Annotated in this window: 98 protein-coding genes, 1 tRNA gene and 4 pseudogenes (1 of these 103 running past the window's edge); 50 read left to right on the top strand and 53 right to left on the bottom strand. The window is 61.5% G+C overall.

All coding sequences use genetic code 11. The features are described from left to right. The 9 genes from argS to TU80_RS00450 all read left to right on the top strand — a co-directional run. Positions 1-1,552, top strand: the 3' portion of a protein-coding gene (gene argS / locus TU80_RS00490) for an arginine--tRNA ligase (protein ID WP_057003632.1). 185 nt of this gene lie to the left of the window's left edge; only the last 1,552 of its 1,737 coding nucleotides appear in the window; its start codon lies beyond the left edge, outside the window; its stop codon occupies positions 1,550-1,552. A 1-nt stretch (position 1,553) separates the two neighbouring features. After that, positions 1,554-2,255: an SPOR domain-containing protein gene (locus TU80_RS00485; protein ID WP_017849870.1), complete on the top strand. Its 702-nt coding sequence runs from the start codon at positions 1,554-1,556 to the stop codon at positions 2,253-2,255. A gap of 272 nt (positions 2,256-2,527) precedes the next feature. After that, positions 2,528-3,058, top strand: coding sequence for an ATP-dependent protease subunit HslV (hslV, locus tag TU80_RS00480; RefSeq protein ID WP_010563201.1), 531 nt, complete (start codon positions 2,528-2,530; stop codon positions 3,056-3,058). Between the two features lie 38 nt (positions 3,059-3,096). Next, on the top strand, positions 3,097-4,434 hold the full coding sequence (gene hslU / locus TU80_RS00475; RefSeq protein ID WP_046384972.1) for an ATP-dependent protease ATPase subunit HslU: 1,338 nt from the start codon (positions 3,097-3,099) through the stop codon (positions 4,432-4,434). Positions 4,435-4,580: 146 nt separating this feature from the next. Beyond that, on the top strand, positions 4,581-4,958 hold the full coding sequence (locus tag TU80_RS00470) for a gamma-butyrobetaine hydroxylase family protein (protein ID WP_057003631.1): 378 nt from the start codon (positions 4,581-4,583) through the stop codon (positions 4,956-4,958). 249 nt (positions 4,959-5,207) lie between these two features. Beyond that, positions 5,208-6,887, top strand: a complete 1,680-nt coding sequence (phaC, locus tag TU80_RS00465; RefSeq protein ID WP_046384973.1) for a class II poly(R)-hydroxyalkanoic acid synthase — start codon at positions 5,208-5,210, stop codon at positions 6,885-6,887. A 163-nt stretch (positions 6,888-7,050) separates the two neighbouring features. After that, complete coding sequence (phaZ, locus tag TU80_RS00460) at positions 7,051-7,896, top strand: poly(3-hydroxyalkanoate) depolymerase (protein ID WP_017849874.1); 846 nt, start codon at positions 7,051-7,053, stop codon at positions 7,894-7,896. Between the two features lie 88 nt (positions 7,897-7,984). Then, on the top strand, positions 7,985-9,667 hold the full coding sequence (phaC, locus tag TU80_RS00455) for a class II poly(R)-hydroxyalkanoic acid synthase (RefSeq protein ID WP_057003630.1): 1,683 nt from the start codon (positions 7,985-7,987) through the stop codon (positions 9,665-9,667). A 28-nt stretch (positions 9,668-9,695) separates the two neighbouring features. Further along, on the top strand, positions 9,696-10,316 hold the full coding sequence (locus TU80_RS00450) for a TetR/AcrR family transcriptional regulator (protein WP_017849876.1): 621 nt from the start codon (positions 9,696-9,698) through the stop codon (positions 10,314-10,316). Between the two features lie 23 nt (positions 10,317-10,339). Here TU80_RS00450 and TU80_RS31220 read toward each other — a convergent pair. From TU80_RS31220 to TU80_RS00435, 4 genes and pseudogenes are all read right to left on the bottom strand, one after another. Further along, positions 10,340-10,480, bottom strand: a pseudogene (locus TU80_RS31220) (DNA-binding response regulator); the annotation flags it as partial. Positions 10,481-10,540: 60 nt separating this feature from the next. After that, entirely contained in the window at positions 10,541-11,410 is an 870-nt protein-coding gene (locus tag TU80_RS00445; protein WP_057003629.1) for a phasin family protein, read from the bottom strand. Positions 11,411-11,422: 12 nt separating this feature from the next. Beyond that, a complete protein-coding gene (locus TU80_RS00440) occupies positions 11,423-11,845 on the bottom strand; it encodes a phasin family protein (RefSeq protein WP_046384976.1) in 423 nt (140 codons plus the stop codon). A gap of 104 nt (positions 11,846-11,949) precedes the next feature. Continuing rightward, a complete protein-coding gene (locus TU80_RS00435; RefSeq protein ID WP_017849879.1) occupies positions 11,950-12,225 on the bottom strand; it encodes a polyhydroxyalkanoic acid system family protein in 276 nt (91 codons plus the stop codon). Positions 12,226-12,369: 144 nt separating this feature from the next. On the opposite strand from TU80_RS00435, the gene ubiE reads away from it, so the two are divergent. The 12 genes and pseudogenes from ubiE to TU80_RS00380 all read left to right on the top strand — a co-directional run bounded on the left by ubiE (position 12,370) and on the right by TU80_RS00380 (position 22,400). Beyond that, positions 12,370-13,140: a bifunctional demethylmenaquinone methyltransferase/2-methoxy-6-polyprenyl-1,4-benzoquinol methylase UbiE gene (gene ubiE / locus TU80_RS00430; protein WP_017849881.1), complete on the top strand. Its 771-nt coding sequence runs from the start codon at positions 12,370-12,372 to the stop codon at positions 13,138-13,140. Then, positions 13,140-13,763 carry a ubiquinone biosynthesis accessory factor UbiJ gene (locus TU80_RS00425; protein ID WP_057003628.1) on the top strand — a complete coding sequence of 208 codons (624 nt, stop codon included), beginning with the start codon at positions 13,140-13,142 and terminating at the stop codon, positions 13,761-13,763. Before ubiE ends, TU80_RS00425 begins: the two co-directional genes overlap by 1 nt. Further along, complete coding sequence (gene ubiB / locus TU80_RS00420) at positions 13,760-15,364, top strand: ubiquinone biosynthesis regulatory protein kinase UbiB (protein ID WP_046384977.1); 1,605 nt, start codon at positions 13,760-13,762, stop codon at positions 15,362-15,364. Before TU80_RS00425 ends, ubiB begins: the two co-directional genes overlap by 4 nt. A 41-nt stretch (positions 15,365-15,405) precedes the next feature. Continuing rightward, positions 15,406-15,798 carry a phosphoribosyl-AMP cyclohydrolase gene (hisI, locus tag TU80_RS00415; protein ID WP_017849884.1) on the top strand — a complete coding sequence of 131 codons (393 nt, stop codon included), beginning with the start codon at positions 15,406-15,408 and terminating at the stop codon, positions 15,796-15,798. 2 nt (positions 15,799-15,800) lie between these two features. Further along, a complete protein-coding gene (locus TU80_RS00410) occupies positions 15,801-16,133 on the top strand; it encodes a phosphoribosyl-ATP diphosphatase (protein ID WP_017849885.1) in 333 nt (110 codons plus the stop codon). Positions 16,134-16,158: 25 nt separating this feature from the next. Next, the gene (locus TU80_RS00405; RefSeq protein ID WP_017849886.1) at positions 16,159-16,437 is read left to right on the top strand and encodes a twin-arginine translocase TatA/TatE family subunit; all 279 of its coding nucleotides are present in this window, start codon (positions 16,159-16,161) and stop codon (positions 16,435-16,437) included. Between the two features lie 10 nt (positions 16,438-16,447). Continuing rightward, positions 16,448-16,858, top strand: a complete 411-nt coding sequence (gene tatB, locus TU80_RS00400; RefSeq protein ID WP_017849887.1) for a Sec-independent protein translocase protein TatB — start codon at positions 16,448-16,450, stop codon at positions 16,856-16,858. Beyond that, entirely contained in the window at positions 16,855-17,649 is a 795-nt protein-coding gene (tatC, locus tag TU80_RS00395) for a twin-arginine translocase subunit TatC (RefSeq protein WP_017849888.1), read from the top strand. Before tatB ends, tatC begins: the two co-directional genes overlap by 4 nt. Next, positions 17,646-18,353 (top strand): 16S rRNA (uracil(1498)-N(3))-methyltransferase, encoded by a 708-nt coding sequence (locus TU80_RS00390; RefSeq protein WP_057003627.1) that lies wholly within the window; start codon positions 17,646-17,648, stop codon positions 18,351-18,353. The genes tatC and TU80_RS00390 overlap by 4 nt, the downstream gene beginning before the upstream one ends. A gap of 80 nt (positions 18,354-18,433) precedes the next feature. After that, positions 18,434-19,492 (top strand): annotated as a pseudogene (locus tag TU80_RS33860) (methyl-accepting chemotaxis protein); the annotation flags it as partial. Further along, a complete protein-coding gene (locus tag TU80_RS33855; RefSeq protein ID WP_371928175.1) occupies positions 19,478-20,350 on the top strand; it encodes a methyl-accepting chemotaxis protein in 873 nt (290 codons plus the stop codon). The pseudogene TU80_RS33860 and the gene TU80_RS33855, both read left to right, overlap by 15 nt. Before the next feature lie 142 nt (positions 20,351-20,492). After that, on the top strand, positions 20,493-22,400 hold the full coding sequence (locus TU80_RS00380; RefSeq protein WP_057003625.1) for a methyl-accepting chemotaxis protein: 1,908 nt from the start codon (positions 20,493-20,495) through the stop codon (positions 22,398-22,400). Between the two features lie 3 nt (positions 22,401-22,403). On the opposite strand, the gene TU80_RS00375 is transcribed toward TU80_RS00380, so the two are convergent. The 9 genes and pseudogenes from TU80_RS00375 to TU80_RS33850 all read right to left on the bottom strand — a co-directional run bounded on the left by TU80_RS00375 (position 22,404) and on the right by TU80_RS33850 (position 32,669). Next, positions 22,404-23,138, bottom strand: coding sequence for an amino acid ABC transporter ATP-binding protein (locus tag TU80_RS00375; protein ID WP_017849892.1), 735 nt, complete (start codon positions 23,136-23,138; stop codon positions 22,404-22,406). After that, the gene (locus TU80_RS00370; protein WP_046384981.1) at positions 23,131-24,090 is read right to left on the bottom strand and encodes an amino acid ABC transporter permease; all 960 of its coding nucleotides are present in this window, start codon (positions 24,088-24,090) and stop codon (positions 23,131-23,133) included. Before TU80_RS00370 ends, TU80_RS00375 begins: the two co-directional genes overlap by 8 nt. A gap of 208 nt (positions 24,091-24,298) precedes the next feature. Then, positions 24,299-25,096, bottom strand: coding sequence for a transporter substrate-binding domain-containing protein (locus tag TU80_RS00365; protein ID WP_046384982.1), 798 nt, complete (start codon positions 25,094-25,096; stop codon positions 24,299-24,301). Positions 25,097-25,316: 220 nt separating this feature from the next. Then, positions 25,317-26,117: a transporter substrate-binding domain-containing protein gene (locus TU80_RS00360; RefSeq protein WP_046384983.1), complete on the bottom strand. Its 801-nt coding sequence runs from the start codon at positions 26,115-26,117 to the stop codon at positions 25,317-25,319. A 150-nt stretch (positions 26,118-26,267) separates the two neighbouring features. Then, positions 26,268-28,876: pseudogene (mdoH, locus tag TU80_RS00355) on the bottom strand (glucans biosynthesis glucosyltransferase MdoH). Further along, a complete protein-coding gene (locus tag TU80_RS00350) occupies positions 28,869-30,548 on the bottom strand; it encodes a glucan biosynthesis protein G (protein ID WP_186354518.1) in 1,680 nt (559 codons plus the stop codon). Before TU80_RS00350 ends, mdoH begins: the two are co-directional and overlap by 8 nt. Positions 30,549-30,871: 323 nt before the next feature. Then, on the bottom strand, positions 30,872-31,309 hold the full coding sequence (dtd, locus tag TU80_RS00345) for a D-aminoacyl-tRNA deacylase (protein ID WP_017849898.1): 438 nt from the start codon (positions 31,307-31,309) through the stop codon (positions 30,872-30,874). After that, positions 31,306-32,277 (bottom strand): prolyl aminopeptidase, encoded by a 972-nt coding sequence (gene pip, locus TU80_RS00340; RefSeq protein WP_057003623.1) that lies wholly within the window; start codon positions 32,275-32,277, stop codon positions 31,306-31,308. The genes dtd and pip overlap by 4 nt, the downstream gene beginning before the upstream one ends. 152 nt (positions 32,278-32,429) lie before the next feature. Continuing rightward, a complete protein-coding gene (locus TU80_RS33850; RefSeq protein ID WP_057003622.1) occupies positions 32,430-32,669 on the bottom strand; it encodes a hypothetical protein in 240 nt (79 codons plus the stop codon). Between TU80_RS33850 and TU80_RS00330 the strand changes: the two genes are divergently transcribed. From TU80_RS00330 to TU80_RS32570, 5 genes and pseudogenes are all read left to right on the top strand, one after another. Further along, positions 32,668-36,972 carry an RHS repeat-associated core domain-containing protein gene (locus TU80_RS00330; RefSeq protein ID WP_082643791.1) on the top strand — a complete coding sequence of 1,435 codons (4,305 nt, stop codon included), beginning with the start codon at positions 32,668-32,670 and terminating at the stop codon, positions 36,970-36,972. The two genes, TU80_RS33850 and TU80_RS00330, sit on opposite strands and share 2 nt — an antisense overlap. After that, positions 36,956-37,363, top strand: coding sequence for a hypothetical protein (locus TU80_RS00325; protein ID WP_227778768.1), 408 nt, complete (start codon positions 36,956-36,958; stop codon positions 37,361-37,363). The genes TU80_RS00330 and TU80_RS00325 overlap by 17 nt, the downstream gene beginning before the upstream one ends. Further along, a pseudogene (locus TU80_RS31215) lies at positions 37,362-37,529 on the top strand (RHS repeat-associated core domain-containing protein); the annotation flags it as partial. The gene TU80_RS00325 and the pseudogene TU80_RS31215, both read left to right, overlap by 2 nt. A gap of 385 nt (positions 37,530-37,914) precedes the next feature. Further along, positions 37,915-38,334: a hypothetical protein gene (locus TU80_RS00320; protein WP_057003621.1), complete on the top strand. Its 420-nt coding sequence runs from the start codon at positions 37,915-37,917 to the stop codon at positions 38,332-38,334. Beyond that, positions 38,324-38,515, top strand: coding sequence for a hypothetical protein (locus tag TU80_RS32570; protein ID WP_132849963.1), 192 nt, complete (start codon positions 38,324-38,326; stop codon positions 38,513-38,515). The genes TU80_RS00320 and TU80_RS32570 overlap by 11 nt, the downstream gene beginning before the upstream one ends. Positions 38,516-38,656: 141 nt before the next feature. Here TU80_RS32570 and TU80_RS00315 read toward each other — a convergent pair whose 3' ends face one another. The 13 genes from TU80_RS00315 to hutC form a co-directional block, all read right to left on the bottom strand. Next, the gene (locus tag TU80_RS00315; protein WP_132849964.1) at positions 38,657-38,995 is read right to left on the bottom strand and encodes a hypothetical protein; all 339 of its coding nucleotides are present in this window, start codon (positions 38,993-38,995) and stop codon (positions 38,657-38,659) included. 35 nt (positions 38,996-39,030) lie between these two features. After that, positions 39,031-39,870, bottom strand: coding sequence for an RNase A-like domain-containing protein (locus tag TU80_RS00310; RefSeq protein WP_057003619.1), 840 nt, complete (start codon positions 39,868-39,870; stop codon positions 39,031-39,033). Between the two features lie 187 nt (positions 39,871-40,057). After that, positions 40,058-40,858 carry an N-formylglutamate deformylase gene (gene hutG, locus TU80_RS00305; RefSeq protein ID WP_057003618.1) on the bottom strand — a complete coding sequence of 267 codons (801 nt, stop codon included), beginning with the start codon at positions 40,856-40,858 and terminating at the stop codon, positions 40,058-40,060. An 11-nt stretch (positions 40,859-40,869) separates the two neighbouring features. Next, complete coding sequence (hutI, locus tag TU80_RS00300; protein ID WP_057003617.1) at positions 40,870-42,075, bottom strand: imidazolonepropionase; 1,206 nt, start codon at positions 42,073-42,075, stop codon at positions 40,870-40,872. A 144-nt stretch (positions 42,076-42,219) separates the two neighbouring features. Beyond that, a complete protein-coding gene (gene hutH / locus TU80_RS00295; RefSeq protein ID WP_017849903.1) occupies positions 42,220-43,758 on the bottom strand; it encodes a histidine ammonia-lyase in 1,539 nt (512 codons plus the stop codon). A gap of 19 nt (positions 43,759-43,777) precedes the next feature. Further along, entirely contained in the window at positions 43,778-45,301 is a 1,524-nt protein-coding gene (locus tag TU80_RS00290; protein WP_057003780.1) for an HAL/PAL/TAL family ammonia-lyase, read from the bottom strand. 136 nt (positions 45,302-45,437) lie between these two features. Next, complete coding sequence (locus TU80_RS00285) at positions 45,438-46,262, bottom strand: quaternary amine ABC transporter ATP-binding protein (RefSeq protein ID WP_057003616.1); 825 nt, start codon at positions 46,260-46,262, stop codon at positions 45,438-45,440. Beyond that, a complete protein-coding gene (locus tag TU80_RS00280) occupies positions 46,259-47,110 on the bottom strand; it encodes an ABC transporter permease (RefSeq protein ID WP_046384990.1) in 852 nt (283 codons plus the stop codon). The genes TU80_RS00285 and TU80_RS00280 overlap by 4 nt, the downstream gene beginning before the upstream one ends. A gap of 71 nt (positions 47,111-47,181) precedes the next feature. Continuing rightward, a complete protein-coding gene (locus tag TU80_RS00275) occupies positions 47,182-48,147 on the bottom strand; it encodes an ABC transporter substrate-binding protein (protein ID WP_046384991.1) in 966 nt (321 codons plus the stop codon). A gap of 68 nt (positions 48,148-48,215) precedes the next feature. After that, on the bottom strand, positions 48,216-49,688 hold the full coding sequence (locus TU80_RS00270) for a purine-cytosine permease family protein (RefSeq protein ID WP_057003615.1): 1,473 nt from the start codon (positions 49,686-49,688) through the stop codon (positions 48,216-48,218). A 149-nt stretch (positions 49,689-49,837) separates the two neighbouring features. Next, positions 49,838-51,523 carry a urocanate hydratase gene (gene hutU / locus TU80_RS00265; protein WP_057003614.1) on the bottom strand — a complete coding sequence of 562 codons (1,686 nt, stop codon included), beginning with the start codon at positions 51,521-51,523 and terminating at the stop codon, positions 49,838-49,840. A 422-nt stretch (positions 51,524-51,945) separates the two neighbouring features. Further along, a complete protein-coding gene (locus TU80_RS00260) occupies positions 51,946-52,506 on the bottom strand; it encodes a HutD/Ves family protein (RefSeq protein WP_057003613.1) in 561 nt (186 codons plus the stop codon). After that, positions 52,503-53,282 carry a histidine utilization transcriptional repressor HutC gene (hutC, locus tag TU80_RS00255; protein ID WP_169850562.1) on the bottom strand — a complete coding sequence of 260 codons (780 nt, stop codon included), beginning with the start codon at positions 53,280-53,282 and terminating at the stop codon, positions 52,503-52,505. Before hutC ends, TU80_RS00260 begins: the two co-directional genes overlap by 4 nt. A 78-nt stretch (positions 53,283-53,360) precedes the next feature. On the opposite strand from hutC, the gene TU80_RS00250 reads away from it, so the two are divergent. Continuing rightward, complete coding sequence (locus TU80_RS00250; protein ID WP_017849912.1) at positions 53,361-54,725, top strand: formimidoylglutamate deiminase; 1,365 nt, start codon at positions 53,361-53,363, stop codon at positions 54,723-54,725. Positions 54,726-54,809: 84 nt separating this feature from the next. Here TU80_RS00250 and TU80_RS00245 read toward each other — a convergent pair whose 3' ends face one another. The 6 genes from TU80_RS00245 to TU80_RS00220 form a co-directional block, all read right to left on the bottom strand. Then, on the bottom strand, positions 54,810-55,379 hold the full coding sequence (locus tag TU80_RS00245; RefSeq protein ID WP_017849913.1) for a lipocalin family protein: 570 nt from the start codon (positions 55,377-55,379) through the stop codon (positions 54,810-54,812). A 30-nt stretch (positions 55,380-55,409) separates the two neighbouring features. Further along, positions 55,410-55,664 (bottom strand): hypothetical protein, encoded by a 255-nt coding sequence (locus TU80_RS00240; protein ID WP_017849914.1) that lies wholly within the window; start codon positions 55,662-55,664, stop codon positions 55,410-55,412. 185 nt (positions 55,665-55,849) lie between these two features. Continuing rightward, entirely contained in the window at positions 55,850-56,860 is a 1,011-nt protein-coding gene (locus TU80_RS00235; protein ID WP_046384995.1) for a class 1 fructose-bisphosphatase, read from the bottom strand. A gap of 109 nt (positions 56,861-56,969) precedes the next feature. Next, entirely contained in the window at positions 56,970-58,322 is a 1,353-nt protein-coding gene (locus TU80_RS00230) for a DUF3999 domain-containing protein (RefSeq protein ID WP_057003779.1), read from the bottom strand. Further along, the gene (locus TU80_RS00225; protein WP_057003612.1) at positions 58,322-61,861 is read right to left on the bottom strand and encodes a DUF2339 domain-containing protein; all 3,540 of its coding nucleotides are present in this window, start codon (positions 61,859-61,861) and stop codon (positions 58,322-58,324) included. The genes TU80_RS00230 and TU80_RS00225 overlap by 1 nt, the downstream gene beginning before the upstream one ends. A gap of 158 nt (positions 61,862-62,019) precedes the next feature. Further along, positions 62,020-64,470 carry a glycogen/starch/alpha-glucan phosphorylase gene (locus tag TU80_RS00220; protein ID WP_026140399.1) on the bottom strand — a complete coding sequence of 817 codons (2,451 nt, stop codon included), beginning with the start codon at positions 64,468-64,470 and terminating at the stop codon, positions 62,020-62,022. Positions 64,471-64,706: 236 nt separating this feature from the next. On the opposite strand from TU80_RS00220, the gene TU80_RS00215 reads away from it, so the two are divergent. Continuing rightward, positions 64,707-65,141, top strand: a complete 435-nt coding sequence (locus tag TU80_RS00215; RefSeq protein ID WP_017849920.1) for a YkgJ family cysteine cluster protein — start codon at positions 64,707-64,709, stop codon at positions 65,139-65,141. 196 nt (positions 65,142-65,337) lie between these two features. Here the strand turns inward: TU80_RS00215 and typA are convergent, their stop codons facing one another. Further along, on the bottom strand, positions 65,338-67,158 hold the full coding sequence (gene typA, locus TU80_RS00210) for a translational GTPase TypA (protein WP_017849921.1): 1,821 nt from the start codon (positions 67,156-67,158) through the stop codon (positions 65,338-65,340). A 139-nt stretch (positions 67,159-67,297) separates the two neighbouring features. Continuing rightward, positions 67,298-68,752, bottom strand: a complete 1,455-nt coding sequence (gene thiI / locus TU80_RS00205; protein WP_046384997.1) for a tRNA uracil 4-sulfurtransferase ThiI — start codon at positions 68,750-68,752, stop codon at positions 67,298-67,300. A gap of 334 nt (positions 68,753-69,086) precedes the next feature. Between thiI and glnA the strand changes: the two genes are divergently transcribed. The 4 genes from glnA to ntrC all read left to right on the top strand — a co-directional run bounded on the left by glnA (position 69,087) and on the right by ntrC (position 74,005). Then, a complete protein-coding gene (gene glnA, locus TU80_RS00200) occupies positions 69,087-70,493 on the top strand; it encodes a glutamate--ammonia ligase (protein ID WP_017849923.1) in 1,407 nt (468 codons plus the stop codon). A gap of 145 nt (positions 70,494-70,638) precedes the next feature. After that, complete coding sequence (locus TU80_RS00195) at positions 70,639-71,175, top strand: chorismate mutase (RefSeq protein WP_057003611.1); 537 nt, start codon at positions 70,639-70,641, stop codon at positions 71,173-71,175. A 311-nt stretch (positions 71,176-71,486) separates the two neighbouring features. Beyond that, complete coding sequence (glnL, locus tag TU80_RS00190) at positions 71,487-72,572, top strand: nitrogen regulation protein NR(II) (RefSeq protein ID WP_017849925.1); 1,086 nt, start codon at positions 71,487-71,489, stop codon at positions 72,570-72,572. Further along, positions 72,569-74,005 (top strand): nitrogen regulation protein NR(I), encoded by a 1,437-nt coding sequence (ntrC, locus tag TU80_RS00185; RefSeq protein ID WP_017849926.1) that lies wholly within the window; start codon positions 72,569-72,571, stop codon positions 74,003-74,005. The genes glnL and ntrC overlap by 4 nt, the downstream gene beginning before the upstream one ends. A gap of 531 nt (positions 74,006-74,536) precedes the next feature. On the opposite strand, the gene TU80_RS00180 is transcribed toward ntrC, so the two are convergent. Next, a complete protein-coding gene (locus TU80_RS00180) occupies positions 74,537-74,977 on the bottom strand; it encodes a hypothetical protein (protein ID WP_017849927.1) in 441 nt (146 codons plus the stop codon). Between TU80_RS00180 and TU80_RS00175 the strand changes: the two genes are divergently transcribed. Further along, positions 74,976-75,431, top strand: a complete 456-nt coding sequence (locus TU80_RS00175; RefSeq protein WP_017849928.1) for a tRNA (cytidine(34)-2'-O)-methyltransferase — start codon at positions 74,976-74,978, stop codon at positions 75,429-75,431. The genes TU80_RS00180 and TU80_RS00175 overlap by 2 nt on opposite strands. 118 nt (positions 75,432-75,549) lie before the next feature. Here TU80_RS00175 and secB read toward each other — a convergent pair whose 3' ends face one another. The 3 genes from secB to TU80_RS00160 are packed head-to-tail and all read right to left on the bottom strand — an operon-like array spanning position 75,550 to position 76,740. Then, complete coding sequence (gene secB / locus TU80_RS00170) at positions 75,550-76,029, bottom strand: protein-export chaperone SecB (RefSeq protein WP_017849929.1); 480 nt, start codon at positions 76,027-76,029, stop codon at positions 75,550-75,552. 41 nt (positions 76,030-76,070) lie between these two features. Then, positions 76,071-76,325, bottom strand: a complete 255-nt coding sequence (grxC, locus tag TU80_RS00165; RefSeq protein WP_046384999.1) for a glutaredoxin 3 — start codon at positions 76,323-76,325, stop codon at positions 76,071-76,073. A 1-nt stretch (position 76,326) separates the two neighbouring features. Continuing rightward, positions 76,327-76,740, bottom strand: coding sequence for a rhodanese-like domain-containing protein (locus tag TU80_RS00160; protein WP_017849931.1), 414 nt, complete (start codon positions 76,738-76,740; stop codon positions 76,327-76,329). A gap of 151 nt (positions 76,741-76,891) precedes the next feature. Here TU80_RS00160 and gpmI point away from each other — a divergent pair, with 151 nt between their 5' ends. The 4 genes from gpmI (at position 76,892) to TU80_RS00140 (ending at position 82,100) form a co-directional block, all read left to right on the top strand. After that, the gene (gpmI, locus tag TU80_RS00155) at positions 76,892-78,418 is read left to right on the top strand and encodes a 2,3-bisphosphoglycerate-independent phosphoglycerate mutase (RefSeq protein WP_046385000.1); all 1,527 of its coding nucleotides are present in this window, start codon (positions 76,892-76,894) and stop codon (positions 78,416-78,418) included. A gap of 258 nt (positions 78,419-78,676) precedes the next feature. Beyond that, the gene (locus TU80_RS00150; protein ID WP_046385001.1) at positions 78,677-79,972 is read left to right on the top strand and encodes a murein hydrolase activator EnvC family protein; all 1,296 of its coding nucleotides are present in this window, start codon (positions 78,677-78,679) and stop codon (positions 79,970-79,972) included. Between the two features lie 30 nt (positions 79,973-80,002). Continuing rightward, on the top strand, positions 80,003-81,319 hold the full coding sequence (locus TU80_RS00145; protein ID WP_046385002.1) for a S41 family peptidase: 1,317 nt from the start codon (positions 80,003-80,005) through the stop codon (positions 81,317-81,319). A 1-nt stretch (position 81,320) separates the two neighbouring features. Next, positions 81,321-82,100, top strand: a complete 780-nt coding sequence (locus TU80_RS00140; protein WP_017849935.1) for a divergent polysaccharide deacetylase family protein — start codon at positions 81,321-81,323, stop codon at positions 82,098-82,100. On the opposite strand, the gene TU80_RS00135 is transcribed toward TU80_RS00140, so the two are convergent. The 7 genes from TU80_RS00135 to TU80_RS00105 all read right to left on the bottom strand — a co-directional run bounded on the left by TU80_RS00135 (position 82,091) and on the right by TU80_RS00105 (position 87,790). Then, complete coding sequence (locus tag TU80_RS00135) at positions 82,091-82,846, bottom strand: substrate-binding periplasmic protein (RefSeq protein ID WP_057003610.1); 756 nt, start codon at positions 82,844-82,846, stop codon at positions 82,091-82,093. The genes TU80_RS00140 and TU80_RS00135 overlap by 10 nt on opposite strands. A gap of 66 nt (positions 82,847-82,912) precedes the next feature. Continuing rightward, positions 82,913-83,683 carry an imidazole glycerol phosphate synthase subunit HisF gene (gene hisF / locus TU80_RS00130; RefSeq protein WP_010563131.1) on the bottom strand — a complete coding sequence of 257 codons (771 nt, stop codon included), beginning with the start codon at positions 83,681-83,683 and terminating at the stop codon, positions 82,913-82,915. A gap of 9 nt (positions 83,684-83,692) precedes the next feature. Beyond that, positions 83,693-84,430 (bottom strand): 1-(5-phosphoribosyl)-5-[(5-phosphoribosylamino)methylideneamino]imidazole-4-carboxamide isomerase, encoded by a 738-nt coding sequence (hisA, locus tag TU80_RS00125; RefSeq protein WP_017849937.1) that lies wholly within the window; start codon positions 84,428-84,430, stop codon positions 83,693-83,695. A 39-nt stretch (positions 84,431-84,469) separates the two neighbouring features. Further along, on the bottom strand, positions 84,470-84,727 hold the full coding sequence (locus tag TU80_RS00120) for a DUF2164 domain-containing protein (RefSeq protein WP_017849938.1): 258 nt from the start codon (positions 84,725-84,727) through the stop codon (positions 84,470-84,472). Next, positions 84,728-85,366: an imidazole glycerol phosphate synthase subunit HisH gene (hisH, locus tag TU80_RS00115; protein ID WP_017849939.1), complete on the bottom strand. Its 639-nt coding sequence runs from the start codon at positions 85,364-85,366 to the stop codon at positions 84,728-84,730. After that, positions 85,366-85,959, bottom strand: coding sequence for an imidazoleglycerol-phosphate dehydratase HisB (gene hisB / locus TU80_RS00110; RefSeq protein ID WP_017849940.1), 594 nt, complete (start codon positions 85,957-85,959; stop codon positions 85,366-85,368). The genes hisH and hisB overlap by 1 nt, the downstream gene beginning before the upstream one ends. 169 nt (positions 85,960-86,128) lie before the next feature. Further along, positions 86,129-87,790 carry an OFA family MFS transporter gene (locus TU80_RS00105; RefSeq protein ID WP_057003609.1) on the bottom strand — a complete coding sequence of 554 codons (1,662 nt, stop codon included), beginning with the start codon at positions 87,788-87,790 and terminating at the stop codon, positions 86,129-86,131. Positions 87,791-88,113: 323 nt separating this feature from the next. Here TU80_RS00105 and TU80_RS00100 point away from each other — a divergent pair, with 323 nt between their 5' ends. From TU80_RS00100 to TU80_RS00085, 4 genes are all read left to right on the top strand, one after another. After that, complete coding sequence (locus tag TU80_RS00100) at positions 88,114-90,333, top strand: AsmA family protein (protein ID WP_057003608.1); 2,220 nt, start codon at positions 88,114-88,116, stop codon at positions 90,331-90,333. Next, complete coding sequence (mutY, locus tag TU80_RS00095) at positions 90,330-91,397, top strand: A/G-specific adenine glycosylase (protein ID WP_046385008.1); 1,068 nt, start codon at positions 90,330-90,332, stop codon at positions 91,395-91,397. Before TU80_RS00100 ends, mutY begins: the two co-directional genes overlap by 4 nt. Next, positions 91,394-91,666, top strand: a complete 273-nt coding sequence (locus tag TU80_RS00090; RefSeq protein ID WP_017849944.1) for an oxidative damage protection protein — start codon at positions 91,394-91,396, stop codon at positions 91,664-91,666. The genes mutY and TU80_RS00090 overlap by 4 nt, the downstream gene beginning before the upstream one ends. Positions 91,667-91,769: 103 nt before the next feature. Then, positions 91,770-91,845: transfer RNA gene (locus TU80_RS00085), tRNA-Phe, on the top strand. Between the two features lie 143 nt (positions 91,846-91,988). On the opposite strand, the gene TU80_RS00080 is transcribed toward TU80_RS00085, so the two are convergent. The 4 genes from TU80_RS00080 to relB form a co-directional block, all read right to left on the bottom strand. Beyond that, positions 91,989-93,596 carry an ArnT family glycosyltransferase gene (locus TU80_RS00080; RefSeq protein WP_057003607.1) on the bottom strand — a complete coding sequence of 536 codons (1,608 nt, stop codon included), beginning with the start codon at positions 93,594-93,596 and terminating at the stop codon, positions 91,989-91,991. A 78-nt stretch (positions 93,597-93,674) separates the two neighbouring features. Then, positions 93,675-94,649: an arsenic resistance protein gene (locus TU80_RS00075; RefSeq protein WP_057003606.1), complete on the bottom strand. Its 975-nt coding sequence runs from the start codon at positions 94,647-94,649 to the stop codon at positions 93,675-93,677. 41 nt (positions 94,650-94,690) lie between these two features. Next, positions 94,691-95,002 (bottom strand): type II toxin-antitoxin system RelE/ParE family toxin, encoded by a 312-nt coding sequence (locus TU80_RS00070; protein WP_032805156.1) that lies wholly within the window; start codon positions 95,000-95,002, stop codon positions 94,691-94,693. After that, complete coding sequence (gene relB / locus TU80_RS31200) at positions 94,989-95,180, bottom strand: type II toxin-antitoxin system RelB family antitoxin (RefSeq protein WP_081610227.1); 192 nt, start codon at positions 95,178-95,180, stop codon at positions 94,989-94,991. Before relB ends, TU80_RS00070 begins: the two co-directional genes overlap by 14 nt. Before the next feature lie 213 nt (positions 95,181-95,393). Between relB and TU80_RS00065 the strand changes: the two genes are divergently transcribed. Continuing rightward, positions 95,394-96,341: an alpha/beta hydrolase family protein gene (locus TU80_RS00065; RefSeq protein WP_057003605.1), complete on the top strand. Its 948-nt coding sequence runs from the start codon at positions 95,394-95,396 to the stop codon at positions 96,339-96,341. Between the two features lie 69 nt (positions 96,342-96,410). Next, positions 96,411-96,824: a hypothetical protein gene (locus tag TU80_RS00060; protein WP_057003604.1), complete on the top strand. Its 414-nt coding sequence runs from the start codon at positions 96,411-96,413 to the stop codon at positions 96,822-96,824. A gap of 79 nt (positions 96,825-96,903) precedes the next feature. Here the strand turns inward: TU80_RS00060 and gabP are convergent, their stop codons facing one another. Next, positions 96,904-98,295 (bottom strand): GABA permease, encoded by a 1,392-nt coding sequence (gene gabP, locus TU80_RS00055; RefSeq protein WP_017849950.1) that lies wholly within the window; start codon positions 98,293-98,295, stop codon positions 96,904-96,906. Positions 98,296-98,850: 555 nt separating this feature from the next. On the opposite strand from gabP, the gene TU80_RS00050 reads away from it, so the two are divergent. The 5 genes from TU80_RS00050 to TU80_RS00030 all read left to right on the top strand — a co-directional run bounded on the left by TU80_RS00050 (position 98,851) and on the right by TU80_RS00030 (position 103,056). Further along, positions 98,851-99,624: an ABC transporter ATP-binding protein gene (locus tag TU80_RS00050; protein WP_017849951.1), complete on the top strand. Its 774-nt coding sequence runs from the start codon at positions 98,851-98,853 to the stop codon at positions 99,622-99,624. 13 nt (positions 99,625-99,637) lie between these two features. Continuing rightward, entirely contained in the window at positions 99,638-100,390 is a 753-nt protein-coding gene (locus tag TU80_RS00045; RefSeq protein ID WP_046385012.1) for an ABC transporter substrate-binding protein, read from the top strand. Between the two features lie 74 nt (positions 100,391-100,464). Continuing rightward, complete coding sequence (locus tag TU80_RS00040; RefSeq protein WP_046385013.1) at positions 100,465-101,160, top strand: ABC transporter permease; 696 nt, start codon at positions 100,465-100,467, stop codon at positions 101,158-101,160. A 38-nt stretch (positions 101,161-101,198) separates the two neighbouring features. After that, positions 101,199-101,888, top strand: coding sequence for an ABC transporter permease (locus tag TU80_RS00035; protein ID WP_057003778.1), 690 nt, complete (start codon positions 101,199-101,201; stop codon positions 101,886-101,888). Continuing rightward, on the top strand, positions 101,869-103,056 hold the full coding sequence (locus TU80_RS00030) for a methyltransferase (protein ID WP_057003603.1): 1,188 nt from the start codon (positions 101,869-101,871) through the stop codon (positions 103,054-103,056). Before TU80_RS00035 ends, TU80_RS00030 begins: the two co-directional genes overlap by 20 nt. A gap of 241 nt (positions 103,057-103,297) precedes the next feature. Here TU80_RS00030 and bcsQ read toward each other — a convergent pair whose 3' ends face one another. After that, positions 103,298-104,257 (bottom strand): cellulose biosynthesis protein BcsQ, encoded by a 960-nt coding sequence (gene bcsQ, locus TU80_RS00025; RefSeq protein WP_057003602.1) that lies wholly within the window; start codon positions 104,255-104,257, stop codon positions 103,298-103,300. Positions 104,258-104,522: 265 nt separating this feature from the next. Here bcsQ and lapG point away from each other — a divergent pair, with 265 nt between their 5' ends. After that, entirely contained in the window at positions 104,523-105,239 is a 717-nt protein-coding gene (lapG, locus tag TU80_RS00020; protein WP_082643789.1) for a cysteine protease LapG, read from the top strand. Between the two features lie 11 nt (positions 105,240-105,250). Further along, on the top strand, positions 105,251-107,209 hold the full coding sequence (gene lapD / locus TU80_RS00015) for a cyclic di-GMP receptor LapD (RefSeq protein WP_057003601.1): 1,959 nt from the start codon (positions 105,251-105,253) through the stop codon (positions 107,207-107,209). A 44-nt stretch (positions 107,210-107,253) separates the two neighbouring features. On the opposite strand, the gene TU80_RS00010 is transcribed toward lapD, so the two are convergent. After that, positions 107,254-107,592, bottom strand: a complete 339-nt coding sequence (locus TU80_RS00010) for a hypothetical protein (RefSeq protein ID WP_057003600.1) — start codon at positions 107,590-107,592, stop codon at positions 107,254-107,256. A 123-nt stretch (positions 107,593-107,715) separates the two neighbouring features. Beyond that, on the bottom strand, positions 107,716-115,343 hold a 7,628-nt coding region (locus tag TU80_RS32565), incomplete at its 5' end, for a tandem-95 repeat protein (protein WP_156422905.1).

The following is a 115,343-nucleotide window of genomic DNA, read 5'->3' as shown; positions in this document are numbered from 1 at the left end:
GGCGGAGAAAATCATCGCCGCGCTGCCGGCCGACCCGCAGGTGAGCAAGGCCGAAATCGCCGGCCCGGGCTTTATCAATGTCTTCCAGAACACCGAGGCCCTGGCTTCGCGCCTGGACGCGGCGCTGGCCGATGCCAAAATCGGCGTGCGCAAGGCCGGCCCTGCCGAGCGCGTGGCCATCGACCTGTCGGCGCCCAACCTGGCCAAAGAGATGCACGTCGGCCACTTGCGCTCGACCATCATCGGCGACGGCGTGGCGCGGGTACTGGAGTTTCTCGGCGACACCGTGATCCGTCAGAACCACGTCGGTGACTGGGGCACCCAGTTCGGCATGCTGATGGCCTACCTGCAGGAAAACCCGATCACCAGCAACGAGCTGTCGGACCTGGAAAACTTCTACCGCGCCGCGAAGAAGCGTTTCGACGAATCCGAAGCGTTCGCCGACCGCGCCCGTGGCCTGGTGGTCAAGCTGCAAGCCGGCGACACGGAATGCCTGGAGCTGTGGTCGCGTTTCCGCGATATCTCGCTGGCCCACTGCCAGCACATCTACGAACTGCTCAACGTCAAGTTGACCATGGCCGACGTCATGGGCGAAAGCGCCTACAACGACGACCTGATCAACGTGGTCAACGACCTCAAGGCCAAAGGCCTGCTGGTAGAAAGCAACGGCGCGCAGTGCGTGTTCCTCGAAGAATTCAAGACCGCCGAGGGCGAGCCGCTGCCGGTGATCATCGTCAAGGCCGATGGCGGCTACCTCTACGCCACCACCGACCTGGCCGCCGTGCGCTACCGCAGCGGCGTGCTCAAGGCGGATCGCGCGTTGTATTTCGTCGACCAGCGCCAGGCCCTGCACTTCCAGCAGGTGTTCGAAGTGGCGCGCCGCGCCGGTTTCGTCACGCACCCGATGCACATGGAACACATGGGCTTCGGCACCATGAACGGCGCCGACGGCCGCCCGTTCAAGACCCGCGACGGCGGCACCGTGAAGCTGATCGACCTGCTGAACGAAGCCCAGGAACGTGCCTACAACCTGGTGAAGGAAAAGAACCCGGAGCTGGCGGACGCCGACCTGCGCAACATTGCCCGCGTGGTGGGCATTGGCGCGGTGAAATACGCCGACCTGTCCAAGCACCGCACCAGCGACTACAGCTTCAACTTCGAGCTGATGCTCAACTTCGAAGGCAACACCGCGCCGTACCTGCTGTACGCCTACACCCGCGTGGCCGGGGTGTTCCGCAAGCTGGGCAAGGACTTCAGCGAAGTGCAAGGGCAGATCGTATTGCAAGCGCCCCAGGAACAGGAATTGGGCGCCAAGCTGGCGCAATTCGGCGAAGTGCTGAACAGCGTCGGCGAGAAAGGCACGCCGCACATCCTCTGCACCTACCTGTACGAAGTCGCCGGGCTGTTCTCCAGCTTCTACGAGAACTGCCCGATCCTCACCGCCGACGACGAAGCCCACAAGCAGAGTCGCCTGCGCCTCGCCGCACTGGCTGGACGGACCCTCAAGCAAGGCCTGGAACTGTTGGGCCTGGAAACTCTGGAGCGTATGTAAGTTGGCTGCCAAGAAAAAACCTGCACCCAAGCGCGGCGCCAGCCGCTACCAGGCACCGGCGAAGAAGCCCATTCCGGGCTGGTTGTGGATGGCCATCGGCCTCACGGTCGGCGCGTTTATCGTATTCCTGATGAAGCTGGACCCCGGCCAGGGCGATGACGTCAAACGGGTCAAACAGGAGCAGCAAAAAGCCACGAAAATGGCCGAGGCCAACAAGACCGCGCCAAGCCCGACCGCGCCGGTGAAGCCCAAGTACGACTTCTACACCCTGCTGCCGGAATCGGAAGTGATCGTGCCGCCCGACGCCGTGCCGGAGAAAACCCTGCCGACGCCGCAAGTACCGACCACACCGGTCACTCCGGCGGAAGCGGCCAAAATCGACACGGCACGGGCCCAGGCCGCGCTGGCCGGAATCACCCCGCCGCCACCGCCACCGGTTGCGACCACCAAGGCCGCGCCGGTGACCAAGTTCTTCCTGCAGGCGGGCTCGTTCCCGAAACAGGCGGACGCCGATCGCGTGCGTGCACAGATCATCCTGCTGGGCCAGGCGGTCACGGTGGAGTCCGGCACGGTGAAAGAGGCAACGTGGTATCGCGTGTTGGTGGGCCCGTTCAGCAACCGCGAGCAACTGACCGTGGCGCAGAAACAATTGGCCGGCGCGGGCTTTAGCAACCTGTTGTTACAACAGCGCCAGAGCCGCTGACCTAAAGCCAACACCAATCAAAATGTGGGAGGGGCGGTGCGACGATTCGACTTGCCCCCGATAGCGGTAGATCAGTCAATATTTTCGGCGACTGATACACCGCGATCGGGGGCAAGCCCCCTCCCACATTGGTTTTAGGCGGTTCTCGAAAGGGTGTCAGACCAATAGACACCATTCGTCCGTACCAACCTCCCAAGGTTGAAATCATCCCCGCTACCCCCATATCAGTTCCCACCAGGGCATTTTCGCCCCGCTGCGTGGAGACTCTCCCCTTGACCACCATCGTTTCAGTACGTCGCCACGGCAAAGTCGTCATGGGCGGCGACGGCCAGGTTTCCCTTGGCAATACCGTGATGAAAGGCAACGCGAAGAAAGTGCGTCGCCTGTACCACGGCCAGGTGCTCGCAGGCTTTGCCGGCGCCACCGCAGACGCCTTCACCCTGTTCGAACGTTTCGAAGGCCAACTGGAAAAACACCAGGGCCACCTGGTTCGCGCCGCCGTCGAACTCGCCAAAGAATGGCGTACCGACCGCTCCCTCAGCCGCCTCGAAGCCATGCTGGCCGTTGCCAACAAAGACGCGTCGCTGATCATCACCGGTAACGGCGATGTGGTTGAGCCTGAACACGGCCTGATCGCCATGGGCTCCGGCGGTGGCTATGCCCAAGCGGCAGCCAGCGCACTGTTGAAGAAAACCGACCTGTCGGCCCGCGAAATCGTCGAAACCGCCCTGGGTATCGCTGGCGATATCTGCGTGTTCACCAACCACAACTTCACCATTGAGGAGCAGGACCTCGCCGAGTAAGCCGTAGGCTTATTCCCGCTTGAGGACCGCCAAACATTATGTCCATGACTCCCCGCGAAATCGTCCATGAACTCAATCGCCATATCATCGGCCAGGACGATGCCAAGCGCGCCGTTGCCATCGCGCTGCGTAACCGCTGGCGCCGGATGCAACTGCCGGAAGAACTGCGCGTTGAAGTAACGCCCAAGAACATCCTGATGATCGGCCCGACCGGCGTCGGTAAAACCGAAATCGCCCGGCGCCTGGCCAAGTTGGCCAATGCCCCGTTCATCAAGGTCGAAGCGACCAAGTTCACCGAAGTCGGCTACGTGGGCCGCGACGTCGAGTCGATCATTCGTGACCTGGCCGACGCTGCCTTGAAGCTGCTGCGAGAACAGGAAATGACCAAGGTCAGCCACCGCGCCGAAGACGCCGCCGAAGAACGTATCCTCGACGCCCTGCTGCCACCGGCGCGCATGGGTTTCAACGAAGACGCCGCGCCAGCCTCGGACTCCAACACTCGCCAGCTGTTCCGCAAACGCCTGCGTGAAGGCCAGCTGGATGACAAGGAAATCGAGATCGAAGTCGCCGAAATGTCCGGCGTCGACATCTCCGCGCCGCCCGGCATGGAAGAAATGACCAGCCAGCTGCAGAACCTGTTCGCCAACATGGGCAAGGGCAAGAAGAAAAGCCGCAAGCTCAAGGTCAAGGAAGCGCTGAAACTGGTGCGCGACGAAGAAGCCGGGCGCCTGGTGAACGAGGAAGAACTCAAGGCCAAGGCCCTGGAAGCGGTCGAGCAGCATGGCATCGTGTTTATCGATGAGATCGACAAGGTGGCCAAGCGCGGTAACTCCGGTGGCGTCGACGTGTCCCGCGAGGGCGTACAGCGCGACCTGCTGCCGCTGATCGAAGGCTGCACCGTCAACACCAAGCTGGGCATGGTCAAGACCGACCATATCCTGTTTATCGCCTCCGGTGCGTTCCACCTGAGCAAGCCAAGCGACCTGGTGCCGGAGCTGCAAGGCCGCCTGCCGATTCGCGTGGAGCTCAAGGCGCTGACCCCGGGCGACTTCGAACGCATCCTCAGCGAGCCGCATGCCTCGCTCACCGAGCAATACCGCGAGCTGCTGAAAACCGAAGGCCTCGCCATCGAGTTCCTGCCGGACGGCATCAAGCGCCTGGCGGAAATCGCCTGGCAGGTCAACGAGAAGACCGAGAACATCGGCGCCCGTCGCCTGCACACCTTGCTGGAGCGCCTGCTCGAGGAAGTGTCGTTCAGCGCCGGCGACCTGGCCGGTGCGCAGAATGGCGAAGCGATCCAGATCGACGCCGCCTACGTCAACAGCCACTTGGGCGAATTGGCGCAGAACGAAGATCTGTCTCGCTATATCCTGTAAGCCTCACACAGCACTGCTTTGCTTCAATGTGGAGGGGGCTTGCCCCCGATAGCGGTCGGTCAGACAGATGTATGCTGACTGACACACCGCCATCGGGAGCAAGCCCCCTCCCACATTTTGAAGCCGGTTTATTCAGGATCTCATCAATGTCGAAATTTCCTACTGCTGTAAACCTGCACAAAACCTCCAACACCCTCGGCCTCACCTACGGGCCCGACGAGGCCTACCAGTTGCCCGCCGAATTCCTACGGGTACATTCGCCTTCCGCCGAAGTCCAGGGCCACGGCAAACCGATCCTGCAATTCGGCAAGCTCAACGTGCGCTTGAACAAGATCGAACCGGCCGGTCAGTACGCACTGAAATTGATCTTCGACGACGGACACGACAGCGGATTGTTCACCTGGGACTACCTCTACCAACTGGCCGTGCGTCAGGACGCGCTGTGGGCCGATTACCTCGCCGAACTCAAAGCGGCCGGAAAAACCCGCGACCCGGATCAGTCAGTCGTGCGGCTGATGCTCTAGCCCAGGCTTCTTGCGCTTTAGAGGGCATTTTCTAATTCCATCTGCTTGAATGCCCACTCCTGTGGCCAACGATTGGCCCGCTTGCGAAAAAAATTAAACTCGGGTAACCAATGGAACTGGCAAGTTCCCTGCATTTGACGATGCGGTATCAACGGTCACCCGAGTCGCAGTACCTGGCTTGTGTTGTGTATCGAAACGTGGTGCGCAGCGGTACCCGGTACTCGTCTTTCGGACAATGGAGCGTCGTAGATGAGTAACAAGAATAACGATGACTTGAAACGCCAGGCCTCGGAAAACACCTTGGGGCTGAACCCGATCATCGCGTTACGTAAAAAGGACTTATTGGCCTCAGCGAAGATGGTGCTGAGCCAAGCCATCAGACAACCGTTGCACAGCGTCAAGCATGTCGCCCACTTTGGCGTCGAATTGAAAAATGTGATGTTCGGCAAATCCGCGCTGATGCCCGAAAGCGATGACCGTCGCTTTCACGACCCGGCCTGGAGCCAGAACCCACTCTACAAGCGTTACCTGCAAACCTACCTGGCGTGGCGCAAGGAACTGCACGACTGGATCGGTGACAGCAACCTGTCGGAACAGGACATCAGCCGCGGTCACTTCGTGATCAACCTGATGACCGAAGCCATGGCCCCCTCCAACACGGCGGCCAACCCGGCGGCGGTCAAGCGCTTCTTTGAAACCGGCGGCAAAAGCCTGCTCGACGGCCTGTCCCACCTGGCCAAGGACATGGTTCACAACGGCGGCATGCCGAGCCAGGTCAACATGGGCGCGTTTGAGGTCGGCAAGTCCCTGGGCACCAGCGAAGGTTCGGTGGTGTTTCGCAATGACGTGCTGGAGCTGATCCAGTACAAGCCGATCACCGAACAGGTCCACGAACGCCCGCTGCTGGTGGTGCCGCCGCAGATCAACAAATTCTATGTCTTCGACCTGAGCCCGGATAAGAGCCTGGCGCGCTTCTGCCTGCGCAACGGCCAGCAGACGTTTATCGTCAGTTGGCGCAACCCGACCAAGGCCCAGCGCGAGTGGGGCCTGTCGACCTATATCGAGGCGCTCAAGGAAGCGGTCGATGTGGTCACCGCGATTACCGGCAGTCAAGACATCAACATGCTCGGCGCCTGCTCCGGCGGCATCACCTGCACCGCCCTGCTCGGCCACTACGCGGCGCTGGGGGAGAAGAAGGTCAACGCCCTGACCCTGCTGGTGAGCGTGCTGGACACCACCCTGGACACCCAGGTGGCGCTGTTCGTCGACGAGCAGACGCTGGAAGCGGCCAAGCGCCACTCCTACCAGGCCGGCGTGCTGGAAGGTCGCGACATGGCCAAGGTGTTTGCCTGGATGCGCCCCAACGACCTGATCTGGAACTACTGGGTCAACAACTACCTGCTGGGCAACGAGCCGCCGGTGTTCGACATCCTGTTCTGGAACAACGACACCACGCGCTTGCCGGCGGCATTCCACGGCGACCTGATCGAACTGTTCAAGAACAACCCACTGGTGCGCGCCAACGCCCTGGAAGTGTGCGGCACGCCGATCGACCTCAAGCAGGTCACGGCCGATATCTACTCATTGGCCGGCACCAACGACCACATCACACCGTGGCAGTCCTGCTACAAGTCGGCGCAGCTGTTTGGCGGCAAGGTGGAGTTTGTGCTGTCGAGCAGCGGGCATATCCAGAGCATCCTCAACCCGCCGGGCAACCCCAAGGCGCGCTACCAGACCAGCGACGGCCTGGCGGGCAAGCCGCTGGAATGGCAGGAAAATGCGACCAAGCACACCGACTCGTGGTGGTTGCATTGGCAGGCGTGGCAGGCGGAGCGGGCGGGCAAGTTGAAGAAGGCACCGACGACATTAGGCAATAAAACCTACGCCGCAGCCGAAGCGGCACCGGGTACCTATGTGCATGAACGCTAGAGCACACTTTTTTGGGATTGAAATGAGATCAAATGTGGGAGGGAGCTTACTCCCGATAGCGGTGTATCAGTCGCCAGATCCATTGACTGACCGAACGTCATCGGGAGCAAGCCCCCTCCCACACTGACCTCACTCGGACTGCAATACTTCACAGGGCTTGAGCATGCCGCAACCGTTCATTTTCCGCACCATCGACCTGGATGGCCAGACCATCCGCACGGCGGTACGCCCGGGCAAGTCGCACTTGACGCCACTGCTGATCTTCAACGGCATCGGCGCCAACCTCGAGCTGGTGTTTCCGTTCGTCCAGGCCCTGGACCCGGACCTGGAAGTGATCGCCTTCGATGTGCCGGGCGTGGGCGGCTCGTCGACACCCAAGCGGCCGTATCGCTTTCCCGGCCTGGCCAAGCTCACCGCGCGCATGCTCGATTACCTGGACTACGGCCAGGTGAATGCGGTGGGCGTGTCCTGGGGCGGCGCGTTGGCGCAGCAGTTTGCCTACGACTACCCGGAGCGCTGCAAGAAGCTGATTCTCGCCGCGACCGCCGCCGGTGCGGTGATGGTGCCGGGCAAGCCGAAAGTGCTGTGGCTGATGGCGAGCCCGCGGCGCTATATCCAGCCGTCTCACGTGGTGCGTATTGCACCGATGATTTATGGCGGTTCGTTCCGCCGCGATTCGAACCTGGCCGCCGAACATGCGAGCAAAGTGCGCTCGGCCGGCAAGCTGGGTTACTACTGGCAACTGTTCGCCGGGCTGGGCTGGACCAGCATCCACTGGCTGCACAAGATCCGTCAGCCGACCCTGGTGCTGGCCGGGGACGACGACCCGCTGATCCCACTGATCAACATGCGGATGCTCGCCTGGCGCATTCCCAACGCACAGCTGCACATCATCGATGATGGCCACCTGTTCCTGATCACTCGCGCCGAAGCCGTGGCGCCGATCATCATGAAATTTCTCGAGGAGGAGCGCCTGCGCGCGGTGATTCATCCCCGTCCGGCGGTGTAAGGACCACACCGCCGCGCAACTTGCCGAGAACCGACTATGGTTCTGAATTGGCGTGCCTGTTGATGACTTGACGAAGGAGTGTTGGCTCATGCGAGAACGACCCGTGACGAACCCGGCGCCCACCCCTGCCGCGTTCATCAATGCGCAAAATGCGATCACCGGCCTGCGCGGCCGGGACTTGCTGTCGACCCTGCGCAGCGTCGCCGCCCACGGCTTGCGCAACCCGGTGCATACCGCTCGTCATGCCCTGGCCCTGGGCGGTCAACTGGGGCGCGTGCTGCTGGGCGAAACCGTGCATGAACCCAACCCCCACGACAGCCGCTTCATCGACCCGACCTGGGCCCTCAACCCGCTGTACCGGCGCAGCCTGCAGGCGTACCTGAGCTGGCAGAAGCAAACCCGCAGCTGGATCGATGACAGCACCCTGAGCGCCGATGACCGCGCCCGCGCGCACTTCGCGTTCACCCTGATCAACGATGCGGTATCGCCCTCCAACACCTTGCTCAACCCGCTGGCCATCAAGGAACTGCTCAACTCCGGCGGTAACAGCGTGGTGCGCGGCGTGAGCAACCTGTTCGAAGACATGCTGCACAACAACGGCCTGCCGCGCCAGGTCAGCAAGCACGCCTTTGAAGTGGGCAAGACCGTCGCCACCACGCCAGGCTCGGTGGTGTTTCGCAATGAGCTGCTGGAGCTGATCCAGTACAAGCCCATGAGCGAAAAGCAGTACGCCAAGCCCCTGTTGATCGTGCCGCCGCAAATCAACAAGTACTACATCTTCGACCTGAGCCCGGCCAACAGCTTCGTGCAGTACGCCCTGAAAAACAGCCTGCAGACCTTCATCGTCAGCTGGCGCAACCCGGATGTGCGCCACCGCGAATGGGGCCTGTCCACCTACGTGGCCGCGCTGGAGGAAGCACTCAACGTCTGCCGCGCAATCACCGGCGCCCGCGAGGTCAACCTGATGGGCGCCTGCGCCGGCGGCCTGACCATCGCCGCGCTGCAAGGCCACCTGCAAGCCAAGCGCCAGTTGCGCCGCGTCCCCAGCGCCAGCTATCTGGTGAGCCTGCTCGACAGCCAGATCGACAGCCCCGCCACCCTGTTCGCCGACGAGCAAACCCTGGAAGCCGCCAAGCGCCGCTCCTACCAGCAAGGCGTGCTGGACGGTCGCGACATGGCCAAGGTATTTGCCTGGATGCGCCCCAACGACCTGATCTGGAACTACTGGATCAACAACTACCTGCTGGGCAAGGAACCGCCGGCCTTCGACATCCTGTACTGGAACAACGACAACACGCGCCTGCCCGCCGCCCTGCATGGCGACCTGCTGGACTTCTTCAAACACAACCCGCTGAGCCGTCCCGGTGGCCTGGAAGTGTGCGGCACGCCCATCGACTTGCAGAAGGTCACGGTGGACAGCTTCAGCGTGGCCGGGATCAACGACCACATCACGCCATGGGACGCGGTGTACCGCTCCACGCAGTTGCTGGGCGGCGAGCGGCGCTTCGTGCTGTCCAACAGCGGGCATATCCAGAGCATCCTCAACCCGCCGGGCAACCCCAAGGCCAACTACGTCGAGAACCTCAAGCTGAGCAGCGACCCACGTGCCTGGTACTACGACGCCAGCCACGTCGAAGGCAGCTGGTGGCCCGAGTGGCTGGCGTGGATTCAAGCGCGCTCGGGCGTACAACGCGAAACCCTCACCGCCCTGGGCAACCAGAATTACCCACCGATGGAAGCAGCGCCAGGCACTTACGTGCGGGTCCGCTGAGCTCAACGATCCTATTTAAGAAGACCGGATGAAAACCCGCGACCGTATCCTTGAATGTGCCCTGCTGCTGTTCAACCACAAGGGCGAACCGAACGTGTCGACCATGGAGGTGGCCAATGAAATGGGGATCAGCCCCGGCAATCTCTACTACCACTTCCATGGCAAGGAACCGCTGGTGCTCGGGCTGTTCGAGCGTTTCCAGAGTGAGCTGGCGCCCCTGCTCGACCCACCGCCAGGCGCGCAACTGGAGGCCCAGGATTACTGGCTGTTCCTGCACCTGATCGTCGAGCGCATGGCCCATTACCGGTTCCTGTTCCAGGACCTGTCGAACCTGGCGGGGCGCCTGCCGAAACTGGCAAGAGGCATTCGCCACCTGCTCACGGCGCTCAAGCGCACCCTGGCGTCATTACTCGCACGGCTGCAGGCGGCGGGGCAGTTGGTCAGCAGCACCCAGGCGCTAGGCCAATTGGTTGAGCAGATCACCATGACCCTGCTGTTTTCCCTGGACTACCAACGCATTCTCGACCGTGAAGGCGAGGTGCAGGTGGTGGTCTACCAGATCATGATGCTGGTCGCGCCGCACCTGTTGCCAGCAGCGCGGGAAACCACGGAGCGCCTGGCGCTGCGCTATATGGACGATCCGGGTTAAACGTGTGCCTTACAGGCACTGCGTCATTGAGGCTCACCGAACTGTCGAGTGAACTTGAACAGCTCGCAGTCACTTCTGATCCCCAACTTTCGATAAGCCGATTGTTTTTGCGTACTGATCGTACTTGCACTGCGCGAGAACCGTGCGGCAATCGAATGGACTGACCGATCATAAAAACGCCCGACCTTCACAGGCCGGGCGCTTTTTCAGGTGCCCCGAAAAGATCAGGACTGACTGGATGGCGTCGGGGTTACCGATGCGGCAGTCGGTGCAGGCGCAGCGGTCGGTGCGGCTGCCGAGTTGGCGCTGGAAGCGGCGAGTGCCGCAGGCGCAGGCTTGGCGGCCACGGCCGGCTTCGCTGCTGCGGGCTTTTTCGCGGCGACCGGCTTCTTCGCGGCGGCAGGTTTGGCCGCAGCAGGTTTGGCGGCGACCGCTTTAGCGGCGGGTTTGGCAGCAGGCTTGGCAGCGGCTTTAGCGGCCACTGGTTTAGCCGCTGGCTTGGCCGCAGGTTTGGCCGCTGCAACTTTCGCCGCTGGCTTGGCCGCAGGTTTAGCCACGGCTTTGGCTGGCGCTTTGGCCGCAGGTTTGGCAGCCGGCTTGGCGGCGGCTTTGACCAGTGGCTTGGCGGCCGTTTTCGCAGCCGGCTTGGCGGCAGCGGTTTTAGCGGCAGGCTTGGACGCAGCAGCCTTCACCGGGGTGACTTTGGCACCGGTGAGTTTTTCGATTTGCTTGGTCAGGGTCTCGACCTTGCTGTGCAGTGCTTTCACTTCAGCACGGCTGGGTACGCCCAGTCGCGAAATCGCACTGTTAAGGCGCTTGTCGAAAGTTTCTTCCAACTTGTTCCAAGTCTCGGAAATGCTCGACTTGGCGGAACCGGCGCTGGCCTTGGCCGCATCGACTTTTTTACCCACGGTGCTTTTGGTCAACTTCTCGGCCTTCTCGCCGTCTTTAACCAACGTCTCGAAGAGTTTGCTGCCGTCACTGTCGATCTTCGAGTAAACGCCTAAACCAGCCAGCCAGATCTTGCGGGAATATTCTTCAACTTTCCCGACCCACGAGCTGCCTTCTTTCTGAGTAGTCTTTTTAACAGCCATCCCGATGTCTCCTTAGTGTTTACGCGCGACACGTTCGAGCAATGCCGTCAGCTCTTCGAGCTTAGCAGAGAGTGTCTCCACGTCATGTTTAGACGCAATGCCGATTCGATTCAAGGCACTTGCAACACGAGTGTCAAAAGCTTTTTCAACTTTATCCAGTTGAACTTCAACCCGGCCTTTGACGCTGGAGAGATTACTCTTTACTTGGTCAATCTGACTGTTGGCAGCATCAAGTTGTTCAACGGCAACTTTTTTACCTTTACTTTCAACATGTTGCCCAGTCTTTACCAGCTCTTTGAAGTACGCGCCGCCCTCGTTTCCGACCCTGGCATAGGCACCCAGGCCTGCCAGCCAGATCTTGCGGGCATAGGTTTTAACCTCGTCCAGGGCGTGGCTCGGGGCGTCGATTTTTTTCTTCAGGGTAACTTTGGCCATGGTGCACCTCACGCAAAAAGGGTGGAGGAACGGCCCGCAGAAGTTGAGGGCTTGGGCACAAAGTAGGCAGAAAAATTAGAATCGGCACCCTAACAACAGTCGGATCAGGCCAAGGCTTTATCCAGGGCTTTCTCGATTTCAGTCTTGATGGTGCCACTCATGGCCGACATCAGCAGGCCCAGTTCCACATCGATACGCAACAGATCAGCGGCGACCTGCACCGTGCCTTTAACCCCCGAACGCTTGAGGTTCAACGTATCGCCAGACCACGAAGGCTCCAGGCCATATTGATCCTGGAGTTTCTGTGCCAGCTTCTCGGCCTTCGCCCGTGCGCCTTCTTTACCCAGGGTGTGTGCACGTTCAACAGTGATACGGGCCATTGCAACGACTCCTCTTTATAACGACTTGAACACCTGCCATGCGGCAAAAGGTCTCGGTGAGCACCTATCTTACCTTCAGCCTTGCCAAGACAAAGCAGGCCTTGGGGATTATCATGTCCCGCATTCTCTTTTGGTGACAGCGATATGACTGATCAGCGCAAAGGCAGCGATGCCGAACCCACCACTCACTTCGGCTTCAAAAACGTCCCGGAAAGCCAGAAAGCGCAGAAAGTCGCTGAAGTGTTCCACTCCGTTGCGGCCAAGTACGACCTGATGAACGACGTGCTGTCCGGCGGCATGCACCGCCTGTGGAAGCGCTTCACCATCGAACTGTCGGGCGTGCGTACCGGCAACCGCGTGCTGGACATCGCTGGCGGCACGGGCGACCTGGCGGCCAAGTTCTCCAAGCTGGTCGGCCCGACCGGCCAGGTGGTGCTGGCGGATATCAACGGCTCGATGCTCAAGGTCGGCCGCGATCGCCTGCTCGACAAAGGCGTGGCCGGCAATATCGAATTCGTCCAGGCCGATGCGGAAAAGCTGCCGTTCCCCGACAACCATTTCGACTGCGTGACCATCGCCTTCGGCCTGCGCAACGTGACCCACAAGGAAGACGCGATCCGCTCGATGCTGCGCGTGCTCAAGCCCGGCGGCCGGCTGTTGGTGCTGGAGTTCTCCAAGCCGACCAACGCGCTGATGTCCAAGGTCTACGACACCTACTCGTTCGCCTTCATGCCGTTGATGGGCAAGCTGATCACCAACGACGCCGAGAGCTATCGCTACCTGGCCGAATCGATCCGCATGCACCCCGACCAGGAAACCCTGAAGTCGATGATGGTGGACGCCGGTTTCGACCGCGTGACCTACCACAACATGACCTCGGGCATCGTCGCCCTGCACCGCGGCATCAAGCCCTGATGCTGTTCCAAGGCCTGCTCGCCAGCGTCGAACACGGCGTCAACCGCGTGCTGCGCCTGGACAGCACCGCCCTGGCGCGGCTGGCGCACTTGAACGGCAAGATCATCGCCGTCGACTGCACGAGCCCCGCCTTGCAGCTGTTTATCCTGCCCAGCGACGAAGGCCTGTTGCTCGCGACCCATTGGGCCGCCGAGGCCGACTGCACCCTGCGTGCGCCGGCCTCGAGCCTGTTGCACCTGGCGCTGAGCCGCAACAAGACCGCCATCCTCCACGGCCCCGAAGTGGCGCTGGAAGGCGACAGCGCGGTGCTGATGGACCTGGCCGCCGTGCTGCAGGACCTGGAACTGGACTGGGAATACGAACTGTCGCGCTGGATCGGCCCCGTGCCCACCCAGTTGATCAGCGGCCACTTGCGCAGTCGCACGCACTGGTACCAGCAGGGGTTCGCCAGCCTCAACCAGAACCTCGCCGAATACCTGAGCGAAGAATCGCGCACCCTGGTCGGACAACGGGAAGCGCAAGCGCGCTTTCGTGAACTCGACAAGGCCAAAATCGACCTGGAACGCCTTGAGGCCCGCTTCGAGCGCCTGAGCCGTTCCCTTGATCCAAGCGATAACGCATGAAGCTGCTCGCCGTCCGCCGTTTGTTCCGTATCCAGCGCGTCGTAATCCGCTACCGCCTCGATGACCTGCTGTTCGCCCTGCCGTTGCCGTGGTTCCTGCTTGCCGTGCGCTATGTGCTGCCGTGGCGCTGGTTCCCGCGCAAGCCGCTGGACCTGAGCCGTGGCGCGCGCCTGCGCCTGGCCTTGCAGGATCTGGGGCCGATCTTTATCAAGTTCGGGCAGATCCTCTCGACCCGTCGCGACCTGCTGCCCGAAGACATCGCCGACGAACTGATGCTGCTGCAGGACCGCGTGCCGCCGTTCGATTCGCAGCAGTCGATGAAGCTGATCGAAGAGCAGTTGGGCCAGAAGATCAGCGACGTGTTCAGCCGTTTCGACGTCGAGCCCCTGGCCTCGGCCTCGGTGGCGCAAGTGCATGCGGCGCAGCTCAAGACCGGCGAAGAAGTGGTGGTGAAGGTGATTCGCCCGGGCCTCAAACCGATCATCGGCCAAGACCTGGCGTGGCTGTTCATTCTCGCCCGCGCCGCCGAACGCTTCTCCGCCGACGCGCGCCTGTTGCACCCGGTGGACGTGGTCGCCGACTACGAAAAAACCATCTACGACGAACTCGACCTGCTGCGCGAAGCGGCCAACGCCAGCCAGCTCAAGCGCAACTTTGAAGGCTCACCGCTGCTGTATGTGCCGCAAGTGTATTGGGACTGGTGCCGCCCTAAAGTGTTGGTGATGGAGCGCATCTACGGCGTGCAGGTCACCGACCTCGCGACCCTGGCCGACCAGCGCACCAACATGAAGATGCTCGCCGAGCGCGGCGTGGAGATCTTCTTCACCCAGGTGTTCCGCGACAGTTTCTTCCATGCCGACATGCACCCCGGCAATATCTTCGTCAGCACCCTCAACCCGTGGAGCCCGCAGTACATTGCGATCGACTGCGGCATCGTCGGCAGCCTGACCCCGGAAGACCAGGACTACCTGGCGCGCAACCTGTTCGCCTTCTTCAAGCGCGATTACCGCCGCGTGGCGCAGTTGCACATCGATTCGGGTTGGGTGCCGGCGGAAACCAAGCTCAACGAATTCGAAGCGGCGATCCGCACCGTGTGCGAGCCGATCTTCGAAAAACCGCTGAAAGACATTTCCTTCGGCCAGGTGCTGATGCGCCTGTTCCAGACCGCGCGGCGCTTCAATATGGAAGTGCAGCCGCAGTTGGTGCTGCTGCAGAAAACCCTGCTGAACATTGAAGGCCTGGGCCGCCAGCTGTACCCCGACCTCGACCTGTGGAACACCGCCCAGCCGTTCCTCGAACGCTGGATGCGCGAGCGGGTCAGCCCGAAAACCCTGCTGGGCAACCTGCAGAGCCAGGTGGAGCAACTGCCGCACCTGGCCAACATGACCCGCGACCTGCTGGAACGCATGTCCCAGCCCCACGCCAAAGACCCGACGCCGCCGTGGCACACGCGCAAGGACGACTGGTTCCTGCGCCTGCTGGGCGCCGCGCATCTGGTCGGCGGGGTGATGCTGGCCATCGGCGGGCCGCTGAATCAACTGGGCCACTGGCCGGCCGGCATCATGGTCGCCGTGGGTGTTTATCTGATCGTGCGTCGGTAGCCAATCCGGTTATACACTGTCGCAAATTGCCGGAGCCGAAGATGAAAGACTGGCTGGATGAGATCAAGTGGGACAGTGACGGCCTGGTGCCGGCCATTGCCCAGGACTACAAGACCGGGCGCGTGCTGATGATGGCCTGGATGAACCGCGAGGCCCTGAGCCTCACCGCCGCTGAGCAGCGCGCCATTTACTGGTCACGTTCGCGTGGCAAACTGTGGCGCAAGGGCGAAGAGTCCGGGCACGTGCAAACCCTGCACGAGATACGCCTGGACTGCGACGCCGACGTGGTGATCCTCAAGGTCGAGCAGATCGGCGGCATCGCCTGCCACACCGGCCGCCACAGCTGCTTCTATCGCGTGTTCGAGAACGGCGAGTGGAAGGTTGTGGAGCCGGTACTCAAAGACCCGCACGCCATTTACTCGGCAGGACACTGAACATGAGCGATACCCTGAACCGTGTGGCCCAGGTGTTGGAAGAGCGCAAAGGCGCGGATGCCGAAAGCTCCTACGTCGCCAGCCTGTACCACAAGGGCCTGAACAAGATCCTGGAAAAACTCGGCGAAGAATCCGTCGAGACCATCATCGCCGCCAAGGATGCCGAGATCAGCGGCGACTGCAGCGATGTGATCTACGAAACCGCCGACCTATGGTTCCACAGCCTGGTCATGCTCGCCCAACTGGGGCAGCATCCGCAGGCCGTGCTGGATGAACTGGACCGTCGCTTCGGCTTGTCCGGGCATGCCGAAAAGGCCTCGCGCCCGTCCGCCTGAATAACTTTTACAGAGGAATTGCAGCATGGGCATTTTTGACTGGAAACATTGGATCGTCATCTTGGTGGTGGTCGTTCTGGTATTTGGCACCAAGAAACTGAAAAACCTCGGCACCGACGTGGGCGAGTCGATCAAGGGCTTTCGCAAGGCCATGAACGACGACGAAAAACCCGCCGAACCCGCCGCCAACCCGGTGCCGCCGGCCCAACCGGTCCACCCGCAGGCGACCCAGCCGATCACCGAGCGTCGCACCTTCGACGTGCAGGCTGAAAAAGTCGAAGAGCCGATCCGCAAAGACTCGTGAGCACTGACTAATGTTTGGTATCAGCTTCTCTGAACTGCTGCTCGTCGGCCTCGTGGCCTTGCTGGTACTCGGGCCGGAACGCCTGCCCGGTGCCGCGCGCACGGCAGGCTTGTGGATCGGGCGTCTGAAACGCAGTTTCAACGCCATCAAACAGGAAGTTGAACGGGAAATCGGCGCCGACGAAATCCGCCGCCAACTGCACAACGAACACATCCTGTCGTTGGAGCAGGAGGCGCGCAATATTCTGACGCCGGTGCAGGAGCAGGCCAAGCCGGTGACACCGGTGGCCGAACACAGCATTGCGCCCACGCCCGTTGTTGAAGCAGCGCCCGCTACCCCGACCGCTCCAACCGAGCCAGCGCCGACGCCAACCGCGCCGCCCGCTCCCCATGACCCTACATTGCCGCCGCGAGCCCCATGAGCGCTGATAAACCGGAAAACGACCAGCACATGCCACTGGTCTCGCACCTCACCGAGCTGCGTACCCGCCTGCTGCGTTGCGTGGCGGCGATCTTCGTGATCTTTGCCGGGCTGTTCGCCTTTACCCAGCAGATCTACACCTTCGTCTCCACGCCACTGCGCCATTACCTGCCGGCCGGCGCGACGATGATCGCCACCGACGTGTCGTCGCCGTTCCTGACGCCGTTGAAGCTGACCATGATGGTCTCGCTGTTCCTGGCGATCCCGGTGATCCTGCACCAGATCTGGGGCTTCATCGCCCCCGGCCTGTACAAGCATGAGAAGCGCATCGCGGTGCCGCTGCTGGTGTCGAGCATTCTGCTGTTCTACACCGGCATGGCGTTCGCTTACTTCCTGGTGTTCCCGCTGATCTTCAAGTTCTTCGCCGCCGCCACCCCGGCCGGCGTGGAGATGATGACCGACATCACCAGCTACCTCGACTTCGTGATGACGCTGTTCTTCGCCTTCGGCGTGGCCTTCGAAATTCCGGTGGCCGTGGTGTTGCTGGTATGGATCGGCGTGGTCAACGTGCAGTACCTGAAGAAGATCCGTCCCTACGTGGTCATCGGCTGCTTCGTGGTCGGCATGATCCTGACCCCGCCGGACATCTTCTCCCAGACCCTGCTGGCCGTGCCGATGTGGATGCTGTTCGAGATCGGCATCCTGTTCAGCAGCCTGATCACCAAGCGTGGCGAACACCCCGACGACCAAGCCGCCGACGACAACGACCAGCCGCCAGCGACCCAGCCGTGAACCTGTTGCTGCTTGAAGAGGCCGACTTTATCGCGGCCGACCGGGTGGTCCTGCGTGACCGGCGCCTGGTGCATATGCAGGACGTCCACCGCGCGACGGTGGGCGACAACCTGCGGGTCGGGCGTATCGGCGGGCTGATGGGCAATGCCCAAGTGCTGCGCCTGGAAGCCCACGAAGCCGAGCTGCAAGTGGCCTTCGACCTGCCGCCGCCGGCCAAACTGCCGCTGACCCTGCTGCTGGCCCTGCCACGCCCGAAAATGCTGCGCCGGGTGCTGCAGACCGTCGCCGCCATGGGCGTGCCGAAGGTGGTGCTGGTCAACAGCTACCGCGTGGAAAAGAGCTTCTGGCAAACCCCCTTCCTGGAGCCCGAGGCGATTCGCGAGCAATTGATCCTCGGCCTGGAACAGGCGCGCGACACAGTGCTACCGGAAATCGTCATCGAAAAACGCTTCAAGCCCTTCGTCGAAGACCGCCTGCCCGCCATGACCGCAGGCACCCTCGGCCTGATCGGCCATCCCGGCGATTACCCGCCGTGCCCGCGCGGTCTGGACGAGCCGGTAACCCTGGCCATCGGCCCGGAAGGCGGCTGGATACCCTACGAGGTCGACCTGCTGAGCAAGGCCGGCTTGCAACCGGTGCAACTGGGTGCGCGCATCCTGCGCGTGGAAACTGCCGTCACCGCCCTGCTCGCCCGGCTGTTCTAGCCACCCATCCCTACAGATTCCTGCTGCGCTGCCGATAACCGTCGAATAAGTCCAAGTCTTGTTCCACGGGAGTTCGCAGCATGTATCGTTGGTTAGCCGAAAAGCTGGGGAATGTCAGCGTCAACCACAAGCTGGGCGTGGGCTTTGGCCTGGTGTTGCTCCTTACCTTGTTGATCACCTTCACCGGCTGGACCGGCCTGGGCGATGTGACCAGCCGCGGCGACAAACTGGGGTATATCTCCAGCCTGAGCGTCTTGACCAAAGACCTGCGTATCGCTCGCCTGGACTATGAAATGCGCCGTGGCGAACAAGGCACGGCGGCCGTCAGCGAGCTGCTGAACCGCCTGGACAGCGGCATGAAGACCGCCCGCACGCTGATCGAACAACCCGCCGACATCGCGCTGGTCGATGAACAATTGGCCGCCGTGGACCAATACAAACGCGCATTCAGCGATATGGCGCAAGCCGGGGCCAACCGTGAGGATGCGCGCAGCAAGCTGGGCAATACCGCCGACAATGCGGTGCTCAAGGTGACTGAAGTCGAGAAGTCCCTGCTGCAAGGCGACAGCGTCACCCAGTTCAATAGCGTGGTCGACCTGAGCAAGCTGATCCAGCAAGCGCGTTTCCAGGTCCGCGGTTACACCTACAGCGGCAAGGTCGAGGCTGAGCAACCCGCGCTCGACGCCATCGACAACGCGCTGAAGAAGATCACTGAACTGCAAGGCTCATTGCAGGAGCAATACCAGGCCAACCTGCAGCAGGCCAGTGTCTCGCTGCAAGCCTATCGCGCCGCCGTCAGCCAGTTCCGCGACTCCCAGGTGGCCACCGCCGTCGCACTCAAAACCATGAGCGAGCAAGGCGATATCCTGCTGAACCGCAGCGATAAACTGACGATTTCCCAGACCGCGGTGCGCGACACCGATGCCGCCCAGGCCAAGTACCTGCTCCTGCTGGCCACCGTGCTGGCATTGATCTTTGGCCTGGTGGCCGCCTGGGCGATCACGCGTCAGATCGTCATCCCGCTGAATCAGACCCTCAAGGTGGCCGAGCGCGTTGCCTCCGGCGACCTGAGCCACGACCTGACGTCCACGCGCCAGGACGAACTGGGCCAACTGCAACGTGCCATGCAAAGCATGACCGTAGGCCTGCGCGAATTGATCGGCGGCATCAGCGACGGCGTCACCCAGATCGCCAGCGCCGCCGAGCAATTGTCGTCGGTCACCGAGCAGACCAGCGCTGGGGTCAACAATCAGAAAATCGAGACCGACCAAGTCGCTACGGCCATGAATGAAATGGCCGCGACCGTGCAGGAAGTTGCGCGCAACGCCGAGGAAGCGTCCGAAGCCGCCGTGGCAGCGGACCAGCAGGCCCGCGAAGGCGACAAGGTGGTCGGTGAAGCCATCGCCCAGATCGAACGCCTGGCCACCGAAGTCGGCAACTCCACCGAGGCCATGGGCCATCTCAAGCGCGAAAGCGACAAGATCGGCAGCGTGCTCGACGTGATCAAGTCGGTGGCCCAGCAAACCAACCTGCTCGCGCTGAACGCCGCGATTGAAGCAGCGCGTGCCGGTGAAGCCGGGCGCGGCTTCGCGGTGGTGGCCGATGAAGTGCGCAGCCTGGCCCAGCGCACGCAAAAATCCACGGAAGAGATCGAAGAGCTGATCGTCGGCTTGCAAACGGGCACCCAGCAAGTGGCGACCATCATGGACAACAGCCGTGGGCTGACCGACAGCAGCGTCGAATTGACGCGCCGCGCCGGCAGCGCCCTGGCGAACATCACCCGTACCGTATCGACGATCCAGGCGATGAACTCGCAGATCGCCACCGCCGCCGAGCAACAAAGCGCCGTGGCCGAAGAGATCAACCGCAGCGTGCTGAACGTGCGCGATGTGTCAGAACAGACGTCCTCGGCCAGTGAAGAGACCGCCGCTTCCAGCGCCGAACTGGCGCGCCTGGGCATCTACCTGCAAACCCTGGTCGGACGTTTCCGCATCTGACCGGGCTGGGCGGCGACCCATCCGGGTCGCCGCACTTCAGCATCTTGTGAAATTTCCTACACGCTTATCAGCCCGCCCTCACCCCAAATCGTTTTAGCGTTTGCCTTGTTGCGCAGCGCTTTTTCAGATTTGGAGGTTCATCATGTTTCCTCGGCTGACCCGCTTGCTGGTCAACGCCAGCGTCCGACTCAAACTCGCCCTGGGTTTTGGCCAGGTGCTGGTCCTCAGTTTCATCATCGCCATGACAGGCTGGCAGGCCTTGAATGCCGCACTGTTCCGCTCCAGCAACCTGACGGTGCTGGGCCAACTGGCCGCCGACGCGGAGGCCATGCGCGCCGACCGCATCGTGTACCGAACGCTCACCGACACGGCCAGCCTGGGCAAAATGACGCGGCAGATCGAAAAAATCGACCAGCACCTCGACTACCTGTCAAAACACATGAAAGACCCGACCGACCTGCAACGTCTCGAGGAAGCTGAACGCCTGGTGGCCGCCTTCAAAGCGGTGCTGGTGGAATTGCCGCCGTTGATCGAACAGCGGGAAAACGCCCGGCCGCCGCTGCAAAAAGCCGCCCTGCAAGCCAGCGACACCCTCGCGCAACTGGCCAGCGAACTGCCTGACCAGCAAGACCAGCAGGCGCTCGACGCCATCGAAGATCTGCGCCAGGCCATGGAACAGGCCGAAGATCGCGCGCGCAGCCCCGCCTGGGCCGCCGAGTCGTTGCAGGCCTATGCCGAAGCGGTGGGCAAGGCCCTCGACGCCCTGGACGTCGCTCAAGTCGCCGTCACCAGCCTGCCCGTGGACGCCACCCTGCTCAAAACCGACCTCGCGCAATACCGTGCGCTGCTGACCACGCTCAAGCAGGCACAACTCGACACCGAGACCGTGCAAAACCGCTTTGAACAACAACTCAATCAGTTGCTGGCGCAAAGCGATCTGGTCAGCCAGGGCCAGGTGTTCAAACGCGACCGGGAAGCGCAGCACACCCGAACCCTGCTGATCAGCGTCACCCTTGCCGCCCTGCTGCTGGGGGCCTTGGCGGCCTGGTGGATCGCCCGGCAAATCGCCGTGCCGTTGCGCGAGGCCTTGGCCGTCGCCAACCGCATTGCCGCGGGCGACTTAAGCGAAAACCCCGCCGTGGAGCGCCGCGACGAACTGGGCCAGTTGCAGCAGAGCATGGCGCGGATGATCCGCAACCTGCGCGGCCTGATCAGCGGCATCGGCGACAGCGCCCGGCAAATCGCCAGCGCGGCTACGCAGCTATCCACCGTCACCGAGCAAACCCGCGCGGGGGTCAACAATCAAAAGGACGAAACCGACCAGGTGGCCACGGCCATGAATGAAATGCTCGCCACCGCCCAGGAGGTCGCCCGGCATGCCGAGCAAGCGTCGATCGCGGCGAGCGAAGCCGACCAACAGACCCACCTCGGCGACAAAGTGGTTGCGCAGGCGGTGGAGCAGATCGGCCACCTGGCCAGTGAAATGGAACTGTCCAGCCGGGCGATGCTGGCGTTGCAGCAGGAGAGCCAACAGATCGGCAGCGTGCTCGACGTGATCAAGTCAGTCTCCCAGCAGACCAACCTGCTGGCCTTGAACGCCGCCATCGAAGCGGCGCGCGCGGGCAGTGCCGGGGAAGGTTTCGCGGTGGTCGCCGATGAAGTGCGCAGCCTGGCCCTACGCACGCAGGAATCGGCCGAGGAAATTGAAGGACTGATCTTGCGTCTGCATACCGGCACCCAGCAGGTGGCGGACATCATGGACAGCAGTCGCAGCCTCACGGACAACAGCGTCAGCCTGACCCGCGACGCCGGCGACGCCCTGGCGGCCATTGCGCGCACGGTGTCGGTCATCCAGGAAATGAACCCGCAGATTGCCGCCGCCGCCGAGGAACAAAGCGCGGTGGCCGAGGAGATCAATCGCAGTGTGTTGAAGGTGCGCGATGTGTCCGAGCAAACCGCCGCCGCCAGTGAAGAAACGGCGGCGGCGAGCGCTCAGTTGAGCCAGTTGAGCCTGGATTTGCAGACACTGGTCGGCAAGTTCAGGCTCTGAGGCTCACAGCACCTGGCGCAGGAAGGCCTGGGCTCGCGGGTCTTTCGGCGCGTCGAAGAACTCGGCCGGGGACGCGTCTTCGAGCAGCTTGCCGTGATCGAAGAACAACACCCGGTCCGCCACTTCACGGGCGAAGCCCATTTCGTGGGTGACGCAGACCATGGTCATGCCTTCCAGGGCCAGGGTTTTCATGACGTCGAGCACTTCGCCGACCATTTCCGGGTCGAGGGCCGAGGTGGGCTCGTCAAACAGCATCACCTTGGGCTCCATCGCCAGCGCGCGGGCTATCGCCACCCGCTGCTGCTGGCCGCCGGACAGACGCGAGGGAAACTCGTTGGCCTTTTGCGCGATGCCGACCTTTTCCAGCAACGCCAGGGCCTTGGCTTCACGCTCTTTTTTGCCGCGCTTGCGCACGACTTTCTGCGCCAGGCACAGGTTCTCCAGCACGGTCATGTGGGGGAACAGGTTGAAGTGCTGGAACACCATGCCGACTTCGCGGCGGTAGGCGTTCACGTCGGTTTTCGGATCGGCCAGTTGCAGGCCGTCGATGCTCACCGACCCCGAATCGAACTCTTCCAGGCCGTTGAGGCAGCGCAGGAAGGTCGACTTGCCGGAGCCGGACGGGCCGATCACCACCAGCACTTCGCCCTTGGCGACCTGGGTGGTGACGTGGTCCACCGCGCGCACCACATGGCCACGGGTGTCGAAGACTTTTACCAGATCGCGGACTTCAATCACTTTGCGCGAGCCTCCGCTCAAGCCGGCTGGCCATTTTCGACAGCGGCAGGTTGATCAACAGGTACAGGCCTGCCACGCAGAACAGGATTTCAAACGGCGAAAACGAAGTGGTGATGACTTCGCGGCCGCTCTTGAGCAGCTCGGTGATCGCGATCACCGACACCAGCGAAGTGTCTTTCACCAGGCTGATAAATTGCCCGGCCAGGGGCGGCAGCACGCGCTTGAACGCCTGCGGCAGCACCACATGGCGCATCGACTGGCTGGCACTCAAGCCCAACGAGCGCGCGGCTTCGTTCTGGCCACGGGTGATCGACTGCACACCAGCGCGGACGATTTCCGCCACATAGGCCCCGGTGAACAGCGACAGCGCGGCGATCCCGGCAAACTCCCGGGACAGGTTGAGCACCGTGCCGATAAAGAAATAGAAGATGAATATCTGCACCAACAGCGGCGTGCCGCGCACCAGTTCGACGTAGATCGTCGACAGATCGCGCAAGGTCGGGTTGCTGGACAGCCGGCACAGGCCCGTCGCCAGGCCAATCGCCAAGCCCAGCACGCCGGACACGAAGGACAGCCACAAGGTGGTCCACAAGCCCCACATCAACGGGCCCAGCGCCCACTGCCGGGTCACGCCCACTACATCGCCTTCCGCCACGTCATCGCCGCGCGCCACTTTCAGGCTGTTGTCGGCCACGCTGAGCTTTTGCTCCGTGCCCGCGTCGTTACGCAGGGTGACTTCGGCCACATCGCCTTTGTGCACCAGCTCGACAACGGTGGAGATATCCGCCGCGCGCTGCGATGTTTCGGCCTGATAGGCGAAATATTGCGGTACGCGGTTCCAGCGCCATTCGTAGGACATCAGCGACGTGGCGTAGTACAAGGCGCCCGCCAGGCCGACGAGCACGACCACGGTCAGCAGGTGCCAGGGCCATTGGGCTTTTTTCTGTTTCATTACTCAACATCCAAAAGGGTCGGGTAAGCCCCCGCTTTTGTGGCGGGCGGGCTTGCCCTAATGCCATTCAGTCAAGGCATTTTGTAGGAGCGAGCTTGCTCGCGAAAAACTCAAAGACACCGCGTTTATTCAGCAAGCCAGCGTTATCGTTGACGGCCTTCGCGAGCAAGCTCGCTCCTACAGAAAGCAGGAGCCATAGGAGCCGGCGTTATTCCATGTCCTTGAGCCACTCGGAGCTCTTGAACCACTTGTCATGGATGCGATCGTAGGTGCCGTCGTTCTTGATCTGGTGCAGGAAGTTGTTGATGAAGTTGATGCTGTCGTAATCGCCTTTCTTCAGACCGAAGGCCAGCGGTTCAAAGGTGAAGGGTTCTTCGAGGAACACCAGCTTGCCATTACCGACTTTCTTCTCGGCGACGACGTTGTACGGTGCGTCATACACAAAGGCATCGGCCTTGCCGTTGACCACGTCCAGCACGCCTTCCTGTTCGTTGTCGTAGCCGTGGTACTTGGCCTTGGAGATCAGCTTCTTGGCGACCATCTCGCCGGTGGTGCCGAGCTTGGAGGTCAGGCGGTATTTCTCGTCGTTCAGGTCTTTGTAGGACTTGATGGTGCCTTCCAGGTCCTTGCGGATCAGCAGGGTCTGGCCAACCACGATGAACGGTTCGCTGAAGTTCAGGCGCAGGTTGCGTTCCTGGGTCAGGGTCATGCCGCTGCCGATCATGTCGAACTTGCCGGTGAGGAAGGCCGGGATGATGCCGTCGTAGCCGGTGGACACCAGCTCCAGCTTGACGCCCATGGACTTGGCCATGGCCTTGAGGATGTCGACTTCGAAGCCGATGATTTCACCACGCTTGTCGGTCATTTCGAATGGCATGTAGGTCGGGTCCATGCCGACCTTCAGCGTGCCGCGCTTGACCGCATCATCGATGGCCCCGGCCTGAGCCACATTGGCCGCGACCAGCGCGGTGACGCCGAGCAGCAGCATCGAAAGATACTTTTTCATCATCAAGTCCCCTGAACGATTCTTATGAAGTCGGCGCGCAAAAAGGGCTGCACCATTTCGGGGTGCGATCCTAACCCACTCGCTGCCCGGTACAAAGGTTTCACCGGTAATAGTTGTCGAGGTATGTCGGAATAGCCCTACAGCACTGCGGCAAAGCGCAGACGTAGACACTTCATTGTCGGGCGAGGGCAATTGATTGATGTGTAAGTAGGTATGACTTTCAGTCGACCTCGGCCATCCAGTCGGTGTCCTTGAACCACTTGTCGTACAGCCGATCGTAGGTGCCGTCCTGGGCCACTTGGTTGAGGAAATGGTTGATCCAGTTCAGGCTGTCGTAATCGCCTTTTTTCAGGCCGAACGCCAGGGGCTCGTAGGTGAAGGGTTGCTCCAGCGCCAGCAATGCCTGGTTTTCCGGCCGGGTCATGGCGATCAGGTTATAAGGCGCATCATGAATAAAAGCATCGGCTACACCGCTCACCACCTGGCGCACCCCTTCCTCCGGCGTGGCGAAACTGCTGAGCCGAGCCGCCCCCAGAAACCGCTGCGCCGCCGCCTGCGCGGTAGTACCTTCGGTGGTGGCGATGCGGTAGCCGGCCTCGTCCAGGTCTTCAATGCTGGCGACCTTGCCGGCCAGGCGCGGGTGCAGCAACACCGTTTGGCCGACCACGATAAACGAGTCGCTGAAATTCAGCTTGAGGTTGCGCTCCTGCGTGACGGTCATGCCGCTGCCGATCAGATCGAATTTCCTCGCCATCAGCCCCGACAGCAACTCGGTGTACGGCACCGCCACCAGCTCAAGCTCGACCCCCAGGGCGCGGCTCATCGCGTGCAGCAAGTCGACTTCAAAACCGACGATACGCCCCTGTTTATCGGTCATCTCAAACGGCACGTAGGTGGGCGTGGTGCCGACTTTCAGCACGCCACGCCGAACGGCGTCGTCCAGCGCGCCGGCCTGCACCAGAGCACCGTGAATCAATGCGACAGCGCCCATCAGCAATGCCGAACAATACCTTTTGATCATGAATCCCCCTGTGCTCGAGTCAAATTTCGGGGGGCGATGCTAACTCAGACACAGGCACGGCAATACGCCTTGAACCAGGGACTTTTGTTTCGAAATAACAAGGAGTTAGAGCACAAAGGAAGAGACGGGAAACGCTGTAGGACCAGCGCTTCAAGCGCCCCCGAGGAGAACCCTCGGGGGCGTCTGAATCAGGCCGGTTGAGCCTGGGACGACAACGGTTGCAACGGCAGCAATGGCGCGTGCGGGTCGGACTTGAAGGACTGACGCCAGGCGCCCAGCCACTCGGCATGCCCTTCGCTCCAGACCTGCTCGTGCAGGCGGGCCAGGGCCACCGGGTCACTGAGCAGGGCCAGGCGTTCGGCGTTGTTGAGGCCGGCCGGGCCGACTTTCAACGCATAGCGCACGCGCTCGCCACGCAGGTACTCGATCGGCTCCGCCTCACGGTGACGCGAGGTCGCCAGGGCGCAAGCCAGGGCGTTCTGCTGCGGGTCGACCACCGAACGCACGAACCCGTCATTGAGGGCGTGCCAGCGGTTTTCGTGGGTGTACTTCTCGGTCGACAGCAGCGCCTGCGGCGGATTGTATTCCTCAGGGATCAGGAACAGGCTCTCGTCACGGGACTTGAGGCCCAGCTTGACCCGGCTGGAAATCACCGACACCGGGATCGACAGCATCAACGAACCGACGATCGGGACCAGCCACCACAGGAAGCTCGGGTTCAACCACACCACCAGCAGCGCCCAGAGGAAGCCGAGCAAGGTTTGCGGACCGTGGCGCTTGACCGCTTCACCCCAGGGGGTGGAGTCGTCGTCACGCTGCGGCGAATTCCAGGTCGCGGCCCAGCCGAGGAACGCGGCGAGGACGAAGCGGGTATGGAAGATCATCCGCACCGGCGCCAGCAGCATGGAGAACAGCATCTCCAGCAGCATCGACATTGTCACCTTGAACTTGCCACCGAACTCTTTCGCGCCCTTGGCCCAGATCAGGATGACGCTCAGCAACTTCGGCAGGAACAGCAGCACGACGGTGGTGGAGAACAGCGCCACCGCCTTGTCCGGATGCCATTGTGGCCACAGCGGGTACAACTGGCGCGGCGCCATGAAGTACTGCGGCTCCATCAAGGTGTTCACCGCCAGCAACGCCGTCGACAGCACCAGGAAGAAGAACCACAACGGGGCCGACAGGTAGGACATCACACCAGTGAGGAACACCGCACGGTGAACCGGGTGCATGCCCTTGACCAGGAACAGGCGGAAGTTCATCAGGTTGCCGTGGCACCAGCGACGGTCGCGCTTGAGTTCGTCCAGCAGGTTCGGCGGCAGTTCTTCGTAGCTGCCCGGCAGGTCGTAGGCAATCCACACGCCCCAGCCGGCACGGCGCATCAGCGCGGCTTCGACGAAGTCGTGGGAGAGGATCGCACCGGCGAACGCGCCTTTACCCGGCAACGGCGCGAGGGCGCAGTGCTCGATAAACGGCTTCATGCGGATGATTGCGTTGTGACCCCAATAGTGGGATTCACCCAGCTGCCAGAAGTGCAGGCCGGCGGTGAACAGCGGGCCGTACACGCGGGTGGCGAACTGCTGCATGCGCGCATACAGGGTGTCCATGCCCGACGCCCGTGGCGCGGTCTGGATAATCCCGGCATCCGGCGTGGCTTCCATCAGGCGCACCAGGCTGGTCAGGCATTCGCCGCTCATCACGCTGTCGGCGTCGAGAACGACCATGTACTTGTAGTCACCGCCCCAGCGCCGGCAGAAGTCGTCGAGGTTGCCGCTCTTGCGTTTGACGCGACGGCGACGGCGGCGATAGAAGATCTTGCCGAAGCCACCGGCTTCGCGGCACACGTCGAGCCAGGCTTGCTGTTCGGCGATGCAGATGTCGGCGTCGTTACTGTCGCTGAGCACGAAGAAGTCGAAGCGGTCCAGGTCACCGGTCGCCGCGACCGACTCGAACGTCGCGCGCAGGCCAGCGAATACGCGGGGCACGTCTTCGTTGCAGATCGGCATCACCAGCGCGGTGCGCGCATTCTTCGGAATCGGCTCGTGGCCGGCACTTTTACCGGAGATCCGGTACTTGTCGTGGCCGGTCAGCAGCTCGAGGAAGCCCATCAACGCGGTCCAGAAACCGGCCGACACCCAGCAGAACAAGATCCCGAACATGATCAGGATGCTGGTTTGCAGGGCGTATGGCAGCACTTGGGTCGCGGTCTGCAGCAAGGTCTGGTTGCGGATCTCGTCGAAGTCGACCAGCGACCAGCCCTGGTACGGCATGATGCCTTTCATGTACCAGCCGGCCACGATGGTCTGGCCGAGCATCAACACCAGCAGGATGTAGCGACGGATCGAACCAACCGTGCGCCAGCGCGCCGCCGGCAGCACACGCTCGTCTTTCGGCGGCTTCGGCGGGTTGGTCCGGCCGGTCAGCCGGCGCCAGCCGCGCACCAGGATATTGGTGCGCCACGGCTCCGGTACCACCTTGGTCCGACGAATCGGCGGCGTCGCCTTGAGGCACACCCGGCCGCTGGCGTCGAGCGCCAGCATTTCGGCGTCCTCCAGCTCTTCGGCCGTGCTGAGGGTCAACCGGCGGCCAACCGACGCCTGGGCGGCGTCGACCGGCGCATCGAACGCCTTGGACGACAAACGTTCGTGCAGTTCGCTGAAGGATGTGCAGCCCGCCAGTTCGGCGCGCTGCTCTGCGGTCATCGGCAGATGCGCCAGGTACTCGGACAGAGTCTCTGGCTGGACTTGAGAATTACTCATCGGCAGGCAACTGATAGCTCCAGGTTTCGGTCAGGACTTGCTCGGTCTTGATCGGCTCCGGTGTGGCTGGGGCAGCTTCTGGCTGCTTGGCTTCCTTGTCTTTGGCGTCTTTCTTGGCTTGTTTCTCGTGCTGCTTGGCCAAAACCTTGTCAGCCTTGAGCACTTGGGTCGAGACCTTCTCGGGCTCAGGCTGCACGATGTCCTGGACCAGGGCCGCACGCATTTCGGTCGGCTTGCTTGCGTCCTTGATTTTCATGCGCAGGGTCAGGCGCCAGCCTTTGGTGTGCTCGTTGTAACGCACGCTGTTTTCCACCAGCTCGGCGTTGTCACCCACGCTCACCTGGCTGCGCACCGGGGCGTCCGGCAGCAGTTTCTTCAGGGCCGGGCCTTCGAAGTCCACCAGGTACGCGACGCTGCCATCCGGCTGACGGATCAGGTTGGACTGTTTCACGTCGCCGGTGGAACGCAGGGTCTGCTTGACCCAGGCGCTGTCCGGCGAATGGAACGCGGCGTCGTCCAGGGTCCAGTGCAGGCGGTAGGCAACATCCAGCGGCTGGCCGACTTCCGGCAGTTTTTCCGGGCTCCAGAAGGCAACGATGTTGTCGTTGGTTTCGTCGGCGGTCGGGATCTCTACCAGGTCGACGGAACCCTTGCCCCAGTCGCCTTCAGGCTCGATCCAGGCGCTTGGGCGCTTGTCGTAGTTGTCGTCCAGGTCTTCGTAGTGGCTGAAGTTGCGACCGCGTTGCAGCAGGCCGAAACCACGTGGGTTTTCCACGGTGAAGTTGCTGACCGACAAGTGTTTAGGGTTGTTCAGCGGGCGCCAGATCCACTCGCCATTGCCGGCATGGATCGACAGGCCGCTGGAATCATGCAGCTCGCGACGGTAGTTGAGGACCTTGGACGGCTGGTTCGCGCCGAACAGGAACATCGAGGTCAACGGGGCAACGCCCAGCTTGCTGACCTTGTCGCGCAGGAACATCTGGGACTTGACGTCGACCACGGTGTCGGTGCCAGGGCGCAGGATCAGGCGATAGGCGCCGGTGGCGCGCGGCGAATCGAGCAGGGCGAAGATCACCAGATGCTTGTCACCCGGCTTCGGACGCTCGATCCAGAACTCGGTGAAACGCGGGAATTCTTCGCCGGACGGCAGCGCGGTATCGATCGCCATGCCACGGGCGGACAGGCCATACACTTGGTCCTTGCCCACGACGCGGAAATAGCTGGCGCCGAGCATGGTCATGATTTCGTCTTGCTTGTCGCCCTTGTTGATCGGGAACAGCACGCGGAAACCGGCATAACCCAGCTGCTCAGTGGCCTTGGGATCAAATTTGACGTCGCCGAAATCGAAGCGCGTCGGGTCGTATTTGATTTCCTGGACGCTGTCGGCGGTGACTTCGTTGATCTTCACCGGTGTATCGAAGTGCATACCCTGGTGATAGAAGGACAGCTTGAACGGGGTGTTCTGATCAGCCCACTCGGCTTTTTCGTTGCGGAAACGAATCTTCTGGTAGTCAGCGAACTTCATTTCGCGGAATTCGTTCGGCAGATTGCTGCGCGGAGCTTCGTATTTCTGCCCGGCCAGCTCTTTCGCCTTGGCCGACACATCATCCAGACTGAATGCCCACAGTTGACCCGCGCCGAACAGGCAAAACAGGGCGGAGCCCGTCACCAGTGCGTTTCGTAACCGTTTGGCAGACAATTTTGGTGCATTACAGGGACTAACAATCACGAGCAACCCTCGCCGAAAACAGATCAAAAAACCAACGGCCAGCTATCTATATGCCAGGTTGGCGAGCATTGTTCCGACTCCCCTGGGGCAAAATGATTCCCCTGAGGCTGTCGGACAAGTCTCTACCTAAGTCAAAAATGGACCAATCAACGCTGATCCCCGTAGCGCGCGATTATCTAGTAGCCCGCGAGACAACGCATCAGGGACAACGAAGTATTTGTAGCGAAACCCTGCGTTTTTAGGCATTAACGTCGTTTTTAATACATTCATGTCTGTAAGAGGAAGGTCACAGGGCCATCATTGACCAAATGAACCTGCATATCCGCACCAAAACGCCCTGACGCCACCTTGCCATGCAATTGTTGCGCTTGTAACAGCAAGTGCGCAAAAAGTGCCGCCCCCAGGGCCGGCGGCGCGGCGGTAGAGAAACTTGGCCGCAGCCCGCTTTTGGTATCCGCCGCCAGGGTGAATTGCGACACCAGCAGCAAACCGCCGTCGATATCCTTGAGCGACAAGTTCATCTTGCCATCGTCGTCGCTGAACACCCGATAGTTAAGCAGTTTGTGCAGCAGTTTGTCGGCGCTCTCGACAGTATCCCCCGGTTCGACGGCCACCAGCACCAGCAAACCCTGGTCGACCGCCCCCACGATTTCGCCCGCGACCTCGACCCGGGCGCCGCGCACCCGTTGCAACAGGCCCTTCATGCTTCTTCAGGCGGCAAGTCCAGCAGACGACGCGCCATCTCGCCGGTCGCGCGCACCAAGGCATCGGTGATGCCCGGCTCGGACGCCGCATGGCCCGCCTCGCGGATCACCTGCAGTTCACTGTTCGGCCAGGCCTGATGCAGCTCCCAAGCGTTATCCAGCGGACAGATCATATCGTAGCGGCCGTGAATGATTACGCCAGGCAGATGGGCGATCTTGTGCATGTCGCGAATCAGTTGGTCGGGTTCCAGGAAGGAATTATTGGTGAAGTAGTGGCACTCGATGCGGGCAATCGACAGCGCGCGCTGGGGCTCGGCGAAACGCTCGATCAACTGCGGGTTCGGGCACAGGCCCAACATGCGCCCTTCCCAGGTGGACCAGGCCTTGGCGGCGTGCATCTGGGCAATCTGGTCGTTGCCGGTCAGGCGCTTGTGGTATGCGGTGAGCAGGTCGTGGCGCTCGTCCAGGGGGATCGGCGCAAGGTAATCCTGCCAGTAATCCGGGAACAGGCGGCTGGCGCCTTCCTGGTAAAACCAGCGGATGTCCTGGGGCCTGGCCAGGAAAATCCCGCGCACGATCAAACCATGCACGCGCTCGGGATGGGTTTGCGCGTAGGCCAGCGCCAGGGTCGAACCCCAGGAGCCACCGAACAACACCCATTTTTCGATGCCCAGGTGCTCGCGAATGCGCTCAAGGTCGGCGACCAGGTCCCAGGTGGTGTTGTTTTCCAGGCTGGCGCGGGGGGTGGAACGCCCGCAGCCACGCTGGTCAAAGGTGATGATGTGGTACAGGTTCGGATCGAAATAGCAGCGGCTATTGGCGTCGCAACCGGAGCCAGGGCCACCATGGATGAATACGACGGGCAAGCCTTCGGGGGAGCCACTTTCATCGACGTACAGGGTGTGGGTGTCGTCGACAGCCAGATCGTGCCGGGCGTAGGGTTTGATCTGCGGGTACCAAGTCTGCATTGCGCGCTCCGTAGGGGGTCGAGTTCATCCCAGGGGGGACGTCTTTTATTCTGCCGTCTGGCACTATAAACCCGAATTGTGCAATGAGCATGTCCTTGAGCACTTAGACCTGTGTCAGCAGTTCGCTACCCAGGTGAGCCAACAGGCAGCTATCAAAGCCGGTCGCCCTCCTCCACCTCGCTCTGCGCCCGCAAACAGCCATGGACCAGACTTTGGCCGCAGTACAGCAGCGCGTTCACGCCCGCCGCGTGCAGGTGCTTGGCATACAAGTGGAGAGTTTGGCCGATCAACCTCAGGAGCATTCCTACAAGCGCATCGGAAAGTCTCACCTGAGCAATACCGCCACTGCGTGATTTGATCCGGGTCTTTTTCAGACACGGATCGTTACGCATGACCGACACGCCTTGGGCCGCCCGCGAGGGCGATGCGCTTCTGCACAGTTCCATGCTGGCCGACGTTTTAGGCGGAGTCCTGGAGATTGCCGCCAACGTGGCCGTGACCGCATTGGCGACAGCGGCGGTGGTTGCCGCGGCGGGTGTAACCGTGGCGACTGGCGGTCTCGGCTGCGTGGTACTCGGCGCCGTGGTGGGTGCGGTGGTCGGCGTCGGCATGAGCAAAACCGGCGCGGATAAAGGCCTCTCACGATTATGTGAGTATTTCGCCAATGCCCTGTTTCCTCCCGTCATCGACGCCTTCATCAGCAGCGGTTCGCCCAACGTATTCATCAACGGTAAACCCGCTGCGCGGGCGGCTGGCAAAATCTCGGATGTGATCGCAGCGCCAGGTGGTGAGCCTTCTTATCTGGATATCGCTGAAGGGTTTTTCTCTCAGCTATGGCGCCCAACGGTGGCCTCTCCGGTGGCGGGCGCTGCGCCTTGTCCTGGCGATAAAGTCGACTGCCATAAACACGCGCCGATGCCAGAGCAATACATGGCCGAGGGTTCCAGTCGCGTATTTATCAACGGCCAGCCCGCCGTGCGCAGTGGTGATCGGAGCACCTGCGAGGCCAAGGTTGGGACGGTACAGATTTCGCCGAATGTGATCATCGGCGGAGCGCCCGTGGTGGTTCGCGAGATTCGCAGCGGCAAGACGCCCGGTGTCGGGCTGGCGGTGACGGCGCTGCTGACGTTGCGCGGCGGTGGCGCGAAGTTCTTCAGCACGTTGCCGTGCATGGTCGTGGGCGGGCTGGTGTCGTGGGGCAGCAGTCAGGTGAGCAATGCCATCACCTCGGCGGTCGTGGGTTCGCCCAACCCGGTACACAGCGCCACGGGCGCGAAAGTTCTCGACGGTGAAGACGACTTGGACTTCGCCCTGCCAGGCCTGTTGCCTATCGAGTGGCAGCGCTACTACAGCAGCCGGGATGAACGCCGCGATGGCCTGTTCGGCGCCGGTTGGAGTGTGATCTACGAAGTCTTCGTCGAGATGGGTGGGCTTCCTGAGGGCGGCGAGCGCCTGGTCTACACCGACGAGCAGGCCCGGCAGATCGACATGGGCGTGATCCCCTTGGGCGGCGCGGTGTTCAGCGCGGGCGAAGGCCTGAGCGTGCGGCGCCATGCCCACGGGCAGGTGCTGATCGAGAGCGTCGATGGGCTCTACAGGTTGTTTGAGCCGACGCCAGGCAACCCGTCGCACCTGCGCCTGAGCCAGTTGGGGGACCGCAATGACAACCGCATCCTCCTCGACTATGACGCCCAAGGTCGCTTGAGCCAGTTACGCGATTCCTTCAATGATGTACGAATTGAACTCGGCTACAAACTCGGCCGAGTCGAGCAGATTGAACGGTTGTTCCCGGATCAAAGCCGCGAAGTGTTAGCCAGCTACCACTACGATGCCGCTGGCGACCTGGCCGAAGTTCGCGATGCTGCCGGGCATGTGCAGCGCCGCTTTGCCTACGACAGCGGCCAGCGCATGGTCGAGCACCAACGGCCCGCCGGACTGCGTTGCTATTACCAGTGGGCCTGTGTGGAAGACGCCGAATGGCGCGTGGTCCGACACTGGACCGACGAAGGCGATGACTACCAGTTCGACTATGACCTACACGCCGGAACCACGCGGATTACCGATGGCTTGCAACGGGTCAGCACCCGTCGGTGGAATGCCCAGTACCAGATCACCGAGTACACCGACAACCTCGGCCAAACCTGGCAATTCGACTGGAATGACGAGCGCCAGTTGCTCGGCGCCACCGACCCTCAGGGCGGTCAGTGGACGTTCGGTTACGACGAGTCCGGCAACCTGTGCGAGACGCAAGATCCGCTGGGGCGTATCGAATCCACCGTGTGGCTGGAGCATTGGTCGCTGCCATTGGTGGAAACCGATGCCGCCGGACAGGTTTGGCAATACCGGTACGACCCGCGTGGCAACTGCGTCAGCGAAATCGATCCCCTTGGTCAGACAACGCGCTATCGATACGACCGCTTTGGCCAAGCAGTGGAAATCATCGATGCCACCGGCAAGAGCCAAACCTTGCGTTGGAATGAGTTCGGCCAGCTCACACACCACGCCGATTGCTCCGGCTACCCGACGGGTTTCGAATATGACCGGCGCGGGCACTTACGCACTGTCATCGATGCCTTCGGCGAACATGTTCGGTATACCCACGACCCCCAAGGGCGCCTACTGCTCGTCGAAATGCCCGAAGACCGCACCGAACGCTACGTGCGTGATCCCCGCGGACAACTGGTCGCCTTCACGGATGCCGCCGGCAGCACCACCCGCTACCAGTACTGTCGTCGCGGGCAGGTGCGCCAGCGTATTGATGTCCATGGTCGGCAGATCGAATTCCGCTACGACGCCTACGGCCGATTGCACACCCTGACCAACGAAAACGGCGAAAAATACCGTTTCGCCTGGGACCAGGGCGATCGTCTCACACAACAGCAAGACCTCGATGGCAGTGCACGGCGCTACACCTATGACGTCCTGGATAACCTGACCGCCGTCGAATACGTGCCCTTGAATGATGTGTCTTCCATAGTGCATCGCCTGGAGCGCGATGCCGTCGGGCGCTTGCTGGCGAAAGTAACCGACGACGGCCGTACCGAATACGCCTACGACCCGTTGGACCAACTCACCGCCGTCACTTTCACCGGCAACGATGAGACTACGCAGGCGCTGGCCTTCGCCTACGACCCGCTAGGCCAACTGCTTACCGAACAAAGCGCCGCTGGCAGCCTGAACCATCACTACGACGAACTCGGCAACCTGATCCAAACCCAACTGCCCGACGGCCGCTGGCTCAATCGCCTTTACTATGGCAGCGGCCACCTGCACCAGATCAACCTCGACGGCCAGGTCATCAGCGACTTCGAACGCGACCGCCTGCACCGCGAAGTGCTGCGCACCCAAGGCCAACTCAGCACCCGCAGCGAATACGACCGCAGCGGCCGCCTGCGCCAGCGTAAACGCAGCCCCACCGGCCAGCCCTGGCAACTGCCGCCGACCCACCAAAAGAACTTCGAATACGACCCGGCCGACAACCTGATCGGCCGCCGGGAAGGGAGCCAGCACCAGTTACTGCATTACGACGCGACCGCTCGAATCATCGCCAGCCAGGACAACGTAAAAGGCCAGCGCGAAACCTTCGCCTACGACGCCGCCGCCAACCTACTCGACGGTCCGCAAGTAAGGGGCGGATGGGTACGGCATAACAAACTGCTGACCTATCAGGACAAGCGTTACCGCTATGACGGCTTTGGCCGACTGATCGAAAAACGCAGCGCCGCACGAGGTTTGCAGCGCTTTGCCTACGACGCTGAACACCGCTTGATCGAAGTACGCAGCCAGAAGAACGGGCGCGAAACGCTGGTGAACATGACCTACGACCCGCTCGGTCGACGCATCACTAAAACCGAACACGACAGCCGGGGTTATGCGCTGGGAGAAACCCGCTTCACCTGGGATGGCCTGCGCCTGCTGCAGGAGCATCGGCATAGTCAAACCAGCCTGTATCTCTATGAGGACGATGGCTACACGCCGCTGGCCCGGATTGATGGCGTGGGCGAACACCAGAGCGTGCGCTATTACCACAACGACTTGAATGGGTTGCCGGAGCAACTGACGGAAGCTGATGGGGAAACGGTGTGGCGGGCGACTTATCGGGTGTGGGGGAACACGGCAGAAGAGGTGCGTGAGCCTTACTACATTGAAGAGCAGAACCTGCGGTTTCAGGGGCAGTATCTGGATCGGGAGACGGGGCTGCACTACAACACGTTCAGGTTTTATGATCCGGATATCGGACGATTCACCACGCCTGACCCGATCGGGTTAGCGGGCGGATTGAATCTATATCAATATGCTCCGAACCCTTTCGGGTGGGTCGATCCCAAAGGATTGGCGTGCAGTACCTACAAGGGAAAACTGAATCAAAAAGCATCGCAGATGCACGCACTAACTAAAGGTTCAAAAGAGTGGAAGCAAGCGGTTGCAGATAGCAAGATGGCTATGGCAAATGGGGGGAAATTTCAAGTTAAGGTGAAATCAAGCTCAGATGCAAAATTTTTCTTGAAAGAATCGCAAGGCAATATGAACCGTTACAAGGCTCATACCCAAAGCGCCCGCGCCGACGGTGTAGCAAAATACCCAAAAGGTTACGAGCAGCATATGGCTCCAGAGGGCGGCTTCGGGGATACACCTCACATCAAGTGGTATAAAAATGGAGGGGATGGTCATATTTTTTATGACATCCCAAACTAAAATGAAAAACAGCTATCGCTTTGAAAAACTTATAAAGTCGGAATTGGGCCCAACCGAAAGTAGGGAAGATATCTACTCAATGATGCAAAAGCCGATACTGTACGGGGATATGGTAAAAATTTTCGACTCGCTTGCAGATATGAAGTCATATTTAAATTCGGACTGCTACTACGTGGCACATAATTTAACCGCACGCAAAGGAAAAAAAACAATCTTCAAAGGAAGGTTGTATAAAGCAAAAAAGGACGACTTGTTGAATTTTATTTTTGAGGCCATAGATTCAGATGAATTGAGGGAGTTATTAATTTCTCCAATCCAAGCACATCAAAAGAGAAAAGTATTCTACTGCTCGGAAGATGTATTTTACATGTACACAGAAAAACAAGTCTAGACTGGGGCAGTATCTGGATCGGGAGACGGGGTTGCACTTCAATACGTTCAGGTTTTATGACCCGGATGTGGGGCGGTTTACGACGCCGGATCCGATTGGGTTGATGGGGGGGGATTAACCTCTATGCCTATGCAAAAATCCAATCGAATGGGTAGCCCCCCTCGGGCCAACTTGCATTAAAGCCTTTAATAGAGGGAGAAACATTTCTAAAAAATGGACGAGCAAGCTTTCCGGCAAAACGCCTCAGTGACCACTACACAGCAAGTTGAAGCGTCGTTATTGAAAAAAGGCTATACCAAAAGCATCACAAATTTGAACACCAACAAGACTCAGCACACCCAAGTTACTAGGACGACAAAACCCGGAAACAAGGATGTCCTGGACTACCATCCGGGCGGAGGCGTCCACCAACCCAGCTACTGGAAAGTCTACCGGAATGGGGAAGTCCAAGGACGCGTAGTTCCAACAGATTTTGTAAAGTACGAAAAAATTGTCGATAGTCCAGTTTTTGTAGACGGGGCATTAGTGAATGCTCCGAAATAGAGATAGTTATGAATTTGACTAACGTAATAGTGCCAAAAGTTTCGATCGGCGGAATAGCCATTGGAGAAAGCATTACACAAGTACAAGCACGTCTGTCAGATAAGTACAAAACCCATAACAGCCCCGATTCATTCACCATCGACAACGGGTTTATTACGGCGTATCACGGCGTCGATGGCGTCATTTCTGCTATCTCTTGCAATACTGCTTTCAAGGGTAATTATGAAAATATGCTATGGCCGGGAATGACTGTAGCCGATGTCCTAAGGCTCTCCAAAGAGCAAGTGGCGTGGGCGGGTTTCGTACAAATTGACCAAGTCAACGGCATAGGCCTCTCGCTGCCGGAGGAATACGATGACTTCGATTCGTTGACCGATCATTTTGATCTCGACTTTGTATTTAGTGAGCTTTGGGTTTATGACTTTTAGAATCGTGGTCGCCCTCGCGCTGGCCGGGGCTCAACCGGCCTTTGGGATCAGTCCTACAATTCACTCAGAAATGACCGATGACGACCGCACCGAATACGTCTACGACCCACTGGGCCAACTGCTCACCGAACAAAGCGCCGCTGGCAACCTAAACCATCACTACGACGAACTCGCAACCTGATCCAGACCCACACCGCCAACTCCTCACTACGACGCCACCGGTCGTGTTGATAGGGGGCTGACCCTGAAGGCTCCAACAACCCATCTTCTCGCAGCGGACGAAGTCTGACCGTAGAAGCAGCAAGATCATCAACATGGCATCTCAGCGCCATTTCAAAAAACGTTTTACGTTTCGCCACTTAGTACGCTTGAGATTTACATCAAGTAACTGAGAGACCTGCTGCAAGAACTGTTGATTACTACAGCCAAAATACTGCTCGGAAAAGCAAAGCTCATAGTCAAACGGAGCGGCGTTTTTCAGGCCCGTAGCGGTGAGGTTTGCTTTCAGGTAGCGTCCAATATCTCTTTTGAGCATAAAAGATGCGAAGCGTGATCGGCTATCAACATACCCCTTCACAATATCCGAAAGCGCCGTAGGCGCGACGTTTGACTCGGCGTCGACGAGCCATGCGCCTACGCCATCTGCCACTTCACCATACATGAAGCTTTCTAGATACCCGTAAGCCATTGACTGCCTCAAAGGATTGGGAACGCCGTCAAAATATACATGGGCATATTGTTGAATTCTGCATATTTTATGACCACTCGCACTTTAGTCATCTCAATGACGGTTGCAGGCGATCGTGGGCGAATGCCCCAACCCACGATTTGACCAAGATCCGCCTCAAGGGTGTATACACTTGAGCGCATCTTAACTTTCGACATGAAGATTACTTTGAGTTTGTTCCTTTGCAATACCTGACTGACAGCCCATTCTGCCTTCTCAGCATTACCGAACGTGGAAATGCTCTCGGCCCCAGGCATTTTCAGCGCCCTCTTTTGCAAAAACTCAAGTGGCTTGTCGACATGAACGCTATAGGCATGTCCGCCCCCGAGACTCTTAGGTGCATGCAACGGTCGCTCACTGACGTTCAGTGTCATCCGCCCTGCTCGGATGGAGGAAACTCTGAAAGCGTTGTAGAGATTAGCAACGGAGAGCGGAACGGCGAACTCCATAGCCAATCCCATCCCCTGCCCCACTTGCGCAGACGCGCCTAAGCCGTTTGCCATTGCCTGACCAGATTTATAGGCATAAGAGTCAACGGTAAGGCCTGTTAGCAATTGGGCGCTGCCCGCTGCCAATTGGTCGGCAGCGTGAATGCCCATGGCAGCACATCCCACCTTAGTGATCATCGTAGGTTCGGGTATTGCACAGAGCACGCCAGCTCCTCCCAACTCGATAATCCCACCAACAATACGCAAACCTCCAAATATACGATTAGTCGCAATTTCAGTGGCACTCAAAGATTCACGCTCCAAAATTGCTGCCATCTGCACTTGGCTTATGACAACACTAAACTCTCCTTCTTGAGACACCTAAGTCCTACCTTGCTATCAACGATGCGGGGACGCAGATTAGCAAGAGGCTTTAATGCCTTAGCGCTCGCGTTATTAATAAAGACGCGGACTACGTAGGCAGTAGCAAACCGCCTACATTTTATCCAGGAGAGACCGCAACCATTGCACCACCTGGTTCCTACGATACGTCTATAGACCACCTACTTCAGCAGTAACGCTTCTGCCCCCACCCCAGAAAACCGTCCAACAACTGCTTCAACACCCCCCGCGTCGGCCCCGCCAGATCCTCGCGATAACGAAACGGCTCGAACTCTTCCATATACGTGCTCTGGCACAACTCCAACTGCACGGCATGAATGTTCTGCGCCGGGTTGCCGTAATGCCGGGTGATATGCCCGCCCTTGAAGCGTCCGTTGAGCACATGGGTGTACTGCGGATGCGCGGCGCAGATGGCTTCCAGTTGGCTGGCCAGCCCAGGGTCGCAGGCGGCGTTGTTGAAGGTGCCGAGGTTGAAGTCCGGCAGTTTGCCGTCGAACAGGTGCGGGATCACCGAGCGGATCGAATGTGCGTCGAACAACAGTGCGTAGCCGAATTCGGCCTTGAGCCGCGCCAGTTCGTCTTGCAGGGTGCGGTGATACGGCATCCAGATCTGCTCGAGGTAGGTGGCGCGCTCTTCCCTGGATGGCGCCAGGCCTTCGCGGAACAATGGCACACCATCGAACAGGATCGACGGGTACAAACCAGTGGTGGCGCCGGCGTACAGCGGCGTGTCGTCGGAGGGCCGGTTCAGGTCGATGACAAACCGCGAGTACTCCGCCGCCAGGGTGCCGGCGCCGAGTTCTTCGGCAAAGTCATACAGCGTGGGGATATGCCAATCGGTGTCCGGCAGGCTTTGCGCCTCGGGGATCAGCCCGGCCTGCACGGCAGGCGTCAGGCGCAGGCCGGCGTGGGGCATGCTGATCAGCAGCGGCACGCGGCCTTGTTTGAAGTTCAGAACGTTATCCACAGTGCGACTCCTTAAACAGTGACATCGACGCCGTGGCGCACGACGCGTTTTTCAAGCTCGCCGCCCAGCCAGTAGGCCAGGTCGGCGGGACGATCGATCTGCCAGGCGACAAAGTCGGCGACCTTGCCCACTTCCAGCGAGCCATGGGTATCGCCCATGCCCAGCGCAGTGGCGGCATGTTGGGTGGCGCCGGCCAGGGCCTCTTCCGGGGTCATGCGAAACAGCGTGCAGGCCATGTTCAGCATCAGGCGCACCGACAAGGCCGGTGAAGTACCAGGGTTGAGGTCGCTGGCGATGGCGATCTTCACGCCGTGCTTGCGCAGGGCGTCCATCGGCGGCAGTTGGGTTTCGCGCAGAAAGTAGAACGCGCCCGGCAGCAGCACCGCGACGGTGCCGGCAGCGGCCATGGCGATGGCGTCGTCTTCGGTCATGAACTCCAGGTGATCCGCCGACAGCGCCTGGTAACGCGCGGCCAGGCTGGAACCGTGCAGCGACGACAGTTGCTCGGCGTGCAGCTTCACCGGCAGGCCGAGTTGCCGCGCGACCTTGAACACACGCTCCACCTGCGCCGGCGAGAACGCCAGGTATTCGCAAAACGCATCCACCGCGTCCACCAGCCCTTCCGCGGCCAGGGCCGGGAGCATTTCGCCGCAGATGTGATCGATGTAGGCGTCGGCGCGGTCCTTGTACTCCGGCGGCAAGGCGTGGGCGGCCAGGCAAGTGGCGCGCACACTGACCGGCAGCGCGTCACCGAGGCGACGAATCACCCGCAGCAACTTGCGCTCGCTGGCCAGGTCGAGGCCGTAGCCGGATTTGATCTCCACCGTGGTCACGCCGTCGCGCAGCAAACTGCGCAGGCGCTTGTGGGCGCTTTCGAACAGTTCATCCTCGCTGGCGGCGCGGGTAGCGCGCACGGTGCTGGCAATACCGCCGCCCTGGGCGGCGATGTCGGCGTAGCTGACGCCTTGAAGGCGTTGCTCGAACTCACCACTGCGGTTACCGCCGAACACCGTGTGGGTGTGACAGTCGATCAGCCCGGGGGTGACCCACGCGCCGTGCAGGTCATGCACCTGGGCGTAATCCGCAGCCGGCACTTCGCTGCGCGGGCCGATCCACTCGATCAGCGAACCGACAGTGACCAGGGCGGCATCCTCGATGATCGAGTAATTGCCCTGAGCCATGGTTGCGATGTGGCAGTGTTGCCAAAGGACTTTCATCAATGCCTCCCAAGGTGGTCGCTGTTGCCTGTAGGAGCGAGCTTGCTCGCGAAAAACCTCAACGATAACGCGTGCTACCTGATAGCTCGCGGCGCCTGGGGGTTCTTCGCGAGCAAGCTCGCTCCTACAGGGGCGGGGTGTTTTTCAAAGGCTCGGCAGCAACTTGGCCGGCACCAGTTCATTCAGGCAGCGGCTGGCGAGCAGTTCAGTGGCGGCGATGATGTCCGGGGCGAAGAAGCGGTCTTTGTCGTAGAACGCCACTTTGCCGCGCAGAGTGGCGCGTGCTTTTTCCAGCTTCGGCGAGGTTTTCAGGCCTTCGCGCAGGTCCAGGCCCTGGCACGCCGCCAGCCATTCCACGGCCAGGATGCCGCGAACGTTTTCAGCCATTTCCCACAAGCGCTTGCCCGCAGCCGGAGCCATCGACACATGGTCTTCCTGGTTGGCCGAGGTCGGCAGGCTGTCGACGCTATGGGGATGGGCGAGTGCCTTGTTTTCGCTGGCGAGTGCCGCGGCGGTCACCTGGGCGATCATGAAACCGGAGTTCACCCCGCCATTGCCCACCAGGAACGGCGGCAGTTGCGACATGTGCTTGTCCATCATCAACGAAATACGCCGCTCGCTCAGGGAGCCGATTTCAGCGATGGCCAGCGCCATGTTGTCGGCGGCCATGGCCACCGGTTCGGCGTGGAAGTTGCCGCCGGAGATCACGTCGCCTTCGGCGGCGAATACCAGCGGGTTATCCGACACCGCGTTGGCCTCGATCACCAGCACCTCGGCGGCCTGGCGGAACTGGGTCAGGCAGGCGCCCATGACTTGTGGCTGGCAGCGCAGGGAATAAGGGTCTTGCACCTTGTCGCAGTTCTGGTGCGACTGCGACACCTGGCTGCTTTCGCCCAGCAGGTCGCGGTAAGCCGCCGCCGAATCGATCTGCCCACGCTGGCCGCGCGCGGCGTGAATGCGCGCATCGAACGGCGAGCGCGAACCCAGCACCGCTTCCACAGTGAGGCTGCCGCACGCGAGGGCACCGGCGAACAGATCCTCGCCCTCGAACAAGCCCCGCAGCGCATACGCCGTGGACACCTGGGTGCCGTTGAGCAGCGCCAGGCCTTCCTTGGCGGCCAGGGTCAGCGGGGTGAGACCGGCGATTTTCAGCGCAGCAGTCGCCTCCAGCCATTCGCCTTGGTAGCGCGCCTTGCCTTCGCCGAGCAGCACCAGGGACATATGGGCCAAGGGCGCCAAGTCACCGGAGGCACCGACCGAGCCTTTGAGCGGGATGTGCGGGTACACCTCGGCGTTGATCAGCGCGATCAGCGCGTCGATCACCTGGCGGCGAATCCCGGAAAACCCACGGCTCAGGCTGTTGACCTTGAGCACCATGACCAGCCGCACCAGCGCATCGCTGATCGGCTCACCGACGCCGGCGGCGTGGGACAGCACCAGGGAACGCTGGAGGTTTTCCAGGTCTTCGCTGGCGATGCGGGTCGAGGCCAGCAGGCCGAAACCGGTGTTGATGCCGTAGGCGGTGCGGTTCTCGGCGAGAATCTGCTCCACGCAGGCCACACTGGCGTCGATCTGCGCAGTGGCGCTGTCATCCAGATTGATCGTTACCGGCTGCTGGTAGATGGCCCGCAGTTGGGCAAGGCTCAGTTGGCCCGGAATCAGAGTTAGCGCAGTCACATTCATGCTCCTTGGAAATTATTGTTCAGTGCAATTCGGGAAAAGTCTGCTGCAGCAAAGCGCTGTGCTTGAGCAACGCGGCGGCGGTCGCGATGTCTGGCGCCAGCCAGCGGTCTTGCGCGTAAGGCGCGACCTGTTCACGCAACAAGCGCCAGGCGCGGTCGGTGCCCGCGCCGAAACGCTGGTCCTTGAGAAACTCGAAGGCCTGGGCCGCCAGCAGGTACTCGATGGCGAGGATCTGGGTAACGTTGGCCAACAGTTGGTGCAGCTTGAGCGCGGCGTTGGTGCCCATGCTCAGGTGATCTTCCTGCAGGCCCGAGGTGACGAAATTGTCGAGCACCGCCGGCTGCGCCAACTGGCGGTTCTGCGCGCACAGGGAAGCGGCGACGTACTGCACGATCATCATCCCGGAGTTGACCCCCGGGTCGCTCACCAAAAACGCCGGCAAGCCGCTGACGTGGGGGTTGATCAGGCGGTCCAGACGACGTTCGGCGACCGAGCCGATCTCGGCCATGGCAATCGCCAGCATATCAGCGGCCAGCGCCACGGACTGCCCGTGCGGGTTGGCCTGGGACACCACGCGATAGCTGTGCGGCGTGCCGAGCAGCAGCGGGTTGTCGGTGGCGCTGTTGAGTTCGGTCTCGATCTGGCGGGTCGCGTGTTCCACCTGGTCGCGCGCCGCGCCGTGGATCTGCGGGATCGAGCGGATGCTCAGCGCGTCCTGGGTGCGGATGCCCTGGCTGCTGGCGATCACTTCACTGCCGTCGAGCAACGCACGCAGGTTGATACCGACCTGCTGCATGCCGGGGTGCGGTTTGAGGGCGATGATTTCGGCGTCGAAGGCATCGATCTGGCCGCGCTGGGCCTCGAAACTCATGGCGCCGATCACGTCGGCCCATTGCAACAGTTGATGGGCGTCGGCCAGGGCCAGGCAGCTCAGGCCGGTCATGCACGGCGTGCCGTTGACCAGGCACAGGCCGTCCTTGGCGCCGAGCACCACCGGCTGCAAGCCTTCTGCGCTCAGGGCCTGTTGCGCCGGGACGATCCGGCCGCGGTAGCTCACGTCGCCAATCCCCAGCAACGCCACGCCGACATGGGCCATATGGGTCAGGTAACCCACCGAACCCTGGGACGGCACCTGCGGCGTGATGCCGTGGTTGAGCAGCGCCAGCAGCGCATGCACCACCTGCGGATGCAGGCCGGATTTGCCGTGGCTGTAGTTGATGATCGCCGCGCAGATGATCGCGCGGGTCTGTTCGTCGCTGAGCACCGGGCCGACGCCACAGGCGTGGCTCAACAGCGTGTTGCGCGACAGTTGGCTCAGTTGCGCGCCCTCCAGCGGCACATTGCACAACGCGCCCAGGCCGGTGTTCACGCCGTAGGCGCGCTCACCGCTGGCGACGATGCGCTGCACAATGGCCTGGGCATTGTCGATGCGCGCCCAGGCCTGGCCCGAGAGTTCGAGCACCGCGCCGAAGCGGGCCACGACGACCACGTCCTGCCAGCGCAGGGGGGTGTCGGCGATGATGATTTTTGCTGCCTGGGACATCTTCATACCTTCTTGAGTTCTTGTGCAGCTTTACTGGCCCTATCGGGAGCAAGCCCCCTCCCACCTTTGGAATGCATCCCCCTGTGGGAGGGAGCTTGCTCCCGATGAGGCCAGCAGCCCCACCCCATAATCCGGATCAGACCACCGCCGCCCGCCGCTGAACGAACCGATCCACATACTCATCCGCCGGCGAATGCAAAATCTCTCGCGGCGTGCCGACCTGGATCAGCTTGCCGTCCTTGAGGATCGCAATGCGGTTGCCGATACGCACCGCCTCGTCGAGGTCGTGAGTGATGAACACGATGGTCTTGTGCAGGGTCTTTTGCAGTTCGAGCAACTGGTCCTGCATCTCGGCGCGGATCAGCGGGTCGAGGGCGCTGAAGGCTTCGTCCATCAGGATGATGTCGGTGTCCGCCGCGAGGGCGCGGGCCAGGCCGACCCGTTGGCGCATGCCGCCGGAGAGCTGGTGCGGGTATTTGTTTTCGTAACCTTTGAGGCCCACGGTTTCGATCCAGTGCAGCGCGCGCTCGGCGCAGACCTGCTTGGTTTCGCCGCGCACTTTCAGGCCGTAGGCGACGTTGTCGAGCACGTTCTTGTGGGGCAACAGGCCGAAGCTCTGGAACACCATGCTGATCTTGTGTCGACGGAATTCGCGCAGGGCTTGCATGTCCAGTTGCAGGATGTCTTCGCCGTCCACCAGGATCGCGCCGCTGGTGGGGTCGATCAGGCGATTGAAGTGGCGCACCAGGGTCGATTTCCCCGAACCCGACAGGCCCATGATCACAAAGATCTCGCCGGTGCCGACGCTCAGGGACAGGTCGTTGACGCCGACCACGCAACCGGTCTCGGCCAGCACCTGATCCTTGGTCTTGCCCTGGCCGATCAGCGCCAGCGCGTCCTTGGCGCGGTTGCCGAAGATCTTGAAGACGTTTTTCACTTCGATTTTGCTGACAGTAGTCATTTGCTCGCCTCATGCCGTGGACGACCATAGGCCTGGGTGATGCGGTCGATGACCACGGCGAGAATCACGATGGCCAGCCCGGCTTCAAGGCCGCGGCCGACATTGAGGGTCTGGATGCCGACAAGGACATCTTCGCCCAGGCCGCGGGCGCCGATCATCGAGGCGATCACCACCATCGACAACGCCATCATGGTGGTCTGGTTGATGCCGGCCATGATGCTCGGCAGCGCCAGCGGCAGTTGCACGCCGAACAGCTGTTGCCAGCGATTGGCGCCGAAGGCGTTGATGGCTTCCATGACTTCGCCGTCGACCTGGCGAATCCCCAGGTCGGTCAGGCGGATCAGCGGCGGCGCGGCGTAGATCACCGTGGCGAAAATCGCCGGCACCTTGCCCAGGCCGAACAGCATCAGCACCGGGATCAGGTACACGAAGCTGGGCATGGTTTGCATGATGTCGAGCAGCGGCATCAACACCGAACGCAGGCGATTGCTGCGCGCCGACAGGATGCCCAGCGGAATGCCGATCAGCACCGAGATCAGCGTAGCGACCAGCATCAGGGCCAGCGTCTGCATCAGTTTGTCCCACAGGCCGACTGCGCCCACCAGGAACAACAGGCCGACGATCACCGCGGTGGTCACCACCTTGCGCGTGGCGTGCCAGGCCACGGCGCCGACGATGGCCAGCATCAGCCACCAGGGCGCGGCGCGCAGCAGGCCCTCGAGGTTGACGATGGCCCATAGCAGGGTGTCGGAGATGTGCCGGAACACATCGCCGTAGTTGGTCACCAGCGAATCCACCCAACCGTTGACCCAGTCGGCGATGGAAAACGTAAAACTCTCAGGAAACATAGCGTGCTCTCGATCCAGTGGGTTGTGGCCAGGCGCCCGGCTGCCCCTCAGGGTAGTCGGGCGCGCATGACCTACAAGGCCGCGTCGATTTTCTTGGCGGCGTCTTCGCTCACCCAGGCGTGCCAGATTTCAGGGTGTTCCTTGAGGAATAGTTTCGCCAGTTTCGGCGACTCGATTCGCTCCTTGGCCATGCGCCCCAGGTTCTGGTTCAGCAGGTCGATGGGCAGGTTGACCTTTTCCAGCACGGCCACCAGTTCCGGTGCCTGTTCGTGGAAGGTCTTGGACAGGCCGACCTTGATGCTCACGCTCTTATCCACGCCGGGTTTTTCTTCCAGCTTGACCAGGTCGACCTGGCCCATCAGCGGCGTTGGCGACCAGTAGTAGAACAGGATCGGCTCGCCGCGCTTGTAGCTCGACAGCACCGCCGCATCCAGCGCCGGGCCGGTGCCAGGACGGAAGTTGGTGTAGCTGCTCTCCAGGCCGTAGCTCTTGAGCATCGCGCTGTTGTCCAGCTCGCAGGTCCAGCCGGCCGGGCAATTATAGAAGCGGCCTTTGGACGGCTCTTCCTGGTCCTTGAACACCGCGGCGTACTTGGCCAGGTCGGCGATGTTTTTCAGGCCCGGCGCCTTGGCTTCCAGCTTGCGCTTGGCATCGCCTTCGATCACGTAACGCGGCACATACCAGCCTTCGATCGCACCGACAATCGGCGCGCCGACACCGACGACCTTGCCGGCCTTCTCGGCCTTGTTCCACACCTCGCTGCGGCCGACCCACTCTTCGGCAAACACTTGAATGTCATTGCTGCTCAGGGCGTTTTCCATGGTGATCGAATTACCCGGCAGGCTGTCGGTCTTGCAGTCGTAGCCCTTTTCCATAACGGTTTGCAGGATGTCAGTGAGCAACATGCCGCTTTCCCAGTTCAGGCCGGCGAATTTCACCGGTTTACCGGACTCGCACCAACCGGCCGCCTGGGCACCGGCGCTTGCCAGCAAGCCCATGGACAGCAATGTGGTCAGCAGGGTCTTGTTCGATTTCATTGTGTGACGCTCCTAATCATGAGTTGGCTTACGGCAGTCAAGAGGCATCCTGCCCGGTCCACGTCCAATCAGGCCCGCGCCGCAGAGCGACTGGCGCCGCTGGCTGGGGCAGGTACAACGCTGTCCTGCTCGACCGGCAGAATCAGTTGATCGGGCACGGCGCTGTGCCATTTTTTCGCACACACGTAATACAGAACTGCGGGAATTATCAGACCGATGATCCAGGAAATATCCACATCACCCAGGGCGGCCACCAGCGGACCGGTGTAGAACTTGGTGGAGATGAACGGCAATTGCACCAGCACACCGAACACATAGACGCTGATACCGAGCAGGTTCCAACGCCCATAGCGCCCGTCCGGATCGGCCAGCGCCGTCACGTCATAACGCTCGCGGGTGATGCAGTAGTAGTCCACCAGGTTGATCGCGCTCCAGGGCGTAAAGAACGCCAGCAGGAACAGGATGAAAGACTTGAACGCACCGAGGAACGAGTGCTGGCCGAGCAACGCGATCAGAGTCGCCGTACCGACGATGGCCAGCACAAAAACCAGACGCTGCAAGCGCGTGACCTGCAGGCGCCCCCGGAAGCCGCTGATGATGGTGGCAATGCACATGAAGCTGCCGTAGGAGTTCAGCGTGGAGATGGTGACCTTGCCGAACGCGATGCTGAAATACAGCAGCGCGGCGGTGGCCCCCGTACCGCCCAAACCGACGATGTAGGCCACTTCATGACCGGCGAATTGCCCGTTGGACAGGGCGGCGGCAAACACACCGAGGACCATCGCCACCTGTGCGCCGATCACCGACCCCGCGCCGGCGGCCAGGAAGGTTTTCAGCGAGGACGTCTGGCTCGGCAGGTAGCGCGAATAGTCCGCCACGTAAGGGCCGAAGGCGATTTGCCAGGAGGCTGCGAGCGACACCGCGAGCAGGAAGCTGCTCCAACTGAAGTGACGGATTTGCAGCAGCGCGCCAATGTCGGCCTGGCTCATCAGACGGCTGAACAGGTAGACAAAGGCAATCACACCAATGACGCTGGCGACCCGGCCGATGAAGTGGATCACGCGGTAGCCGAGCACCGTGACCAGCACGATGACACTGGCAAAGACAAGGATACCCACGCTGTCGCTGACGCCGAACAACTGACCCAGCGCCTGACCGGAAAGCACGGTGCCGGTGGCGGTGAACCCCAGGTACATCAAACACACCAGCACGATCGGGATGGCCGCGCCATAAACCCCGAACTGCACCCGGCTGGAGATCATCTGCGGCAGACCAAGCTTGGGCCCTTGCGCCGCGTGCAACGCCATGACGCTGCCGCCGAGCAGTTGGCCGATCAACAGGCCGATCAACGACCAGAACACATCACCGCCCAGCACCACGGCCAGGGCCCCGGTGACAATCGCGGTGATTTGCAGGTTGGCGCCCATCCATAGGGTGAACTGGCTAAACAGACGTCCGTGTCTTTCCGCTTCCGGGATGTAGTCGATCGAACGCCTTTCGATCAACGGGGTGGAGCTTGCACGCGCGTCATTTGCAGCCATGTGTGTTCAACCTCTGATGGATTGTTTTGGGTACTGATTGCTCTTCTGTGGGAGCTGGCGTGCCTGCGATGCGGGCGACGCGGTCTTTCGGGTAGACCGCGGTGATGCAATCGCAGGCAAGCCAGCTCCCACAGAAACCGAGCCAGTCGTTACTTGATCATCGGCAGGTTCAAGCCCTGTTCCTTGGCGCAGTCGATCGCGATCTGGTAACCCGCATCGGCGTGACGCATCACCCCGGTGGCCGGGTCGTTGTGCAGCACGCGGGCAATCCGCTCGGCCGCTTCGTCGGTGCCGTCGCAGACGATCACCATCCCCGAGTGCTGCGAGAAGCCCATGCCCACACCGCCGCCGTGGTGCAGCGAGACCCAGGTCGCGCCGCTGGCGGTGTTGAGCAAGGCGTTGAGCAGCGGCCAGTCGGACACGGCGTCGGAGCCGTCCTGCATGGATTCGGTTTCGCGGTTGGGGCTGGCCACCGAGCCGGAGTCGAGGTGGTCGCGGCCGATCACCACCGGCGCGGACAGCTCACCGCTGCGCACCATTTCGTTGAACGCCAGGCCCAGCTTGGCGCGTTGGCCCAGGCCGACCCAGCAGATACGCGCCGGCAGGCCCTGGAAGCTGATGCGTTCGCGGGCCATGTCCAGCCAGTTGTGCAGGTGCGCGTCGTCGGGGATCAGCTCTTTGACTTTAGCGTCGGTCTTGTAGATGTCTTGCGGGTCGCCCGACAGCGCGGCCCAGCGGAACGGGCCGATGCCACGGCAGAACAGCGGGCGGATGTAGGCCGGTACGAAGCCTGGGAAGTCGAACGCGTTTTCCACGCCCTCTTCTTGCGCCATCTGACGGATGTTGTTGCCGTAGTCGAAGGTCGGGATGCCTTGTTTCTGAAAGTCCAACATCGCTTTGACGTGAACGGCCATCGACTGCTTGGCGGCCTTGATCACGGCCGCCGGTTCGGTCTTGGCGCGGGCGCGGTATTCGTCCCAGGTCCAGCCGGCCGGCAGGTAGCCGTTGAGAGGGTCGTGGGCGCTGGTCTGGTCGGTGACCATGTCCGGGCGCACGCCGCGCTTGACCAGTTCCGGCAGGATTTCGGCGGCGTTGCCCAGCAGGGCGATGGAGATCGCTTTGCCTTCCTGGGTGTACTTGGCGATGCGCGCCAGGGCGTCGTCGAGGTCGCTGGCCTGTTCGTCGACATAACGGCTGTTCAGGCGGAAATCGATGCTGACCTGCTGGCATTCAATGTTCAGCGAGCATGCGCCGGCCAGGGTCGCGGCCAGCGGCTGCGCGCCGCCCATGCCGCCGAGGCCGGCGGTCAGTACCCAACGGCCTTTGAGGTTGCTGTCGTAATGCTGGCGACCGGCCTCGACGAAGGTTTCGTAGGTGCCCTGGACGATGCCCTGGCTGCCGATGTAGATCCAGCTGCCGGCGGTCATCTGGCCGTACATGGCCAGGCCCTTGGCATCCAGTTCGTTGAAGTGTTCCCAGCTGGCCCAGTGCGGCACCAGGTTGGAGTTGGCGATCAGCACACGCGGGGCATTGCGGTGGGTCTTGAACACACCGACCGGTTTGCCCGACTGCACCAGCAGGGTTTCGTCATCGTTCAGGTTGGTGAGGCTCTCGACAATCTGGTCATAGCACTCCCAGTTACGCGCCGCACGGCCGATGCCGCCGTACACCACCAGCTCTTTCGGGTTTTCGGCCACTTGCGGGTCAAGGTTGTTCATCAGCATGCGCAGCGGCGCTTCGGTCAGCCAGCTTTTGGCGGTGAGCGTGTTACCGCGCGCGGCGCGGATTTCGACGTCTCGGTATTTTGTAGGCTTAGCGTTAGAAAAATCGGTCACAACCAGAACTCCTCAGCGATCGATGCGCGAACTGGATGCGTGCGAAGTCGACTCTTACGCACACACCTTTACTTGTACATACAAGCATATGCAATCGAACGGCCAACTTTCCTGGGGTGCAGACGCGATTGTTTGCACAGGCGTGCGCGAGCCTTGGAAATTAAGGCTTCGAGGCGTGATGAAATTTCTCGGGGGGCGGTTTTACAGCGAGGCCGGTTTGCCACGTCAGGGTGGTATTGCGCCACGCTGGGGCGTTCGGTAACAAAGTGGTGCGGAAGGCTGGAAACAGATCGCAAGAACAGTGGAGAAACAAATGTGGGAGGGGGCTTGCCCCCGATAGCGGTGGACCAGTCAGCTTATCTATAGCTGACCCACCGCAATCGGGGGCAAGTCGAATCGTCGCACCGCCCCTCCCACATTTTTTAACCGCGTGCAGTCAGTTCGATGATGCAGCAACGGCCAGTGATGGAGATATCCAGCAAACCAGCATTACCGTCCACCTGCAGGCAATCATGATGACCCAACACCTGGCCGAGCACCTTCACCTCATCGGCCACGCTGAACACCAGCACCGTCTGCGCGGTGCTGAAAAAGCGCTGCCCCCCATCGACCCACTGCAACCGCGCATGGTACCGCTGGGGTGAATAGATCAGGTTGAAATCGCGGATCGGCCCACTGATCAGGCGACACAACACCTGGCTGTCGCCCTTGAACGCGAACGCTTGCAGCGGCAACAACCCCCGCTGCTCCTCGCCGTCCACGGTCAGGACCATGCCCGCACCGTTGATCACCGTGATCACGCGTTGATAGCCGGCGAAGGAGGAAAACCCGCCCGACTCGCCGATATCGGCAATCGACAGGCGCCAGCCAAAGCCCTCCAGGCCATGGCCGCCATCGCGGCTGATTTCTTCGGTGCTGCCGCCGCCGTTTTTCCACGGCATACGCACGTAATTGGCGGCGCGCCAGACGGTCACTGCACTCATTTACTAAAGCGTCCTTCCAGGCTGTGACGGGAACCGGGGTGGATCAAGCGCGCGGCGGTCACCGGCTGGCGACCGGACCAGGTGCGTCGACGAATCAACAGGCACGGCTCGCTCGGTTCGATCTGCAGCAACTTGCACTCGGCGGCATCGGCGAGGATCGCTTCGACCACATGCTCGCCCTCGGTCAACGGTGCGACCTGGTTCAAATAGGCGTAGGGGGTTTGCTGGGTGAAATCCTGCTGCAGGTATTCCGGCGCGACCAGGGCGTTGACGAAGCGGTCTTCGATTTGCACCGGAATATCGTTTTCAAAGTGAACGATCAGCGAGTGGAATACCCGCCCGCCTTCACGCATTTCCAGGGCGACGGCGCGCTCGGAACCGGCCGCCTCTTCGCCCAGGGTGATGACCTGGCAGGTATGCCGATGGCCGCGGGCGGCGATCTCATCGGCAATGTTATGCACTTCAAACAGCGCCGACTGGCTCTTGGGCTCGGCGACGAACGTGCCGACGCCTTGCATGCGTACCAGCAGCCCTTCGGCGGTGAGTTCACGCAGGGCGCGGTTGATGGTCATGCGGCTGAAACCCAGCTGGCTGACCAGTTCACTCTCCGACGGCACGCGGTAATGGGGCGGCCAGTTGCCGCTGAGGATCTGCTGGCTGATCATTTGTTTGACGCGGGCATACAAGGGCGCCGGACTTTCGTCCAGGTGGGCAGCCAGTGAAGACTTGGCGGGCGGAGTCGGCACGGGGAATCCTTGCAGGGGAAAAAGATGCATAGATTGCCGGAGTTTACCGAGCAGGCAAACGTCTGTATATGTATATACAAATAAACACACGACCGGGGTGCCCTGAACATGTCCGTTTTCTTTGCCGAACGCGCACTGCTGCCTGATGGATGGGCCAACGATGTACGCCTTGAAGTCGGCGTTGATGGCCTGCTGACCCACGTCGCGGCCAATGCCAGCGCAGACGGTGCCGAACGGCTCAGGGGGCCGGTGTTGGCGGGCATGCCGAACCTGCACTCCCATGCATTCCAGCGCGCCATGGCGGGCCTGGCCGAAGTGGCCGGCAACCCGAACGACAGCTTCTGGACCTGGCGCGAGCTGATGTACCGCATGGTCGGCAAGATCAATCCGGAGCAACTGCAGATCATCGCGCGCCAGTTGTATATCGAGATGCTCAAGGCCGGTTACACCTCGGTCGCGGAATTTCATTACGTCCACCACGACGTCAGCGGCCAGCCATATGCCGACCGCGCGGAACTGTCGCGGCAGATCAGCCAGGCGGCCGCCAGCAGCGGGATTGGCCTGACATTGCTGCCGGTGCTCTACAGCCACTCCGGGTTTGGCGGCCAGGCACCCAATGAAGGACAGCGGCGGTTTATCAACAGCGGCGAACATTATCTGGAGCTGCAGGCGCGCCTGAAACCGATCCTCGCCGCACAGCCGGCGCAGCAACTGGGCTTGTGCTTCCACTCCCTGCGCGCCGTCACGCCGCAACAGATCACAGACGTGCTGGCTGCCAGCGACAAGGCCTGCCCGGTGCATATCCACATCGCCGAGCAACAGAAAGAAGTCGACGACTGCCTGGCCTGGAGCGGCAAACGCCCGCTGCAATGGCTGTATGACAACGTCGACGTCGATGAGCGCTGGTGCCTGGTACACGCCACCCATGCCGACCCCGAGGAAGTGACGCGCATGGCCAACAGCCGCGCGATTGCCGGTTTGTGCCTGACCACCGAAGCCAACCTGGGCGACGGGATTTTTCCGGCAGTGGATTTCCTCGCTCAAGGCGGGCGCCTGGGTATTGGTTCCGACAGCCATGTGTCGCTGAGCGTGGTGGAAGAACTGCGCTGGCTGGAATACGGCCAACGCCTGCGCGATCAGCGGCGCAATCGCTTGTATCGCCACGACCAACCGATGGTCGGCCGCACGCTGTTCGATGCCGCACTGGACGGCGGCGCCCAGGCGCTGGGGCAACCGATCGGGCGGCTGGAAGTGGGCAAGCGCGCCGATTGGCTGGTGCTGGACGGAAACGATCCGTACCTGGCGACGGCGACCGAAGACGGGATTCTCAATCGCTGGCTGTTCGCTGGTGGCGATCGCCAGGTGCGTGATGTGCTGGTCAACGGCAAGTGGGTGGTGCGCGACGGGCGGCATGCCGCTGAAGAAGAGAGCAGCCGGGCGTTTACCCAGGTTTTGAGAGAGTTACTCGGTTAACAGGCAACCGATAACAAATGTGGGAGGGGCGGTGCGACGATTCGACTTGCCCCCTCCCACAATTGGATTTGTGCTGATCCAGAGTTATTGCGAGGTCTTCGCCATCTGCTTGTCCGACGTGCGCCAGATCAGGCGCGTGGTGTCATAGCCCTGCTGCCGTGCCCTGCTCAGCAGGTCTTCGCGGGTGTCGGCGCTGACCGTCGGCGTGCGCGACAAGATCCACATATAGCGCCGGCTCGGGCTGCCGACGAGGGCAGTCTTGTAATCATCGCTGACATACAACACCCAGTAGTCGCCCTTGGCGACGCCCGGCAACAGCGCGGTAAACCAGTTATTGAATTCCACCCTGAGCTTGTCGGTCTTGCCCGGCACTTGCGGCGTAGCGGTGCCCTTGGCTTCTTCCCACTTCCAGTCGCTGGTCAGACAGCGGTTGAACACCGACATATCGCCATCCGGCAACAAGGTGTAGCGGGCCTCGGACTGCGCGCAGTTGCGCTGGAAGTACATCGGCAATCGCGCCAATTCGTACCAGGTGCCCTGGTAACGCTTGAGGTTGACGTTACCCGCGGTCTTGGGTTGCAGATCATCGCCAGAATGGCTGGCGCAGCCCGCCAAAAACAGGCTGGCGCAAAGGAACACAACAAAACGCATCATTCTTCTTCTCCCGCAGGCTTTCGCCCCGGTTTACTTCAGGCCTTGCCCGGAAAACATCAGAACTTTGTCACCGGCATATTGAACGCTGATAAAGCTGTTTTTATCGCCCCAGGTGCAGCTGGACATACCCAGCGCGCCGGAACAATCGGTCGGCTTACCCAGCAACGACTCCACCTCGGCCTTGGCCATGCCAGCCGACAGCTTCGCGTAATTTTCCTGATTGACCTTGCTGCAAGCGGCCAACAGCACGCAAAAGGCCAGCAAAGCGAGACGGCGTAACGACATGGAATAACTCCTGGAGGGACGAGGCAGGTTGGGGGTCTGCCAGAAGCTTAGAAGGGAAAACAGGTGTCTGGTTCCCGACAAACGAAAACAAAAAAGCCCCGAAAACGCTGAAACGTTTCGGGGCTTCTCATCGTTCAAGACTTCACGTCTTGAACGTGCCGAGGGAGCTTGCTCCCTCGCCGCACTTACTTCTTGTGATAGCCGGTCACGCGCTCGACTTCTTCCTTCGAACCCAGGAACACCGCCACGCGCTGGTGCAGGCCTTCGGGCTGGATGTCGAGGATGCGCTGGTGGCCGTCGGTGGACACACCGCCCGCCTGTTCAACCAGGAACGACATCGGGTTGGCTTCGTACATCAGGCGCAGCTTGCCCGGCTTGGACGGCTCGCGGCTGTCACGCGGGTACATGAACACGCCACCACGGGTCAGGATACGGTGTACATCAGCCACCATCGCCGCGACCCAGCGCATGTTGAAGTTTTTCTTCAACGGGCCTTCTTCGCCTTCCATCAACTCGCTGACGTAGCGCTTGACCGGTTCTTCCCAGTGGCGCTGGTTGGACATGTTGATCGCAAATTCCTGGGTAGAAGCAGGAATCGAGATGTCTTCGTGGGTCAGCACGAAGCTGCCCATTTCGCGGTCCAGGGTGAAGCCTTTGACGCCGTCGCCCAAGGTCAGCACCAGCATGGTCTGCGGGCCGTAGATCGCATAACCGGCGGCAACCTGCTGGGTGCCCGGCTGCAGGAAGGCCTTTTCGTTCAGGGCTTCGTTCTGGCTCAGGTGTTCGTTCGGGCAACGCAGCACCGAGAAGATGGTGCCGACCGGGGCGTTGATGTCGATGTTGGACGAGCCGTCCAGTGGGTCGAACACCAGCAGGTAGGCGCCTTTCGGGTATTTGCCCGGGATCTGATAGGCATTGTCCATTTCTTCGGACGCCATGCCGGCCAGGTGACCGCCCCATTCGTTGGCTTCGAGCAGGATCTCGTTGGAGATCACGTCGAGTTTCTTCTGCACTTCGCCTTGGACGTTTTCAGTGCCCATGCTGCCGAGGACGCCACCCAGCGCGCCTTTGGACACGGCGTGGCTGATTTCCTTGCAAGCACGCGCCACCACTTCGATAAGGAAGCGCAGATCGGCAGGCGTGTTGTTACTGCGGGTCTGCTCGATCAAATAGCGACTCAGGGTAACGCGGGACATGGAAGGCTCCGATGTATGGGGGGGCTAAAAACCCGCGCAGTTTAACGCGAGTCGGGGCGTATTTCCTCCTATCAGAGGATTTAAACCCAATAGAGTTCATGGACGTTATTTAACGTGCTGCTGCAGGCTTGCGCAGCAAACTGTAAGCCATGGCCCCCAGCGCCGCCACACCGAGCAGCAATACGGCCCAGAGTCCGAGTTTTTTCCAGTTCGGTTCGGTGTCGACAGCGGCCACGAGCGCTGGCGACGTGACCCTGACGTCCCCCGCCACCGTGGCCTGCCCCAAGGTGTTGAGGCGCTCGGCGCTGTAGTCGGGGATCAGGGTCGACAGCGGCAGGTTCGCCGCCTTGGCCGAGGCATTCCCCAGCGCCAGGGTGAACGGCGGCTCGCCCCGCGCCAGGAACACCAACTGAGTGGCGCGCACGGCAACCCGCAGGGTCGGCGCGGCGGTGCCCAGGCCGCCGCCGCGCTCATCCACCTGCAACTTGAGTTCGGCGACCGCCTGGCCCGGCAACTGCAATTGATCCTGCACCACGTCCTGGCCGTTCTGGGTCAGGCGGTACAGCAAACCATTGCTCAGCGGCTGCCAGGCTTGCTTGCTGTCGCGTCGCCCCGACAAGGTCACGGGCGCCAGCGTATTGGGTTGTGTCAATTCCACGCGCAGGCGCTCGACGTTCAGCCCCGCCGGCAACTGCCAGGTGTATTCCCCCGCCTGCAGCCGCGTGCCGGAGAGCGGCTGCGACCACACCCATGGCGTCGGCAGGCTGCTGCGGGTGGCGCTGACCAATTTGGCCGAGGTCAACAGCGGCGCCGCCTGGCCCTGCCACAACAGGCGCAGGTAACGCGCCGTTTGCCCCGGCAGGTTGACGTCGTGCTGCTCGACGCGCTCGTCGGCAAACGACAAGCGCGCCACTTGCCCGTCGCCCCAGGGCGTCCAGTGCTGCAAGTCATCGCTGGCTTCGATGCTGAATCGCTGGAAGCCTTCTTGCTCGTGGCTCCAGTCGAGGCTCAGTTGCTGCAACGGCGCCTTGATCGCACTGGCGTCGAGCACCCAGCCGCGCAGCACCTGCTGGCCGGTCGTGGTTGCCGTGGAGGGACGCACCTCCAGCAAGGTGCCTTCGGCGCTGGACTTCATCACCACCGCTGGCAAGGTTTCGCGGGTGTCGGCGGCGTACAGCGGGAACCACTTCACATCGGCAACGTTACGGTTCTCGGTGTGTTGCGCAGATTGGCGCGACAGCGCGTAGGCCTGGGGCTCACCGGCGGCGTTGAATACGCGCAGGTCGCTGAGGTCGGCCTGGCGCGCACTCAGTTGCACGGCCAGCGGCAATTCGAGGCGATACCATGGGCCGTTGCCGCTGACACTCAGCGGCACCTGGGCGGAGAAGTCGGCGGGCGTTTCCTGGGCCCATACCGACAATGTCGCACACACGCCCACTACCGCCACGCTCAACTTACCGATCAAGAGGATGCTCCTTCAGTTTCCAACACAGGTTCGGCGCGCTTGGGCGGCAGCGGTGCGAAGTAACCCACCACCAGCAACAACCCGCCCACGCCAATGAACGACACGATCCGCGCCAGGCCGCCACGGTTGCTCAGCTCGACAAAAAACAACTTGGCCACCACCACGGCAATCAACGCCGCGCCGATCAGCCAAACTTCGCGACGATGGCGCAGGTGACCGCCGATCATCAGGCCGAGGGCGATCAGGGTCCAGATGATCGACAAACCGGCTTGCACCAGCATCGACTCCAGCAACGCGTCCAGGTGAAACGGCACGCCGCCCCAATGGTGGGCGGTACGCATCACCAGCGCCGTGAAGAACGCAAACAGCGAAGCCCCCGCCACCCCTTGGGCGATCCATTCGGCACGCGGCCCGCGCTGCGGCGCCACACTGCGCGACCACAGATACACGCCAAGCAGGGCAAACAGCAGGCCCAGGTCCAGCGGGTTGATCAGCGGCACATAGGGCAACGGCTTGGCCGTACCGTCACTGAACGTATTGGCCAGCCAGAACCAGCCGAGCATCAGCACCGCCAACGGCAGCGCCGCCAGCACGCGGTACTCCTTGCCATAGGCCGACACCGGCCATGGCCAACTGCGCGGCGCAGCCGCCAGCACCAGGTAGAGGCTCGGCAGGATCGCCCAGCCCAGCCAGCGCCAGGCGTTGTATTCGCTCGACAGCAACAACAGGCCGTAGCGCAGCTCCAGCGCCAGGACGCCGATCAACATCCAGCTACCCAACACATGGGCAACGCTCAGTACTTTGGCCGGAGCCACCGCCGCCAAGCGCCGCAATGAGATGAAATGCACCGCGAACACCGCCAGCCAGGCCAGCCAGCCGAACTGCGCCGCCGGGTGATAGTAGCTATGGGCAGACACCAGCAACACCGCTGCCGCCGCCGGCATCAGCAAGGTGCAGAGCATCGCCAGCGAGGCCCAGCGCAGGCGCGCCGCGAACAGCGTCCAGAGCGCCACGCTCGCCGCGGCGATACCCAGCAGGAACGCGCCCTGCAACTCTTGCGGGATAAACCGCAGCACTTCGCCGATCAGCGCCAACGCCCACCAGGCCGCGCCCCATACCAGCAACAGGTCGGACAGGCGTTGCAGTTTCAGCACGGCAAACACCGGCGCATGAGGTTCGCGCTGCAAGCGCCAGGCGCCGACCAGAGCGGCCAGGCCCAACACCATCGGCGTCCAGAAACCGCTGTGCGCCAACGGACGCAAACCTTCATTGGTCAACGGCCCGAGCAGTTCCGGCACTGCCAGCAGGAACGACGCGCCGCCGATCAGTTGCAGCAGCAAACCGAACACAAAACTGACGCGCTGTTGCAGGTACAGGCTCAACCAGATGATCAGCAGACCGCTCGCCGCCCACACCCCGCTGGCGCTTTCCCAAGGCAGCACAAACAGCACGGCCAGGTTGATCAACACCAGGCCGGCCAGCAGCACCACCGACAACCCGCGCAACAGGCGCGCGTCGCTGCGCACCATGTCGTCACGGGCCGCCAGCAGCATGCCGCCGATCAACGCCAGCCCGATCAGCGAGGCCGTCAGCAAACCGCCCCAACCCGCGCTGAATACCGCCGCGCCATCACCGCCTTGCAGGCGCAACAGGAACAACGCGCCACCCAGCAGTTGCACGGCGAACGCGGTGAACAGAAAGGTCCGTGAACCGATGCGCAGGCCCACGTACAGCGTCGCCAGGCCGGCGAGCGCCCAACTGATGGCGGTGCCTTGGGTCAGCAACAGCAGCGGTGCGAGCAGGTACACGAAGGTCAGCCCGAGGCTGGCCAACACCGGCAAGCCCTTGCGCTCCCAAGCCGCCGCCTGTTCGGTGGAGGCGTTGCGCAACTGCGCGAAGCTGAACAGCAACGCGGTGCCCAGCAACAGCGCGCCCAATGGCGCACCGTCCAGCATTGTGTGTGCGCCGACGCGCAGTTCACTGAGGAACGCCAGCGCCGAGCCCAGTTGCAACAACAGGCCGAACGCCCGCGCCAACGGCCGTTGCTGGCGCAGGCCGAGCCAGAAGATCCCGGCGCCTTCCACGGCCCAGGCCGCTGCGGTCCAGCGCGCGTCGAGGCCCAGGGGAATCGCCAGGCTGGCGAAGATCACGCCCAGGGCCAGACAGGTTTCCGCCAGCAACAAGGCACGCCCGCCACTGAGCAGTCGGGCCAGGCCCATGTAGATGATGCCCAGGCCCAGGGCGCTGAACGCAGCGGCAAACTCCAGGTGTTGTACCAGTGCGAACTGCAAGCCAAAGCCCACCAGTGGCGGACCGAACAGCAGGCTGCCGTCGACATAATCGCCCTTGGCCGCCGACCAGCGCAGCAGCGCGCCCCGGCTGTCGTCCTCCGGCGCGTCGTTCATCTCCAGCAATTTGCGCCGGGTGAACAGCAGGCCGATGGCCAGGTACATCAGGAAAAACACGATCAGGAACGGCTCGGTGCTCCACAGCAGCTGCGGCGCATACGAACGCAGGCCCCAGGCGAAACCGATGCCGAAGGTGCCGACAAAGCCGATCAGGTTGAGCAGGCGCCAGGCCTTGAACCAGGCGATGGCGAGGATGCCGGCATTGAGCAGGGCGAAGTAGCTGAACAGCGCCACATGACTGCCGGCGCCGGTGGAGGTCAGGATCGGCGCGGCAAACCCGCCCAGCGCCGCTGCGCAGGCCAGGCCCAACGCATCCTGGGTGATCGCCAGAATCGCCGAAAACAGCGTGACCGCCACCAGCAGGCCCAGCGCCGCGCCCGGGTCGATCAACGGGTGCAGGCGCATTGCGGCAAACACCGTCAGGTACAGCACCGCAATCCCGGTGCCTTGCAGCATCAAGCCGTAATTGCTGTTGCGCAGCCGCAACCACCAGCCCAGGCCCAGCAGGCCCAAGGCGGCGGCGGCAACCCCGGCATAACGCAGTTCGATCGGCACCACCATGCCTTCGGTGGCATAACGCAGCAAAAAGGCCAGGCCGAGGAACAGCAGCACCACACCGACGCGTAACACGGTATTGCCGCCGAACAGCCAATTGCGCGCGCCGCGGATGGCGCGTTCGATCAGGTTCGGGCCTCGGGGGATAACCGGTTCAGGTGCAGGAGGTTTCTCGGCAGGCGTCCACACATCCGCCGGTAATGCCTGGCTTGGTTCGGCGGCAATGGCGACGGGGGTCGGCGCCAGTTCGGCGGGCAATTCCCAGATAAGCTCGGGGGCCTTGGCCGGCGGGGCGGATTCGGCGACGGGGGATTCGACCACCACACTGTGCGCCAGCGGCGCAGGTTCGGGTGCAGGCTTTTCCATTTGCGCCAGGCGTTGTTCCAGCGCGGTGAGCGCTTTCTGCGCGGTCTCCAACTGACGGCCTTGTTCATCCGTGCGCGAAGCCAGCATCGACAGGCGAATCGCCTGGCCAATGCCCAACCCCAGCAGCGCGCCGATGCCCGCGTCGCCGAACGACTCATCGAGCGTCCAGCCGAGCGCCAGCCCAATCAGCATGAAAATCCATTGCATGGTCGATATTCCCTAAGCAAACCGGGACCTAGTATATCGACGCGAGACCAATGTGGGAGGGGGCTTGCCCCCGATAGCGGTGTGCCAGTCGACATATCTGCAAACTGACAGTCCGCTATCGGGGGCAAGCCCCCTCCCACATTTTGGTTTTGGGGGGTTTAGTCGAGCGCTTTCCAGATCTCGGTGGCGTATTCGCGGATCGTCCGGTCCGAAGAGAACCAGCCCATCCGCGCGGTATTGAGCACCGCCGAACGCCACCATTCCTTGGAATCATGCCAATGCGCGTCGACCCGGGTCTGCGCCTCCCAGTAGGCATCGAAGTCGGCACACACCAGGAAGCGGTCGTACTCGATCAGCCCATCGATCAAGCCCACATAACGGCCCGGATCGTCCGGCGAGAACACCCCGCCGCGAATCGCTTGCAACACATCGCTCAAACGATGGGACGCGGCGATGTCCGGCCCGGCGTGGAATTCACCGGCGTGCTTGCGGGCCTCCACCTGCTGGGCGCTGAGGCCGAAGATAAACATGTGCTCGCCGCCCACGCGCTCGTGCATCTCGACGTTGGCGCCGTCCATGGTGCCGATGGACAGCGCGCCGTTAAGGCCGAATTTCATGTTGCTGGTGCCCGATGCTTCAAAGCCGGCGGTGGAAATCTGCTCCGACAAGTCCGCCGCCGGGATGATGCTTTCCGCCAGGCTGACGTTGTAGTTGGGCAGGAACACCACCTTGAGCAAGCCGCGCACGGTGGGGTCGTTATTGACGGTACGGGCGATGTCGTTGGTCAGCTTGATGATCAGCTTGGCCTGGTGATAGCTCGCCGCCGCCTTGCCGGCGAAGATCTTCACTCGCGGCACCCAGTCGGTCTCGGGCTCGGCACGGATCGCCTGGTACAGCGCCACGGTGTGCAGCAGGTTGAGTAACTGGCGCTTGTACTCGTGGATGCGCTTGACCTGCACGTCGAACATCGCCGCCGGGTTGACCGCAATACCCAGACGCTCATGGATGATCTCGGCCAGCGCGCGCTTGCTGTGCAGGCGTTGTTCGGCAAAGGCCTTGCGGAAGGCCTGCTTCTCGGCAAACGGTTCGAGTTCGATCAGGCGCTGTTCGGGCTTGTCGAGGATGTCCGCACCCAGCGCGTCGACGAGCATGCCGGTGAGTTGGGGGTTGGCCTGGTACAGCCAGCGGCGGAAGGTGATGCCGTTGGTTTTGTTGTTGATGCGCTCCGGGTACAGCTTGTGCAGTTCGGAGAACACCGTGCTGCGCATCAGTTGGGTGTGCAGGCCGGATACGCCGTTGACGCTATGGGAGCCGAGGAACGCCAGGTTACCCATCCGCACGCGGCGGCCGTTGTCTTCTTCGATCAGCGACACGGCGCGCAGCACGTCAAAATCGTGGATGCCCTTGGCGCGCAGCGAGTCGATGTGCTGCGCGTTGATCAGGTAGATGATCTGCATGTGCCGGGGCAGCATGCGCTCCATCAGGCCGACCGGCCAGGTTTCCAGGGCTTCGGGCAGCAGTGTGTGGTTGGTGTACGACAGGGTTTCGACGGTGACGTCCCACGCCGCTTCCCAGGGAATATCGTGCAGGTCCACCAGTTGCCGCATCAACTCGGCGACCGCGATGGACGGGTGCGTGTCGTTGAGCTGAATGGCGGCATGTTCGCCCAGGCTCAGCACCGAGCCGTGCATGTTCTTGTGGCGGCGCAGCAGGTCTTGCAGCGAGGCCGAGACGAAGAAGTATTCCTGGCGCAGGCGCAGTTCCTGCCCCGCTTCGGTGCTGTCGGCCGGGTAAAGCACTCGGGAGATGCTTTCGGCGCGGGCCACTTCGGCGACGGCGCCCAAATGGTCGCCGGCGTTGAAGCGCTCCAGGTGCAGGTCTTCCACGGCACGCGCACGCCACAGCCGCAGGGTGTTGACACTGGCGCCGCGCCAGCCGACCACCGGGGTGTCGTAGGCCACGGCCCGCACGGTTTCGCTGGGCGACCACACCTGAATCAGCTTGCCGCCGGCATCGGCGAGGGTTTCGACGCTGCCGCCGAAGCCGATCGGGTAGATCACTTCAGCCCGTTCGAACTCCCACGGGTTGCCGAAATCCAGCCAGCGCTCGGTCTGCTCCTGCTGCCAGCCATCGACAATCGCCTGGCGGAACAGCCCGTGCTCATAACGGATGCCATAACCATGGCCGGCAATGCCCAGGGTCGACATGCTTTCCATAAAGCACGCCGCCAGGCGCCCCAGACCGCCGTTGCCGAGCGCTGCATCGGGCTCCAGCAGGCGGATGCGTTCCAGGTCGACACCCAACTCGGTGAGCGCTTCGCGAGCGATCTCCAGCAGGCCGAGGTTGCTCAGGCTGTCGAAGAGCAGGCGGCCGATGAGGAATTCCAGCGAGAGGTAATACACCCGCTTCTGGCCTTTGCGGTAGATTTGCCGCGTATGATTCATCCAGTGATCGACCATCTGGTCGCGGGCGGCCAGGGCAATGGCTTCGAACCAGTCATGGTCGAAGGCGTGATCCGGGTCTTTGCCCACCGCGTAGGTGAGTTTGGTCAAGACAGCATCGCGAAATGCGGCTACCTCTGCTTCTCGTGCAAGCGGTTCCTGAGACATCGGTGTGACCTCGGGCGAGATTGAAGGAGTTGCTAGAGCCTAGTCGGTCTGACCGGCGGTCGACGCGCTGGTTCGGCAGTTTTTTAACTCATTCACCTTTGCATGAATTTAATGCAGGGGTCGTGCCCGATCACTGTTCGAGCCGCCTTCGAGCTGAAAACCCGAAAATATTGTTCAAAAAACCATCAATCCCGGTATGATCGCGCGCCCGGATACCGCCCCACCTTGGAACCCTGATGAAGCCTCAACTGATCGCCGCCGCGGAACTCGACCGTCTCGAGACCTGGCAGAAATATTCCGCCCACATGTGCGGAGGCTGCGTGTCCAGCTGCTGCACGCTGCCGGTCGAAGTGAAGATCAAAGACTTGATCCGCATTGGCATCGTCGATGAATTCGAGCGCGGCGACCCGCCGAAGAACATTGCCAAGCGTTTGCAGAAGGAAGGCATCGTCGAGCGCTACAACAGCAAATCCGAGATCTTCACCCTGCAGCGCATGAGCAACAACGACTGCCTGTACCTGGATCGTAAGACGCGCTTCTGCACTATTTATGACAAGCGCCCGGATACCTGCCGCAACCACCCGAAAATCGGCCCGCGGCCGGGGTATTGCGCGTACAAGCCCAAGGAAGTGGTGCGCGAGACCAATTTCAAGACGCTCGATAAGTTCTGATCCATGTTTTGCATGGGTTCTCAAGGGCCCTATCGGGGGCAAGCCCCCTCCCACAGTTTTGATTTGTGAACGCCTTCAAAATGTGGGAGGGGGCTTGCCCCCGATAGGGCCGGCACCTTCAGCACAAAACCTGCAGACATAAAAAAACGCCCCCGGCCTTTCGACCGGGGGCGTTTTTCATTCAGCCTGAGTTAACTCAGTTCTTGGCTTTCTTGGCAGCGCGGGTACGCTCGCCTTCGTCCAGGATCTTCTTACGCAGGCGGATCGACTTAGGCGTGACTTCGCACAGCTCGTCGTCCTGGATGAATTCCAGGGCCTGTTCCAGGGTGAAGCGAACAGGTGGAACCAGAGCGATGGTTTCGTCTTTACCCGAAGCACGCATGTTGTCGAGCTTCTTGCCTTTGGTTGGGTTGACGCCCATGTCGTTGTCACGGCTGTTCAGACCAACGATCTGACCGTTGTAGATCTCTTGACCGTGTTCAACGAACAGCTTGCCACGCGCCTGGAGGGTTTCCAGGGAGTAGGTCAGCGCCTTGCCGGTTTCAACCGAAACCAGAACACCGTTCTGACGGCCGGACATGTCGCCGGACTTCATGGTGTCGTAGCGATCGAAGATCGAGGTCAGGATGCCAGCACCGTTGGTCAGGGTCAGGAACTGGTTACGGAAACCGATCAGACCACGCGCAGGGATGTTGTATTCCAGACGCACACGGCCTTTGCCATCCGGCACCATGTTGGTCAGGTCGCCCTTACGCAGGCCCATCTCTTCCATGACCTTGCCCTGGGATTCTTCAGGGGTGTCGATGGTGACGTTTTCGAACGGTTCCTGCTTCACGCCGTCAACAGTACGGATGATCACTTCAGGACGACCAACGCCCATTTCGAAGCCTTCGCGACGCATGGTTTCGATCAGTACCGAGAGGTGCAGCTCACCACGGCCGGAAACCTTGAACTTGTCAGCCGAGTCGCCTTCTTCAACGCGCAGTGCCACGTTGTAGAGCAGCTCTTTGTCCAGACGTTCCTTGATGTTACGGGAGGTCACGAACTTGCCTTCTTTACCGCAGAAAGGCGAGTCGTTTACCTGGAAGGTCATGGAAACGGTTGGCTCGTCGACGGTCAGAGGCTTCATCGCCTCGACAGTGTCCGGCTGGCACAGGGTGTCGGAGATGAACAGCGAGTCCATACCGCTGACGCACACGATGTCGCCGGCGAACGCTTCTTCAACGTCGATGCGGTGCAGGCCGTGGTGACCCATCAGTTTCAGGATACGACCGTTGCGCTTCTTGCCGTCGGCGCCGATAGCGACAACCGGAGTGTTCGGCTTGACGCTACCACGAGCGATACGGCCAACGCCGATAACACCCAGGAAGCTGTTGTAGTCCAGTGCCGAGATTTGCATCTGGAACGGACCGTCACGGTCAACCTTCGGTGGTGGAACGTGGTCAACGATGGCCTGGTACAGCGGGGTCATGTCTTCCGCCATGGCGGTGTGATCCAGACCGGCGATACCGTTCAGGGCCGAAGCGTAGATAACCTGGAAGTCCAGTTGTTCTTCGGTAGCACCCAGGTTGTCGAACAGATCGAAGATCTGGTCCAGAACCCAATCCGGACGCGCGCCTGGACGGTCAACCTTGTTGATGCACACGATCGGACGCAGGCCGGCTTCGAACGCCTTCTTGGTCACGAAACGGGTTTGCGGCATAGGGCCGTCTTGAGCGTCAACCAGCAGCAGAACGGAGTCGACCATCGACATTACGCGTTCTACTTCGCCGCCGAAGTCGGCGTGGCCCGGGGTATCCACGATGTTGATGTGGTAGCCGTTCCAGTTGATAGCGGTGTTTTTAGCCAGGATGGTAATACCGCGCTCTTTTTCCTGGTCGTTGGAGTCCATCACGCGCTCGTCGTTGAGCTCGTTGCGCTCCAGGGTGCCGGATTGACGCAAGAGTTTGTCTACCAGGGTGGTTTTACCATGGTCAACGTGAGCAATGATGGCGATGTTACGTAGATTTTCGATCACTTGTGTATCTCGATCAGAGGATTCGGTGTGCTGACAGGTCGTGGCAGCGATTAACAGTAGAGTCAGGCCTTGCCGTTACAGCTTGACGGCAGAGTCGGGGGGCCGGTGACGCAGGCCACAGGCAAACAGCCCCGGGCTCTTAGCTCGGTCGATAAACGCGCACATTGGCATGCCCCTCACTGAGCAAATGGTGGGCATGCAGGCGACTCATCACGCCTTTGTCGCAATACAGCAGGTACTGACGGCTGTTATCCAGTTCCTTGAAACGCGCGTTCAATGCATAGAACGGCAGCGTTTGTACGTCGATGCCAGCGATTTCCAGCGGCTCGTCTTCAGCGGCATCCGGGTGACGGATGTCGATGATGATCTGACCGGCCAGGGCTTCGCTGACTTCTTCGATCTGCACATCCTGGCCCAACTCGTCGATGACACGATCGATCGGGACCAGTTTGGCGTTCTCGAGCGCACGCTCCAGAACCGCCATATCAAACTGTTGTTCTTCATACTCCACGCGGTTGCGCTTGGCGTGGGTCTTGGGGTTCACCGAGATGACCCCGCAATATTCGGGCATGTGCTTGGCGAAGTCGGCAGTGCCGATCTGTTCCGCCAGGTCGATGATGTCCTGCTTATGGCTGGCGATCAGCGGGCGCAGCACCAGCTTCTCGGTCACGCAATCGATGAGCGACAGGTTCGGCAGCGTCTGGCTGGATACCTGGGAAATCGCTTCGCCGGTCACCAGCGCGTCGATCTGCAGCTGATCGGCAATTCGGGACGCTGCGCGCAACATCATACGCTTCAATACTACGCCCATATGACTGTTATCGACTTTGCCGAGAATTTCGCCCAGTACTTCCTCGAACGGCACGCTGACAAACAGCACGCGTTGGGAGCTGCCGTACTTCTTCCAGATATAGTGCGCGACTTCCATCACGCCCAATTCGTGGGCACGCCCGCCCAGGTTGAAGAAGCAGAAGTGGCTCATCAGGCCGCGGCGCATGATCTGGTAGGCCGCCACCGTGGAATCGAAACCGCCGGACATCAAGACCAGGGTCTGTTCCAGGGCGCCGAGCGGGTAGCCACCAATGCTATTGTGCTGGCTGTGGATCACAAACAACCGTTGGTCGCGAATTTCCATCCGCACTTCAATTTGCGGCGCCTTGAGGGAAATTCCGGCTGCGCCGCACTCGCGACGCAGCTTGCTGCCGACGTATTTTTCCACATCCATGGAGCTGAACGGGTGCTTGCCGGCACGCTTGCAGCGCACCGAAAAAATCTTGCCTTCAAGCTCGCTGCCGAAGTGCTGTTTGCACTTTTCGGTGATGTCGTCGAAGTCGCCCAGCGGGTACTCGTCGACCTGCAGGAAATGCGCGATGCCCGGCATGCAGCTCAGGCGCTCGGTCATATCCTTCAAGGCCTTGGCGTCGGTGACACGGGTTTCCAGCTCGAGATTGTCCCACACACCGTTCACCACCACAGCCGGGTCCAGATCGCGGAGCACGGCACGGATGTTCTTGGCCAACTGACGGATGAAACGCATCCGTACCGGTCGGCTTTTGATGGTGATCTCGGGGAAGACTTTAACGATTAATTTCATGGAAACAGCGCGCGCAGGGCCTGCCGAAAAAGGGGGGCGCGGATTATAGCGGAAATCGCTCAAGGTTTAACCAGTTAATATGCATCAACGGCGCAACGCACCAAAAGAGGTCATTTATGCAAATGTGCGCCACATTGCAGTGCGTTATTTATTCCATTTCGGCGGTTTGCACTGTTATAGGGGCCATTTTGACGCAAAAAGGCCATGTTGGCGCACTGGCATGCAATTTGCTCTCTTGTGAGGCAGGTTGCCATGGCGGACTATCCGCGCCGGCATCACCCACATTCTAAGGGCTAACTCCACTACCCAGCCCGAAGCCACCCCGGAGGACACCATGTCGAAGTCGGTTCAACTCATCAAAGATCATGACGTTAAGTGGATTGATCTGCGCTTCACGGACACAAAAGGCACTCAGCACCACGTGACCATGCCGGCTCGCGACGCGCTGGATGACGCGTTCTTCGAAGAAGGCAAAATGTTCGACGGTTCCTCCATTGCCGGCTGGAAAGGCATCGAAGCTTCCGACATGATCCTGATGCCGGACGACAGCACTGCCGTGCTGGACCCGTTCACCGAAGACCCAACCCTGATCATCGTCTGCGACGTGATCGAGCCTTCGACCATGCAAGGCTACGACCGCGACCCACGTGCGATCGCCAAGCGTGCCGAGGAATACCTGAAGTCGACCGGTATCGGCGACACCGTATTCGTAGGCCCAGAGCCAGAATTCTTCATCTTTGATTCGGTCAAGTTCAAGTCCGACATCTCCGGTTCCATGTTCAAGATTTTCTCCGAACAAGGTTCGTGGATGTCCGACCAGGACGTAGAAGGCGGCAACAAAGGCCACCGTCCAGGTATCAAAGGTGGCTACTTCCCAGTTCCGCCATTCGACCACGACCACGAAATCCGTACCTCCATGTGCAACGCCATGGAAGAAATGGGCCTGGTCATCGAAGTACACCACCACGAAGTGGCGACTGCCGGCCAGAACGAAATCGGTGTGAAGTTCAACACCCTGGTTGCCAAGGCTGACGAAGTCCAGACCCTGAAGTACTGCGTACACAACGTGGCTGATGCCTACGGCCGTACCGCAACCTTCATGCCTAAGCCTCTGTACGGCGATAACGGTTCGGGTATGCACGTTCACCTGTCCATCGCTAAAGATGGCAAGAACACCTTCGCTGGCGAAGGTTATGCCGGCCTGTCCGACACCGCCCTGTACTTCATCGGCGGTATCATCAAGCACGGTAAGGCCCTGAACGGCTTCACCAACCCGTCGACCAACTCCTACAAGCGTCTGGTCCCAGGTTTCGAAGCACCGGTAATGCTGGCCTACTCGGCTCGTAACCGCTCCGCATCGATCCGTATTCCTTACGTGTCCAGCCCGCGCGCTCGCCGTATCGAAGCCCGCTTCCCGGACCCGGCAGCCAACCCGTACCTGGGCTTCGCTGCACTGCTGATGGCTGGCCTGGACGGCATCCAGAACAAGATCCACCCAGGCGACGCCGCCGACAAAAACTTGTACGACCTGCCGCCTGAAGAGGCCAAAGAGATCCCACAAGTGTGCGGCAGCCTGAAAGAAGCCCTGGAAGAGCTGGACAAGGGCCGTGCGTTCCTGACCAAAGGCGGCGTATTCAGCGACGACTTCATCGATGCCTACATCGAGCTGAAAAGCGAAGAAGAAATCAAAGTCCGCACCTTCGTACACCCACTGGAATACGAGCTGTACTACAGCTGCTGATCCGGTAGCGTCGCTTAACGTGGCGTGATCGAAAAAGACCTCCTTCGGGAGGTCTTTTTTTGCCCGGGGATTACACAGCTCCGCACCTGCAAACCCAATCAAAAAGGTGGGAGGGAGCTTGCTCCCTCCCACAAGGAGATCAGCATTGAACCGTCGACTTGTGTTCGCTCTGTTATTCGTCAGTGCCAGTGCGAGCGCTGCGCCGCCCAGCCTCGAACCTTTACTCAACAGCATCGCCGAGCGCCTGGCGATCGCCGATCAGGTCGCCCTGAGCAAGTGGGACAGCCACAAGCCCGTAGAAGACAAGAAGCGCGAGCAAGAGGTGATCGCCAGCGTCGTCGCCCAGGCCCCGAGCTACAAGCTGGAGCCTGCCGCCGCCGGGCAGTTCTTCTCGGCACAGATCGAAGCGAACAAACTGGTGCAGTACGCCCATCTTTCCGACTGGCAGTTCCAGGGCAAGGCCCCCGACGATCCGCGCCCGGACCTGGTCAAGCAGATTCGCCCGCAACTGGACCAACTGCAAAAACGCCTGCTGCAGCAATTGGCCGACTTCAGCCCGCAGCGCACCGACCCACAGTGCCCGCAATGGCTGGCCGAAGCCGTGCATGAGCCGCTCAATGAGCCGATGCAGCAGTTGGCGATGATCCGCGCGACCGCCGAGCTGTGTATCTACAAAAACTAAAACGGTAAACCCGATCCAAAAATGTGGGAGGAGGCAATCCCCCTCCCACATTTGATTTGTGTGAATTCGCGCTTCCTGAACAATCGTCACAAAATCGCACTATATTGGTGCGACAGCTTGCACCCTTCCCACCGACCCAGCCCATTTTGGTTCGAAACTTCCCGATGAAGCTGGCAGAACGCCACAGTTTCGAGCCTTAAACCCTTATTTCAGGGCTTAAACGCTTCTTTTCGGAGCCTTGGTTTGGTTTTTGCATTTTCCTTGTATCAGCGTGTGCCTCAAGCCCGCGCCTTGCTCCAAAAGAGGTCCTGATGACCATCAGCGATGCACTGCACCGTTTGTTACTCGACAACCTGACCACCGCGACCATCCTGCTCAATGACGACCTGCGCCTTGAGTACATGAACCCGGCGGCGGAGATGCTCCTGGCCATCAGCGGGCAGCGCAGCCATGGGCAGTTCATCAGCGAGTTGTTCACCGAGTCGGCCGAAGCCTTGAGCTCGTTGCGCCAGGCAGTGGAGCAGGCACATCCGTTCACCAAGCGCGAAGCGATGCTCACCGCCCTGACCGGCCAGACCCTGACCGTCGACTACGCCGTGACCCCGATCCTGAGCAACGGCAGCACCCTGCTGCTGCTCGAAGTCCACCCGCGTGACCGCCTGCTGCGCATCACCAAGGAAGAAGCGCAGTTGTCCAAGCAGGAAACCAGCAAGATGCTGGTCCGCGGCCTGGCCCACGAGATCAAGAACCCGTTGGGCGGGATTCGCGGCGCGGCGCAGTTGCTGGCTCGTGAGCTGCCGGACGAGCACCTCAAGGACTACACCAACGTCATCATCGAAGAGGCCGACCGCCTGCGTAATCTGGTGGACCGCATGCTCGGCTCCAACAAGCTGCCGTCGCTGGCGATGACCAACGTGCATGAGGTGCTGGAGCGTGTCTGCCAGTTGGTCGAGGCCGAAAGCCAAGGCTGCATTACCTTGGTGCGCGACTATGACCCGAGCATTCCCGACGTGTTGATCGACCGCGAGCAGATGATCCAGGCGGTGCTCAACATCGTGCGCAACGCCATGCAGGCCATCAGCAGCCAGAACGAGCTGCGCCTGGGCCGCATCAGCCTGCGCACCCGCGCCTTGCGCCAGTTCACCATCGGCCACGTGCGCCATCGCCTGGTGACCAAAGTCGAAATCACCGACAACGGCCCGGGCATTCCAGCAGAACTGCAGGAAACCATTTTCTTCCCCATGGTCAGCGGCCGCCCGGACGGTACCGGGCTGGGCCTGGCCATTACCCAGAACATCATCAGCCAGCACCAGGGTCTGATCGAATGTGAGAGCCATCCTGGCCACACCACGTTCTCGATCTTTCTGCCTCTGGAACAAGGAGCCCCATCGACATGAGCCGTAGTGAAACTGTCTGGATCGTCGATGACGACCGTTCTATCCGCTGGGTCCTCGAGAAAGCCCTGCAACAGGAAGGCATGACCACCCAGAGCTTCGACAGCGCTGACGGGGTGATGAGCCGCCTGGCGCGCCAGCAGCCCGACGTGATCATCTCCGACATCCGCATGCCCGGTGCCAGCGGCCTGGACCTGCTGGCGCGGATTCGCGAGCAGCACCCGCGCCTGCCGGTGATCATCATGACCGCGCACTCGGACCTGGACAGCGCTGTCGCGTCCTACCAGGGTGGTGCCTTTGAGTACCTGCCCAAGCCGTTCGACGTGGACGAAGCGGTGGCGCTGGTCAAGCGCGCCAACCAGCACGCCCAGGAACAGCAGAACCAGGAAGCCCCGCCCGCCCTGACCCGCACCCCGGAAATCATCGGTGAAGCGCCGGCGATGCAGGAAGTGTTTCGCGCCATCGGGCGCTTGAGCCACTCCAACATCACCGTGCTGATCAACGGCGAGTCGGGCACCGGTAAAGAACTGGTGGCCCACGCCCTGCACCGCCACAGCCCGCGCGCGGCGTCGCCGTTCATCGCGCTGAACATGGCGGCGATTCCGAAGGACTTGATGGAGTCCGAGCTGTTCGGCCACGAGAAAGGCGCCTTCACCGGCGCGGCCAACCTGCGGCGCGGGCGGTTTGAACAGGCGGACGGCGGCACGCTGTTCCTCGATGAAATCGGCGACATGCCGGCCGATACCCAGACCCGCTTGCTGCGCGTGCTGGCGGACGGCGAGTTCTACCGTGTGGGCGGGCATACGCCGGTCAAGGTTGACGTGCGTATCATCGCCGCGACTCACCAGAACCTGGAAACCCTGGTGCATGCGGGCAAGTTCCGTGAGGACTTGTTCCACCGCCTCAACGTGATCCGCATCCACATCCCGCGCATGTCGGACCGTCGCGAAGACATCCCGACCCTCGCGCGCCACTTCCTCAGCCGCGCCGCCCAGGAGCTGGCCGTCGAGCCGAAGCTGCTGAAAAGCGAGACCGAGGAATACCTGAAGAACCTGCCGTGGCCCGGCAACGTGCGCCAACTGGAGAACACCTGCCGCTGGATCACGGTCATGGCGTCCGGGCGCGAAGTGCATATCAGCGACCTGCCGCCGGAGCTGCTCAGCCTGCCGCAGGATTCGGCCCCCGTGACCAACTGGGAACAGGCGCTGCGTCAATGGGCCGACCAGGCCCTGGCACGCGGCCAGTCGAACCTGCTGGACAGCGCCGTGCCGGCCTTCGAACGGATCATGATCGAAACCGCCCTCAAGCACACCGCCGGCCGCCGTCGCGATGCCGCCGTGCTGCTGGGTTGGGGCCGCAATACCCTGACGCGCAAGATCAAGGAACTGGGGATGAAGGTCGATGGCGCGGATGATGACGACGGTGACGAGGGCTGAATTTCAGCCCCACTGAAGATCCAATGTGGGAGGGGGCTTGCCCCCGATAGCGGCATGTCAGTCGGCATCTACATGACTGATCCACCGCAATCGGGGGCAAGCCCCCTCCCACATTTGGATCTGCACAAGGTTTGGCGACCATGCACCGCTTCAATGCACCATGAACCGGCATCGGGCACGGCGCCAACACCTCAAACCTTCGCACCGCCGCCTGAAATCAGACAACCGAAAACGCCAAAGCCCCGTATTCCGGGGCTTTTCGCTGTCTGGAGCGTTTTTTTCGAGCAACTTGGCCAGTGTGGCACGCGCCCTGCAATAACCCTGATACAACCCAGTTTCGGGGACCTTGGTACAGGCAGGCCGAGAATCCCCTCTTTACACCCGGGGTGCTTGATGCGAACCGCGTCGCGCTCCACACCGCTTTCGGGAACCTCGGTACAGGCAGGCCGGGGATTCCCTCTTTAACACGAAGCCGGATGGCTTCATCCCGTTTTGGGAGCCCTGGTACAGGCAGGCCGGGAACTCCCTCTTTTATTGCTCTTGGAGATGGATCTCCAGCCGCCAGCGGCCTTCAGCTTCCTCTCCCGACCATTCCCCACGCAACGGCCGCGCCGCCACCAGGTTGAGCAACAGGCCGCCATCGGTCTTGCGCACGCGCCAGTTCACATCCTTGTCATTGACCTTGAGCTGCCCGCTGGCGGCCTTGCCCTGCGCGTCGAACAACAGCGCCACGGTGCCGTCGATATGCTCGCCATGCAGCTTGGGTTCGCTGTTGAACCACACCACCACACCGTCGGCCGCCGGCGTCACCTGCAGCAATTCGACCGGGTCCGGGGCGGTCAGGCGCCCGATCATCAGGCCCACCATCAGGCCGACAATCGCCAAAGAGCCCAAAACCCTTGGCAATAGCTTCGGCCTGGGGTCTTCTTCGAGGGTAGAATGCAGCGCATCTTTGCCTTCGGAGCCGTGCATGTTTCACGTCATCCTTTTTCAACCAGAAATTCCGCCGAATACCGGCAACGTTATCAGGCTGTGCGCCAACAGTGGCTGCCACCTGCATTTGATCGAGCCGCTGGGCTTCGACATGGACGACAAGCGCCTGCGCCGCGCCGGGCTGGACTACCACGAGTATGCCACCCTGCAACGCCACGCCGACCTCGCCAGTTGCCTGGAAAGCCTCGGCCACCCTCGGTTGTTCGCGTTCACCACCAAGGGCTCGCGGCCGTTCCATGACGCCAGCTTCGCCGACGGCGACGCCTTCCTGTTCGGCCCGGAAAGCCGTGGCCTGCCGGCCGAGGTGCTCGACGCCCTGCCCGACGGCCATCGCCTGCGTTTGCCGATGCGCGAAGGTTGCCGCAGCCTGAACTTATCGAACACCGTCGCCGTCGCCGTCTACGAAGGCTGGCGCCAACTCGGCTTCAAATAACACACATAACAAATGTGGGAGGGGGCTTGCCCCCGATAGCAGTGAGTCAGCCAACACCTATTCAGCTGACACACCGCAATCGGGGGCAAGCCCCCTCCCACATTTTTAGCGCATCGACTTATTGAACCGTCGACGAACCTTCCTGTTGCATGCGCTGCAGCTCTTGCGCGTACAGGGCATCGAAGTTCACCGGAGCCAGCATCAGCGCCGGGAACGAGCCACGGGTGACCAGGCTGTCCAGGGTCTCGCGGGCATACGGGAACAGGATGTTCGGGCAGAACGCGCCCAGGGTGTGGCTCATGGACGCTTCGTCCAGGCCCTGGATCAGGAAGATACCGGCCTGTTGCACTTCAGCGATGAAGGCCACTTCTTCGCCGTTCTTGACGGTGACCGAGAGGGTCAGCACGACTTCGTGGAAGTCACCTTCCAGGGCTTTTTGACGGGTGTTCAGGTCCAGCCCGACGCTTGGGGTCCACTCCTGACGGAAGATGGCCGGGCTTTTCGGCGCTTCGAACGACAGGTCACGCACATAGATGCGCTGCAGCGAAAACTGTGGGCCTTGGGCTTCTGCTGCTTCGGTGTTCTGTTGGTCAGTCATCGCAGATCCTTCTTGATCTTGGGTCTTTTAGGGTTTAGGAGTCAGACGTGAAGCAGCGCGTCCAGCTTGCCGGCGCGCTCAAGGGCAAACAGGTCATCGCATCCACCGACGTGCTTGGCGCCGATCCAGATCTGCGGCACGGACGTGCGTCCCGCCTTCTGGGCCATTTCGGCGCGCACCTGGGGTTTGCCGTCGACCTTGATCTCTTCGAAGGCAACACCCTTTTTCTCCAGCAAGGCCTTGGCCCGCATGCAGTAAGGGCACCAATCGCTGGAATACACGACAACCTGGCTCATATCACTTCACCAGCGGCAGGTTGTCGGCGCGCCAGCTGCTGATACCACCAGACAGTTTGGCGGCGGTAAAGCCGGTCTTGAGCATTTCGCGGGCATGGGTGCCGGAGTGCTGGCCTTGGGCGTCGACCAGGATGATGGTCTTGGCCTTGTGCTTTTCCAGCTCGGCCAGGCGCGCGATCAGCTTGTCCTGGGGAATGTTCAGGGCGCCAACGATATGACCGGCGGCAAAATCCTTGGCCGGACGGATATCCACGACAACGGCCTCATCCTTGTTGACCAGCGCGGTCAGCTCCGACGTGCTCAGGCTGCGGCCACCGCGGCTCATTTCATGAGCGATCAGCAGCGCCAGCAGGATGACGAAGGCACCCGCGAGCAGGTAGTGGGCAGTGGCAAATGCAATCAGGTGATCAACCATCAAGGAGGTTCCAGGGCGTTAAAATGGCGGTAAGTATACACAGCCGTCAGGGGGGGCCAACCCCCGTAAAGCGGTGACGTGGTCGGAACTTCGCTTTAAACTGCCACTCCCTTTTCAATCCCCTTCATCAATTACCGCCGCGAGAGGATCTATGACTACGACGCCTAAACCTTTGGTCCTGATAATTCTCGATGGCTTCGGACACAGTGAAAGCCACCACGACAACGCCGTGTACTCGGCCAACAAGCCGGTGCTGGACCGTCTGACCGCCACTTTGCCCAACGGGCTGATCTCCGGTTCGGGCATGGATGTGGGCCTGCCGGACGGCCAAATGGGCAACTCGGAAGTCGGCCACATGAACCTCGGCGCCGGACGAGTGGTCTATCAGGACTTCACCCGCGTGACCAAAGCGATCCGCGACGGCGAGTTCTTCGAGAACCCGACCATCTGCGCGGCCGTCGATAAAGCCGTCGCTGCCGGCAAGGCCGTGCACTTCATGGGCCTGCTGTCCGATGGCGGCGTACACAGCCACCAGGACCACCTCGTGGCCATGGCCGAACTGGCCTTCAAGCGCGGCGCCGACAAGATCTACCTGCACGCCTTCCTCGACGGCCGCGACACGCCGCCGAAAAGCGCGCAATCGTCGATCGAACTGCTGGACGCCACCTTCGCCGCCCTCGGCAAGGGCCGCATCGCCAGCCTGGTCGGTCGCTATTTCGCGATGGACCGTGACAACCGCTGGGACCGCGTGTCCCAGGCCTACAACCTGATCGTCGACGGCCAGGCCGAATTCAACGCCGCCACCGCCCAGGAAGGCCTGGAAGCCGCCTACGCGCGTGGCGAGAGCGATGAGTTCGTCAAGGCCACCACCATCGGCGAGCCGGTGAAAGTGGAAGACGGCGACGCCGTGGTGTTCATGAACTTCCGCGCCGACCGTGCCCGCGAGCTGAGCCATGTGTTCGTCGACCCGGGTTTCAAGGACTTCGAACGCGCGCGCCAGCCGAAAATCGAGTTCGTGATGCTCACCCAATACGCCGCCAACATCCCGGCCCCGTCGGCTTTTGCCCCCGGCAGCCTGGAAAACGTGCTGGGCGACTACCTGGCGAAAAACGGCAAGACCCAACTGCGCATCGCCGAAACCGAGAAGTACGCCCACGTGACCTTCTTCTTCTCCGGCGGCCGCGAAGAACCGTTCCCGGGCGAAGAGCGCATCCTGATCCCGTCGCCGAAAGTCGCGACCTACGACCTGCAACCGGAAATGAGCGCACCGCAAGTCACCGACAAGATCGTCGACGCCATCGAACACCAGCGCTATGACGTGATCGTGGTCAACTACGCCAACGGCGACATGGTCGGCCACAGCGGCAACCTGGCCGCCGCGATCAAGGCCGTGGAATGCCTGGACCTGTGCGTAGGCCGCATCGTCGACGCCCTGGAAAAAGTCGGCGGCGAAGCGCTGATCACCGCCGACCATGGCAACTGCGAGCAAATGTCCGACGAGTCCACCGGGCAAGCCCACACCGCCCACACCACCGAGCCGGTGCCGTTCATCTACGTCGGCAAGCGCGACCTGAAAGTGCGCAAAGGCGGCGTGCTGGCCGATGTGGCGCCGACCATGCTGATGTTGATGGGGTTGGAGAAGCCCAAAGAGATGACCGGCACCTCGATTCTGGTCTGATCTAAACCACACCGCAGAACCAATGTGGGAGGGGGCTTGCCCCCGATTGCGGTGTGTCAGCTGAATAGGTGTTGGCTGACCCACTGCTATCGGGGGCAAGCCCCCTCCCACACTGAACTCTCGGTGTTGGGTAGGTGTCTTTTCGCCATACCACTGCCGCTCGGCACCTATCTTGCCCAGAAGCCCGAATTGGGCGTTTTTTTTGCAGCGCTTGCCGGGCATACTAGGCCGTCCCTTTCCCTGGTGTCGCCCGCCTCTATGCTTCGCGCCTTGATTACCCTCGCTCTTGTCTGCCTGCTCCAACCGGCATTTGCCGATGAGCGCGCGCAAACCCAACAACAGTTGGACGCTACGCGTCAGGACATCACCGAGCTGAAAAAACTGCTCGGCAAGCTCCAGGAAGAGAAATCCGGGGTGCAGAAAGACCTGCGCGGCACGGAAACCGAGATGGGCAAGCTGGAGAAGCAGGTCCAGGAGCTACAAAAAGAATTAAAGAAGAGCGAGTCGGAACTGGAGCGACTCGACGCTGAGAAAAAAAAACTCCAGAGCGCCCGCGTTGAACAGCAACGCCTGATCGCGATCCAGGCCCGCGCCGCCTACCAGAGTGGCCGCCAGGAGTACCTCAAGCTGCTGCTCAACCAGCAGAACCCGGAAAAATTCGCGCGCACCCTGACCTACTACGATTACCTGAGCAAGGCACGCCTTGCCCAATTGAAGGGCTTCAACGAGACCCTGCGCCAACTGGCCAACGTCGAACAGGAAATCGCCGACCAGCAATCGCAACTGCTCGACCAGAAAAGCAGCCTCGACAGCCAGCGCGACCAGCTCGACAAGGTGCGCAAGGAACGCCAGTTGGCCCTGGCCAAGCTCAATGACGACGTAAAGGCCCGCGACGCCAAGCTACAAGCCCGCGAGCAGGACCAGGCCGACCTCGGCAAAGTGTTGAAAACCATCGAAGAAACCCTGGCTCGCCAGGCACGCGAGGCCGAGGAAGCGCGACAGAAAGCGCTGATCGCCCAGCAGGAAGCGGAAAAAAAGCGCCAGCGTGAGGCCGAACTGGCAGCCACGAGCGACGCCCCGGCACCGCGCAAACCGGCGCACGCAGCGCCCGGGCCGCTGGTTTCCAGCGCGGGCGAATCCTTCGGCGGGCCTTTTGCTTCCGCGCGCGGCAAACTTCCGTGGCCGGTTGATGGTCGACTGCTGGCACGCTTTGGGGAAACCCGCGGCGATGACACCCGCGCCAAGTGGGACGGGGTGATGATCAGCGCGGCCGCCGGCAGCCAGGTCCACGCCGTCCACGGCGGTCGCGTGGTGTTTGCCGATTGGCTGCGGGGCGCCGGTTTATTGGTGATTCTCGACCACGGTAATGGCTATTTGAGTCTTTATGGCCACAATCAGACTTTACTCAAGTCGGCAGGTGATGTGGTAAAAGCCGGGGAATCCATCTCCACTGTCGGTAACAGTGGCGGCCAGGACACCCCGGCGCTGTACTTCGCTATTCGTCAGCAGGGCCGCCCGAGCGATCCTGCACAATGGTGCCGCACCCAAGGATAGGGTCGCATCTACATTAGGAGTTCGTTCGACATGCTGCATTTGTCCCGCCTCACTTCGCTGGCCCTGACGATCGCCCTGGTGATCGGCGCGCCTCTGGCTTTCGCCGACCAGGCCGCACCGGCTGCACCCGCCGGCATGGCCGCGACCACCAAGGCGCCGTTGCCGCTGGACGAGTTGCGCACCTTTGCCGAGGTCATGGACCGGATCAAGGCAGCCTATGTCGAACCCGTGGACGACAAGACCCTGCTGGAAAATGCCATCAAGGGCATGCTCAGCAACCTCGACCCGCACTCCGCCTACCTCGGCCCGGAAGATTTCGCCGAGCTGCAGGAAAGCACCAGCGGTGAGTTCGGTGGCCTGGGCATTGAAGTCGGCGCCGAAGACGGCCAGATCAAAGTGGTCTCGCCGATCGACGACACCCCGGCGTCCAAGGCCGGCATCCAGGCCGGCGATCTGATCGTCAAGATCAACGGCCAGCCGACCCGTGGCCAGACCATGACCGAAGCCGTCGACAAGATGCGCGGCAAGATCGGCCAGAAAATCACCCTGACCCTGGTGCGCGACGGCGGCGCGCCGTTCGACGTGACCCTGGCCCGCGCGACCATCACGGTCAAGAGCGTGAAGAGCCAGTTGCTGGAGTCGGGCTACGGCTACATCCGCATCACCCAGTTCCAGGTCAAGACCGGCGACGAAGTGGCCAAGGCCCTGGCCAAGCTGCGCAAAGACAACGGCAAGAAGCTCAACGGCATCGTGCTCGACCTGCGCAACAACCCCGGTGGCGTGCTGCAGTCGGCGGTGGAAGTGGTCGACCACTTCATCACCAAAGGCCTGATCGTCTACACCAAGGGCCGTATCGCCAACTCCGAACTGCGCTTCTCGGCCACCGGCAACGACCTCAGCGAAAACGTGCCGCTGGCCGTGCTGATCAACGGCGGCAGCGCCTCGGCCTCGGAGATCGTCGCCGGCGCCCTGCAAGACCAGAAGCGCGGTGTGCTGATGGGCACCACCAGTTTCGGCAAAGGCTCGGTGCAAACCGTGTTGCCGCTGAACAACGAGCGCGCCCTGAAAATCACCACCGCGCTGTACTACACGCCGAACGGTCGCTCGATCCAGGCCCAGGGCATCGTGCCGGACATCGAAGTGCGCAAGGCCAAGATCACCAACGAGGTCGACAGCGAGTACTACAAGGAAGCCGACCTGCAAGGCCACCTCGGCAATGGCAACGGCGGCGCCGACCAACCGACCGGCAGCAGTGCCAAGGCCAAGCCGATGCCGCAGGACGATGACTACCAACTGGCCCAGGCGTTGAGCCTGCTCAAGGGCTTGAGCATCACGCGCAGCCGTTGATATGCGCGTTGCCCTGATCATCGCTGCACTGTGCAGCCTGGCCGGGGTCGCCCACGCGACCCCGGCCAGCGAACCGCACAAAGCCTACCTGACTCTGATCATCGACGACCTGGGGCAAAACCTGCCCCGGGATCGCCGTGTACTGGCCCTGCCCGGCCCGGTGACCACGGCGATCATGCCCGACACGCCCCACGCCGCCGAATTCGCCCGCGAAGCGCACAAGGCCGGCAAGATCGTGATCCTGCACATGCCCATGGACCCGGCCACCGGCCCGTTCGCCTGGCACCCCGAGCTGCCTATCGAAGAGCTCGGCAAGCGCCTGGACGCTGCGTTCAAGGCCGTGCCCTACACCGCCGGCATCAACAACCACATGGGCAGCCGCATGACTGCCCAGCCCGAAGCGATGGCCTGGCTGATGGGCGAGTTGCAACGGCGCCACAAGTTCTTTGTCGACAGCCGCACCAGCGCGCAGACCGTCGGCGCCGCCGAAGCGCAGAAGATCGGCCTGGCCAGCGTCTCGCGGGATGTGTTCCTCGACGACGAACGCACCGAAGCCGCGATCACCACGCAATTGCAGAGCGCCATCAAACTGGCCCATAAACAGGGCTCAGCGGTGATGATCGGCCATCCGTATCCACAAACCCTGGCGGTGCTCGAACGCGAGCTGCCCAAGCTCAAGGCCCAGGGCGTGGACTGGATTGATATCAAACTGATGATCAGCGTGCGCAGCAATCAGGCGATGGCAGGGCACGGCAAGAACGGCACCTATCGCTACAAATAGCGCGCCATCATCTGGTCGAGCAGGCCTTCCTCGCGCAACTGATCCAACGCTGCCTGCAGCTTGGCCACCGTTTCGTCCGGCACATCCTTGTTCAGCGCCAGGTACAACTGGGCACTGTTGAAGCGAAGCACAGTCTTGAGCCCGGTCACACCGACCTGGCGCGCCAGGTAGCGGCCGGCCGGGTCGCCGGTGGCCCACAGGTCGATCTGGTCATCCAGCAGCTTTTGCGCGTTGTCCTGGTCACGCAGCACCAGCACTGGCTTGAGGCCCTGCTTCTCCAGGGTCTCGGCAATCGCGTCGCCCTTGTACGCGCCAATCTTGTAGCGCCGCGCCTGCGCCAGCTCGTCGAGCTGGATTTTGCTGTCGGCCTTGGCCAGCATCACCCAGTCATCCGGGCCGATAGGGCCGACCCATTTGAACAGCGCTTCGCGCTCCGGCAGGCGGGCCATCACGAACACGCCGTAGCCGGGGTTTTCCAGGGCGAGTTTGTAGATCCGCTCCCAAGGAAAACGCAGAGTGAGGCTGTAGGAAATGCCAGCACGCTTGAAGGTTTCGCGCATGATGTCCACGGCGATGCCTTCGACATTCTCGTCCTTGGCGAAGTTCTTGCCGTTTTTCGCCATGTTGTAGGGCGGGAAGTTTTCCGTCAGCAACACCAGGGAGGCGTCAGACGATTCTTCGGCTTGGGCCACTCCGATCATGAGCACGGAGGTACTGGCGAGCGCGAGCAACAGGTCTTTGAGCATGAAAGTTACCGGAATCCATGGCAAGCGCAGAGAGTGCCGCGCACTTGCCATGGTGTCCAGCAGCGTTTAGCGCACCACGATACCGCGCGCGGCCATGTACGCCTTGGCCTCGGGGACGGTGTATTCGCCGAAGTGGAAAATACTCGCCGCCAACACGGCGCTGGCGTGGCCTTCGATCACGCCGTCGGCCAGGTGCTGCAGGTTGCCGACGCCGCCGGACGCGATCACCGGAATGCCCAGCGCATCGCTGATGGCACGGGTCACGCCGAGGTCGAAGCCGTTTTTCATGCCATCCTGGTCCATGCTGGTCAGCAGGATTTCACCGGCGCCCAGGCCTTCCATCTTCATCGCCCACTCCACCGCGTCCAGGCCGGTCGGCTTGCGCCCGCCGTGGGTGAAGATCTCCCAGCGCGGCGGTTCGCCGGGGCCGGAGACTTTCTTGGCGTCGATGGCCACCACGATGCACTGCGAGCCGAAGTGCTGTGCGGCTTCGCCGACGAACTCCGGGTTGAACACTGCGGCGGTGTTGATCGAGACTTTGTCCGCGCCGGCATTGAGCAGGTTGCGGATGTCTTGCACGGTGCGAACGCCACCGCCCACGGTCAGCGGGATGAACACCTGGCTGGCCATGCGCTCGACGGTATGCAGCGTGGTGTCGCGGCCGTCGACGCTGGCGGTGATGTCGAGAAAGGTAATCTCGTCGGCACCTTGCTCATCGTAGCGACGGGCGATTTCCACCGGGTCGCCGGCGTCACGGATGTTCTCGAACTTGACGCCCTTGACCACGCGACCGTTGTCGACGTCCAGGCAAGGGATGATGCGTTTGGCCAGCGCCATGGTCAGTCCTCAGCCGTTGTAGGCATCGCAGTAAGCCTGGGCTTCGGCGACGTCCAGGGTGCCTTCGTAGATTGCGCGGCCGGTGATCGCGCCGATGATTCCAGGGGCCCGGGCATCCAGCAGCGACTTGATGTCACCCAGGTTGTGGATGCCACCGGACGCGATCACCGGGATCCTGGTCGCCGCCGCCAGCGCAGCGGTGAACGGAACATTGCAGCCCTGCATCATGCCGTCTTTGGCGATGTCGGTGTAAACGATGGCGGACACGCCGTCGGCTTCGAACTGCTTGGCCAGGTCGATCACCTGCACCGTGCTGATTTCCGCCCAGCCGTCGGTGGCGACGAAACCGTCCTTGGCGTCCAGGCCGACGATCACCTTGCCCGGGAACGCGCGGCAGGCTTCGGCGACGAAGGCCGGGTCTTTCACGGCCTTGGTGCCGATGATCACGTAGCTTACGCCGGCCTTGACGTAGTGTTCGATGGTTTCCAGGGAGCGGATACCGCCGCCGATCTGGATCGGCAGGTTCGGGTAGCGCTTAGCGATCGCAGTCACCACTTCGCCATTGACCGGCTGGCCTTCGAAGGCGCCGTTCAGGTCCACCAGATGCAGGCGACGGCAACCACCGTCCACCCATTTGGCAGCCATGCTCACCGGGTCGTCGGAAAACACCGTGGAATCTTCCATGCGGCCCTGGCGCAGACGCACGCAAGCGCCGTCCTTGAGATCGATAGCGGGGATAATCAGCATCTGGCAAACCTTATTCGATATTCAGCAATGCTTGGGAAATCAGGGTTTCTCAAGCGACCACAGGTCGCTTTCGATGCTTTCGAACCGTTCCCTAAGGAGCGTCTGCGTATCGAAAATCGCCCTGTTGTAATAGTGCGGCGCAACTTCAATGGTGAACAACTCAAGGATCTCGGCAACCTCGAACGAGCCCAGCTTGAGCTCGAAACGGTCCTCCATGAAGCGCTTGATCTTGTTGGTAGCCTCACGTTCCTGTTCGGGCGTGAGGTTCAGGATCGGCAGCTTCGGTTTCTTGGCCATCTACCAGCGACCGTCCCACGCAGCGAAGTTCTGCAGCAATTGCAGGCCATGGGTATGGCTCTTCTCCGGGTGGAACTGCACCGCAAAACGCGAACCTTCGGCCAGCGCAGCGGCGAAGTCGACGCCGTAGTGCCCGCCACCCACCACCTGGCGCGGGTTACCGGCGGCGATGTAGTAGCTGTGGACGAAGTAAAAGCGCGCCATGTCCGGGATCTCATGCCACAGCGGGTGATCCACGGTGCGCCGCACTTCGTTCCAGCCCATGTGCGGGACTTTCAGGTGCTCGCCGTCTTCATGCAGGTCCTTGCCGAAGAACTTCACTTCGCCTGGAAACAGGCCGATGCAGTCGACGCCGTCGTTCTCTTCACTGCGCTCGAGCAAGGCTTGCATGCCCACGCAAATGCCGAGGAATGGCCGGTCCTGGCTGACCTCGCGCACCAGGCTGTCAAAGCCCAGGCGACGGATTTCGGCCATGCAATCGCGAATCGCGCCAACGCCTGGGAACACCACGCGGTCAGCCTCGCGAATCACCGTGGCATCGCTGGTGATCAGCACCTTGCCGGCCCCTACGTGCTCGAGGGCCTTGGCCACCGAGTGCAGGTTGCCCATGCCGTAATCGATAACCGCGACCGTCTGCATTACAGGACGCCCTTGGTCGATGGCATTTGCCCGGCCATGCGCTCATCCAGCTCCACCGCCATGCGCAGCGCGCGACCGAAGGCCTTGAACACGGTTTCGATCTGGTGGTGGGTGTTGGTGCCGCGCAGGTTGTCGATGTGCAGGCTGACGAGGGCGTGGTTGACGAAACCCTGGAAGAATTCCTGGAACAGGTCGACGTCGAAGCCGCCCACGGTGGCGCGGGTGTAGGGCACGTGCATCTGCAGGCCGGGGCGGCCGGAGAAGTCGATGACCACACGCGACAGTGCTTCATCCAGCGGGACATAGGCGTGGCCGTAGCGACGGATGCCTTTTTTGTCGCCGATGGCCTTGGCGAAAGCCTGGCCGAGGGTGATACCGACATCCTCCACCGTGTGGTGGTCGTCGATATGCAGGTCGCCCTTGCTGACGATATCCAGGTCGATCAGCCCATGACGGGCGATCTGGTCCAGCATGTGCTCAAGAAAAGGTACACCGATATCAAATCGGGCCTTTCCGGTGCCATCCAGGTTGATCGAGGCTTTGATCTGGGTTTCCAGAGTGTCGCGCTCGACGGACGCCTTACGTTCGGCCATCACCAGCTCCGCAAAATCATTGGGCGAAAAAGGCAGCCATTATAGGGGCGCGGGCGCTAAACAGAAACATCGAAGGGGATAAGACTGACGAGTTGAAGCGAGGAAGGTCGACGCTAGACATGTGCATACAAGCGGGCGCTCCAGGATGGTGCGCCCGCCTGCAGTCAACTTAGTGGAACAGTACCGCCGTCTTTTGCAGGGTCACCCACACACCCCACGCCAACGGAATACCCACCACCAACCAGGCCGCGACAGCCAGCGGCTTGCTGCCGGCGGAGGCTTTCCACTCCAGCACGGTGCTCGAATCGGCACCCTTGTCATGGCCCAGCGCCTGTTCGGCGGCCAGTTCGGCGTCGCTCATGAAGTACTTGTCGGCCACCGGGCGCACCAGCAGGTTGCAGATGAAACCCAGCACCAGCAGGCCGGCGAGGATGTACAAGGTGATGTCGTAGGCGGCGGCGCGTTCGACGCCGATGCTCAACTGATATTCACGCAGGTAGTTCACCAACACCGGGCCCAGCACGCCCGCCGCAGCCCAGGCGGTCAGCAGGCGACCATGGATCGCGCCGACCATCTGGGTGCCGAACAGGTCGGCCAGGTAAGCCGGAACCGTCGCAAAACCGCCGCCGTACATCGACAGGATGATGCAGAACGCCGCCACGAACAGCGCCACGTTGCCCAGGTGCCCGAGGTTCGGGATCAGCGCATACAGGGCAAAGCCCAGGGCGAAGAACACGAAGTAGGTGTTTTTACGGCCCAGGTAGTCGGAGAACGACGCCCAGAAGAACCGGCCACCGATGTTGAACAGGCTCAACAGCCCGGTAAAGCCCGCCGCGATCGCCGCGATCGAGGCCAGTTGCCCGGCATTCAATTGGCCAAACGGCACATCCACACCCAGCAATTTGCCGCCGAACACTTCCTGCAGCAGCGGCGAAGCCATGCCGAGGATGCCGATACCGGCCGATACGTTCAGGCACAGCACCAGCCAGACCAGACGGAATTGCGGGGTTTTCCAGGCGACGTTCACGTGAACGTGACGATGGGTGATCATCGCATTGCTGGCTTTTTTCACCGGCGCGGTCCAGCCCTCAGGCTTCCAGCCGGTCGGCGGAACGCGGTAGGACAGCGCGCCACCGATCATGAACACGAAGTAAATCGCCGCCATCACCAGAAAGCTCTGCCACACGCCGACGCTGGTCGGCGAAGCGAAGTGCCCCATCAGCGCTGCCGCCAGGGGAGCCCCCACCATCGCGCCGCCGCCGAAGCCCATGATCGCCATGCCGGTGGCCATGCCGCGCTTGTCCGGGAACCACTTGATCAGGGTCGACACGGGCGAGATATAACCCAGGCCCAGGCCGATACCGCCAATGACGCCGGAGCCGACCCACATCAGCCAGATCTGGTGGGTATAAATCCCCAGCGCCGAAATCAGCAGGCCGCCACACCAGCACAGCGCCGAGACGACGCCCGCCTTGCGTGGCCCGGCATGTTCCAGCCAGCCGCCCCAGATCGCCGCCGAGCAGCCCAGGAAGATGAAGAACAGGGTGTAGATCCAGCCCAGCATGGAGATCGGCCAGTCGCACTGAGACGAGAAGACCTGAGCGATAAAGCTCATATCCGGCGCACAGGCCACCGGCGCGCTGATCCCCAGCGCCTTGGACAGCGGCAGCCAGAACACCGAGAAGCCGTAGGCCATGCCGATACACAGGTGGATGGCCAGAGCGGCCGGTGGAACCAGCCAGCGGTTGAACCCGGGCTTGGCGATGATGCGCTCCTTGGACAGGAACGCAGGCTGCGCGGCAGCAATACCCGCCGCAGTGCTAGTGCTCATTAGTGTTTCCCCCAGTTATTAGTATGTGTTCGTCAGGCGCTCTCTCCTTCGGCCTTGCACGCAGGGCGTGACCGTTTTGTTGAATAAAGCTCCATTTAAAGCGCGACGTTACGTCGCAGAAGGCGGACGAACGCGCAGAGATTAGCATCAGTGGATGACAGAAAAACCAAAATGCCACTACCTTTCGCGGATTTTTTGTGTTTTTTGACGCCAAAATACCGCCCCCTGCGCTAGATACAATGTAACGATCCGTGAACTGACGCAGGCCATCGGGCGCTATACTCTGCGGCTAAATTTTGAAATCGACATACAAGGACTCGCCCATGAAAGCGTTCGGCAAAATCCTGGGTCTGGTACTTCTCGGGCTGTTGCTGATCATTGTGGCTCTCGGCTTTGCCCTGACCCATCTCTTCGATCCCAACGACTACAAAGACGAGATTCGCCAGATTGCCCGCGACAAGGCCCACATCGAGCTGACGCTCAATGGCGACATCGGCTGGAGCCTGTTCCCCTGGCTGGGCCTGGAACTGCACGAAGCCAGCGTCGCGACCCTGACCAACCCGACCCAGCCGTTCGCCGACCTGCAGATGCTCGGCCTGTCGGTACGCGTGCTACCGCTGCTGCGCCGCGAAGTGCAGATGAGCGATGTGCGCGTCGAAGGCCTGAACCTGCGCCTCAACCGCGACAAGCAAGGCCACGGCAACTGGGAAGACATCGGCAAGAACGCCCCCGAGGCGGCCACCGATACGCCAACCCCCGTGCCAGCGACTGCACCGGTGACCGAGGTGAAGGCAGAGAAACCGCCGCAGCCCATCCGCCTGGACATCGACAGCCTGACCATCAACAACGCCCGCATCGAATACAACGATGAACAGACCGGCAAGCAGTTCAGCGCCGAGAGCATCCAGCTGAGTGCGGGTGCCATCCACGAAGGGGCGAGCATTCCGCTGAAGCTCACCGCGTTCCTCGGCAGCAACCAGCCGGTCATGCGCGTCAAGACCGAACTCAACGGCAACCTGCGCATTCAGCGGGCGCTCAAGCGTTATCAGTTCGAAGACATGCGGTTCAGCGGCGAAGCCACCGGCGAACCGCTGCAAGGCAAAACCGTGACCTTCTCCACCCAGGGCCAACTGCTGGTGGACCTGGCGGCCAACATTGCCGAGTGGACCAACCTGAAACTCTCGGCCAACCAGTTGCGCGCCCTCGGCGAACTGAAGGTCAACGACCTGGACAAGACCCCGCAGCTCAGCGGCGCCCTGTCGATCGCCCAGTTCGACCTGGCCAAGTTCCTCGACAGCGTCGGCAACCCGCTGCCACCGATGGCCGAGGGCAGCCTGAGCAAAGTCGAGCTGGTCAGCCGCCTCCAAGGCACGCCGACCCGCCTGGCCCTGGAAGACCTCAACCTGAAACTCGACGGCAGCACCTTCACCGGCCGCGTTGCCGTGGACGATTTCGCCAAGCAATCGCTGCGCGTGCAACTCAAGGGCGACACCTTCAACGCCGACAATTACCTGCCGGCCAAGTCCGAATCCGCCAAGGGGGCAACCGCCGCACGCCAGGCCGAAGTGCAGAACAGCGAAGCCGGCGCCATGGCCGCCGGTGGCACCACACCGCTGCCGGACGCCCCGACCAAAGGCGCCTGGAGCACCGACAAGCTGCTGCCGCTGACCCGCCTGCGCACGCTGGACGTGGAGGCCGACCTGGCCTTCGGCCAACTGACCCTGAGCAAGCTGCCGATCCAGAACGCCATGCTCAAGGCCAGCGGCCTCGACGGCCAGCTCAAGCTCGACAGCCTGAGCGGCGGCCTCTACAACGGCAGCTTCCAGGCCAATGGCAGCCTCGATGTGCGCCAGGACATTCCAGTGCTGGCCCTGCAAAGCCACATCAAGCAAGTGCCGGTCGAGCGCATCCTGCAAGCCCAGGGGCAGACGCCGCCGGTCAAGGGCCAGATCACCCTCGACAGCAACCTCAGCGGCCGCGGCAACAGCCAAAAGGCACTGATCGACAGCCTCAACGGCAACGCCAGCTTCGTGATCAACAACGGCGTGCTGCTCAACGCCAACCTTGAACAGCAACTGTGTACCGGCATCGCCCTGCTCAACCGCAAGACCTTGAGCAGCGAGCCACGGGCCAAGGACACACCGTTCCAGGAACTCAGGGGCAACCTGACGTTGCGCAACGGCGTGGCCAACAACCCCGACCTGAAGGTGCGTATCCCCGGCCTTACGGTCAACGGCAACGGCGACATCGACCTGCGCGTGCTGGGCATGGATTATCGCGTCGGCATCATCGTCGAGGGCGATCAACGCGAAGTGCCGGACCCCGCCTGCGAGGTAGGCGCCAACTTCCAGGGCATCGAAGTGCCGCTGCGCTGCCGTGGCCCGCTGGAGCTGGGCGCCAAGGCGTGCCGCCTGGACAAGGACGGCCTCGGCCAGGTCGCCATCAAGGCCGCCGGCAACCGCCTCAACGAGAAGCTGGAAGAGAAGCTCGACAAAGTTAACCCGCAGTTGAAAGACGCGTTGAAAGGCCTGTTCAAACGATGAGAAACGAGCAGTTTTCCGAGGCGGTACTGAACTGGTACGACCGCCACGGTCGCCATGACCTGCCCTGGCAACAGGGCATCACGCCCTACCGGGTGTGGGTTTCGGAGATCATGCTGCAACAGACCCAGGTCAGCACCGTGCTCAATTACTTCGACCGCTTCATGGCCTCCCTGCCAACGGTCGAAGCCCTGGCCGCCGCGCCGGAAGACGAGGTGCTGCACCTGTGGACCGGCCTCGGCTATTACACCCGGGCGCGCAACCTGCAGAAGACCGCGAAGATTGTCGTGGCCGAGTACGGCGGCGAGTTTCCCCGCGACGTGGAAAAGCTCACCGAACTGCCCGGCATCGGCCTGTCCACCGCCGGCGCGATCGCCAGCCTGAGCATGGGCCTGCGCGCGCCGATCCTCGATGGCAACGTCAAACGCGTGCTGGCACGCTTTACCGCGCAGGAGGGCTACCCCGGCGAACCCAAAGTGGCCAAACAGCTCTGGGCCACCGCAGAACGCTTCACGCCCCATGATCGCGTCAACGCCTACACCCAGGCGATGATGGACATGGGCGCCACCCTGTGTACCCGCAGCAAGCCCAGTTGCCTGTTATGCCCGCTGGAAAAAGGCTGCGAAGCCCACATGCTCGGCCTGGAGACGCGCTACCCGATCCCCAAGCCGCGCAAGAGCATCCCCCAGAAGCGCACGCTGATGCCCATGCTGGCCAATGGCGACGGCGCGATCCTGCTTTACCGTCGCCCGTCCACGGGCCTGTGGGGCGGTTTGTGGAGCCTGCCGGAGCTGGACGACCTGCAAGACCTCGAACACCTCGCCCACCAGCACGCGCTGGAGCTGGGCAAACAACAGGAACTGCCGGGGCTGATCCACACCTTCAGCCACTTCCAACTGGCCATTGAACCCTGGCTGGTCCAGGTCGAGGAATCCGCCCATCACGTGGCCGAGGCCGACTGGCTCTGGTATAACCTCGCCACCCCGCCGCGCCTGGGCCTTGCCGCCCCGGTGAAAAAACTGCTGAAGCGCGCGGCCGACGTATTGAACGCAGGAGTTTCGTCATGACCCGCACCATCATCTGCCGCAAGTACCACGAAGAACTGCCCGCCCTGGAGCGCGCCCCGTTCCCGGGTGCCAAGGGCCAGGACATTTTCGATCACGTCTCCGCCAAGGCCTGGGCCGACTGGCAGAAACACCAGACCCTGCTGATCAACGAAAAACGCCTGAACATGATGAACGCCGAAGACCGCAAATACCTGCAAGGCGAGATGGACAAGTTCTTTTCCGGCGAGGATTACGCCAAGGCCGAAGGCTACGTGCCGCCTGCTCAATAATTGATCAAAAACCGGGGTCGGCACGTAAGCGACGGTAATAATTAAATATTTTTTGAAAACTTGCTTGACGACCCCCTGAAAAACCCGTTTAATGCGCCCCGTTGCCCAGATAGCTCAGTCGGTAGAGCAGGGGATTGAAAATCCCCGTGTCGGCGGTTCGATTCCGTCTCTGGGCACCACTATTAAGTTTCAGGTGGTGCAACGATCATCTGAAACACCCAAAAAACCCGCCTAGTGCGGGTTTTTTGTTGCCTTCGATTTACCCATCCCGAACCGGGGTGGCTCACCGCCACCCCAGTACGCAATACCCGCCTTGCGCCGCCTACTTGAGCAAGAACACCAACAGCGGATTGTCGTTCAGTCGCCCGTTGAACATCGGCGCCAAGTGTTCCACCGGTGTGCCCTTCAACTGCTCGGTTTCCTTGCGCGCCACGATCACCCAGGACGGCCGTGGCAGCGAGTCCAACTGATCGAGCTGGTTACGCCCGATGAACAGCGGTTGCTCGTCGTGATCCAGGTTCATCATGTAGCGCACTGCCCAGGTGTCCCGCGCAAGGCCGACAAACACCAACGGTCCAGGCTCTTGTGCGCGAAGCGCTTCCACCTGACTGACAAATTGCCGGGTGTCGAACTGCAGGTCCTTGGCCGGCTCTACCACGGTCACCAGCAACAACCACTGCGCCGCCAGTGCGATCGCGCTGAGCCACACCAAACGCCCGGCGCGACGCCAGGCGATCAATGCCGCCCCCTGCAGGATCACCAGCACGCCGATCAGCAACGGCAACGAAACGTCCGGCCAGTAACCGTGCTTCTGCCACCCATGTCGACACACGAAGACTACAACCACGCACAACGCCGGCAGCGCCGCGACGAGCCATGTGTAACAGCGACGCACCCCGACGAACCAGTTCTGTGCGTGGAGCAGCCCATAGGCGGCGACAGCGGCAAACATCGGCACCATGGGCAGGATGTAATAAGCGCGCTTGAAGTGCGGCACCGACAGCCCGAGCAGAATCATCAAGCCGCAGGCGCCGAGCCGCACGACCAGTTGCACGTCGTCATTGCCCCAGCGTTCCGGCCAGCGATGACGCAGCGCAACCATGCTCGCCAACGCCATGGGGACCACCGGGAAGTAACGGTACAGACTCAGCTGGAAGTAGAAATAGAACGGTTCGCCGATTTCATCGAGGCGCCCGCCAACCTGCATCTTGAACACTTCATCGGCAAAGGCCTGGCCCCCACTGATCCGCGCCAACTGCATCAGCAGCCACCAGCAACACGCCAACAGCAGCAACCCGATAACGCCGTGGATCAGCACTTGCCTGACCCGCTCCCCCGGACGACCCAACGCCCAATACACGCAGGCCACCCCACAGACTTCGATCAAGCCCAACGGCCCGCGAATCGCAAAGCCCAGGATAAACAGCGGGAACACCGCCAGCTGCCGCAGCCGCGAGCCAAGGCGTTCGCCACTGTGCAGCAGGTAGAAGCTGCCTACGCACAACAGCGCCACCATCTGATCCAGGCACACCGAGCGCGACTTTTCGAGCAACTGGGTGGTGAGCAAGGTCAGCAGCACCGTCAACAGCGCCCAGGCGCGACTGGAAGGCGCCAGCAAGCGATAGATCAGCGCCACCACTCCGGCAGAGGCCAGCGCGGTGGGCAGGACATTCGCCAGGTGGTTGGGCGCACCGAACAACCGGGCGAATACAAAACTGAAGAACGTCGCCGTACCGGGATAATCCGCGTAGGGCTGGCCGTAGGTGGTGGGGAAAAGACTTGCCCCATGGCGAAACATTTCCTGCATGAACAACGCCCAGCGCCCGTCAAACCCCTGAGGCTGCTGGTCCCAGATCCCCAACGTAAATAACAACAAAGCAATCAGAAAAATGCCCAGAGACTCCAGGCGAAAAGAGTTGCGGTGATCCATCGGTTGTCCTGCCAGGTAGTGAGCGGCGGCTTATGGTGCCCAACACATCCCAAATAGCGCCTGAACAACCCTGAACATTCATGTGCCCGGCCGATCTGCGCGCCACACCAGCGTCGGGATCAGGCGAACGTAGATCAGCTCGCCAATCAACTCGACCAGGGTTTGCAGGATCACCGCCGTCGCCGCCAACCCGCGCACGCCTTCGGGCAACGCCAGCGCCAGGGGCAACACCACCAGCGAGTTACGCGTCGCCGCGCTGAACGTCACCGCGCGCGCCGTCACCGCCGGCAGCACGAACAGGCGCGCGGCGAACATCCCCATCAATGGCGCCAACAGCACGAAGCCAACGTAGACCGGAATCACCGGCAGCAACAGGCTGATATCGCGCACCACCGCGGTGATTTGCGAACCGATCACCACAAACAGCACCGCGGCCATCGCTGGCACCGGCAACCAGGCCCAGGCATCGTTCCAGGCGTTGACGACCGAGGATCGCCGCGCCAGCGAGGTGGTGATCACCGCCAGCACCATCGGCACCACGATCAATAACAGGAACGCCTCGACAAACGGCCGCACCTCCACCACCACCGCGGACTGCGCGCCCAACATCAACCCCAGGTACACCGGCAACAACACCAACTGCAACAACAACAGCAGCGGCGTCGCGGCCAGCATCAAGCGCGAATCGCCCTTGCCGATATGGGTAAACACCACCACGTAGTCGATACACGGCGTCAGCAATACCAGCAACGCCCCCACCAGCAACGCCGGGCGCTCCACCAGGCCACGCGTCAGTAGCCACACCAGCACGGGCACGAGAACGAAATTGGCCAGCAGCAACGCCGCCAGGAACCGCTGGTTGCCCACGCCTTGGCGCAGCTGCAGAAACGGGATTTGCAGGAACATCGCATACATCAGCACCGCGATGGCCGGCGTGACCAGCACGCCGAGGCCATGCGCCAATGACGGCGCGAGCAGACCGAAAGCGGCGGCCAGGAGGACGGCGGCGAAGTAGATGGGAATCTGGTGGTGTTCGAGGGTGTCGCGGGTCATCAGGACGCTCTCGCTGATTGCAAAGGCGCAAGCCTAAGCATCTACTGGCGTGAGGTCGAGTGGTGTGGCCCGATCACATCCCTGGGATATTCCTGGCGAGTGTGTAACACCATCACTATCTCAACGTGCTCCGTCACCCGATAGACCACCAGGTAGTTTGGATGAACAACCATTTCCCGAGTACCAGACAAGCGACCGTGCTTGAATCCGTATGGCATCAGGGACAACCCCTCGGCGGCAACCACAATAGTTTGGTGCAGCGAGACGGCGGCAACCGGGTTGTACTGCTCGATGTAATCAATGATCTCGATCAGGGCGACAATAGCCTCAGGTCGCCATTTAACGAGAAGCACGAGCCTTGCGCCTCTCTTCCAGCACCTTCTCGACTTCAGCCATCGCCTGATCGTGCGGAATACTAGGACGAGGATCGTCAATTGAAGCCTGCACCTTGGCACGAAACCAACGGTCGTAGCTGGCAGCTTGCTCTTCTGTTTCAAACTCCGAAACGATGGGAGAACGTGGAATGCTCATAGAGACCTCCGTAATGGATGCCTGCCAGTCTAATCTGTCCATGGTTGGCTGTCGTTTCTCTCAGATGTGTGGTTTTTTCGGAACAAGCCACTGTGCACGGGCGTTGTAGGCGTTGTGAGCGCCAGAGATTAGTGAGTCAGCGGAACGAAGTACAAGTGCTGGCAAACTGGCCAACCGTTACCAAAAATAAAAAATCGGCACAGGCCCAAAACGATGAATTTGAATGATGCCTCTTCGCCAACGCCTGCAACTCAACCCTGCCAAAACACTTCCTTCAGGGCACCCGCCGCAGACGGCTACCCGCTTGGCGGCTTCACCTGGCGCCACATCCGAAGCGACCCTACACGCCCGGTCGTCATCATCAACGCCGCCACTTCCGTGCGCTGTCGCCACTATTCACGCTTCGCCGACTACCTGTTCGCCAACGGCTTCGATGTCATCACCTACGACTATCGCGGCATCGGCGAGTCCCGCCGTGGCTCGCTGCGAGGCTTCAAGGCCTCATGGTCGGATTGGGGCCGCCTGGATTTCGAGGCGATATTGCAGCGGGCGCAGCGCGAGTTCCCGGGGCAGCCGATCGACGTGGTCGGTCACAGCTTTGGCGGCTGCGCAGCGGGGCTCGGGGCGTCCGGCGCAGTGATCCGGCGCCTGGTGACGGTGGGCGCGCAATTCGCCTACTGGCGCGATTACGCAGCGAGCGGGCGCTGGCGCATGGTTGGCAAGTGGCATGTGGTGATGCCACTGGTGACGGCGCTGTTCGGCTACTTCCCGGGCAAGCGCCTGGGCTGGCTGGAGGATACGCCGGCCGGCGTGGTACGGGACTGGAGCACGCCGACGCCGAGCTATGAAACACGGCCCAGCGGGCGCGCCTTGGGTGAACTGCCGTTTGCCCGGGTAACGGCGCAGGTGCTGGCGATCAGCATCACCGACGATCCCTTCGGCACCGTGCCGGCCATCGAGCGCTTGCTGAGCTACTTCGCCAGCAGCGAACGCACTCACCTGCGCATCGCCCCTGACGATATCGGAGAAACACAGGTCGGACATTTCGCGTTCTTTCGCAGCGAGTATGAGGATCGGCTGTGGCCGATTGCGCTGGCATGGCTGAAGCACGGCGCGCTAACACCCGGCACACCGGGCCGTCGCATAACGGCGCGCGTCTAGAACCCCTTGGGATTTCCCTCAACCTGCGCTTCAATACCCACCCAGATCCTGAACCAAGGACGTGAGCCCATGGCCTCGCCGAACAAGCAGCAAAAACGTGCCCACCGGACAAAGGCCAAGGCCAAGCAAAACCGTACCCAACGCGCCGTCGCGAGCAAGCCGGATGCATTTGCCGGCGATGACAGCCGCATCGATCTTGAGTCGGTGGATTTGACTGAATTGTTTGTCGAGATGCGTACTGCCGGCGAAATCAGCCAGCAAGCGCTGTGCGCGGCATTCCTGGCGCACCCGCTGTTGGCATTGGTGCTGGAGCAGGAAGGCGAAGAAGAGGCCACCGACTTTATCCTGGCGGCACTGATCGAATATCGGCAGTGGGCTACCGACACCGAGGATGAAGCGGCAGCCCTGGCGTGGGTCGAGTCGCCGCAGTTCCAGGCGGATTACGTCGCCGCATCCCAGGCGCTGGTGATTTCCCAAGACTGACGCAAAACGCAATGTGGGAGGGGGCTTGCCCCCTCCCACATTTGAACTGCGGCGCAATCAAGCACCGCACTCCATCACATCAATTCAGTACTGCAGCGCCTACGCTCTGGGCCTTGCGACGGCTCGAAACGAGCAGCCCCGCCGCCACCACCAGCAAGCTCAAGACCCCGGTCGCGATGATCTCGACCCGATGGGCTTCCTGGAACAGCATGATCCCCAGCGTACCGACGATGAACACCATCACCGCGTAGGTCAGGCCTGGGAACAACCACATTTTGAACGCGAGCGTCTCGCCCGCCGCAGTACGCTTCTGACGCATGCGCAGTTGCGACACCGCAATCACCAGGTACACCAGCAACGCAATGGCGCCGGAACTGGCGAGCAGGAATTCGAACACCGCCGCCGGTGCCACGTAGTTGGCGAAGACCGCCAGGAACGCTGCGCCGGTGGACAGCATCACCGCCCAGTAAGGCGTGCCGCTTTTGTTGGTGCGCTTGGACACGGCGGGTGCATCACCACGACGGCCCAGGGAAAACAGCATGCGCGAGGCGGTGTACAGCGCCGAGTTGAGGCAGCTGGTCACGGCAACCAAGACCACCAGGTCAACGATCAGCTTGGCATTCGGGATGCCCATGCTTTCCAGCACTGTCTGGTAGGAACCTACGGCAGCCAGGGTCGGATCGTTCCAAGGCACCAGGGACACCACGATGAAGATCGACAGCAGGTAGAACAAACCAATCCGCCAGATCACCGAGTTGGTGGCCTTGGTGATCTGCTGGCCCGGGTCCTTCGACTCGGCGGCCGCGATGGTGACAATCTCGGTGCCCATGAACGAGAACATGGTGGTCAGGATGGCCGCCAGCACAGCGCCCATGCCGTTCGGCATGAAGCCCTGGGTGTCGAACAGGTGCGAGACACCGCTGACCTGGCTGGTCGGCAAGAAGCCGAAGATCGCCAGCAGGCCGAGGATCACAAAGCCCACGATCGCGACGACTTTGATCAGCGCGAACCAGAACTCGAACTCACCGTAGTGTTTCACGCTGAACAGGTTGGTCGCCGTCAGCAGCAAGGTGATGATCAGGGTAAACGCCCAGATGGCCACGCCGGGGAACCAGGCATGGAGGATGGTCGCGGCGGCGTTGGCTTCCAATGGAATCACCAGCACCCAGAACCACCAGTACAGCCAGCCGATGGTGAAACCGGCCCAGTGACCGATCGCCCGATCGGCGTAGGTCGAGAACGAACCGGTGTCCGGCGACGCCACGGCCATTTCGGCCAACATCCGCATCACCAAGACCACCAGCGCACCGGCGGCGGCATATGCCAGCAGTACCGCAGGGCCGGCGGCGGCGATCGCGTGGCCGGAGCCGACAAACAAACCGGCACCGATGACGCCGGCAATCGACAACATGGTGACGTGACGCGGTTTGAGCCCCTGTTCGAGGTCATTGGAGCTATGCGTACTACTCATTGACACACCTTTAAACGAGGAATTGCGAAAACGGTCCGCCCGGCGCGTGCCTTTCACGTGAAAAGAAACAAACAGGGCGTTCTTTATTTTTTACGCAATATTTGCGCCAAAATGTTACAAAACCCCGATTGACGCGGGCTGTAGGACGATCCAGCAGCCCTCGCAAGTCATTGAGAATGCTGGCATTCCGCTACAGCGTTACCGAGCGACTCACTTTTACCCGAACGCGCGCACCACAAATACACACAAAAAGTACGTGACGCCCCATAAAAGGGCCGATGGTCACCGTTTGCCCGGTTAACCCTTCCAACACCCGCCCAAAGCTGGCACCATCGCGCCCTTTTTCACGCGAAGCCTGCGGGTTTTCCAGGTTCAAACGGCTGTTCGGTTGTTGATGGCGCGACACGCCGCTGTGCCGATGCGACACCTTGCCGCAGACCACCTGTTAAGCATCCGCCGCGCTGTTGGCTGCCATCCGGACGCTATGCTAGGTTGGCGCCTCGCCAGGAAGGCGACCCAACAGCAGGAACGCAACGAACACAATGAGGACCGCACATGGCTCTGGCCGCGCCCGCGCTTGAAATCCGCAACTTGCATAAACGCTATGGTGAGCTGGAGGTACTCAAAGGTATCTCGCTGACCGCTCGCGACGGCGATGTGATCTCGATCCTGGGTTCCTCCGGTTCCGGCAAGTCCACATTCCTGCGCTGCATCAACCTGCTGGAAAACCCGCACCAGGGCCAGATCCTGGTGGCCGGCGAAGAGCTCAAGCTCAAGGCCGCGAAGAACGGCGAGCTGATAGCCGCCGACGGCAAGCAGATCAACCGCCTGCGCAGCGAAATCGGGTTTGTGTTTCAAAACTTTAACCTGTGGCCGCACATGAGCATCCTCGACAACATCATCGAGGCCCCACGCCGTGTGCTCGGCCAGAGCAAGGCCGAAGCCATCGAAGTGGCCGAAGCCTTGCTGGCCAAGGTCGGCATCGGCGACAAGCGCCACGCCTACCCCGCGCAATTGTCCGGCGGCCAGCAGCAGCGGGCGGCCATCGCGCGTACCCTGGCGATGCAGCCGAAAGTCATCCTGTTCGACGAACCCACCTCGGCCCTTGACCCGGAAATGGTCCAGGAAGTACTTAATGTGATCCGCGCGCTGGCCGAAGAAGGCCGCACCATGCTGCTGGTCACCCATGAAATGGGCTTCGCCCGCCAGGTGTCCAGTGAAGTGGTGTTCTTGCACCAAGGCCTGGTCGAAGAGCAAGGATCGCCACAGCAGGTGTTTGAAAACCCGCTTTCGGCGCGCTGCAAACAATTCATGTCCAGCAACCGCTAACGGAGCAACATGCATGCAGAACTATAAAAAATTCCTTCTGGCCGCGGCCGTTTCGATGGCGTTCAGCGCCTCGGCCATGGCAGAAACCCTGAAAATGGGGATCGAAGCGGCCTACCCGCCGTTCAACAATAAAGATGCCAGCGGCAACGTCGTCGGCTTCGACAAAGACATCGGCGACGCCCTGTGCGCCAAGATGAAAGTCGAGAAGTGCGAAGTGTATGTATCGGACTGGGACGGCATCATCCCGGCGCTGAACGCGAAGAAATTCGACTTCCTGGTGTCCTCGCTGTCGATCACCGACGAGCGCAAGCAGGCCGTCGACTTCACCGACCCGTACTACTCCAACAAGCTGCAGTTCATCGCACCTAAAGCCACGGCAGACTTCAAGACCGACGCGGCCTACCTGAAAGGCAAGATCATCGGCGCACAACGCGCGACGTTGGCCGGCACCTACCTGGAAGACAAGCTGCCAGACACCACCAGCAAGCTCTACGACACCCAGGAAAACGCCTACCTCGACCTGACGTCCGGCCGCCTGGACGGCATCCTCGCCGACAAGTACGTGCAGTACGAATGGCTCAAGAGCAAAGACGGTTCCGCCTACGAATTCAAGGGCAACCCGGTGGTCGAGAGCGACAAGATCGGTATCGCCGTGCGCAAAGGCGACCCGCTGCGCGAACGCCTGAACAAAGCCCTGGCAGAGATCAAGGCCGACGGCACCTACAAGAAGATCAACGACAAGTACTTCCCTTTCAGCATCGAATGATCTGAACGGTATGCCCGACGCGCTCCCAGGGGCGCGTCGGCTTTCAGCTTTGCCTGCCGCGATATGAAAACACCATGAATTTCGATCTCTACGGATTCGGCCCGGCGCTCGCCGCCGGCGCGCTGATGACCGTCAAGCTGGCGCTCACGGCCCTGTGCCTGGGGCTGGTACTCGGCCTGGCCGGCGCTTTGGCCAAGACGTCCCCATACAAGCCGCTGCAGTGGCTGGGCGGGGCTTACTCGACCCTCGTTCGCGGTATTCCCGAACTGTTGTGGGTGTTGCTGATTTATTTCGGCACGGTCAACCTGATGCGTGCCCTCGGGGAGTTTTTCGGTAACCCCGACCTTTCCCTCAGCGCCTTCGCCGCCGGGGTCATCGCCCTGGGCCTGTGCTTTGGCGCCTACGCCACGGAAGTGTTCCGTGGTGCGATCCTCGCTATTCCCAAGGGCCACCGTGAAGCCGGTGTGGCATTGGGCCTGTCGAAGTTTCGCATCTTCACCCGCTTGATCATGCCGCAGATGTGGCGCATCGCCCTGCCGGGCCTGGGCAACCTGTTCATGATCCTGATGAAAGACACCGCGCTGGTATCGGTGATCGGCCTCGAAGAAATCATGCGCCATGCGCAGATCGGCGTGACCGTGACCAAGCAGCCGTTCACCTTCTTCATGGTGGCGGCGTTCATGTACCTGGGCCTCACCGTGCTGGCCATGACTGGCATGCACTTCCTGGAAGAACGCGCCAGTCGCGGCTTTGCAAGGAGCACCCAATGAACGGCGACTACAGCTGGCTGTCCCATTTCGACCTGGGCCTGAACTGGGCCGTGATCATCAAGTGGCTGCCCAAACTGGCCCAGGGCGCGACTCTCACCCTCGAGCTGGTGGCCATTGCGGTGATTGCCGGCCTGCTGCTGGCGATCCCGCTGGGCATCGCCCGCTCCTCGCGCCGCTGGTACGTGCGGACCCTGCCCTATTGCTACATTATCTTCTTTCGCGGCACGCCGTTGCTGGTGCAACTGTTCCTGGTCTACTACGGCCTGGCGCAGTTCGACTCGGTGCGTAACAGCTTCATGTGGCCGTACCTGCGCGATCCGTTCTGGTGCGCCACCGCCACCATGACCCTGCACACCGCCGCCTATATCGCCGAAATCCTGCGCGGTGCGATCCAGGCCATCCCGCCGGGTGAAATCGAAGCGGCGCGGGCCCTGGGCATGTCCAAGCCGAAGACGCTGTTCTATATCATCCTGCCGCGCGCCTCGCGCATCGGCCTGCCGGCGTACAGCAACGAAGTGATCCTGATGCTCAAGGCCAGCGCCCTGGCCAGCACCGTGACGCTGCTCGAACTGACTGGCATGGCGCGCACCATCATTGCGCGCACGTACCTGCCAGTGGAGATCTTCTTCGCCGCCGGCCTGTTCTACCTGCTGATGGCCTATGTGCTGGTGCGCGGTTTCAAACTGCTGGAACGCTGGCTGCGAGTCGATGCTTGCCAGGGACGTTGAAGCGCACTTCCAGGCGCTGGATGCGTTCCTCAGCGAACATCAGGGGCTGTGGCGACCACGGCCCTTCACGCATCGCCAGTTACCCTGGGAATCCCAACATCCCGCGCTCGCCCAGTGGCTGCGCCGGCGCTCGCTGGCCGACGCGGAAAGCAGCCACAACCGGCCCCATGAGCTGCCCGCCCCGGCGCCTTTTCCACAGTTGGCCGCGCAGGCGCTGCGCCTCAGTGCTGTGGATAAGTTACCGACGCAGCCCCTGGCACCCGCCCGCCAGCGCCTGAACGTCGATGTGCCCGGCCGCAAGTGGCAACAGATCGAAGCATTCGGTGCTGCCCTGGGGTTCGCGCAACCACCGCGGCACTGGCTGGACTGGTGCGCCGGCAAAGGCCACCTCGGCCGCCGCCTGCTGCACAGCGGGCAGCAACTGACCTGCCTGGAATACGATCCGGCCCTGATCGCCGCCGGGCAGGCTTTGAGCGACCACCACCAACTTCCCGTCACCCATCACCTGCAAGACGTACTGGCCGACGTGACGGTCAGCGCCGAACACACACCCGTCGCCCTGCACGCCTGCGGCGACCTGCACGTGCGTCTGCTGCAACTGGCCAGCACTGCCGGCTGCAAGCAACTGGCGCTGGCACCCTGCTGCTACAACCGCATCCGCACCGATCGCTATCAGCCACTGTCGAGCGTCGGCCGCGCTTCGGCGTTGCGCTTATCGGTGGATGACCTGGGGCTGCCCCTCAGTGAAACCGTCACCGCCGGCAAGCGGGTGCGCCGGCAACGGGATACGTCCATGGCCAGGCGCCTGGGTTTCGATCACTTGCAGCGCCAATTGCGCCATTGCGACACGTACCTGCCCACGCCGTCCCTGCCCGCCAGTTGGCTGGATAAACCCTTCGCCGACTATTGCCGCGAGTTGGCCGGCCTCAAAGGTTTATCCACAGGCGAGCAGGATTGGACAGCGCTGGAGGCACACGGCTGGCGGCGCTTGGCCGAGGTCAGAAACCTGGAACTGCTGCGAGGGTTGTTCCGCCGCCCGCTGGAACTGTGGCTGGTGCTGGATCGGGCTCTGTTTCTGCGGGAACAGGGCTACACCGTGGCGGTAGGCAGCTTCTGCGAAACCACCCTGACCCCACGCAACCTTATGGTGCTGGCTGAGCGCGATTAAAGCGCATTTTTTCCTACGCGCGCCCTGTGGATAACTCTGTTGATGAAATCCTTACAGAAGTTGTAGCCATCTGCGCTACAGGCCAAATGCCATACTGATCATTTTTTGTGCAACGAATAAAACGCACGCAAAACAGGCGGTTGCGCCGTGTTGAGAATGGTTCCGCCCAAACCCCATTCGACGCCATCGGCGACCTGCCGATTGTGCATAAGCATTTCGCGTTCAGCGCATAAAGCGTGATTTAGCGAGCTTTTTTCCGTGCGATCAACAACCGGCACAGCCTCTTGAGATCGTCGCAGGCGGCGCTCGCCGCCAAATTATCCAGCGGGTCCGTGGCAAAGGCCAGGGCTTCGCTGATCGAGGGATCGCGATGCACCACGTCCAACGGATTATCGCCCAGGCGCAGTTTGAAGGCATTGACCATGTCCCGGCTGAACGCCGAGTTTTCTTCCAGTTGATTGATCACATAGTGGCAATGTGGCGGGCGTTCACGCTCAAGATAAGGCGCCAGCACCGCGTCCAACTGGTCAAGCGTGCCGAGGCACGCGGCATTCGGCTGGACGACGACCAATACGCTATCGGCCACGCTCAACGCTTGATGCAGATAGACGTTATTACCGGCGGGGGTGTCGATGAGCATGAGCGGGCGCTCGCTCAACCCCAGGGTCGACAGGTGCTGCGCCAACCACTCCGGTTCACGCGTGAGCCAACGTTGCAGGTTGTCCTTCTGCTTGATATCGGTGTGCCCGAAGGGGATCACGCGGCAGCCGGCAAACCCCGCTTGCAGGAGCGTCTCCCAGCGCGTATTGAGCAGGCTGGCGCGGCCGACGCCCAGGAGCTCCGGGGCCACGCCGAAATGCTGGCGCAATGCGTTTTGAGGGTCCAGATCCAGCGCCACCACCGACTCCCCCAAGCGCTGCAAGCCGCTGCTCAACGCCGTGGCCAGGGTGCTGCGGCCGACGCCGCCGTTGACCGAGACCAGCGCCACCACGGTTGGGCGCGGTGTGCTCAAGTCATAATGATGAGGTTGTTCATAGGCCGCTGGCGCATTGGCGCAAAAGCGCGAGCTGTCTTTCTGGTTAGCGCGGGTGCCATCATCGAATGGAAGGGTGCCGAAAAAGTGCAGCCGAGCGTTCCGTGCCTTGGGCTCCCGGGTCAGGCTCTTGCCGGACGGGGCAAACAGATCATCGGTACGGCTCATGGCCATAACTCCTTCACAGTGCCATTAAAGACGTGAAAGGTCGGCAAGATAAGGCTGACCGCAAGTCTTTTTGTCGGCGCTTTGGTTGCGACATTCTGTGACAGGCGTTATGAGGTGTCATTATTTTGATGGAATTGCCGCCACCCTTTCAGACGAGCGGAAAATAGCCAATTTACCGGCACTTATTCAGGATAAATTGCTACAAAGTGATTTCATCGTGCCATTGTTTTTTACCCGGTATCACCGCACCATTGCCGCACCTTCAATGCTGCAAGCTCGGGTATTCGCAGTGGCGATACGCTTTAACTTCCCTCGGTTCCTGTACGGTCTGGCCATCACGCTGTTGCTGGGTGGCGGCCTGCTGGGCAATCTGCTCGCCGATTGGGATTTCAGCCAGATCAGCCGCCGCGCCGAGGCGCTGTACGGGCCCCTGGGCGCCGGGCGCCAGCGTATCGATGCCTGGCAACACCTGCTCACGGCGCAAAAGCAGGTCAGCGAAACCGAACAACTCAACGTGGTCAACTTGTTCTTTAACCGCCAGTTGCACTACGAAGAAGATATCGACCTGTGGCACGAGATCGATTATTGGGCGACGCCCATTCAATCTCTGTGGAAAGGTGCCGGTGATTGTGAAGACTATGCCATCGCCAAATACTTCAGCCTGCGTCACTTGGGCGTCCCGGCCGAGAAGCTGCGCATAACCTACGTCAAGGCCTTGCGCCAGAATCGCGCGCATATGGTACTGACCTACTATTCAAGCCCGGAAGCCATGCCGTTGGTACTGGACAGCCTGATGGACCCCATTCTGCCGGCCAGCCAACGTCCGGACCTGCTGCCCGTCTACGCTTTCAACGGCGAAGGGTTGTGGCTGACCGGCGCGGCGGGCAACAAAAAAGTCGGTGATAGCAAGCGCCTGTCACGCTGGCAGGATGTCTTGAAAAAAATGACCGCCGAAGGGTTTCCGGCCAGTTCGGATAATTAACAGGAGCTACGATGTCACTGTTCAAACAATTGCTGATCGCTATCTGTGTGTTTCTAGTGGTTGCCTTCAGCGGTAGCTTCATCGTCAGCCTGGAAAGCTCGCGTGCGCAGTACGTCAACCAGTTGCGTTCCCACGCCCAGGATGCGGCCACCGCACTGGCACTGTCGCTGACGCCGAACATCGATGACCCGGCGATGACCGAGCTGATGGTCAGTTCGATTTTTGACAGTGGCTACTACGCGAGCATCCGCGTGGTGGACCTGAGCAATAACCAGGTGCTGGTGGAGCGTGCCGCCGAGCCTGATGCCAGCGGCGTGCCGGCCTGGTTCGTGAAAATGATCGGCCTCGCGCCGGCCGGCGGCGATGCCATCGTCAGCCGAGGCTGGCAGCAGGCGGCACAGGTCGAGGTGATCAGCCACCCGATGTTCGCCCTGGCCAAACTGTGGCAGAGCGCATTGGGCAGCCTGGGCTGGTTGCTGCTCTGCGGCGCCGCGAGTGCGGTGCTCGGCGCGTTGTTGCTGCGCCGTCAGTTGAAGCCGCTGGACTATATGGTCGAGCAGTCCCACGCCATCGCGCGGCGCGAATTCATCAGTTTGCCCGACCTGCCCCGCACCCCCGAACTGCGGCGCGTGGTGCAGGCCATGAACCAGATGGTCGAGAAGCTCAAGGCGTTGTTCAATGAACAGACCGAGCGCAGCGAGAAGCTGCGCGTGGAGTCCTACCAGGACAGCCTGACCGGGCTGGCCAACCGGCGCTATTTCGAGATGCAGCTCAACTCGCGGGTCAGCAACCTGGAAGAAGCCAGTTCAGGCTACCTGCTGATCTTGCGGGTCAATGACCTCGCCGGTCTCAACCAGCGCCTGGGCGGGCAACGCACCGACCAACTGCTGCAAGCCGTCAGCCAGCAACTGGTGCGGACCTGCGCCAAGTACCCGGAAACCCACAACCTGATCACCCGCAGCCGCGGCGGCGAGTTCGCGGTGCTTGCCCCAGGCCTGGTGCGTCACGAAGCGGTGCAATTGGCCCAGGCGCTGGAAACCACCCTGCAGAGCCTGTACGAAACGGGCGCCACAGACATGCAGAGCGTGGCCTACATCGGCCTCGCGCCCTACAACCCCGGCGATGCCTCGGCCGACCTGTTGAAGCTGGCCGATCAGGCCCTGGCCCAGGCTGAAGCCAGTAGCGGCCAAACCTGGGTATGCCTGGAGCGCCAGACCCGGGGCACCGTCAGCGACGATCCGCATAGCTGGCACACCCTGCTCGACGAGGCCCTGAATCAGGGGCGCTTCCGCTTGTTTTTCCAGCCGGTGGTCAGTAGCAGCGATACCCGTCAGGTGCTGCACTACAAGGTACTGTCGCGCCTGCTCGACAACCAGGACCAGACCATTGCGGCGGGGCACTTCCTGCCCTGGCTGGAGCGCTTCGGCTGGACCGCACGCCTTGACCAATTGATGCTCGACCTGGTGATCAAACACCTGGCACAACACAACCAATCGGTGGCGTTGAACCTCTCGGCGGCGACCTTGAATGACCCACAAGCCCTGGAGCGGATGTTCGAGCGATTGGCGCAACACCCGACACTCGGTACGCGCCTGACGCTGGAGATCGGCGAAGAGCAAGTGCCCGAGCAAGCCCAGCTGGAGCGTCTCACCCGGCGCCTGCGCAGCCTCGGATACAGCCTCGGCCTGCAACGTTTCGGCGGGCGTTTCAGCATGATCGGCAACCTGGCGAACCTGGGCCTGGCGTACCTCAAAATCGACGGCAGCTACATCCGGACCATTGATCAGGAAAGCCACAAGCGCTTTTTTATCGAGGCGATCCAGCGTGCCGCCCACAGCATCGATTTGCCGTTGATTGCAGAACGCGTGGAAACCGAAGGTGAGTTGCGCGTGATTCGCGAGATGGGCATCGAAGGGGTGCAAGGCCAACTGGTCGGTGAACCTGCGCCGTGGACGTGGAGCGCCGAGTAATCAGGCCGGCTTGACGCTCATGCCGTGAAAGAGGTGCGTGCGCCTCAGATCAAACCGCTTTCATCGTCATTGATCAGCTCACTCAAACCGCCCAGCGCCGTCCGTGCCTGGGTACGCTCCATCACCTTGACCTGCGCGGCGGGCGGCAGGTCAGTGATGCGGATCACGCCCTTGGCGGTCAGCACCTGGATCAAGTCATCGAGCACCCGAATCATCTCGGAGTCGCTCTGTTGGAGCTGCTTGAGGCTGTTGTCGATCACATCCGTGGCAAACCACGCCTGAATGTCCTGATGATCCGCCGGTAGAGTCCCGGTGGATTCGGCGAAGGCCTGCGTCTCGACGCGAACCAAAGCGTTGTATTGATCGCGTTGCACGTAGAACATCAGCGTTCTCCCAATAAAAAATCCCTGCAGGCGCCGCACCTGGCTCCTACAGAGATTACACACATTTTCCCGAAGCTGGTGCCCACGGAGCACCAATCCCGAAAGATTGGCGCTCCAGGGTGATCAGTCGTGATGCTTGACGGTCAGATCACCACCGGCGATCAGGCTGTTGATCGCGGCACTGCCACTGCCCCAGCTGGCGCCATCGACCTTGATCGTAACATCGGCCGTACCGCCACCCTGCGCCGTGAACGAACCGCTGCTGCTGACACTCAGCGTCGAGTTGCCCGCCGAATCGGTGCTCAACTTCAGGTAGCTGGTCAGGTTGGTGTCGTTACTGCCTTGCAGCAAATCGGACAGGTCCAACTTATCGCCTTCGCTGTGCTTGAAGTCGGTGATGGTATCGACGCCAGTCCCGGTGTTGGTATCCCCTTTGAGCCACACGAAGGTATCCGCCCCCGCGCCGCCGGTGAGGGTGTCATTGCCCTTGCCGCCCACCAGGATGTCGTTACCCGCCCCGCCGTTGAGCACGTCGTTACCGCCTTGGCCGAACAGAATGTCGTCGCCGGCGTTGCCGATCAGCTTGTCAGCGCCGTCGTTGGTGCCGTAGATGTTCGACGCGCTGGCCAATGCACCCACGTCAGCGACGTGCTCGGTGATGAACTGGTGCAAGGTACGGTCATCGATGTGATCGACGGTCGTGGCCAGTTTGTCGGCCGCGAACGCCTTGAGTGCAGCACTGCCTTCAAGGTTGTTGTAGCTGATCAGGTCGCCGAACAGAATGTCGTTGCCCGAACCACCGGTGAGGGTGTCGGCGCCGGTATCAGCCGCGTGGCCGGTGATGGCATCCGCCAGCTTCGCGGTGTCGATCGTGGAGACGTTATGATCGGTATCGAACTGCTTGAGCACAGCGGTATCAATGTTCGAGCCCAGACCGATGGCCTCGACGACAACCTTGCCTGGAACCGCGTTGACCAGATCGGAGTAGGCCGACTGGGCGTTGCTCATGGCGGCGCTGGAGTCGTTGTAGACCGACGCCACGTCAAAGCCGCCGCTGCTGTTGGCCACCACGGTGCCTTCGAGGTTTTTATTACCCCAACCATCGTAGGAATAGACCTTGCCGTCACCATCGACAATCACCTGCGTCCTGCCGTTGATTGTCGTTGTGACCGAGTTGGTCTGACCCAAGACGTAATTGCCGCTATTGACGATGCTATCAAAGTAAACATTCGAGCCGAACCAACTGGTCGAGCCCAGGAGAGGGTTACCCTGAATGGCGGTGTACATGTTCGGCTCACCGTCGGTAATGAAGTACGTCAGGTTTTTTGCACCCACATTGCTCGTGGCTTCGTCGCCTTTGAACCAGTTGGTGGCGGCGTTGAACGCATCCTGATAGTTGGTCATGTCGCTCGATTTTGACGTCATCTGAGTCAACACAGCCTGCAAGGCCGCTTTAGCGGCGTCCTTGTCGGCGAGGTTGACCGAGACCTGCGCTTCGACCCGCGTATCGAAGTCGACCAGCAGTACTTTCACAACACCCGAGTCGCTTTTACCGGCATTGCTGATCAAGGTATCGAACACGCTCGCAAGCTGCGCCTTGATCGACTTCATCGCACTGCTGCCGATACTGCCCGAGGTATCGACGATGAAGGCAATGTTGTAGTTGCTGCCCGCATTGACGATACCGCCTTTGTCACCGACCACCATGTTGTTGGCCGAGGAGCTGCTCAGGTCGATGACATCGGCAGCGCCGCCGCCTTCAGTCACCACATAAGCCTGTGGCGCAACGGTAATGGTGCTGGTGGCCACCGACGAACTCAGGCTGTCAGCACCTGCGTTGTCCTTCACAGAGATCTCGACGGTGCGATCACCCGTGGTCGGATACTTGCTGGTGCTGGAGTACTGGAACGACTCGAGCAACGACTTGTAGGTGGCCGTGTCAGCCGCGCCCGACAGGGTCAGGACGATTTTGCCACTGACGTCGGTGCCGACGCTGGTCAGGGTGACGCCGTTGTAAGTACCGCCCACGGTCACCAGGCTCGAGCTGAGCTGGTCGCCCGCGCTGGCGTTTTTCAAGGTGATGGTCGCGCTTTGCATCTGGCTGCTGTCGACGTCACCGATGGCTACGTTGCCGGTGATCGCTATCCCACCCGTACTGCGCTCCGAGTAGGCCGTGCTGTAGCTGGTGAGGACGGAACCGTCTGTGGTGCTCAGGTCCAGGGTCGGTGCGTCGTTGACCGAGGTCACGGTGATAGTGCCGTTGGCCGGGGCCGAGGTCAGCGGATTGCTGCCGTTAGCGTTGCCGCTGTCGGTGGCGGTGTAGGTGAAGTTCGCCGTGCCGTTGAAGTTCGCGTTCGGCTTGAAGTACACGGTGGCTTCGCCGTTGACCGCGGTAATCGCGCCGGTCACTGGTTTGGTCATCGCTGCGTCGGTGTAGAAGGTGCCGTTGGTTGGCGTGCCAACGGTGAACGACTTGACGTTGGTCAGGCCATCGACGTCGGTCGCGCTCAGCTTGACCGCGATGCCTACGCTTGGGTCTTCAGCACCGGTCGCGGTGGTTGCTGCAGCCACTGGCGCATCGTTGACCGGAGTCACGGTGATGCTGCCGTTGGCTGCTGGCGAGGTCAGTACGTTGCTGCCGTCAGCGTTGCCGCTGTCGGTGGCGGTGTAGGTGAAGTTCGCCGTGCCGTTGAAGTTCGCGTTCGGTTTGAAGTACACGGTGGCTTCGCCGTTGACCGCGGTAATCGCGCCGGTCACCGCTTTGGTCATCGCCGCGTCGGTGTAGAAGGTGCCATTGGTTGGCGTGCCGACGGTGAAGGATTTCACGTTCGCCAGGCCGTCTACGTCGGTCGCGCTCAGCTTGACCGCGATACCTACGCTTGGGTCTTCAGCACCCGTCGCAATAGTGGCCACAGCCACCGGCGCGTCGTTGACCGGAGTCACGGTGATGCTGCCGTTGGCTGCTGGCGAGGTCAGTACGTTGCTGCCGTCAGCGTTGCCGCCGTCGGTCGCGGTGTAGGTGAAGTTCGCCGTGCCGTTGAAGTTTGTGTTCGGCTTGAAGTAAACCGTGGCTTCGCCGTTGACCGCGGTAATCGCACCGGTCACCGCTTTGGTCATCGCCGCGTCGGTGTAGAAGGTGCCATTGGTTGGCGTGCCGACGGTGAACGACTTGACGTTGGTCAGGCCATCGACGTCGGTCGCGCTCAGCTTGACCGCGATGCCTACGCTTGGATCTTCAGAACCGGTCGCGGTGGTTGCTGCAGCCACTGGCGCATCGTTGACCGGAGTCACGGTGATGCTGCCGTTGGCTGCTGGCGAGGTCAGTACGTTGCTGCCGTCAGCGTTGCCGCCGTCGGTCGCGGTGTAGGTGAAGTTCGCCGTGCCGTTGAAGTTCGCGTTCGGCTTGAAGTACACGGTGGCTTCGCCGTTGACAGCGTTAATGGCGCCGGTCACCGCTTTGGTCATCGCCGCGTCGGTATAGAACGTGCCATTGGTTGGCGTGCCGACGGTGAACGACTTGACGTTGGTCAGGCCATCGACGTCGGTCGCGCTCAGCTTGACCGCGATGCCTACGCTTGGATCTTCAGCACCGGTCGCGGTGGTTGCCGCTGCAACCGGCGCATCGTTGACCGGAGTCACGGTGATGCTGCCGTTGGCTGCTGGCGAGGTCAGTACATTGCTGCCGTCAGCGTTGCCGCTGTCGGTGGCGGTGTAGGTGAAGTTCGCCGTGCCGTTGAAGTTCGCGTTCGGTTTGAAGTACACGGTGGCTTCGCCGTTGACCGCGGTAATCGCACCGGTCACCGCTTTGGTCATCGCCGCGTCGGTATAGAACGTGCCATTGGTTGGCGTGCCGACGGTGAACGACTTGACGTTGGTCAGGCCATCGACGTCGGTCGCGCTCAGTTTGACCGCGATACCTACGCTTGGGTCTTCAGCACCCGTCGCAGTCGTGGCCACAGCCACCGGCGCGTCGTTGACCGCAGTGATCACCACGCTCACCTTGCCAGTCGTGACTTCTTCAACCTGCGTGCTCAACTCTTTGGCCGTTGCCGTCACAGTCAGATCGAAATTGGCAGTCGCATCCTTGGCCGGAGTGACGGTCAGGGTAGCCAGGTTCCAATTGCTGACATCGTACTGGGTGGTCGCACCCGTCGAGGTATAGCTGTGGCCCGTGGCGCCGTCGGTGATGACAGCGCCTTCAGGCAGGCCGCTGATTTCTACCTTGTGCGATTCCGACTGGTCATTGTCGACAAACGTGGTCGTGATCGGGCTGATCTTGATCGCAGTGTCTTCCAGGCCGTGGTTATAAACGTAGCCGGTGTAATAACCTTCTCCGTTGACCACATGAGCATCGTCAAACACCGCCCCGGCGGCTTTCAACGCTTCCAGGCTGGTATAGGTCTGCACGCCGCTGCTGCCCAACGCCATCGACGGGCCGTTGTTGATCGAGACATTGACGTCGTAGTTGCCCGGGCCGGCCTGGTTGTAGTGATAGATGTCGAGGGTGTAATAACCCGACTCTGTCGGCGTAAAGGGGGTTGCGTTGATCCCGGTGCCCTGGCTCCAGGTCTCGGTCGACACCAACTTGCCGCCGACGGTAACCGCCAGGCTGTCATCGGCGCTGCCGGTGAAGCTGTAGCTCTTGCCAGCTTCCAGGTAAATCAGACCGGAGACTTTGGTCGCGGTGAGTTCCACCACATTAGCGTTGCTCACGTTGGTGGTCACACCCGTGGAGGCTGCGCTGTCAGGCGTTTGAGCGTTGATGACCCGGATCAAATCGCTGGACTGAACAACCCCATTGCCGTTCGTACCCAATGCACCCGGCAGGTTGCCGCCGGTCCAGGTTTGAATGGTCAAGCCGGTTGGCACGTCACCGAATGCGCCGACGGTCACGACAGGAACGTCCGTCACTGGGTGGATATCCACGGTGATGGTTTTCGTATCGCTGTTGAGCTGGCCGTCGGTCGCCTGGAACTTCAGCTCGGTGTAATCACCCTGCTTGTTACCGACGCCGGCGTTGCCGAAGCTGTTATCGCCCGACTCGTTGGCCGCTGGGCTGTAACGCACATTGTGATTGTCGAAGTCGGCCTGGCTGAAGGCCTTGCCCGGCGACGTATCGGTTTTCAGATCAGCCGCGCTGAGCTTGACCCAGACACCGTCGACTTTGTACTCGATGGCACCGTTGGGCAGGCTGGTGAAGACGACTTTCAGGTCCGTGGAATCCACATCGTTGACCCCGAACGTCGACCATTTCAGCTCGACTGGGGTGTCTTCGTTGCTTTCTACATAGCCATTGCTCGCAGTCGGCGCGTCGTTGACCGGAGTTACGGTGATGGTGCCGTTGGCAGGTGCCGAGGTCAGCGGGCTGCCGCCGTCGGCGATACCGCCGTCGGTGGCGGTGTAGGTGAAGTTCGCGGTGCCGTTGAAGTTTTCGTTTGGTTTGAAGTAAACGGTGGCTTCGCCGTTGACTGCGTCGATCGAGCCGGTTACCGGCTTGGTCATGGCGGCGTCGGTGTAGAACGTGCCGTTGGTTGGGGTGCCGACGGTGAAGGACTTCACGTCTGCCACGCCGTCTACGTCGGTGGCGGACAGCTTGACCGCGATACCTACGCTTGGGTCTTCAGCACCGGTCGCGGTAGTGGCCGCAGCCACAGGCGCGTCGTTGACCGGAGTCACGGTGATAGTGCCGTTGGCTGGAGCTGAGGTCAGCGGGCTGCCGCCGTCAGCGATACCGCCGTCGGTGGCGGTGTAGGTGAAGTTCGCGGTGCCGTTGAAGTTCGCGTTTGGTTTGAAGTAAACGGTGGCTTCGCCGTTGACGGCGTCGATCGAACCAGTCACTGGCTTGGTCATCGCCGCATCGGTGTAGAAGGTGCCATTGGTTGGCGTGCCGACGGTGAAGGATTTCACGTCTGCCACGCCGTCTACGTCAGTGGCCGAAAGCTTAACTTCGATGCCCTGGGCCGGATCTTCGGAACCCGTTGCGGTGGTCGGTGCTGCGACCGGCGCGTCGTTCACCGCAGTCACGGTGATGGTGCCGTTGGCTGGAGCCGAAGTCAGCGGGCTGCCGCCGTCGGCAATACCACCGTCGGTCGCGGTGTAAGTGAAGTTGGCGGTGCCGTTGAAGTTCGCGTTTGGTTTGAAGTAAACGGTCGCTTCACCGTTGACGGCATCAATCGAGCCGGTCACCGGTTTGGTCATCGCCGCGTCGGTGTAGAACGTGCCGTTGGTTGGGGTGCCGACGGTGAAGGATTTCACGTCTGCCACGCCGTCTACATCGGTCGCGCTCAGTTTGACCGCGATACCTACGCTTGGGTCTTCAGCACCGGTCGCGGTAGTGGTCACAGCCACAGGCGCATCGTTGACCGGAGTCACGGTGATGGTGCCGTTGGCTGGAGCCGAAGTCAGCGGGCTGCCGCCGTCGGCAATACCACCGTCGGTGGCGGTGTAAGTGAAGTTCGCGGTGCCGTTGAAGTTCGCGTTTGGTTTGAAGTAAACGGTGGCTTCGCCATTGACGGCGTCGATCGAGCCAGTTACTGGCTTGGTCATGGCCGCGTCGGTGTAGAACGTACCGTTGGTAGGCGTGCCGACGGTGAAGGACTTCACGTCTGCCACGCCGTCTACGTCGGTGGCGCTCAGCTTGACCGCGATACCTACGCTCGGGTCTTCAGCACCGGTCGCGGTAGTGGTCACAGCCACAGGCGCATCGTTGACCGGGGTCACGGTGATAGTGCCGTTAGCAGGCGCTGAGGTCAGCGGGCTGCCGCCGTCGGCAATACCGCCGTCGGTAGCGGTGTAGGTGAAGTTCGCCGTGCCGTTGAAGTTCGCGTTTGGTTTGAAGTAAACGGTCGCTTCACCGTTGACCGCGTCAATCGAGCCAGTCACTGGCTTGGTCATGGCGGCGTCGGTGTAGAACGTGCCGTTGGTAGGCGTGCCAACGGTGAAGGATTTCACGTCTGCCACGCCATCCACGTCGGTGGCGGACAGCTTGACCGCGATACCTACGCTTGGATCTTCAGCACCGGTCGCGGTAGTGGCCGCAGCCACAGGCGCGTCGTTGACCGGAGTCACGGTGATAGTGCCGTTGGCTGGAGCTGAGGTCAGCGGGCTGCCGCCGTCAGCGATACCGCCGTCGGTGGCGGTGTAGGTGAAGTTCGCGGTGCCGTTGAAGTTCGCGTTTGGTTTGAAGTAAACGGTGGCTTCGCCGTTGACGGCGTCGATCGAACCAGTCACTGGCTTGGTCATCGCCGCATCGGTGTAGAAGGTGCCATTGGTTGGCGTGCCGACGGTGAAGGATTTCACGTCTGCCACGCCGTCTACGTCAGTGGCCGAAAGCTTAACTTCGATGCCCTGGGCCGGATCTTCGGAACCCGTTGCGGTGGTCGGTGCTGCGACCGGCGCGTCGTTCACCGCAGTCACGGTGATGGTGCCGTTGGCTGGAGCCGAAGTCAGCGGGCTGCCGCCGTCGGCAATACCACCGTCGGTCGCGGTGTAAGTGAAGTTGGCGGTGCCGTTGAAGTTCGCGTTTGGTTTGAAGTAAACGGTCGCTTCACCGTTGACGGCATCAATCGAGCCGGTCACCGGTTTGGTCATCGCCGCGTCGGTGTAGAACGTGCCGTTGGTTGGGGTGCTGACGGTGAAGGATTTCACGTCTGCCACGCCGTCTACGTCAGTGGCCGAAAGCTTAACTTCGATGCCCTGGGCCGGATCTTCGGAACCCGTTGCGGTGGTCGGTGCTGCGACCGGCGCGTCGT

This window comes from Pseudomonas veronii (assembly GCF_001439695.1).
GTDB classification, from domain to species: domain Bacteria; phylum Pseudomonadota; class Gammaproteobacteria; order Pseudomonadales; family Pseudomonadaceae; genus Aquipseudomonas; species Aquipseudomonas veronii.
Note: the sequence above shows the minus strand (reverse complement) of the source record. Positions and strands in the feature narration are given on the sequence as shown.

Bases quoted from the DNA above. Each gene is read 5' to 3' on its own strand.
- TU80_RS00215 (WP_017849920.1), top strand. From the start codon at position 64,707: ATGAAGCCTCAACTGATCGCCGCCGCGGAACTCGACCGTCTCGAGACC.
- TU80_RS00405 (WP_017849886.1), top strand. From the start codon at position 16,159: ATGGGCATTTTTGACTGGAAACATTGGATCGTCATCTTGGTGGTGGTC.
- TU80_RS00175 (WP_017849928.1), top strand. From the start codon at position 74,976: ATGTTTCACGTCATCCTTTTTCAACCAGAAATTCCGCCGAATACCGGC.
- glnA (WP_017849923.1), top strand. From the start codon at position 69,087: ATGTCGAAGTCGGTTCAACTCATCAAAGATCATGACGTTAAGTGGATT.
- TU80_RS00245 (WP_017849913.1), bottom strand. From the start codon at position 55,379: ATGATGCGTTTTGTTGTGTTCCTTTGCGCCAGCCTGTTTTTGGCGGGC.
- TU80_RS00325 (WP_227778768.1), top strand. From the start codon at position 36,956: ATGACATCCCAAACTAAAATGAAAAACAGCTATCGCTTTGAAAAACTT.
- TU80_RS32570 (WP_132849963.1), top strand. From the start codon at position 38,324: ATGACTTTTAGAATCGTGGTCGCCCTCGCGCTGGCCGGGGCTCAACCG.
- lapD (WP_057003601.1), top strand. From the start codon at position 105,251: ATGTCACTGTTCAAACAATTGCTGATCGCTATCTGTGTGTTTCTAGTG.
- hutH (WP_017849903.1), bottom strand. From the start codon at position 43,758: ATGAATGTGACTGCGCTAACTCTGATTCCGGGCCAACTGAGCCTTGCC.
- TU80_RS00050 (WP_017849951.1), top strand. From the start codon at position 98,851: ATGGCTCTGGCCGCGCCCGCGCTTGAAATCCGCAACTTGCATAAACGC.
- TU80_RS00365 (WP_046384982.1), bottom strand. From the start codon at position 25,096: ATGAAAAAGTATCTTTCGATGCTGCTGCTCGGCGTCACCGCGCTGGTC.
- ntrC (WP_017849926.1), top strand. From the start codon at position 72,569: ATGAGCCGTAGTGAAACTGTCTGGATCGTCGATGACGACCGTTCTATC.
- TU80_RS00065 (WP_057003605.1), top strand. From the start codon at position 95,394: ATGAATTTGAATGATGCCTCTTCGCCAACGCCTGCAACTCAACCCTGC.
- hisH (WP_017849939.1), bottom strand. From the start codon at position 85,366: ATGCAGACGGTCGCGGTTATCGATTACGGCATGGGCAACCTGCACTCG.
- TU80_RS00235 (WP_046384995.1), bottom strand. From the start codon at position 56,860: ATGTCCCGCGTTACCCTGAGTCGCTATTTGATCGAGCAGACCCGCAGT.
- pip (WP_057003623.1), bottom strand. From the start codon at position 32,277: ATGCAGACTTGGTACCCGCAGATCAAACCCTACGCCCGGCACGATCTG.
- TU80_RS00135 (WP_057003610.1), bottom strand. From the start codon at position 82,846: ATGCTCAAAGACCTGTTGCTCGCGCTCGCCAGTACCTCCGTGCTCATG.
- secB (WP_017849929.1), bottom strand. From the start codon at position 76,029: ATGACTGACCAACAGAACACCGAAGCAGCAGAAGCCCAAGGCCCACAG.
- TU80_RS00320 (WP_057003621.1), top strand. From the start codon at position 37,915: ATGAATTTGACTAACGTAATAGTGCCAAAAGTTTCGATCGGCGGAATA.
- TU80_RS00470 (WP_057003631.1), top strand. From the start codon at position 4,581: ATGTCGAAATTTCCTACTGCTGTAAACCTGCACAAAACCTCCAACACC.
- TU80_RS00030 (WP_057003603.1), top strand. From the start codon at position 101,869: ATGCTTGCCAGGGACGTTGAAGCGCACTTCCAGGCGCTGGATGCGTTC.
- dtd (WP_017849898.1), bottom strand. From the start codon at position 31,309: ATGAAGGGCCTGTTGCAACGGGTGCGCGGCGCCCGGGTCGAGGTCGCG.
- phaZ (WP_017849874.1), top strand. From the start codon at position 7,051: ATGCCGCAACCGTTCATTTTCCGCACCATCGACCTGGATGGCCAGACC.
- TU80_RS00150 (WP_046385001.1), top strand. From the start codon at position 78,677: ATGCTTCGCGCCTTGATTACCCTCGCTCTTGTCTGCCTGCTCCAACCG.
- TU80_RS00280 (WP_046384990.1), bottom strand. From the start codon at position 47,110: ATGTTTCCTGAGAGTTTTACGTTTTCCATCGCCGACTGGGTCAACGGT.
- TU80_RS00285 (WP_057003616.1), bottom strand. From the start codon at position 46,262: ATGACTACTGTCAGCAAAATCGAAGTGAAAAACGTCTTCAAGATCTTC.
- TU80_RS33855 (WP_371928175.1), top strand. From the start codon at position 19,478: ATGCAAAGCATGACCGTAGGCCTGCGCGAATTGATCGGCGGCATCAGC.
- TU80_RS00100 (WP_057003608.1), top strand. From the start codon at position 88,114: ATGAAAGCGTTCGGCAAAATCCTGGGTCTGGTACTTCTCGGGCTGTTG.
- tatC (WP_017849888.1), top strand. From the start codon at position 16,855: ATGAGCGCTGATAAACCGGAAAACGACCAGCACATGCCACTGGTCTCG.
- TU80_RS00060 (WP_057003604.1), top strand. From the start codon at position 96,411: ATGGCCTCGCCGAACAAGCAGCAAAAACGTGCCCACCGGACAAAGGCC.
- glnL (WP_017849925.1), top strand. From the start codon at position 71,487: ATGACCATCAGCGATGCACTGCACCGTTTGTTACTCGACAACCTGACC.
- hslU (WP_046384972.1), top strand. From the start codon at position 3,097: ATGTCCATGACTCCCCGCGAAATCGTCCATGAACTCAATCGCCATATC.
- phaC (WP_046384973.1), top strand. From the start codon at position 5,208: ATGAGTAACAAGAATAACGATGACTTGAAACGCCAGGCCTCGGAAAAC.
- TU80_RS00410 (WP_017849885.1), top strand. From the start codon at position 15,801: ATGAGCGATACCCTGAACCGTGTGGCCCAGGTGTTGGAAGAGCGCAAA.
- TU80_RS00250 (WP_017849912.1), top strand. From the start codon at position 53,361: ATGTCCGTTTTCTTTGCCGAACGCGCACTGCTGCCTGATGGATGGGCC.
- gabP (WP_017849950.1), bottom strand. From the start codon at position 98,295: ATGAGTAGTACGCATAGCTCCAATGACCTCGAACAGGGGCTCAAACCG.
- hisF (WP_010563131.1), bottom strand. From the start codon at position 83,683: ATGGCGCTGGCCAAACGCATCATCCCTTGCCTGGACGTCGACAACGGT.
- TU80_RS00045 (WP_046385012.1), top strand. From the start codon at position 99,638: ATGCAGAACTATAAAAAATTCCTTCTGGCCGCGGCCGTTTCGATGGCG.
- TU80_RS00220 (WP_026140399.1), bottom strand. From the start codon at position 64,470: ATGTCTCAGGAACCGCTTGCACGAGAAGCAGAGGTAGCCGCATTTCGC.
- lapG (WP_082643789.1), top strand. From the start codon at position 104,523: ATGCTGCAAGCTCGGGTATTCGCAGTGGCGATACGCTTTAACTTCCCT.
- TU80_RS00160 (WP_017849931.1), bottom strand. From the start codon at position 76,740: ATGGTTGATCACCTGATTGCATTTGCCACTGCCCACTACCTGCTCGCG.
- TU80_RS00270 (WP_057003615.1), bottom strand. From the start codon at position 49,688: ATGGCTGCAAATGACGCGCGTGCAAGCTCCACCCCGTTGATCGAAAGG.
- TU80_RS00425 (WP_057003628.1), top strand. From the start codon at position 13,140: ATGCTGTTCCAAGGCCTGCTCGCCAGCGTCGAACACGGCGTCAACCGC.
- hutC (WP_169850562.1), bottom strand. From the start codon at position 53,282: ATGCATCTTTTTCCCCTGCAAGGATTCCCCGTGCCGACTCCGCCCGCC.
- hisB (WP_017849940.1), bottom strand. From the start codon at position 85,959: ATGGCCGAACGTAAGGCGTCCGTCGAGCGCGACACTCTGGAAACCCAG.
- TU80_RS00040 (WP_046385013.1), top strand. From the start codon at position 100,465: ATGAATTTCGATCTCTACGGATTCGGCCCGGCGCTCGCCGCCGGCGCG.
- TU80_RS00225 (WP_057003612.1), bottom strand. From the start codon at position 61,861: ATGCAATGGATTTTCATGCTGATTGGGCTGGCGCTCGGCTGGACGCTC.
- relB (WP_081610227.1), bottom strand. From the start codon at position 95,180: ATGAGCATTCCACGTTCTCCCATCGTTTCGGAGTTTGAAACAGAAGAG.
- TU80_RS00440 (WP_046384976.1), bottom strand. From the start codon at position 11,845: ATGGCCAAAGTTACCCTGAAGAAAAAAATCGACGCCCCGAGCCACGCC.
- TU80_RS00010 (WP_057003600.1), bottom strand. From the start codon at position 107,592: ATGTTCTACGTGCAACGCGATCAATACAACGCTTTGGTTCGCGTCGAG.
- bcsQ (WP_057003602.1), bottom strand. From the start codon at position 104,257: ATGAGCCGTACCGATGATCTGTTTGCCCCGTCCGGCAAGAGCCTGACC.
- TU80_RS00140 (WP_017849935.1), top strand. From the start codon at position 81,321: ATGCGCGTTGCCCTGATCATCGCTGCACTGTGCAGCCTGGCCGGGGTC.
- TU80_RS00105 (WP_057003609.1), bottom strand. From the start codon at position 87,790: ATGAGCACTAGCACTGCGGCGGGTATTGCTGCCGCGCAGCCTGCGTTC.
- TU80_RS00240 (WP_017849914.1), bottom strand. From the start codon at position 55,664: ATGTCGTTACGCCGTCTCGCTTTGCTGGCCTTTTGCGTGCTGTTGGCC.
- TU80_RS00445 (WP_057003629.1), bottom strand. From the start codon at position 11,410: ATGGCTGTTAAAAAGACTACTCAGAAAGAAGGCAGCTCGTGGGTCGGG.
- TU80_RS00450 (WP_017849876.1), top strand. From the start codon at position 9,696: ATGAAAACCCGCGACCGTATCCTTGAATGTGCCCTGCTGCTGTTCAAC.
- TU80_RS00330 (WP_082643791.1), top strand. From the start codon at position 32,668: ATGACCGACACGCCTTGGGCCGCCCGCGAGGGCGATGCGCTTCTGCAC.
- ubiE (WP_017849881.1), top strand. From the start codon at position 12,370: ATGACTGATCAGCGCAAAGGCAGCGATGCCGAACCCACCACTCACTTC.
- tatB (WP_017849887.1), top strand. From the start codon at position 16,448: ATGTTTGGTATCAGCTTCTCTGAACTGCTGCTCGTCGGCCTCGTGGCC.
- hisI (WP_017849884.1), top strand. From the start codon at position 15,406: ATGAAAGACTGGCTGGATGAGATCAAGTGGGACAGTGACGGCCTGGTG.
- mutY (WP_046385008.1), top strand. From the start codon at position 90,330: ATGAGAAACGAGCAGTTTTCCGAGGCGGTACTGAACTGGTACGACCGC.
- TU80_RS33850 (WP_057003622.1), bottom strand. From the start codon at position 32,669: ATGCGTAACGATCCGTGTCTGAAAAAGACCCGGATCAAATCACGCAGT.
- TU80_RS00290 (WP_057003780.1), bottom strand. From the start codon at position 45,301: ATGTCCCAGGCAGCAAAAATCATCATCGCCGACACCCCCCTGCGCTGG.
- TU80_RS00090 (WP_017849944.1), top strand. From the start codon at position 91,394: ATGACCCGCACCATCATCTGCCGCAAGTACCACGAAGAACTGCCCGCC.
- TU80_RS00080 (WP_057003607.1), bottom strand. From the start codon at position 93,596: ATGGATCACCGCAACTCTTTTCGCCTGGAGTCTCTGGGCATTTTTCTG.
- TU80_RS00315 (WP_132849964.1), bottom strand. From the start codon at position 38,995: ATGTATGGTGAAGTGGCAGATGGCGTAGGCGCATGGCTCGTCGACGCC.
- gpmI (WP_046385000.1), top strand. From the start codon at position 76,892: ATGACTACGACGCCTAAACCTTTGGTCCTGATAATTCTCGATGGCTTC.
- TU80_RS00145 (WP_046385002.1), top strand. From the start codon at position 80,003: ATGCTGCATTTGTCCCGCCTCACTTCGCTGGCCCTGACGATCGCCCTG.
- ubiB (WP_046384977.1), top strand. From the start codon at position 13,760: ATGAAGCTGCTCGCCGTCCGCCGTTTGTTCCGTATCCAGCGCGTCGTA.
- TU80_RS00370 (WP_046384981.1), bottom strand. From the start codon at position 24,090: ATGAAACAGAAAAAAGCCCAATGGCCCTGGCACCTGCTGACCGTGGTC.
- TU80_RS00435 (WP_017849879.1), bottom strand. From the start codon at position 12,225: ATGGCCCGTATCACTGTTGAACGTGCACACACCCTGGGTAAAGAAGGC.
- TU80_RS00275 (WP_046384991.1), bottom strand. From the start codon at position 48,147: ATGAAATCGAACAAGACCCTGCTGACCACATTGCTGTCCATGGGCTTG.
- thiI (WP_046384997.1), bottom strand. From the start codon at position 68,752: ATGAAATTAATCGTTAAAGTCTTCCCCGAGATCACCATCAAAAGCCGA.
- TU80_RS00360 (WP_046384983.1), bottom strand. From the start codon at position 26,117: ATGATCAAAAGGTATTGTTCGGCATTGCTGATGGGCGCTGTCGCATTG.
- hisA (WP_017849937.1), bottom strand. From the start codon at position 84,430: ATGCTGATTATCCCCGCTATCGATCTCAAGGACGGCGCTTGCGTGCGT.
- TU80_RS00260 (WP_057003613.1), bottom strand. From the start codon at position 52,506: ATGAGTGCAGTGACCGTCTGGCGCGCCGCCAATTACGTGCGTATGCCG.
- hutI (WP_057003617.1), bottom strand. From the start codon at position 42,075: ATGAAAGTCCTTTGGCAACACTGCCACATCGCAACCATGGCTCAGGGC.
- TU80_RS00380 (WP_057003625.1), top strand. From the start codon at position 20,493: ATGTTTCCTCGGCTGACCCGCTTGCTGGTCAACGCCAGCGTCCGACTC.
- TU80_RS00180 (WP_017849927.1), bottom strand. From the start codon at position 74,977: ATGCACGGCTCCGAAGGCAAAGATGCGCTGCATTCTACCCTCGAAGAA.
- grxC (WP_046384999.1), bottom strand. From the start codon at position 76,325: ATGAGCCAGGTTGTCGTGTATTCCAGCGATTGGTGCCCTTACTGCATG.
- phaC (WP_057003630.1), top strand. From the start codon at position 7,985: ATGCGAGAACGACCCGTGACGAACCCGGCGCCCACCCCTGCCGCGTTC.
- TU80_RS00075 (WP_057003606.1), bottom strand. From the start codon at position 94,649: ATGACCCGCGACACCCTCGAACACCACCAGATTCCCATCTACTTCGCC.
- TU80_RS00120 (WP_017849938.1), bottom strand. From the start codon at position 84,727: ATGGCCAAGAAACCGAAGCTGCCGATCCTGAACCTCACGCCCGAACAG.